At 63.8% G+C, this 87,076-nt stretch carries 83 protein-coding genes and 1 pseudogene; 45 read left to right on the plus strand and 39 right to left on the minus strand.

Going from position 1 to position 87,076, the window contains the following annotated elements; translation table 11 throughout:
* Positions 1-439 precede the first annotated feature (439 nt).
* The 4 genes from ACODRW_RS18550 to ACODRW_RS18565 all read right to left on the minus strand — a co-directional run bounded on the left by ACODRW_RS18550 (position 440) and on the right by ACODRW_RS18565 (position 4,545).
* Positions 440-1,303, minus strand: a complete 864-nt coding sequence (locus tag ACODRW_RS18550) for an enoyl-CoA hydratase/isomerase family protein (protein ID WP_488906407.1) — start codon at positions 1,301-1,303, stop codon at positions 440-442.
* Between the two features lie 18 nt (positions 1,304-1,321).
* Entirely contained in the window at positions 1,322-2,920 is a 1,599-nt protein-coding gene (locus tag ACODRW_RS18555; protein ID WP_166452547.1) for a carboxyl transferase domain-containing protein, read from the minus strand.
* Positions 2,921-2,928: 8 nt separating this feature from the next.
* Complete coding sequence (locus ACODRW_RS18560) at positions 2,929-3,192, minus strand: hypothetical protein (RefSeq protein ID WP_486636762.1); 264 nt, start codon at positions 3,190-3,192, stop codon at positions 2,929-2,931.
* A gap of 183 nt (positions 3,193-3,375) precedes the next feature.
* Positions 3,376-4,545 (minus strand): isovaleryl-CoA dehydrogenase, encoded by a 1,170-nt coding sequence (locus ACODRW_RS18565; RefSeq protein ID WP_081547845.1) that lies wholly within the window; start codon positions 4,543-4,545, stop codon positions 3,376-3,378.
* Between the two features lie 140 nt (positions 4,546-4,685).
* On the opposite strand from ACODRW_RS18565, the gene ACODRW_RS18570 reads away from it, so the two are divergent.
* Positions 4,686-5,135, plus strand: coding sequence for a YaiI/YqxD family protein (locus ACODRW_RS18570; RefSeq protein ID WP_043593836.1), 450 nt, complete (start codon positions 4,686-4,688; stop codon positions 5,133-5,135).
* 145 nt (positions 5,136-5,280) lie between these two features.
* On the opposite strand, the gene ACODRW_RS18575 is transcribed toward ACODRW_RS18570, so the two are convergent.
* Complete coding sequence (locus ACODRW_RS18575) at positions 5,281-5,802, minus strand: hypothetical protein (RefSeq protein ID WP_488906408.1); 522 nt, start codon at positions 5,800-5,802, stop codon at positions 5,281-5,283.
* Between the two features lie 144 nt (positions 5,803-5,946).
* On the opposite strand from ACODRW_RS18575, the gene ACODRW_RS18580 reads away from it, so the two are divergent.
* From ACODRW_RS18580 to ACODRW_RS18590, 3 genes are all read left to right on the plus strand, one after another.
* Positions 5,947-6,165 carry a hypothetical protein gene (locus ACODRW_RS18580; protein ID WP_488906409.1) on the plus strand — a complete coding sequence of 73 codons (219 nt, stop codon included), beginning with the start codon at positions 5,947-5,949 and terminating at the stop codon, positions 6,163-6,165.
* Between the two features lie 858 nt (positions 6,166-7,023).
* The gene (locus ACODRW_RS18585; protein WP_488906410.1) at positions 7,024-7,650 is read left to right on the plus strand and encodes a hypothetical protein; all 627 of its coding nucleotides are present in this window, start codon (positions 7,024-7,026) and stop codon (positions 7,648-7,650) included.
* Positions 7,651-8,259: 609 nt separating this feature from the next.
* Positions 8,260-9,060: a hypothetical protein gene (locus ACODRW_RS18590; protein WP_488906411.1), complete on the plus strand. Its 801-nt coding sequence runs from the start codon at positions 8,260-8,262 to the stop codon at positions 9,058-9,060.
* Positions 9,061-9,185: 125 nt separating this feature from the next.
* Here the strand turns inward: ACODRW_RS18590 and ACODRW_RS18595 are convergent, their stop codons facing one another.
* The 6 genes from ACODRW_RS18595 to ACODRW_RS18620 all read right to left on the minus strand — a co-directional run bounded on the left by ACODRW_RS18595 (position 9,186) and on the right by ACODRW_RS18620 (position 15,597).
* Positions 9,186-10,091, minus strand: coding sequence for a hypothetical protein (locus tag ACODRW_RS18595; RefSeq protein WP_488906412.1), 906 nt, complete (start codon positions 10,089-10,091; stop codon positions 9,186-9,188).
* 66 nt (positions 10,092-10,157) lie between these two features.
* The gene (locus ACODRW_RS18600; RefSeq protein ID WP_488906413.1) at positions 10,158-10,595 is read right to left on the minus strand and encodes a phage virion morphogenesis protein; all 438 of its coding nucleotides are present in this window, start codon (positions 10,593-10,595) and stop codon (positions 10,158-10,160) included.
* A gap of 381 nt (positions 10,596-10,976) precedes the next feature.
* Complete coding sequence (locus ACODRW_RS18605; protein WP_488906414.1) at positions 10,977-12,191, minus strand: L-lactate MFS transporter; 1,215 nt, start codon at positions 12,189-12,191, stop codon at positions 10,977-10,979.
* 396 nt (positions 12,192-12,587) lie between these two features.
* Positions 12,588-13,316, minus strand: a complete 729-nt coding sequence (locus ACODRW_RS18610; RefSeq protein ID WP_488906415.1) for a LytR/AlgR family response regulator transcription factor — start codon at positions 13,314-13,316, stop codon at positions 12,588-12,590.
* Positions 13,310-14,980 (minus strand): sensor histidine kinase, encoded by a 1,671-nt coding sequence (locus ACODRW_RS18615; protein ID WP_199225893.1) that lies wholly within the window; start codon positions 14,978-14,980, stop codon positions 13,310-13,312. The genes ACODRW_RS18610 and ACODRW_RS18615 overlap by 7 nt, the downstream gene beginning before the upstream one ends.
* A 104-nt stretch (positions 14,981-15,084) precedes the next feature.
* Positions 15,085-15,597 (minus strand): MarR family winged helix-turn-helix transcriptional regulator, encoded by a 513-nt coding sequence (locus ACODRW_RS18620; RefSeq protein ID WP_253315260.1) that lies wholly within the window; start codon positions 15,595-15,597, stop codon positions 15,085-15,087.
* Between the two features lie 129 nt (positions 15,598-15,726).
* On the opposite strand from ACODRW_RS18620, the gene ACODRW_RS18625 reads away from it, so the two are divergent.
* Positions 15,727-16,629: an EamA family transporter gene (locus tag ACODRW_RS18625; RefSeq protein ID WP_488906452.1), complete on the plus strand. Its 903-nt coding sequence runs from the start codon at positions 15,727-15,729 to the stop codon at positions 16,627-16,629.
* 45 nt (positions 16,630-16,674) lie between these two features.
* Positions 16,675-17,292, plus strand: coding sequence for a nitroreductase family protein (locus ACODRW_RS18630; RefSeq protein WP_227107356.1), 618 nt, complete (start codon positions 16,675-16,677; stop codon positions 17,290-17,292).
* Positions 17,293-17,411: 119 nt separating this feature from the next.
* On the opposite strand, the gene ACODRW_RS18635 is transcribed toward ACODRW_RS18630, so the two are convergent.
* Positions 17,412-17,810: a MerR family transcriptional regulator gene (locus ACODRW_RS18635; protein WP_107799948.1), complete on the minus strand. Its 399-nt coding sequence runs from the start codon at positions 17,808-17,810 to the stop codon at positions 17,412-17,414.
* Between the two features lie 147 nt (positions 17,811-17,957).
* Between ACODRW_RS18635 and ACODRW_RS18640 the strand changes: the two genes are divergently transcribed.
* Together ACODRW_RS18640 and ACODRW_RS18645 are read left to right on the plus strand one after the other, a co-directional pair.
* Positions 17,958-19,646, plus strand: coding sequence for an AMP-binding protein (locus tag ACODRW_RS18640; RefSeq protein WP_107799947.1), 1,689 nt, complete (start codon positions 17,958-17,960; stop codon positions 19,644-19,646).
* Positions 19,647-19,739: 93 nt separating this feature from the next.
* Entirely contained in the window at positions 19,740-20,411 is a 672-nt protein-coding gene (locus tag ACODRW_RS18645; RefSeq protein ID WP_146176675.1) for a UPF0149 family protein, read from the plus strand.
* A 90-nt stretch (positions 20,412-20,501) separates the two neighbouring features.
* On the opposite strand, the gene ACODRW_RS18650 is transcribed toward ACODRW_RS18645, so the two are convergent.
* The 4 genes from ACODRW_RS18650 to ACODRW_RS18665 all read right to left on the minus strand — a co-directional run bounded on the left by ACODRW_RS18650 (position 20,502) and on the right by ACODRW_RS18665 (position 23,934).
* Complete coding sequence (locus ACODRW_RS18650) at positions 20,502-20,924, minus strand: hypothetical protein (protein ID WP_146176674.1); 423 nt, start codon at positions 20,922-20,924, stop codon at positions 20,502-20,504.
* Positions 20,925-21,356: 432 nt separating this feature from the next.
* Positions 21,357-22,457: an N-ethylmaleimide reductase gene (gene nemA, locus ACODRW_RS18655; protein ID WP_107799944.1), complete on the minus strand. Its 1,101-nt coding sequence runs from the start codon at positions 22,455-22,457 to the stop codon at positions 21,357-21,359.
* A gap of 48 nt (positions 22,458-22,505) precedes the next feature.
* Positions 22,506-23,246: an NADPH-dependent oxidoreductase gene (locus ACODRW_RS18660; protein ID WP_227107361.1), complete on the minus strand. Its 741-nt coding sequence runs from the start codon at positions 23,244-23,246 to the stop codon at positions 22,506-22,508.
* Positions 23,247-23,337: 91 nt separating this feature from the next.
* A complete protein-coding gene (locus ACODRW_RS18665) occupies positions 23,338-23,934 on the minus strand; it encodes a TetR/AcrR family transcriptional regulator (protein ID WP_107799942.1) in 597 nt (198 codons plus the stop codon).
* Between the two features lie 346 nt (positions 23,935-24,280).
* On the opposite strand from ACODRW_RS18665, the gene ACODRW_RS18670 reads away from it, so the two are divergent.
* The 8 genes from ACODRW_RS18670 to ACODRW_RS18705 all read left to right on the plus strand — a co-directional run bounded on the left by ACODRW_RS18670 (position 24,281) and on the right by ACODRW_RS18705 (position 33,527).
* Entirely contained in the window at positions 24,281-25,123 is an 843-nt protein-coding gene (locus ACODRW_RS18670; RefSeq protein WP_488906416.1) for a ChaN family lipoprotein, read from the plus strand.
* A gap of 91 nt (positions 25,124-25,214) precedes the next feature.
* Positions 25,215-25,985: a tonB-system energizer ExbB gene (exbB, locus tag ACODRW_RS18675; RefSeq protein ID WP_227107365.1), complete on the plus strand. Its 771-nt coding sequence runs from the start codon at positions 25,215-25,217 to the stop codon at positions 25,983-25,985.
* Entirely contained in the window at positions 25,986-26,405 is a 420-nt protein-coding gene (exbD, locus tag ACODRW_RS18680) for a TonB system transport protein ExbD (protein ID WP_235089616.1), read from the plus strand.
* A 1-nt stretch (position 26,406) separates the two neighbouring features.
* Positions 26,407-27,171, plus strand: coding sequence for an energy transducer TonB (locus ACODRW_RS18685; RefSeq protein WP_488906417.1), 765 nt, complete (start codon positions 26,407-26,409; stop codon positions 27,169-27,171).
* An 86-nt stretch (positions 27,172-27,257) separates the two neighbouring features.
* On the plus strand, positions 27,258-29,393 hold the full coding sequence (locus ACODRW_RS18690) for a S9 family peptidase (protein ID WP_488906418.1): 2,136 nt from the start codon (positions 27,258-27,260) through the stop codon (positions 29,391-29,393).
* A gap of 159 nt (positions 29,394-29,552) precedes the next feature.
* The gene (locus tag ACODRW_RS18695; protein ID WP_488906419.1) at positions 29,553-31,808 is read left to right on the plus strand and encodes a TonB-dependent receptor domain-containing protein; all 2,256 of its coding nucleotides are present in this window, start codon (positions 29,553-29,555) and stop codon (positions 31,806-31,808) included.
* 170 nt (positions 31,809-31,978) lie between these two features.
* On the plus strand, positions 31,979-32,827 hold the full coding sequence (locus ACODRW_RS18700; RefSeq protein ID WP_488906420.1) for a 5'-nucleotidase, lipoprotein e(P4) family: 849 nt from the start codon (positions 31,979-31,981) through the stop codon (positions 32,825-32,827).
* A gap of 136 nt (positions 32,828-32,963) precedes the next feature.
* Positions 32,964-33,527 carry a MarR family winged helix-turn-helix transcriptional regulator gene (locus tag ACODRW_RS18705; RefSeq protein WP_107799936.1) on the plus strand — a complete coding sequence of 188 codons (564 nt, stop codon included), beginning with the start codon at positions 32,964-32,966 and terminating at the stop codon, positions 33,525-33,527.
* Positions 33,528-33,537: 10 nt separating this feature from the next.
* Here the strand turns inward: ACODRW_RS18705 and ACODRW_RS18710 are convergent, their stop codons facing one another.
* Positions 33,538-34,017, minus strand: a complete 480-nt coding sequence (locus ACODRW_RS18710; RefSeq protein WP_227107373.1) for a VOC family protein — start codon at positions 34,015-34,017, stop codon at positions 33,538-33,540.
* Positions 34,018-34,314: 297 nt separating this feature from the next.
* On the opposite strand from ACODRW_RS18710, the gene pgaA reads away from it, so the two are divergent.
* The 4 genes from pgaA (at position 34,315) to pgaD (ending at position 40,481) form a co-directional block, all read left to right on the plus strand.
* The gene (gene pgaA, locus ACODRW_RS18715; protein ID WP_488906421.1) at positions 34,315-36,738 is read left to right on the plus strand and encodes a poly-beta-1,6 N-acetyl-D-glucosamine export porin PgaA; all 2,424 of its coding nucleotides are present in this window, start codon (positions 34,315-34,317) and stop codon (positions 36,736-36,738) included.
* Complete coding sequence (pgaB, locus tag ACODRW_RS18720) at positions 36,738-38,696, plus strand: poly-beta-1,6-N-acetyl-D-glucosamine N-deacetylase PgaB (RefSeq protein WP_227107375.1); 1,959 nt, start codon at positions 36,738-36,740, stop codon at positions 38,694-38,696. The genes pgaA and pgaB overlap by 1 nt, the downstream gene beginning before the upstream one ends.
* 67 nt (positions 38,697-38,763) lie before the next feature.
* Positions 38,764-40,011 (plus strand): poly-beta-1,6-N-acetyl-D-glucosamine synthase, encoded by a 1,248-nt coding sequence (gene pgaC, locus ACODRW_RS18725; protein WP_227107376.1) that lies wholly within the window; start codon positions 38,764-38,766, stop codon positions 40,009-40,011.
* Entirely contained in the window at positions 40,008-40,481 is a 474-nt protein-coding gene (gene pgaD, locus ACODRW_RS18730; RefSeq protein WP_488906422.1) for a poly-beta-1,6-N-acetyl-D-glucosamine biosynthesis protein PgaD, read from the plus strand. Before pgaC ends, pgaD begins: the two co-directional genes overlap by 4 nt.
* Position 40,482: 1 nt before the next feature.
* On the opposite strand, the gene ACODRW_RS18735 is transcribed toward pgaD, so the two are convergent.
* On the minus strand, positions 40,483-41,058 hold the full coding sequence (locus ACODRW_RS18735) for a YIP1 family protein (RefSeq protein WP_488906423.1): 576 nt from the start codon (positions 41,056-41,058) through the stop codon (positions 40,483-40,485).
* A gap of 82 nt (positions 41,059-41,140) precedes the next feature.
* On the opposite strand from ACODRW_RS18735, the gene ACODRW_RS18740 reads away from it, so the two are divergent.
* On the plus strand, positions 41,141-41,563 hold the full coding sequence (locus tag ACODRW_RS18740) for a MarR family winged helix-turn-helix transcriptional regulator (RefSeq protein ID WP_107799930.1): 423 nt from the start codon (positions 41,141-41,143) through the stop codon (positions 41,561-41,563).
* Positions 41,564-41,811: 248 nt separating this feature from the next.
* Here ACODRW_RS18740 and ACODRW_RS18745 read toward each other — a convergent pair whose 3' ends face one another.
* Positions 41,812-42,564 (minus strand): substrate-binding periplasmic protein, encoded by a 753-nt coding sequence (locus ACODRW_RS18745; protein ID WP_488906424.1) that lies wholly within the window; start codon positions 42,562-42,564, stop codon positions 41,812-41,814.
* An 80-nt stretch (positions 42,565-42,644) separates the two neighbouring features.
* Positions 42,645-43,250, minus strand: a complete 606-nt coding sequence (locus ACODRW_RS18750; protein WP_488877869.1) for a LysE family transporter — start codon at positions 43,248-43,250, stop codon at positions 42,645-42,647.
* Between the two features lie 100 nt (positions 43,251-43,350).
* Between ACODRW_RS18750 and ACODRW_RS18755 the strand changes: the two genes are divergently transcribed.
* Positions 43,351-44,223 carry a LysR substrate-binding domain-containing protein gene (locus tag ACODRW_RS18755; RefSeq protein ID WP_235089603.1) on the plus strand — a complete coding sequence of 291 codons (873 nt, stop codon included), beginning with the start codon at positions 43,351-43,353 and terminating at the stop codon, positions 44,221-44,223.
* Between the two features lie 142 nt (positions 44,224-44,365).
* Here ACODRW_RS18755 and ACODRW_RS18760 read toward each other — a convergent pair whose 3' ends face one another.
* From ACODRW_RS18760 to rtcR, 4 genes are all read right to left on the minus strand, one after another.
* Positions 44,366-44,770 (minus strand): hemerythrin domain-containing protein, encoded by a 405-nt coding sequence (locus ACODRW_RS18760; RefSeq protein ID WP_227107383.1) that lies wholly within the window; start codon positions 44,768-44,770, stop codon positions 44,366-44,368.
* Positions 44,767-45,858, minus strand: a complete 1,092-nt coding sequence (locus ACODRW_RS18765; protein WP_488906425.1) for a DUF8744 domain-containing protein — start codon at positions 45,856-45,858, stop codon at positions 44,767-44,769. Before ACODRW_RS18765 ends, ACODRW_RS18760 begins: the two co-directional genes overlap by 4 nt.
* Positions 45,855-46,187: a metal-sulfur cluster assembly factor gene (locus ACODRW_RS18770; RefSeq protein WP_107799924.1), complete on the minus strand. Its 333-nt coding sequence runs from the start codon at positions 46,185-46,187 to the stop codon at positions 45,855-45,857. Before ACODRW_RS18770 ends, ACODRW_RS18765 begins: the two co-directional genes overlap by 4 nt.
* A gap of 78 nt (positions 46,188-46,265) precedes the next feature.
* Entirely contained in the window at positions 46,266-47,870 is a 1,605-nt protein-coding gene (gene rtcR, locus ACODRW_RS18775) for an RNA repair transcriptional activator RtcR (protein WP_107799923.1), read from the minus strand.
* 548 nt (positions 47,871-48,418) lie between these two features.
* On the opposite strand from rtcR, the gene ACODRW_RS18780 reads away from it, so the two are divergent.
* The 4 genes from ACODRW_RS18780 (at position 48,419) to ACODRW_RS18795 (ending at position 52,849) form a co-directional block, all read left to right on the plus strand.
* The gene (locus ACODRW_RS18780; protein ID WP_488906426.1) at positions 48,419-49,645 is read left to right on the plus strand and encodes an RtcB family protein; all 1,227 of its coding nucleotides are present in this window, start codon (positions 48,419-48,421) and stop codon (positions 49,643-49,645) included.
* 144 nt (positions 49,646-49,789) lie between these two features.
* A complete protein-coding gene (locus ACODRW_RS18785; RefSeq protein ID WP_235089592.1) occupies positions 49,790-50,614 on the plus strand; it encodes a nucleotidyltransferase domain-containing protein in 825 nt (274 codons plus the stop codon).
* A 104-nt stretch (positions 50,615-50,718) separates the two neighbouring features.
* Entirely contained in the window at positions 50,719-51,351 is a 633-nt protein-coding gene (locus tag ACODRW_RS18790; RefSeq protein WP_235089590.1) for a lytic polysaccharide monooxygenase auxiliary activity family 9 protein, read from the plus strand.
* Between the two features lie 67 nt (positions 51,352-51,418).
* Complete coding sequence (locus tag ACODRW_RS18795; protein ID WP_488906427.1) at positions 51,419-52,849, plus strand: carbohydrate-binding protein; 1,431 nt, start codon at positions 51,419-51,421, stop codon at positions 52,847-52,849.
* Positions 52,850-52,915: 66 nt separating this feature from the next.
* Here the strand turns inward: ACODRW_RS18795 and ACODRW_RS18800 are convergent, their stop codons facing one another.
* Positions 52,916-53,950, minus strand: coding sequence for an ABC transporter substrate-binding protein (locus ACODRW_RS18800; protein WP_488906428.1), 1,035 nt, complete (start codon positions 53,948-53,950; stop codon positions 52,916-52,918).
* A gap of 395 nt (positions 53,951-54,345) precedes the next feature.
* Complete coding sequence (locus tag ACODRW_RS18805) at positions 54,346-54,930, minus strand: cupin domain-containing protein (protein WP_235089585.1); 585 nt, start codon at positions 54,928-54,930, stop codon at positions 54,346-54,348.
* Positions 54,931-55,068: 138 nt separating this feature from the next.
* On the opposite strand from ACODRW_RS18805, the gene ACODRW_RS18810 reads away from it, so the two are divergent.
* Complete coding sequence (locus ACODRW_RS18810; protein ID WP_488906429.1) at positions 55,069-57,024, plus strand: oxidoreductase; 1,956 nt, start codon at positions 55,069-55,071, stop codon at positions 57,022-57,024.
* A 26-nt stretch (positions 57,025-57,050) separates the two neighbouring features.
* Here the strand turns inward: ACODRW_RS18810 and ACODRW_RS18815 are convergent.
* Both ACODRW_RS18815 and ACODRW_RS18820 read right to left on the minus strand, forming a co-directional pair.
* Positions 57,051-57,575 (minus strand): annotated as a pseudogene (locus ACODRW_RS18815) (NAD(P)H-dependent oxidoreductase); the annotation flags it as partial.
* Between the two features lie 152 nt (positions 57,576-57,727).
* Positions 57,728-57,799: an NAD(P)H-dependent oxidoreductase gene (locus ACODRW_RS18820; protein ID WP_370646608.1), complete on the minus strand. Its 72-nt coding sequence runs from the start codon at positions 57,797-57,799 to the stop codon at positions 57,728-57,730.
* 209 nt (positions 57,800-58,008) lie between these two features.
* Here ACODRW_RS18820 and ACODRW_RS18825 point away from each other — a divergent pair, with 209 nt between their 5' ends.
* From ACODRW_RS18825 to ACODRW_RS18870, 10 genes are all read left to right on the plus strand, one after another.
* Complete coding sequence (locus tag ACODRW_RS18825; RefSeq protein ID WP_107799912.1) at positions 58,009-58,944, plus strand: LysR family transcriptional regulator; 936 nt, start codon at positions 58,009-58,011, stop codon at positions 58,942-58,944.
* A gap of 726 nt (positions 58,945-59,670) precedes the next feature.
* Positions 59,671-60,192 (plus strand): hypothetical protein, encoded by a 522-nt coding sequence (locus tag ACODRW_RS18830; protein ID WP_488906430.1) that lies wholly within the window; start codon positions 59,671-59,673, stop codon positions 60,190-60,192.
* Positions 60,193-60,355: 163 nt separating this feature from the next.
* Positions 60,356-60,832 carry an FKBP-type peptidyl-prolyl cis-trans isomerase gene (locus ACODRW_RS18835; RefSeq protein ID WP_048410490.1) on the plus strand — a complete coding sequence of 159 codons (477 nt, stop codon included), beginning with the start codon at positions 60,356-60,358 and terminating at the stop codon, positions 60,830-60,832.
* A 367-nt stretch (positions 60,833-61,199) separates the two neighbouring features.
* Positions 61,200-61,850 carry a hypothetical protein gene (locus ACODRW_RS18840; RefSeq protein WP_488906431.1) on the plus strand — a complete coding sequence of 217 codons (651 nt, stop codon included), beginning with the start codon at positions 61,200-61,202 and terminating at the stop codon, positions 61,848-61,850.
* A gap of 386 nt (positions 61,851-62,236) precedes the next feature.
* Positions 62,237-62,416: a hypothetical protein gene (locus ACODRW_RS18845; RefSeq protein ID WP_488906432.1), complete on the plus strand. Its 180-nt coding sequence runs from the start codon at positions 62,237-62,239 to the stop codon at positions 62,414-62,416.
* A gap of 516 nt (positions 62,417-62,932) precedes the next feature.
* The gene (locus ACODRW_RS18850; RefSeq protein ID WP_019101444.1) at positions 62,933-63,196 is read left to right on the plus strand and encodes a type II toxin-antitoxin system Phd/YefM family antitoxin; all 264 of its coding nucleotides are present in this window, start codon (positions 62,933-62,935) and stop codon (positions 63,194-63,196) included.
* The gene (locus ACODRW_RS18855; protein ID WP_081575981.1) at positions 63,196-63,450 is read left to right on the plus strand and encodes a Txe/YoeB family addiction module toxin; all 255 of its coding nucleotides are present in this window, start codon (positions 63,196-63,198) and stop codon (positions 63,448-63,450) included. The genes ACODRW_RS18850 and ACODRW_RS18855 overlap by 1 nt, the downstream gene beginning before the upstream one ends.
* Positions 63,451-63,870: 420 nt before the next feature.
* A complete protein-coding gene (locus ACODRW_RS18860) occupies positions 63,871-64,116 on the plus strand; it encodes an FKBP-type peptidyl-prolyl cis-trans isomerase (protein WP_488906433.1) in 246 nt (81 codons plus the stop codon).
* A 543-nt stretch (positions 64,117-64,659) separates the two neighbouring features.
* Positions 64,660-65,073, plus strand: a complete 414-nt coding sequence (locus ACODRW_RS18865; RefSeq protein ID WP_488906434.1) for a phosphatase domain-containing protein — start codon at positions 64,660-64,662, stop codon at positions 65,071-65,073.
* Between the two features lie 605 nt (positions 65,074-65,678).
* On the plus strand, positions 65,679-66,698 hold the full coding sequence (locus ACODRW_RS18870) for a hypothetical protein (RefSeq protein WP_488906435.1): 1,020 nt from the start codon (positions 65,679-65,681) through the stop codon (positions 66,696-66,698).
* Between the two features lie 302 nt (positions 66,699-67,000).
* Here ACODRW_RS18870 and ACODRW_RS18875 read toward each other — a convergent pair whose 3' ends face one another.
* From ACODRW_RS18875 to ACODRW_RS18915, 9 genes are all read right to left on the minus strand, one after another.
* Complete coding sequence (locus ACODRW_RS18875; RefSeq protein WP_488906436.1) at positions 67,001-67,753, minus strand: HNH endonuclease; 753 nt, start codon at positions 67,751-67,753, stop codon at positions 67,001-67,003.
* A 160-nt stretch (positions 67,754-67,913) separates the two neighbouring features.
* Complete coding sequence (locus ACODRW_RS18880; RefSeq protein WP_488906437.1) at positions 67,914-68,594, minus strand: hypothetical protein; 681 nt, start codon at positions 68,592-68,594, stop codon at positions 67,914-67,916.
* A 41-nt stretch (positions 68,595-68,635) separates the two neighbouring features.
* Positions 68,636-69,310, minus strand: a complete 675-nt coding sequence (locus ACODRW_RS18885) for a hypothetical protein (RefSeq protein WP_488906438.1) — start codon at positions 69,308-69,310, stop codon at positions 68,636-68,638.
* A 133-nt stretch (positions 69,311-69,443) separates the two neighbouring features.
* Complete coding sequence (locus ACODRW_RS18890) at positions 69,444-71,039, minus strand: 5-guanidino-2-oxopentanoate decarboxylase (RefSeq protein ID WP_488906439.1); 1,596 nt, start codon at positions 71,037-71,039, stop codon at positions 69,444-69,446.
* Entirely contained in the window at positions 71,036-72,238 is a 1,203-nt protein-coding gene (locus ACODRW_RS18895) for a pyridoxal phosphate-dependent aminotransferase (RefSeq protein WP_488906440.1), read from the minus strand. Before ACODRW_RS18895 ends, ACODRW_RS18890 begins: the two co-directional genes overlap by 4 nt.
* 33 nt (positions 72,239-72,271) lie before the next feature.
* Positions 72,272-72,967, minus strand: coding sequence for an ABC transporter permease (locus ACODRW_RS18900; RefSeq protein WP_488906441.1), 696 nt, complete (start codon positions 72,965-72,967; stop codon positions 72,272-72,274).
* A gap of 13 nt (positions 72,968-72,980) precedes the next feature.
* The gene (locus ACODRW_RS18905; protein WP_488906442.1) at positions 72,981-73,694 is read right to left on the minus strand and encodes an ABC transporter permease; all 714 of its coding nucleotides are present in this window, start codon (positions 73,692-73,694) and stop codon (positions 72,981-72,983) included.
* A gap of 40 nt (positions 73,695-73,734) precedes the next feature.
* Positions 73,735-74,505 carry a transporter substrate-binding domain-containing protein gene (locus tag ACODRW_RS18910; protein ID WP_488906443.1) on the minus strand — a complete coding sequence of 257 codons (771 nt, stop codon included), beginning with the start codon at positions 74,503-74,505 and terminating at the stop codon, positions 73,735-73,737.
* Between the two features lie 18 nt (positions 74,506-74,523).
* Positions 74,524-75,315 carry an ABC transporter ATP-binding protein gene (locus ACODRW_RS18915; RefSeq protein WP_488906444.1) on the minus strand — a complete coding sequence of 264 codons (792 nt, stop codon included), beginning with the start codon at positions 75,313-75,315 and terminating at the stop codon, positions 74,524-74,526.
* A gap of 491 nt (positions 75,316-75,806) precedes the next feature.
* On the opposite strand from ACODRW_RS18915, the gene ACODRW_RS18920 reads away from it, so the two are divergent.
* From ACODRW_RS18920 to ACODRW_RS18930, 3 genes are all read left to right on the plus strand, one after another.
* Positions 75,807-77,225: a sigma-54 interaction domain-containing protein gene (locus ACODRW_RS18920; RefSeq protein ID WP_488906445.1), complete on the plus strand. Its 1,419-nt coding sequence runs from the start codon at positions 75,807-75,809 to the stop codon at positions 77,223-77,225.
* Positions 77,226-77,508: 283 nt separating this feature from the next.
* Positions 77,509-77,691 (plus strand): type II toxin-antitoxin system HicA family toxin, encoded by a 183-nt coding sequence (locus tag ACODRW_RS18925; protein ID WP_107799898.1) that lies wholly within the window; start codon positions 77,509-77,511, stop codon positions 77,689-77,691.
* Positions 77,692-77,700: 9 nt separating this feature from the next.
* Positions 77,701-78,111: a type II toxin-antitoxin system HicB family antitoxin gene (locus tag ACODRW_RS18930; RefSeq protein ID WP_107799897.1), complete on the plus strand. Its 411-nt coding sequence runs from the start codon at positions 77,701-77,703 to the stop codon at positions 78,109-78,111.
* Between the two features lie 171 nt (positions 78,112-78,282).
* On the opposite strand, the gene ACODRW_RS18935 is transcribed toward ACODRW_RS18930, so the two are convergent.
* On the minus strand, positions 78,283-79,221 hold the full coding sequence (locus tag ACODRW_RS18935) for a PDR/VanB family oxidoreductase (RefSeq protein ID WP_488906446.1): 939 nt from the start codon (positions 79,219-79,221) through the stop codon (positions 78,283-78,285).
* Positions 79,222-79,236: 15 nt separating this feature from the next.
* The gene (locus tag ACODRW_RS18940) at positions 79,237-80,382 is read right to left on the minus strand and encodes an aromatic ring-hydroxylating oxygenase subunit alpha (protein WP_488906447.1); all 1,146 of its coding nucleotides are present in this window, start codon (positions 80,380-80,382) and stop codon (positions 79,237-79,239) included.
* 320 nt (positions 80,383-80,702) lie between these two features.
* Here ACODRW_RS18940 and ACODRW_RS18945 point away from each other — a divergent pair, with 320 nt between their 5' ends.
* From ACODRW_RS18945 to ACODRW_RS18965, 5 genes are all read left to right on the plus strand, one after another.
* Positions 80,703-81,644, plus strand: coding sequence for a GlxA family transcriptional regulator (locus ACODRW_RS18945; RefSeq protein ID WP_488906448.1), 942 nt, complete (start codon positions 80,703-80,705; stop codon positions 81,642-81,644).
* Between the two features lie 195 nt (positions 81,645-81,839).
* The gene (locus tag ACODRW_RS18950; RefSeq protein WP_081551201.1) at positions 81,840-83,366 is read left to right on the plus strand and encodes a fumarate hydratase; all 1,527 of its coding nucleotides are present in this window, start codon (positions 81,840-81,842) and stop codon (positions 83,364-83,366) included.
* Positions 83,367-83,650: 284 nt separating this feature from the next.
* The gene (locus tag ACODRW_RS18955) at positions 83,651-85,369 is read left to right on the plus strand and encodes a LytS/YhcK type 5TM receptor domain-containing protein (protein WP_488906449.1); all 1,719 of its coding nucleotides are present in this window, start codon (positions 83,651-83,653) and stop codon (positions 85,367-85,369) included.
* The gene (btsR, locus tag ACODRW_RS18960; protein ID WP_488906450.1) at positions 85,366-86,100 is read left to right on the plus strand and encodes a two-component system response regulator BtsR; all 735 of its coding nucleotides are present in this window, start codon (positions 85,366-85,368) and stop codon (positions 86,098-86,100) included. The genes ACODRW_RS18955 and btsR overlap by 4 nt, the downstream gene beginning before the upstream one ends.
* A 71-nt stretch (positions 86,101-86,171) precedes the next feature.
* A complete protein-coding gene (locus ACODRW_RS18965) occupies positions 86,172-86,948 on the plus strand; it encodes a type 2 periplasmic-binding domain-containing protein (protein ID WP_488906451.1) in 777 nt (258 codons plus the stop codon).
* Positions 86,949-87,076: the final 128 nt, after the last annotated feature.

Raw genomic sequence — 87,076 nt, forward strand, 5'->3', positions numbered from 1 at the left:
GCGTTGTTGCCGTTTCAACCGCCGAATCTCGTTTGGTCAAAGTCACTTGTCGACGCCGCCACCCAAAGTCCCTTTCCCGTGAGGGGGAGAGATCAAGCGTTGTTGCCGTTTCAACCGCCGAATCTCGTTTGGTCAAAGTCACTTGTCGACGTCGCCACCCAAAGCCCCTCTCCCGCGAGGGGAGAGGGGAGTGATCGAGCGTTGTTGCCGTTTCAACAGTCGAATCTTGTTTTGGTCAAAGTCACTTGTCGATGTCGCCACCCAAAGCCTCTCTCCCGCGAAGTGGGGAGAGGAGTGATCAAGCGTTGTTGCCGTTTCAACCGCCGAATCTCGTTTGGTCAAAGTTATTTGTCGACGCCGCCACCCAAAGCCCCTTTCCCGTGAGGGGGGAGATCAAGCGTTGTTGCGGTTTCAATAGCCGAATCTCGTTCGGTCAAAGTCACTTGTCGACGTCGCCACCCAAAGCCCCTCTCCCCTTGTGGGAGAGGGGTTGGGGAGAGGGGGCGTCCAGGCCTGCTTCCAGCCAGTTCGGCGCGCGTTTTTCGAAGAAGGCGGCCAGGCCCTCGCGCGCCTCGGCGCCGGCGCGCACGCTGGCGATCTGGCCGGCGGTGTCCTCCAGCAATTGATCGTCCCAGGGCGAGCCCTCGCGCAGCATGGCCAGCAAGTCCTTGGCCGAGGACAGCGCCTGCGGCGCGCCCTGAGCCATCGCCTCGGCGATGTCGGCCACGCGCGCGTCCAGCGCCTCGGCCGGCACCAGCTCGTGCACCAGGCCGATGCGCAGCGCGGCGGCGGCGTCGATGCGCTCGGCGGACAGGAAATAACGCCGCGCCTGACGCCAGCCTATCGCGTCGGCCACATAGGGGCCGATGGTGGCCGGCACCAGGCCCAGCCTCACCTCGGTCAGGCCGAACTTGGCGGCCTCGGTGGCGATGGCCACATCGCAGACCGCCGCCAGGCCGGTACCGCCGGCCAGCGCCGCGCCGTGGATGCGGGCGATCACCGGCTTCTTGCTGCGGTAGATGCTTTTGAGCATGGCCGCCAGCCGCTGCGCGTCGGCCAGGTTCTGCTCCTCGCCGTAGCCGGCGGCGCGGCGCATCCAGTCCAGATCCGCGCCGGCGGAAAAGCTCTTGCCGCGGCCGGCCAGCACGATGGCGCGGCAGTCCGCCTGCAACTGCAAATGGGTGAAGGCGGCGGTCAGCTCGGCGATCAGCGTTTCGTTCATCGCATTGTGAACGTCCGGCCGGTTCATCCAGATCGTCGCGGTCTTGCCGCTGTGTTCGATTTCAAGCGTGGTGTAGCTCATCGGTATCGCCTTTCGCCGTCACATCCGGAACACGCCGAAGCGGGTGCTTTCCACTGGCGCGGACAAGGCCGCTTCCAGCGCCAGGCTCAGCACCTCGCGGGTTTGCGCCGGGTCTATCACCCCATCGTCCCACAAGCGCGCGCTGGCGTAATAGGGGTGGCCCTGGCGTTCGTACTGCTCGCGCACCGGCGCTTTCAGCGCTTCTTCCTGCTCGGCGCCGAAGGCGTCGCCCAGCTGTTCCTTCTTCACCTGGGCCAGCACGCCGGCCGCCTGCTCGCCGCCCATCACCGAGATGCGGCTATTCGGCCACATCCACAGGAAGCGCGGCGAATAAGCGCGGCCGCACATGCCGTAGTTGCCGGCGCCGAAGCTGCCGCCTATCAGCACGGTGAACTTGGGCACGCGGGCGCAGGCCACGGCGGTGACCAGCTTGGCGCCGTCCTTGGCGATGCCGCCGTTCTCGTATTTCTTGCCCACCATGAAGCCGGTGATATTTTGCAGGAACAGCAGCGGAATGCCGCGCTGGCAGCACAGCTCGACGAAGTGCGCGCCCTTGAGCGCGGACTCGGAGAACAGGATGCCGTTGTTGGCGATGACGCCGACGCGGTAGCCGTTCAGCCGGGCGAAGCCGGTGACCAGGGTGGCGCCGTAGTTCTGTTTGAACTCGTCGAACTCGGAATCATCCACCAGCCGGGCGATGATCTCGCGCACGTCGAAGGGTTTTTTCGGGTCCGCCGGGATTACGCCGTAGATTTCCTCGGCCGCGTAGCGCGGCGGGCGCGGCTCGGCGCGGTCCAGCTCGCCCTGCTTGCGCCAGTTGAGGCCGGACACGATGCGGCGGGCGATGGACAGCGCGTGGGCGTCGTTCTGCGCCAGGTGGTCGGCCACGCCGGACACGCGGGCGTGCACATCGCCGCCGCCCAGCTCCTCCGCCGTTACCACCTCGCCGGTGGCCGCTTTCACCAGCGGCGGGCCGCCCAGGAAGATGGTGCCTTGTTCCTTGACGATGACGGTTTCGTCCGACATCGCCGGCACATACGCGCCGCCGGCGGTGCAACTGCCCATCACCACCGCGATCTGCGGAATGCCGGCGGCGGACAGATTGGCCTGGTTGTAGAAGATGCGGCCGAAGTGCTCGCGGTCCGGGAACACCTCGTCCTGCAAGGGCAGGAAGGCGCCGCCGGAATCGACTAGATACACGCAGGGAAGACGGTTGTCGCGCGCAATCTCCTGAGCCCGCAGATGCTTCTTCACCGTCATCGGGTAATAAGTGCCGCCCTTGACCGTGGCGTCGTTGGCGATGATCAGGCAATCCACGCCGGCGATGCGGCCGATGCCGCTGATCAGGCCGGCGCCGGGCGCGTCGTCGTCGTACATGCCGAAGGCGGCCAGCTGGGACAGCTCCAGAAAGGGCGCGCCGGGGTCCAGCAGCAGATCAATGCGCTCGCGCGGCAGCAGCTTGCCGCGGGCGGCGTGCTTGGCGCGCGCCTTGTCGCCGCCACCCAGTGCGGCCTTGGCCACCTTGTCGCGCAGGTCGGCCACCAGCGCGCGCATTTTGTCGGCGTTGGCCTGGAAATCCGCCGCGCGCGGCGAGAGTTTGGATTCGAGGATGGGCATGGCTATCTCTATTCTTCTTTATCCAAGGATTGACCAATAGCAGCAGCTTCTAGCGATGTGAATTCTTCAATGTCAAAAATGCAGTGAAGAAAGTTTGGGGCGCCTGATTCGGTGGACAGGGCTTGGATGGAACGATCTTCCAATGCCGCAATGACTTGCTTGCCGGTTTGCCGTTGAAAGCTGGTGCCTGAAGACAGGATGGCCAAGCCGTCGCGCTCAACCTCATCGGCCAGTGCTTGAATATCAAAAGGCGCTGTATGTACTTGCTTCATTTGGTCAATTCCATGTTTCTACAGGCAACTGAGCTCGGCCGCAGATGAGGTCAGTCCTGGCCAAGCGGAAGCGTATGGCGGCATGGCTGGATACATCGCCCGAGACCAGGCGCGCCGCCGCAGATAGCACATACGGTCCGGCCAGGCGGCGCAACGCGGCATCAGGCACTGTATCCGCCGCGATTACCGGGTTTCCGCCATCAGTTCGCGGCCTATCAGCCAGCGGCGAATCTCGCTGGTGCCGGCGCCGATCTCGTACAGCTTGGCGTCGCGCAGCAGGCGGCCAGTCGCGTATTCATTGATGTAGCCGTTGCCGCCCAGGCACTGGATGGCGTCCAGCGCCATCTGGGTGGCGCCCTCCGCCGCGTACAGGATGGCGCCGGCGGCGTCCTTGCGGGTCTGGCGGCCGGTTTCGCCGCGGTCCAGCGCCTGGCCCACCGCGTAGACATAGGCTCGGCTGGCGGACAGCTTGACGTACATGTCCGCCAGCTTGCCCTGCATCAGCTGGAAATCGCCGATGGCCTGGCCAAACTGCTTGCGGTCGTTCAGGTAAGGCACCGTGATGTCCATGCAGGCCTGCATGATGCCCAGCGGGCCGGCGGCCAGCACCGCGCGCTCGTAGTCCAGGCCGCTCATCAGCACCTTGACGCCGTTGCCTTCGCCGCCCAGCACATTGGCGTCCGGCACGAAACAGTTGTCGAAGAACATGGGGTAGGTGTTGGAGCCGCGCATGCCCAGCTTGTCCAGCTTGCTGCCGTGGCTGAAGCCGGCGAAGCCGCGCTCCACGATGAAGGCGGTGATGCCCTTGGCGCCGGCGCTGACGTCGGTCTTGGCGTAAACCACCATCACGTCCGCGTCGCCGCCGTTGGTGATCCACATCTTGCTGCCGTTGAGCAGGTAGCCGCCGTCGGCCTTGTCCGCCTTCAGCTTCATGCTGACCACGTCGGAGCCGGCGTTGGGCTCGGACATCGCCAGCGCGCCGACATGCTCGCCGGACACCAGCTTGGGCAGCAGCCGGCGTTTTTGCTCGTCGTTGCCGTTCTTGTGGATCTGGTTGACGCAGAGATTGGAGTGCGCGCCGTAGGACAGGCCCACCGAGGCGGAGGCGCGGCTGATTTCCTCCATCGCGATCATATGCGCCAGATAGCCCATCTGGGTGCCGCCGTACTGCTCGTCCACCGTCATGCCCAGCAGGCCCAGATCGCCGAACTTGCGCCACAGATCGGCCGGGAACAGATTGTCGCGGTCGATGTCGGCGGCGCGCGGGGCGATTTCGCTTTGGGCGAAGTCGCGCGCGGTTTCGCGCAACATATCGTAGGTGTCGCCAAAGGCGAAGCGCAGGCTGCTGTACATGGTTTCTCTCCTCTGATGGGCGCGCGTGATTCGCGTGATATGCTCTATCATTACTTACGTTTACGTAAGCGTCAACATGGCAACGACGGAAACCGGCGCGAAACCGTTATCATGGCCGGGTTTGCATGCAGAGAACAGACATGACGATATGGGTGGACGCGGACGCCTGTCCCAAGGTGATCCGCGAAACATTGTGCCGGGCGGCGCAGCGCACCGGTGTGGAGCTGGTGTTCGTCGCCAATCAGCTATTGACGGTGCCGAAAGCGCCCAACATCCGCGCCTTGCAGGTTCCCAAGGGTTTTGACGTGGCCGACAACGAGATTGTCCGCCGCATCGCGGCGAACGATCTCTTGATCACCGGCGACATCCCCTTGGCGTCCGAGGCCTTGGGCAAGGGCGCGCAGGCGCTGAACTGGCGCGGCGATGTGTATTCGCCGGACACCATCGCCGCGCAGCTGACGATGCGGGATTTCATGGACACGCTGCGCGCCAGCGGCGTGCAGACCGAAGGCCCGCCGCCCTTGAGTCAGGCGGACCGCCAGGCTTTTGCCCGGCAGTTGGATATCTGGCTGGCGAAGCGGCGGGGCTGAGGTTGTAGCGGTTATGGAGGAGAGGGGAGCCGCGTGGGTATCGCTGCGCTCCACCCACCCTACCCATGACGAGCCACTGCGCGTAGGGTGGGAGGAGCCGTAGGCGATACCCACCAGCCGCTCCCGTTTCCAGCGCCAATAGGTTTTAGCCTTTCTTCTTTCTACGCGGCTTCCGCTGCAAGGTGTTCAATTCGTCCAGGCTGAGATGGAAGCGTTGCATCGCCTCCACATGCTTCGGCAGGTCGACCTGTTGCACTCCCAAGTTCAGCAGTATCTCCAGATAGTTGAAGAAGCTTTTGCACATGCTGCGGCGGTGGCCGCGCTCGCTGAAATCCATGTCGTTAGTGATGCGGAACAGCAGTCCGCGCCCGGAATGCTGGCGGTTGAGCTTCAGCAACTGCGCCAGATGGGCGGCGTACTGGCGACCCAAGGCGCAGGCTTCGAACTCATCCTTGGCCTCGGCCGGCTGCCAGTAATGCGGATAGGTACGGCCTTTGATGCGGCGGATGAAGGGCAGGCTGAGGTCTTTGGCGTGGGGACCGGCAAAGCGGTAACGGGAGCGTGGCCCTAGCGGCGGGAGTGGAGAGGCGTCCTGATGGACGTCTTGAGTTTCAGTAGCGGACGAAGTGAGTTCGATGCCTAGCACCGGACGGACAAGCTTTACCATTTGCAACCTCCTGAGCAGAAGGGCCCAGCCGCAAGGCGGCAGGGCGGGCACATGACAAGAGTTAGCCTACCGGTGATATGTCGTACAAAGCCGGCGCGCCCGCGAGGGCGCCACTTGCCATGGCCCGCCCGAATAGGCAAAGCAATGGCAGCGGATACGCTGTGGAAACAGCGCATCCGCGACGACATTTCAATTCAGGAGGCTAATCCCGAGCGCCGCGATTGCTGCGGCGCGGGGGCTATTGTTGGGGAGGAGCGGGAGGGCGTCAAGCCGACGAAGCCCTGCAAAGAAAATCACCGCCGAAATCAAGCTCTGCGCAGCCTAATGCCGAATGGGCAAGCTCTACCTTTTGTAAGCTCTTGAGCAGAAGGGCCATGCCGTAAGGCGGCAGGGCGGGCACATGACAAGAGTTAGTCTACCGGTGAGCTACTGCGAAAGCCGGCGCGCCCGCGAGGGCGCCACTTGCCACGGCCCGCCCAGATTCAGGCAACACCATAACAAGTCGGACACGAAAAAGCTGCAAAACGCGGTGTGTCCGCTGAAAGTACAATGGGAGGCTAATCTCGGCGCTGTTTGTGTAGCAGCGCGGTGGCCATTTGAAGGGCGTCAAGTCTTCGAGGTCTACAAGAGGCTGTCAGTGGTTTTCAATGTAACGCTGCAGCCTCTTTTGCATCAGTTTGCGCCGGCTTTTGCGTCGATGCATCTGGCCAACTGGTGCAGTTCCCCCTGCAAATCGGCCTAAATCACCCCCAATAGAACCGCGGCCGCTGCGGCACCCATGAGGCCAGTGAGACCTCTGCCGTGGCGCTGCCTTTGGATTCGCCCGGTTGAGTCCCGGCGGTGTCATCCAGGACCAGGCTATGTGGGCCTTAACGAAAAAAATGTCGGCCACCCCAGGGGCCTAGTCCCCTTTGCCAATACCCAGGAGCACCGTGAGCACGCTGAGCACGTGGAGCACAGGAGCACCGTGAGCACCAATATTTTTTAGGAAAACCTCGTGGATACTAGCTTTTATGAATGCTTGCTACGGCATAATTTACAACTCATAATCTCAGTTGAATGTTTGTGCCGTAACTGAGAAATTTTCGCGAAGTTCCGACAGCAAGTTGTTTTCAGGTTGAATAAACGCAAGCCTTTGATATTCAATGGTTTTTATTTAAAGTTCACTCCGACGGCACTGCAATCCTGCAGAGCAAACGAATACACCGAAAGAGAGGAAAAATGGTCAAGTTCGCCCCCTTCATTACTAACCCGGTGCCAATGGTGGATACGGCAAAAACCGCTACCAAAGCGGTCACGCCGATACTCTCGGAGAAAGCCGCAAAGACGCGTCTCTCGAGGGCTCAGAAGGCGACGCTGGCCATGCGTAAGGAACTGTGGCCACACATAGCCGACGATCACTTGTGGCTTCGCGCCAACCGTGACGGGTTCACAACCATCCCCCGGACCATGCCGCTTTTCATGGAATTGATCGCCGATGTATCGAAGCAGGTCACAAAAGGCAAATCGGTACCGGCGGGCAAGGCTTACTTGGTGTTGTGGTGCCGCGTGTTTGATGAAGGCTTGGTCAAGATTGAGGTCGAAGCCGCGGCGGCGATGGAAGCGGGCTATACCGGCGAGCGGAATGTCTCCACCTGGCGCGAGCACCTGCGCGTGCTCAAAGAGCTGGGCTTTATCGACTATAAGGCCGGCCAAGCCGGCCCCTGCCAGTTCGTGCTGCTGCTCAACCCGTACCATGCGGCGAAGGCGCTTCGGGACAAGGGCTGGGTGCAGGAAGGTGCGTGGACAGCGCTCTTCCAGCGTGCCCAGGAGATCCGGGCAACGGATTTCGAAGACAGCGGTCTGTAAAAAGGCATGGATATGAAGCAAATTATCTCAATTATGGATGCGTTCGGCCGCTTGATTGTTACTCTGCACACGCATCCGGTCGGCGGCCTGGTCGCGGTTTTGCTGGCTACATGTCTTGTAGTCGCTGGCTGGGCCTGGCGACGATGACCGATCCGAGAGTGCCAAAGGCCCCGGCAGGGGCCTTTGGCACTTAGCCTGAGGGGGTCTGAAAATTGGCCACGCCAATGCTGGCCTTGCTTGCTCCCCCTGCCTGCGATAGCCCATCCTGTGCCCACTAATTGCGATAGTGGGCGTTTTTATTGGACCAAAAGTCAGCATCTTTTAGCGTACACAATCTAAGATATCGGGTTTACTTGCCTGCAGGAAAGCCATCCGCCTAGGTGACCACCTGATCACGGCGGCGGTATTCATCACACGGGAGAGCTTTGGAGAGATCATGGGTCGCATGGTGGTGCGGCAGCTGTGGGGGAAAATTGAGGAAGGGGCTCGGTAAGAGACTTACTACGTGAAGCTGAATCAAGTCGTTCCAGCAAACAATGGCATTACTTGCTGGAAAATGACATTTGGAATGTGGTAGATTTTGTATTCTTATAATAATAGGAATATAAAATGTTTGAAACTGCTGTAAGTTGGTTTAAAGATAGTACCGTCCAAGGGCTTTTCTTGTCGCCTTTAATTGGTGCCATCATGGGGCTACTGCTGACTTTTCTTACTCAAGGCAGCCAGTTAAGCAATGCCAACCGTCCAAGAGACGTCATTCTGATTGTTCAGAAGCACATCACAAACAACAATCCAACAAGAAACAACTCTGATGATCCTGCTGCTGTCTTGATAGCCTTGGCCGCTGCTCTATTGTTTTCAACTTACTTCTATGCGGTACACGCTGCACTCATAATTGACTCTGCATTCAAGGCAACGTTGTTTACGCTTTCGCTAGGTGTGGCTTTTGTTTTTGCATTGATTTTACAAAGCAGAATATCTGGCGCAGAGTGGATTGCCAGAGTTATTCTGCCTCTGATTTTTATTTTGTTCTCGTGGGTGTTGTGGGGTTATGCTCAGCGTGGCATTGTCCCTGGAGCAAAAGAAGTTGCCGAACAGTCAGGGGTTGTAAAGTTTTACTTCTCCGCATTGGATGAGCCGCATAGAAACTGGATTTTGAGTCAACTGCTTGGTGTGTTGGCCAGTGCCGTCTATACCATTCTGACAATTGTAAACTTGCTTCATAACATGGCTTTGCTCCAAGTTCGCTATCAGGGGCAACTACAGGCTTTCTGGCTGTGGGTTTTTAGGGCTACGCACTTCTTCTCAACAGGTGGCGTCGTGTTCCTGATCATCCTTCTAGGGGCATTGGCCTTATGCTTGCTCAATGGAATGGGGTACGAATTTCTGATGAGCCGTGCAAAACTGTAGTGCCCCGCCTCTGAAGTGCAAATTTAACGTGAGTTAACGGGGCTAGAAGGGCTGATCGGCATGTGGATGGGCTCGGCCCCATCCCTGAGTCTTCTCGGCCCTGCCAGGCCCTCAATGTAAGGGCCTCAGTCTGTAAACTTCATTAGCTTCCGTACAATGTAAGCAGCATCACTAGGGTGCTCAGGCATCAATAACGATAGCTTATTAATGTTGTCTCTCTTAAAGAATTCAAACCCTGCATTGCAAATATCACTTGCATTGTCTAGGATAAAATCAATCCCCTTTAGTTTGCTTTCCAAAGTTGTACGTGCTTTTCTATCTATCTGCGCGATAGATATTTCCCCCACCTCTTTTAAAACATCTACAACTTTGAAGCGTAGCTCAGCAATGCAACGTTCAGTTATATATCGATTATTTCTCTGAGGGTCTAACTTAAAGACATGAGTGCCATCAACTTGGGCAATTTTGACAAGAATGCTTTTTTTGCTTTGGCCCTCTGACATCAGCTCACGTTCATCTTCAGAAAAATGCTTTTGATGCTTTATTTCTCCCTCTCGCATAACAAGCTCATAGAAGTCATATCTAAATTTTGGATTTGTACGAACTAAGGAAATAAATTTTTCTATTTTCGTTGTGCGTTCTTGCAACTGAACAATCAGTTGATTGGCCTTTTCTATACGCTCGCTTCTTTTGTGTAAGAAGTTAGTCAACCACTCTCGAGTTTGTCGATCCGCATCAAGGCGGTTATATTCAGCAAGAACTGATTTCCAGCTAGTCTGAAACTCGCGCTCCCCACAGTCCTTCCCGCAAATGGTCTCCATGCCGGACCTCGTCCTGATCACAAAGCCGTGCCAGTGAATTTTGTTGCAGCTATTTAAACCACATCTTAATGCTCTTAATTCATCAAAATCATACTTGCCGACTATTCTTTCTAGTTCATTTTTACCTACAGTCAGTCGGTACTGAAATCCGGGACGTTCTTCAAACTCTTTCGCAGACATGAATAGCAAAACCTGTTGAGTGTCTTCCACTTTCTAGCCTCCTGATCGACTGGTTTTGCAATTTTATCAAAGGAGTACCGCAACCCACTAATCACCTTACTGATAGACGTAGTCACTAATGATGCTAATTAACTTAGATTCAGCCCGCACCACCAGTTTTCCATCTTCACCCACTGGGAGGTAGGGGCGTGCAGGTAGATAGGCGCGGAGGCCGCGGCCGGCCCTACTGCCTAGGTGCTGGATAGCCGCGTATGCATCCAGTCTGTTGCCCCATGGCCCGAAGCGCAGCTCTTCCGCGCTGGCGGCATCGCTGAATGCGGCGCGGCGCAGATTGCCGTCAACCTGCAGAATGCGTTTTGCGCCTAGGCGGCGCTCGCCGACCTTGCTCAGTGTGCCGTCCTTTTTGTAGTTCTTGCGGCCGCCACGGCTGCGCAGATAAGCGGCCAGCGTCGCCGGGGCATTGGGCTGCCAGGCCGCCGCGGACCAGTACCCCGGACTTCGCTTTGACTTTGTGAATGACGAATTTATATTCAACACGGACTGTGTGGTAGGGCTGGATGCGAAGCACACTACGTATCCGATGTGCTCCAGTCCCTTCAAGCCTGCCGACGGGTGGCAGGCTCGAGGTTTTAAGCGGCTGCTTGTTCGAGCACCGCGACGTTAGCGCGCCATCACTGAGCGAATCGAAGATTCGCACGTAGAGAGTTCAGCCGCGCCTCGGGCCTGACGGGAACCGGCGGGAAGCCGCAGGCCAGGCTTGCAGGGCGGCCTTTGGGGTGAAGGGGAATTTGGTCGAGCAAATTCCCCTTCCTGCCCGCCGGGCAGCCCCGGCAATGAAAATCATCATCCGCGCAGCGGATTCAATCAAACAACAACGCCCCCAAAACGGGGGCGTTGCGGCGAGTGGCGCGGGAATCAGGCCTTGCCCAGGTGCGGCTCGGCTTCGAACTCCGCTTCCTTGCTGCTGCCCGGCTGACGTATGGTCAGCGAGAACAGCAGCGCGACGATCAACAGCGCCAGGATCAGATGGAAGGTGGCCAGGAAGCCGCCGAACAGCGAAGCGACGATGGAGCCGACGATGCTGCCGATGCCGAAGCCCAGATAGATCACGCCGTAGTTCTTGGTCAGGTTGTTGAGGCCGAAGAAATCGCTGACCAGCGAGGGGTAGACGGTGATGGTGCCGCCGAAGCTGAAGGCGACGCAGGCGATGGCCAGGAAGAACAGGGTGGCGTTCAGGGGCACGAACAGCAGGGTCAGCATGCCGGCCAGCGCGGAGACTTGGGCGATGGTGATCACCCGGATGCGCGGCATCTTGTCGGAGAGAATGCCCAGCACCAGGCGGCCGGACAGATTGGCCACCGCGATCACCGCCACGGCGTTGGCGGCGGTCAGCGCCGGCAGGTGCACATAGCTTTCGCCGATGTCCTTGGCCACGCCGATCACGTACAGGCCGCTCATGCACACGGTCAGGAACATCAGCGCCAGCATCCAGTACTGCGGTTGGCGCATCGCCTCGGCCAGGGTGTAGTCATGGCTGGCGTTCTGCTGCGCGGCGGCTTGCTGCTGCGGCGCGTCGCGCATCAGCAGGCTGCCGGCCACCACCATGGCCATGGCGATCAGGCCCCACAGCTCAAAGGTGGTTTCCAGGCTGAAGCGGGCTAGCAGCGCCAGATTGATGTATTTGAAGCCCAGGCTGCCCAGGCCGTAAGCGCCGATGGCGCAGGCGGATACCAGGCCCTTACGCTCCGGAAACCATTTGACGCAGTTGGACAGCGTCAGCAGGTAGCCGGCGCCGTCGGCCAGGCCCACCAGCACGCCGGCGCACAGATAGAGCATGACCAGATTATTGGCTTGGGCGGTGAGGAAGAAGCCCAGGCCCAGCATCAGGCCGGCGCCCAGGGTGACGCGCTGCACGCCGAAGCGTTCTTGCAGTTTGCCGGCCAGCGAGGAGGCCACCGCCAGCGCCAGGCTGAGCAGGCCGAAGGCGAAAGCCACCTGGCTGACCGGCTCGGACAGCTTGGCGGAGAGTTGGGCGTTGAACAGGCTCCAGGTGTAGACGGAGCCCAAAGCGAATTGGGTGAGGACGGTGCCGGCCAGGGTACGGTAGCGGATGGAGTTTGAGGCGTTCATGGCGCTGCTCGCTTAAAGTCATTACTGTTGGTGTGACTATAAGCCTGTGCTTATGTAGGGGGCGCGGCGGCGGCATGAGATGCAGGCGGCGCGGAATGAAGTGCAGACGGCGGCGAACCAGTTGCAGGCCCTGAAAATGGCTCGAATGAGTGGATGGCATTTCCATTGCCAAGCCGGCTTGCCAATGGAATGTCTGGCCTTAGAGCCTGTTCAAAATCTCGCGAGCCAGAGCGAGACAAGGCGAAAACGGCTGAGAAAGCGGAGTGTACATAGGGTACATGAGCATTTCGAAGCCGGTTTCAACGCCGTATCGCCGCAGCGCAGCAGATTATGAACAGGTTCTTATTCAGGAGCCGGCTGGCAGCCGGTTTGATGCGCCGCGCGGGCGACCAACGCTCAAAGATGCATCAACTGCCGGAAGGCCTTGATATTGCTGCGGCTGACCGGAATCTCGGCTTTCAGGTCGTACAGCTTGATGATGTAGGTGCTGTTGAGCCAGGGCGCGATTTCGCGGATTTTGTGGATGTTGACGCAGTAGGAGCGGTGGCAGCGGAAGAAGCTGTCGGCCGGCAGGCGGGCGACGAATTCGCTGATGCTCATCGACATCACGTAGCGGTCGTGCGCGGTGTAGACCAGGGTGACTTTCTCGTCGGCCTCGGCGTAGTAGATCTGCTCGCAGGGGGTGACGATGATGCTGTCGCCCTTGACCAGGTTGACGGTGCGGCTGGCGGCCGGGGCTTCGGCCGGCGCGGCGGCGGCCGGCGGCGTCTGCGCTTCCAGCTTGGCCAGCAGATTGATGATGCGGGCCTCGTTGTAGGGTTTCAGGATGTAGTCGAAGGCCTCCACCTCAAACGCTTCCACCGCGAACTCCTTGTAGGCGGTGACGAAGACGATGCGCGGCGGCCGCGACGATTTGTGCAGGTTCTTGGCCAGCAGCAGGCCGTCAATGGATGGGATGTTGATGTCCAGGAACACCACGTCCACCTCTTGTTCCTGCAGGAATTTGAACGCTTCCAGCCCGTCTTCCACGCTGGCGACGATGTCGATGCGGCTGTGCTCGCGGATCAAATAGGCCAGCTCTTCGCGCGCCAGGTATTCGTCTTCCACGATCAGGGCTTTCAGCATGTCGGCTCCTCGGCGGCGGGCAGGTCGAAACAAACGGCGGTGCCGGGCTCCAGCCGGGTCAGCCGCAAGCCCTCGCCGTATAGCAGCTTGAGCCGCTGGTTGACGTTGCTCAGGCCGATGCTGCGGCTGGACAGCGTGCCGGCGGCCACGCCGTCCAGCACTTCCTGGCTGACGCCGTAGCCGGTGTCGCGCACGCAGACGTGGACCTTGGCGCCGTCGCGCTTGACCGCGATGCTGACCCGTCCCGGCTCCTTGCGCGGCTGGATGCCGTGCAGGATGGCGTTTTCCACCAGCGGCTGCAACAGCAGGCTGGGGATGCGCACGTGTACGTCGTCGATGTCGAAGTCCACCGTCAGCTTGGCGCCGAAGCGCGCCTGTTCTATCGCCACGTAGTCGCGCACTTGCTGTAGTTCTTCCTGGATGTCGATCAGCCGGTCGCCCAGCGACAGGTTGTAGCGCAAGTAGTCCGCCAGGTTGGCGATCAACTGGCGCGCCTGCTGCGGCTGGATGCGGATCAGCGAGGAGATGGCGTTCAGGGCGTTGAACAGGAAGTGCGGGTTGATCTTGCTTTGCAGCGCGCTGAATTCCGCCTTGCGCGCCATTTCTTCCAGCTGTTTGACCCGCGACACTTCCATCTGGGTGGAGATCAGCTGGGACAGGCCCACCGCCACTTCGCGCAGCGGCGTGCTGATGCCGTGGCTCTTGCGGTAGAAGATTTTCAGGGTGCCGCTGACGCCGGCCTTTTCGCGCAGCGGGATGATGATGACGGAGTGGAAGTCCGCCAGGTGGTATTGCTGCAGATTGTTCTCGATGATGATCTGGTCGCCGGCGATGGCCTGGCGGGTGATGGCGCCGATGGCGGAGTGCTCGTCCATCTCGTAGTAGTCCTTGCCCAGGCCGACATAGGCCAGCACGTCCGAGGTATTGGTGATGGCCACCGCGTCGGCGTCCAGCTGGTCCCGGATCACGGTGCAGACCTGGACCATGGCGTCGCGGTCCAGGTTCTGGAAATAGGGCAGGGTGCGGTTGGCGATGGTCAGCGCCAGCTTGGCCTGGCGCGCGGCCAGCAGTTCTTTTTCGTCGTTCAGGTCTTGCACCAGCTTGATGATCAGGCCGACGCAGACGGTGCCGACAATCATCGGGAAGGCGATGTGGCTGACGATGGGCACGCCCACCGCCGGCTCGGTCAAGAGCAGGATCAGGCCCATGGTCAGCCCTTCGCACAGCATGCCGGCCAGGATGCCGTACAGCCACAGCCGCCCCCGGTCGGCGCGGCAGTGTATCCAGGTGGCCAGCAGGCCGGCGCAGACGCTGGAGATCAGGCAGGGCAGCGAGGTGTAGCCGTTGATGTCGATCAGGTAGCGGTGCAGGCCGGAGACGATGCCGGCCGGTATCCCCACCCAGGGGCCGAACAGGATGCCGCCGGACAGGATGGCGATGATGCGCACATTGACCAGGGAGCCGTCCACCGGAATGCCGGTATAGGTGCTGAATACGGCGAACAGGCAGAACAGCAGCGACACCGCCGCCAGTTCGGCCGGGCTGTGGTCCTGTTTGCGCAGCAGGTGTTGAAACGGGCGGGTGCGGGTGAGGAAGAACAGCGCCATCAACATCAGCGCCGCCCGTTCGAACACCGCCAGCAGCATGGCTTGGTTTTCTATCATGGCGTCGGGAGTGGGGCGGCCGCGCCCGCTGGGGCCGGCCTCAAGCCCTGATTTTAAGCCATGCGGCGCGCTTTGGCCGCAGGCGGGCGCAGATTAGGCGGGCGTCATGCCGCAGGAGGCTCCAAGGCCGCCAGCAACTCCGCCAGCTTGCGGTCCAGCGCGTCCTGGCTGCGCTGGTTGAGGCCGGACAGGATGGCGTGCTCATTGGCCACGTGGGCGGTGACGGCGCGGTCTATCAGTTCCAGCCCGCTCTCGGTCAAGCGCACCAGGGTGCTGCGCGCGTCCTCGGCGCAGGCGGCGCGTTCGATCCAGCCCTTGCTTTCCAGCACTTTCAGCCGGTGGGTCATGGTGCCGGAGCTGATCATCAGCGAGGAGAACAGCGCGGTGGGCGCCAGGCTGTGCGGCGCGCCGGCGCGTCTGAGCGTGGCCAGCACGTCGAACTCCCAGCCGCTGAGCCCGAATTGCTCGAAAGTGGCGTCCAGCCTGTGCTGCAGCAGCATGGAGCAGCGGCGCAGCCGGCCGATCAGGCCCATCGGCGCCACGTCCAGGTCCGGCCGTTCCCGGTGCCATTGCGCCAGGATGGCGTCCACGGCGTCGCCGGCGTTCTGTTGCGTCATGCGCATTCCTTTATCTTGAATTCAAGATTTTATTTGTCTTGAATTCAAGGCAATGTTATCTTGAATTCAAGTCAGTTTTCGATGCGATTATAAGCGATTGCGAAAGGAATGCCCATGTCTGCGCGCCTGATGGCCTCCCGTTGGAGCGATGTGTTGTTGACCGCGCTGGCTCCGGCGATCTGGGGCTCCACCTATATCGTCACCACCCAGCTGTTGCCGCCGGACCGGCCGTTCACCGCTGCCTTGCTGCGAGTGTTGCCGGCCGGCTTGTTGTTGATCCTGGCCAGCCGCCACCTGCCGCGGCGCGGCGAGTGGGGCCGGCTGCTGGTCTTGTCCGCCTTGAATATCGGCGTGTTCCAGGCGCTGCTGTTCGTGGCCGCCTATCGCTTGCCGGGCGGCCTGGCCGCGGTGCTGGGCGCCACCCAGCCGCTGCTGGTGATGGGCCTGGCCTGGGGGCTGGACGGCCGCCGCCCGGCGCGAGTGGCCGCCTGGGCCGGCGTCGCCGGGGTGGCGGGCATGGCGGCCTTGCTGTTGTCGCCGGGCGCGGTCTGGGACGGTGTCGGCATGTTGGCGGCGCTGGGCGGCGCGGTGGCGATGGCCAGCGGCACTTATCTGACCCGGCGCTGGCGGCCGAGCGCGCCGCTCGCCGCCTTGACCGGCTGGCAACTGGCCCTGGGCGGGCTGATGCTGGCGCCGCTGGCCTGGGCGCTGGACCCGGCCTTGCCGGCGCTGGGCGCGACGCAGTGGCTGGGGTACGGCTATCTCTGCCTGTTCGGCGCCTTGCTGGCCTATTTATTGTGGTTTCGCGGGCTGGCGCGGCTGTCGCCGGTGGCGGTGTCCTCGCTGGGCCTGCTCAGCCCGCTGACGGCGGTGCTGTTGGGCTGGCTGTTGCTGGGGCAGGCCTTGGGGCCGCTGCAGCTGGCCGGCCTGGCCACGGTGCTGGCCAGCGTGCTGGCGGTGCAGCGCAGCATGGCCGCGCCGCCGCCGGCGGACAAGCAGATCATGGCCGGCGCGGCGCGCGCGCGGTCTTGAGCGGTAATGGAATCAATCAGCAGCAATCAGATAAGGAGTCTGTTCATGAAGAGCGCTTTGCAAACCCTGCTGGACCAGCGTGTGTCGGCCAATCACTTCGATCCCTCCCATGTGTTGGCGGACGCGGAGATCGAGCAGTTGCTGAACGCCGCCACCCGCGCGCCGTCGGCCTATCATTTGCAGAACTGGAAGTTCGTCGCGGTGCGCAGCGCCGAGGCCAAGCGCCGTTTGCAGGCGGCCAGCTACGGCCAGCAAAAAGTGGCGGACGCGGCGGTGACCTTCATCTGCTGCGGCACGCTGAACGCGCATCGCGGGCTGGAGGCGTCGCTGCGGCCGGCGGTGGATGCGGGCATTCTGCCGCCGGAGGTCGGCGACAGCTGGCTGCGCGCGGCGGAGAACGCCCACCGGGACGACGCGCGCGCGCAGCGCGACGAGGCGATCCGTTCCGCCTCATTGGCGACGATGGTCTTGCTGCTGGCGGCGGAGGAGCGCGGCCTGGCCAGTTGCGCGATGGGCGGTTTCGACGCGGCCGCGGTGGCGCGGGAGTTTGGCCTGGGCGCGGACGAGTTGCCGGTGATGCTGGTGACGGTGGGGCGGGCGGCGGCCGGCAATTGGCCGCAGAAGCCGCGTCGGCCGGTGGCCGAGGTGATGGTGTGGGCTTGATGGCCTGCTTGATCGTGAACTGGTTTTGAGAGCCAGCTCAATGTCCGCGTGGTGCATGAGCATTTTGAGCTCGGTTCCAACGCGGTATCGTCGACGCGCAGCAGATCGTAAACAGGTTCTCAGGCGCTGCGCGCGGCCGGCGGCTGCGCCAGCACCGTGCGGCAGTGGCTTTCCAGGCGGGTGATTTCTTCCAGCACCGCGTCGATGTCTCGGCGCTGTTCTTCCAGCAGGCGGCGGCGTTCCAGCACCAGGTCCAGCAGTTTTTGCGACTGGCTGGCCTCGTCGTGGGCCTGCTCGTACAGGTCCAGGATTTCGCGGATGTCGGACAAGGACAGGCCGATGCGCTTGCCGCGCAGGATCAGCTTGAGCCGGGCGCGGTCGCGGCGGTTGAACACCCGCTGGCGGCCGTCGCGCTGCGGTTCTATCAGGCCCTGTTCCTCGTAGAAGCGGATGGTGCGCAGGGTGACGTCGAAGTCGCGCGCCAGGTCGGAGATGCTGAAGAATTCGGGTTCGGTCATGGTGTGTTCCAAGGCAAGCGGCGATTGTAGCTTTTTTTTAACGCGTTCTCAGCCCTAGCATGATTTACGTTTACGTAATCGTCAACTTGTGGGATGAATGAAAAAAACAAAAGCGATGCGTACCGTCCACCAGGAGAGAGAGATTCGATGACCTTGCCCAGCTATGTCCACGGCGCCAGCCCGCAAGCCTTGATCGGCCAGACCATAGGCCAGTTGTTCGACCAGACCTGCCGCGAGCACGGCCGCCGCGAAGCGCTGGTGGTGCGCCATCAGCAGATACGCTGGAGTTACGAGGAATTGCGCGAGCAGGTGGACCGGCTGGCCTGCGGCCTGATCCGGCTGGGACTCAAGCCCGGCGACCGCATCGGCATCTGGTCGCAGAACAACGCGGAATGGGTGTTGACTCAGTTCGCCACCGCCAAGGCCGGCCTGATCATGGTCAACATCAATCCGGCCTATCGCCGCTCCGAGCTGGAATACGCGCTGAGCAAGGTGGGCTGCCGCGCATTGATTCTGTCGCCCAGCTTCAAGAGCAGCGACTACCTGGCGATGGCGGCGGATCTGCTGCCGGAGCTGGCCGCCAGCGAGCCGGGCCGGCTCAAGTCCGCCGCCATGCCGCAGCTGGAAATCGTCATCCGTCTGGGGCGGCAGCGCACGCCGGGCATGTTTAATTTCGCCGATCTGATGGCCGCGCCGTCGGCCGAGGAGAAAGCCGGGTTGCAGCGCTTGGGCGAGACGCTGCAGTTTGACGACGTGATCAATATCCAGTTCACCTCCGGCACCACCGGCAGCCCCAAGGGCGCCACCCTGACCCATCACAACATCCTGAACAACGCTTACTTCGCCGGCGCGGCGATGGCCTTCGGCCCGGACGACCGGCTGTGCATCCCGGTGCCGCTTTATCATTGCTTCGGCATGGTGCTGGGCACCTTGCTGTGCCTGAGCCACGGCGCGGCCATGGTGTTTCCGGCGGAGAGCTTCGACGCGCAGGAGGTGTTGCGCACGGTGCAGGAGGAGGGCTGCACCGGCCTGCACGGGGTGCCGACGATGTTCATCTCGGTGCTGGATCGGCCGGATTTTTCCGATTACGACGTGTCCACGCTGCGCACCGGCATCATGGCCGGCAGCCCGTGTCCGATCGAGGTGATGAAGCGGGTGACCAGCCAGCTCAATATGAGCCAGGTGACCATAGGCTACGGTATGACCGAAACCAGCCCGCTGAGCTTCCAGAGCGCCACCGACACGCCGCTGGACAAGCGCGTGGCCACGGTGGGGCGCATCCATCCGCACGTGGAGGTGAAGATCGTGGACGTGGAAGGCCGCATCACGCCGCGCGGTCAGAGCGGCGAGTTGTGCACGCGCGGTTATTCGGTGATGCCCGGCTATTGGGGCGACCCGGCCAAGACCGCGGAGGCGATAGACGCCGCCGGCTGGATGCGCACCGGCGATCTGGCGGAGATGGACGCGGACGGCTACGTCAACATCGTCGGCCGGGTCAAGGACATGGTGATCCGCGGCGGCGAGAACATCTATCCGCGCGAGGTGGAGGAGTTTCTCTACCGCCATCCCAAGATTCAGGACGTGCAGGTGATCGGGGTGCCGGACGAGCGCTTCGGCGAGGAGTTGTGCGCGTGGATCCGGCTGCGCGACGGCGAAAGCGCCGACGCCGACGATATCCGTGCTTTTTGCCAGGGGCAGATCGCGCATTACAAGATTCCGCGTTACATCGAATTCGTCGATAGTTTCCCGATGACCATCACCGGCAAGATTCAGAAATTCGTCATGCGGGAGAAGATGAAGGAGAAGTTGGGTCTGGCGGACGGCAAAACCGCCTGACCCGTCTCAAACAATGGGAGCAAAAGCCCCGGCTTGCCGGGGCTTTTTGGCTTACAATGCCGCCAGACTGATCTTTAAGCTGAGGAATCCATCATGACTACCGTATTCAACGACGCCGATCTGCTGCGTCTGGAAAACCTGCTGACCCCCTTGTCCGCCAGCGGCAGCACCATGCGCCCGGACGAAGTGCAGGGCTTTTTCGCCGCGCTGGCGTGCGGTCCGGACGCGGTGGACGCCGATTTCTGGCTGGAAGAAGTGCTGGGCGACGCGCCGGCCTTTGAAAACGCGGACGACGCGGCGGAACTGAAAACCCTGCTGCAGAAGCTGTACGACGCCACCGCCGCCGCGCTGGCGGCCGGCGACGAGCTGGACCTGATCCTGTACGCGGAAGACGACAGCGACAGCGACGAGCCGGACTACTGGCCGTGGGCCAACGCCTTCCTCTACGCGCTGGACGTGGTGGACACCGATTGGTTCGAAGTGGCCGACGAGGACGAGGGCTTTGAAAGCCTGATGATGCCGATGCTGGTGTTGGGCGGCGCTTTCGAGCAGGAAGACGGCGAAGACCTGCTGACCTTCAGCGACGAAGAAGTGGAAGGCTACAAGGAAGAAATGCTGGAAGCGCTGGCCGCGGTCCATACCTACTGGCGCGCCAAGGAGCAGGCACCCAGCACCGTGCGCCGCGAAGGCGACAAAGTGGGCCGCAACGACGTCTGCCCGTGCGGCAGCGGCAAGAAGTACAAGGCCTGCTGCGGCCGCAACTGATTGTCCCGCGCGTTGCGCCGGGCGTTAAAAAAAGGAAGCCGGGAGGCTTCCTTTTTTCATGCCGGCGCGCCTTGGCGCTTGCTGAAATTGTTAAGTACCGGCCGCGGCGGCGGGCTTTAGCGCGCGTTCCGCGGCCTCCCGGGCGTTGAGCCGGTCGATGTAATCGAATACGTCCAGCAGCGAGGTGGTCAGCGCCAGCACTTGCTCAAGCAGGCTGAAGAAGCCTTCCCAATAGCCTTTGGCGGCGCTGTCGTCGCTAAAGTCTATGTCCGCGGCGATTTGGGCGAGCAGGTTTCGCAGCCCGTCGTCGGGATTGTCCTGCAGATACTTGATGAAATGTCCTGCGAATTCGCGGCCCAGCAAATGCGCGGCGTGTTGGTCGTCTATGGGCGGAACTTGCCAGCAATGAACGCCGCGCCGGTTGGACGCGTTGGCTGCAAACGGCAATTCCGCGCGGGACGTCGGGTCCGGGTCTGGACGGTAATGGCGGCGGGATGGGGTTTTGATCGACATGATCACCTCCGTGTAGCGGTTTTTCATTGCCACCCCCACGGCCAAGCGGAGGTGGCAGACCGAACAGGGTTGGCCGACCGGACTACACGACTCCGGCACACCCGCTAAGGTGTCCCCACCCGGCCCGCCATTGTGAGCGCGCACGAGTGCAGCGATCCAAACGCAAAGCTCAAGCGCTTGTTCGCAGTGTAGTTCGCCGGACGGCCAAGTCCGGTGCCGCGAGGAACGGCACGGCAGCGATTGTGCACAGTTGCCCGCTGCCCGGTCAAGGCGCAGGCCGGGCGTTAAAAGCCCGTCAATGCTCGCTTACGCGGCCGGTATCGGCCGCGGGCGGAAAATAGCCGGCCGGCAAGCCCGGATGGGTGCGGCCATGAAAAAGCGGCGCGCTCCCATGGGGGAGGCGCGCCGCGTGCCTGGCGGTGAGCGGCGGGCTTAGCCGTTCAGCGCCGGGTAGTCGGTGTAACCGCGCGCGTCGCCGCCGTAGAAGGTGGCCAGGTCCGGCGGGTTCAGCGGCGCGCCGCTTTGCAGGCGTTCGGCCAGGTCCGGGTTGGCGATATAGCTGCGGCCGAAGGCGGCGGCGTCGATATAGCCTTGGCGGATCAGGGTTTCCGCCTTTTCCGCGGTGTAGGCGCCGGCGCCTATGATCACGCCCGGATAACGCTGGCGCAGCGCCTGGCGGAAGCCCTCGTCCAGCACCGGGCCGCCGGCCCAGTCCGGTTCCGAGATGTGCAGGAAGGCCAGTTTGCGCTTGGCCAGTTCCTCGGCCAGGTAGAGCGCCATCTCCAGCTGATCGGTATTGCTGATGCCGTTGAAAACGCCCAGCGGCGAGATGCGGATGCCCACGTGCTCGGCGTCCCATTCCGACACCACCGCGTCCACCACCTCCAGCAGGAAGCGCGCGCGATTGGCCACGCTGCCGCCGTATTCGTCGGTGCGGACATTGGCTTGCGGCGACAGGAACTGGTCCAGCAGATAGCCGTGGGCGCCGTGGATTTCCACCAGGTCGAAGCCGGCGCGGCGCGCGTTGTCGGTGGCGCGGCGATAGTCTTCCAGGATGTCGGCCAGCTCGGACACTTCCAGCGCGCGCGGGGTGTCGCACTGCTCGCGCACCAAGCTGCCGTCCGCGGCGCGGATATTGGTGCGGCTGTCGGCCTGGATCGCCGACGGCGCCACCGGCGCTTCGCCGTCCGGCTGCAAGGAGCGGTGGGAAATGCGGCCGGTGTGCCACAGTTGCAGCGCGGTCAGGCCGCCCTTGGCGTGCACCGCGGCGTTGACCTTGGTCCAGGCCGCCACTTGCGCTTCGCTGTAGATGCCCGGCGCGCCGGCGTAGCCCTTGGCGGTGGGGGAGATGTGGGTGCCTTCCGCCACGATCAGGCCGGCGCCGGCGCGCTGGGCGTAATAGGTTTCCGCCAGCGCGGTGGGCACGTCGCCCGGCTCGGTGTTGCGCAGCCGGGTCAGCGGCGCCATCGCCACGCGGTTTTTCAGGGTCACGGCGCCTACGCGCAGCGGGGTGAACAGTTTGTCGGCTTGCATTGCGATGTCCTTGGCTCTATTTAAGCGGGGAAAAGTGGGCGGGCGCGATCACAGATCGAAACCGAAACCCTGTTTGCGCGCCACCGGCGCGACCTGCGGGAAATACACGTTGCGGTAATACTGCGCGGTGTTGGCGGACCAGGGCTGGCCGTCGGCGCGCTGAATGCTCTTCCAGTAATCCATGATGGACGCGTCGTACTGCGCGATCATAGCCGGCAGTTCCGCAGCCTGGTAGCGTTCGCGGTGCACAAAGCTGGCGCGCGGCAGTCGCGGCTTGACCGCGCTGTCCTGATCGGCGTAGCCCAGCACCACGCCCACCAGCGGGAAGGTCAGTTCCGGCAGCTCCAGCAGTTCCACCATGGCTTGCGGGTCGCGGCGGATGCCGCCGATGGGCACCACGCTCAGGCCGGCGGAACGGGCCGCGGTCATGATGTTGCCCAGGGCGATGCCGGCGTCCACCGCGCCGACGGCGAAGGCTTCCACGCTGTTGTGGATCACTTGCTCGGCGCCGGCTTTTTCCACGCCGATCCGGGTTTTGTAGAAGTCGGGAACAATGGCGACGAAGACCGGCGCCTGGGCGATCCACGGCTGGCCGCCGGCGATTTCGGCGATTTTTTGGCGACGCTCCGCGTCCTGCACCACCACCAGCGACACCTGCTGGCCGTTGATGGAGGTGGGGCCTTTCCAGGCGGCGTCCAGCACCGCGTCCAGCACCTCGGCGGGAATGGGTTTGTCCTGGTAGCTGCGCACGCTGCGGTGCTCTTGCATTAGTTCCAGTGTCGAGTTCATGCTTGGGACTCCTTCAAGTAGACCAGTCGTCTAGTTTTAATGTCAAAATAACCCGCTCCGGGGAGCGGGGGAGGGCGCGGCCTCGCCTTGGCTAGGGCGCGCGCAGAATTTGTTGCGTGTGCGCCATCGCGGCCAACAGCGGCGCGCGCGAATGTTGAGTCTTGAACAGCAGCGCGCTGCCCACCCACAGGCTGTACAGCGCGCTGGCGGTCTCGTCCGGCAGCAGGTCCGCGTCCAGCGAGCCTTCCTGCTGGCCGCGGCGGATGCAGGCGGCCAGATTGCGCACCACGAAACCCATGCCTTCCGCCAGCGCCTCGCGCATCGGCTCGGACAGGTCGGAGACCTCGGCGGCCAGCTTCACCGCCAGGCAACAGCGCTGCGGCTGATCGCAACGGTGGGTTTCCAGCCAGCCGTCGAAATAATGCAGCAGGCAATCGCGGGCGCTGCCGGCGTCCTTGGACAGAAAGCTCACCAGTCTGCCGTCGTATTTCTCAAAATAACGACGCAGCAGTTCCACGCCATAGCCTTCCTTGCTGCGGAAGTAATGGTAGAACGAACCCTTGGGCACCCCGGCCGCGCCGAGGATTTCCGCCAGGCCCACGGCGGAGAAGCTCTTGCCGAGGATGATGGCTTCGCCGGTGGCCAGCAGGTGTTCGCGAGTGTCTGAAAACTGGTTGGGACGTGACATGGGCTGAAGTCTACTAGACCGGTCGTCTAGTTTCAAGAAATTTTTCAATCCCTGGGAGAGGCGCGCGCTGGCGACAAGGGCGAGGCCGGCGAATCAGGCGGGCGAGGAATGCTTTTAGCATGGTAAATATTGATAATAAGAATCAATTGCAACTACAATGCCGGGTTTTACGCTAAGCGCCTGTTCATGATCCCGCGAGCAAGAGCGAGACAAGGCGAAAACGAGCGAAAAGCGGAAGGTACGCGTGGCATATGAGTATTTTGAGCGGGTGCTCACCGTGCAACGCTGCACGAAGCGCAGCAGATTTTTGAACAGGTTCTAAGCCGACGATGCGAGAGGAAACCCTATGAAGTCAATCTGGAAGCTGCTGGCCATCGTCCTGCTGAGCGGCTGCGCGGCCCTGTCTCAGGAGGCCGAACCGGCCGGAGACCCGCCCGGCCGCATTGTGGACCTGCGCAGCGGCGAAGTTTTGCAGCCGGCGCAATTGTTGCAGCGGCTGGCCCCGGCGCCGCGGCTGCTGGTGGGGGAAAAGCACGACAACCGCGAGCACCACCGCATCGAACGCTGGCTGGCGACGGAACTGGCGGCGCGGCGGCCGCAGGGCAGCGTGCTGCTGGAAATGCTGACCCCGTCGCAGCAGGCCAAGGTGGAACAGGCGCAGGCCCGGCTGCGCGCCGGCCAGCCGCTGTCCGGCGCCGCGCTCGCCCAGGCGGTGGATTGGCTGCCGGGCTGGCCGTGGCCCTTGTACGGCAAACTGGCCGAGCATGTGATGCGCGCGCCTTATCCGATGCTGGCGGCCAATCTGGACAGGAACGAGATGCAGGCGGTGTACCGCAGCCAGGTGCAATTGCCGGGCCAGGCGTCCACGCGGCCTGAGGTGCGCGCCAAGCTGAGCGAACTGATCCGCGAGGAGCACGGCGGGGAGGTCAAGGCCGAGCACCTGGCCTCGATGCTGGCGGTGCAGCAGGCGCGGGACCGGCGCATGGCCGAGCGGCTGCTGGCGGCGCCGGCGCCGGCGCTGTTGATCGCCGGCGCTTATCACGCCGCCGCGGACATCGGCGTGCCGCTGCATGTGCGCGATTTGCAGCCGCAAACGCCGTTGCGGGTGCTGATCCTGGCGGAAGAGGGCATGAAGCTGGACGCGCGCCAGGGCGATTACGCCTGGTTCACGGCGCCGGCCCGGCCTTGAGCGCGGTTGCGCTGCGCTTATATATTGATAATGATTCTCATTACGTATAACATTCTCAACTCGAACAAATAAAACTTCGCTTGGATTTCCGATGATGAACACCATGAAACGAGCGGCGACAGGCTGCGCGCTGGCAGGCGCGTGCTGGCCGCTGACGGCGCTGGCGGAAGCCGGCGCGGCCATGCCGGCCGACCTGAGCGCGCTGGGCATGTACCGCGCCGCCGACCCGGTCGTGAAGACCGTGATCCTGGGCCTGCTGCTGGCGGCGCTGGCCTGCTGGGTGGTGCTGCTGGTCAAGGGCGCGGCGCTGTGGCGCGCCGACCGCGCCACCGGCCGCGCGCTCAGCCTGCTGGGCGAGGCCGCCACGCTGAGCGAGGCCCGCGCCGGCTGCGCCGCGCAGCCGGCGCACGAGCCGGCCCGCGGCTTGCTGGCCGAAGCCGACGCCGAGCTGCGCTTGTCCTCGCCCGGCGCGCCGCGCGACAGCGTGCAGGCGCGGGCGGGCTTCCGGCTGGAGCAATGGCAGGCGGAGCAGGGGCGGCGCTTGGCCGCCGGCATCGGCCTGCTGGCCACCATAGGCGCGGTGGCGCCCTTCGTCGGCCTGTTCGGCACGGTGTGGGGCATCATGAACAGCTTCGTCGGCATCGCCCGCAGCGGCAGCAGCTCCTTGGCCACCGTGGCCCCGGGCATCGCCGAGGCCTTGCTCGCCACCGCCGTCGGCCTGGTGGCCGCCATCCCCGCCGTGGTGATCTACAACCTGTTCAGCCGCGCGCTGGCCCGGCACAAAGGCCGCAGCCAGCAGGCGGCCGGCCTGGCGCTCTTGCTGCTCAGCCGAGAGCTGGACGTCCGCGCGGAGAGCGCTTGAATGGCCGGCGGTTTTCCCAGCAGCCAGGACGAGGGCCTGGCGGAGCTGTCCGATATCAACGTCACCCCCTTCATCGACGTGATGCTGGTGTTGCTGATCATCTTCATGGTGGTGGCGCCGCTGTCCACCGTGGACACCCGGATCGAACTGCCGGCCTCCAGCGCGCGCCAGCAGCCGCGGCCGGACAAGCCGCTCTACCTGTCGATGAATCAGGACCGCTCGCTGCAACTGGGCAAGCAGCCGGTGACGCTGGCGGAGCTGGCCGCGCGGCTGGACCGCGACAGCGGCGGCCGTCGCGACACCCCGCTGTTTTTCCAGGCAGACCGCCAGGCGCGCTACGAAGACGTGATGGCGGTGATGGACGCTTTGCGCGAGGCCGGCTATCTGAGCGTCGGCCTGGTCGCCCGCGAGGGCGGCTGAGATGGCCGTCGCCGCATGGGATCGTCCGCCGCTGCCGCTGGCCAGCTGGGGCAACGCCTGTCTGCTGACGCTGGGGGCGCCGCTGTTGGCGCTGCGCCTATACCTGTCCGTGGCCGAGCCGGTTCCGGCCCCGGCCGCGCCGGCCGCCGTGATGCGGGTGTGGGCCGCGGAGGTCAGCGCCGAGCCGTCCAGCCGTCCGCTGCCCACCGGCGCGCAGCAAAGCCTGGCCGCCGCCGCCAGCCGGCCCAAGGCCGAGCGCCGTCCGGAGCGGCTGCCCAAGCTGGCCGAGGCGGAAGCGCCGCGGCTGTTGGCGGCGCGGCAAAGCCGGGAACAGCCCGCGGACAAGGCGGAGGCGCGGGACAGCGAGCAGGCCTCGCAATCCGCGCCGGCCGCCAGCAGCGCCGCGCCGCGGGCCGACGCCGGGGAGGTCGCCGCCGCGCCGTTCAATAGCGAGGGCGCGGCGCGCGCGCTGAAGCAGAGCTGGGAGGGACGGGTGCAAAGCCATCTGGCGCGTTTCCGCCGTTATCCGGAAGACGCCAGCCGCCGCCGCCGCGACGGGGTGGTCAAGATGAGCTTCGTCGTCGACGCCGACGGCCGGGTCTTGTCCAGCCAGCAATTGGCCGGCTCCGGCACCGCCTCGCTGGACCGCGAGGCCGCCGCCATGCTGCAGCGTGCCCAGCCCTTGCCGGCGCCGCCGGCGGATCTGCTCAAGGGCGGCCGGGTCAGCGTCAGCATGCCGATGCGCTTCGAGCTGAGCGAATCTTAAGCCCGGTTCCGCTCCCGTCCTGTAGCGCCTATCCATCCGGTTTTTCGCGTCGCCGCCGGCGGCGCGCATCCTGAATCGAGGTTCGCATGAAGTTGAATTCCCATCTGTCCGCGGCGGCGCTGGCCGGCGTCTTGCTGGCGTTCGCGCCGGCCGCGTCCGCAGACGCGCCGCCGCAGGCCGAACGCCGGCCGCAAAAGTTGGAAGCGCACGGCGATGTGCGCGTCGACGACTACGCCTGGCTGCGCGACGACAGCCGCAGCCGGCCGGACGTGCTGGCCCATCTGGAAGCGGAAAACCGCTACGCCGAAGCCCAGTTGGCGGCCGCCGAGCCGCTGCGCCGCACGCTGCTGGCCGAGATGCGGGCGCGCATCGGCGAGCGCGACAGCTCGCTGCCCTTTGTCGACGGCGGCTGGCGCTATCGCGAAAGCTATGCGCCGGGCGGCCAGCAGCCGCGGCTGGAGCGTCAGCCCGCCGCCGGCGGCCGCTGGCAGTTGCTGCTGGACGGGAGCGAACGCGCCGCCGGCCAGCGTTACTACCGCTTGGGCGCCTGGAGCGTGGCCGCCGGCCGGCCCATGCTGGCGGCGGCGGAAGACCTGGGCGCGCGCGGCGCCTCGCGGCTGTCGCTGCGCGATCTGTCCAGCGGCCGCTGGCTGCCGGAAACCCTGGAGCAGGCGTCCGGCAGCCTGCAGTGGAGCGCAGACGGCGGCAGCCTGTTTTACGTCAAGCTGCACCCGCAAACCCTGCGCCCCTACCAGCTCTACCGCCATCGCCCCGGCCAGCCGCAGAGCCGGGACGCGCTGGTTTACCAGGAAGACGACGAGGCCTTCTCGCTGAACCTGTCCAATACCGCCTCGCGCCGCTATCTGCAATTGATCGCCAGCAGCGCCGACAGCTCGGAAACCTGGCTGCTGGACGCGCATGCGCCGGACGCGCCGCCGCGGCGTTTCGCCGCGCGCCGGCCGGGCCGCGAATACTATCTGGATCACTACCGCGACCGCTTCTACCTGCGTTCCAACCACGAGGGCGGACGCTTCGGCCTGTACCGCGCGGCGGCGGCGGGCGCGGATTGGGAGGCGGTGCTGCCGCCCGACCCCAAGCGCGAGCTGGACAGCTTCCAGCTGTTCCGCCGCTACCTGGTGGTTAAGGAGCGCGCGGACGGGCTGACCCGCATCCGCCGCATCGCCTGGCGGGGCGGCGAGGAGCGCAGCCTGGCTTTCCCGGACCCGAGCTACCGCGCCTGGCTGGCCTACAACCCGGACCCGGACAGCGGCCGCCTGCGTTACGGCTATTCCTCGATGAGCACGCCGACCTCCACCTATGAGTGGGACATGGCCGGCGGCGGCAGCCGCCTGTTGCAGCGCAAGGCGATCGCCGGCTATCGGGCCGGGGACTATCGCAGCGAGCGGGTCTGGCTGACGATGCGCGACGGCGCGCGCGCGCCGGTGTCCTTGGTCTACCGCAAATCCTTGTTCCGCAAAGGCGGCAATCCCTTGCTGGCCTATGGCTACGGCGCTTACGGCACCAGCATGGACGCCGCCTTCGGCAGCCAGCAACTCAGCCTGCTGGACCGCGGCTTCGTCTTCGCCATCGTCCACGTGCGCGGCGGCGGGGAACTGGGCGAGGACTGGCACCGCCAGGGCAAGCTGGAACGCAAGATCAACAGCTTCAACGATTTCGTCGACGCCGGCCGCGGCCTGCTGCGCCAGGGCTACGCCGCGCCCGGCCGCTTGTACGCGATGGGCGGCAGCGCCGGCGGCCTGCTGGTGGCCGCGGCGATGAACCAGGCGCCGGAACTGTTCCGCGCGGTGGTGGCGCAAGTGCCCTTCGTCGACGTGCTCTCCACCATGCAGGACCCGACGCTGCCGCTGACCACGGGCGAGTACGGCGAGTGGGGCAATCCGGAACGGGCCGAGGCCTATCGCTGGATCAAGGCCTACAGCCCCTATGACAATGTGGCTGCGCGACGCTACCCGCATCTGCTGGTCAGCGCCGGCCTGCACGACGGCCAGGTGCCGTACTGGGAGCCGGCCAAATGGGTGGCCAAGCTGCGCGAGCGGCAATGGCCGGGCCAGCGCCTGTTGCTGTTCACCGACATGACGGCCGGCCATCGCGGCCAGTCCGGCCGCTTGAACCGGCTGGAGGCGGCGGCGCGCGATTACGCTTTCCTGCTGACGGTGGACGCCGAGCCGCCGTCCCCGCCCGCGGCGCAAGCCGGAAGCTAATCTTGATCCCCGCCGCCGGCCGCGCCGGCGGCGGGCTGGAGCCTGTCGCCATGTCCATTTCGTCCCCCGCCTGGCCGCCTGGCCCGCGGCTCTCCTGTTCCAAGCCGTCCGTTTTCGCGCCTGACGCGGCGGACGGCGATCACTGTGGAGAGTTTGCTTGTGAAAAAGAAAATGATGGCCCGGCTGGTCGGCGCCGCGCTGGCGGTGGCAGCCGCTCCGGCCAGCGCGGCGGAGAACGCCGCCGGGCAGGGGAATGTTGAATTCAAACCTTTGGTGGTGTCCGGAGACGCGCTGAGCGACGAGCAGCGCGCGCTGGAGAAACCCGGCGCGGTCAGCAGCCGCGGTGAAAACACCAAGCTGCAATCGCTGGACAGCATCCTGCGCGGGATTCCCGGCACCTATACCCAGATCGACCCCGGCCAGGGCGCGGTCAGCGTCAATATCCGCGGCCTGAGCGGCCTGGGCCGGGTCAACACCATGATAGACGGCGTCAGCCAGAACTATTACGGTTCGGCGCCGTCTTCCTTGAGCCACGGCGCAGCGCCGTCAAGTTCCTTCGGCGCGCTGATCGATCCCAACTTCATCGTCGGCGTCGACGTCACGCGCGGCACCGGCGGCGGCGCCAGCGGCGTCAACGCGCTGGCGGGCAGCGCCAACTTCCGCACTCTGGGCGTGGAAGACGTGATCTTCGACGGCCAACAGCAGGGCGCGCGCCTGAAGTACAGCGTGGGCAGCAACGGCCTGGGCCGCAGCGGCATGGCGGCCGGCGCGGCGCGGACGGAACTGGCGCCCGGCGTGCGCTTCGGCCTGCTGGGGGCGATCAGCAGCAGCTCGATAGGCGGCAATTATCGCAACGCCCAGGGCGTGGACAGCGAGGCCTTCGGCTTCGGCTACGACGAGCACTTCACCCAGAACCCGCAGTCGCAGATGTTCAAGGCCAATCTGCGCGTGGGCGATGTCCACGAGGCGGAACTGTCCGCGCGGCGCTATCGCAACAACTTCGTGCGCCGCGACATCCAGAGCGACGACTTCTACCTGAAGTACAACTACACCCCGCATTCGGAATGGCTGGACTTTTCCGTGCTGGCCAGCCACGGCCGCGGCCGCCAGGCCTATCAGCGCGGTTCCCTGTTCAGCTTCTACAACAGCAGCACGGACAACATCGGCGACGCGCTGGAAGCGCGCAACAGCAGCCGCTTCAGCCTGGCCGGCGGCGACGCCACGCTGAGCGTCGGCGGCAAGTGGATGCGCAACCGCTTCACCCGCAATGTGAACAGCATGGTGCAAAGCACCGACGACAATCCGGACGCCAACCAGCAGGCGATAGAAAACAATATATTCGCGCCGGCCGGCCGCCAGGAAATCCGCAGCCTGTTCACCGGTCTGGAGTTCCGCCGCGGCATTTACACGCTGCAGGCGGATCTCAACTACAGCCGCTTCGCGCTCAGCGGCCATAAGCCGGCTTGCGATCCGCGCGTGGAATGCTTCCCGCAAGGCGCGGCCGACATCAAGCTGGAAGAAAGCGCGTTCAACCCCTCGCTCTTGCTGTCCGCCGAGATCAAACCCTGGTTCCAGCCCTTCGCCAGCTATGCGCGCACCATGCGCGGGCCGAATCCGCAAGAGGTCTTCTTCGCCAATTCCGGCGGCCAGTCGATGAACCCCTTCCTGAAAAGCGAACACGCCGAAACCTACCAATTGGGCGTGACGTCGATGTTCCACGGCCTGCTGAGCGAGCGCGACACCCTGCGCACCAAGGCGCTGTTCTACCGCAGCCGCATTGCCGACTACATCTCCAGCCAGGCCTTCAATGTGTGCAAGGGCGGACGCAAGTGCACGCTGGACGAGTTTTGGTCCAATGGCTCCGACGACTACAACGACGGCATGACCATCTACACCAATTCGCTGACCCCGGTGCGCACCCGCGGTTTCGAGCTGGAGGCGGACTATGACGCCGGTTTCGTCTACGCGCGGCTGTCTTACAGCCGCGAGCACACCAGCCAGCCGACCTCCTTCGCCAGCGGCATGTTCTCCGTCGGCAATGTCAGCGAGCTGCCGGACGAGTACTACACGCTGGACCTGGGCAGCCGCTGGCTGGAGCGCAAGCTGGAAGTGGGCGCGCTGTTCAAGCGCGACGGCGCCAACCGCCGGCTGTCGCCGGACCAGTTGCAGGACGACAGTACCAGCGCCTATCTCAAGGAGGAGCAGAAGGCCAATCCGGTCATCATCGACCTCTACGCCAGCTATCGCGTCAACAAGCAATGGCTGATCCGCGCCGGCGTGCGCAACCTGGCCAACCGCAGCTACTCCGAGCCGCTGAACACCTTGAATTCGCTTCCGTCGCAGTCGCCCGACATCTCGCCCAACAGCACGGCGCGCGGCCGCAGTTATATGCTGGCCACCGAACTGCGCTTTTAAGAAGCTGCGTACGATTTGCTGCGCGCCGGCGATACGGCGTTGAAAACGCCTTGTCTCGCCTGAGCTCGCGAGATCATAAACAGGTTCAAAGCCAGGTCGTCTCAGGGTAGATTGTCCAGGTTCCGGCATGACCGGAACCTGGACAAGACCAAACGACAAAGGAGATCTCCATGAACAAGCTCAGCCGCGCGGCCATCGCCGCCTTGTGCGCGCTCAGCGTAGGACACGGCGCGCAGGCCGCCGAGGCCGACAATCGCAACGGCCCGTCCGGCAACGGCGGCAATAATCTGCTGATCGCCGCCGCGGCCTGGAAGCAGACCGCGGCGGAATACCGCGCGCTCTACCATCAGGCTTTCAATCTGGCGCGGATGCGGCTGGATCAGGCGCTGGCGGCGCGCAAGCCCGGCGACAAACCGCTGGCCGTGATCACCGACATCGACGACACCGTGCTCAACGCCGTCAATTACTGGGGCTATCTGATCCAGCAGGACCGGGATTTCTTCGACGATGCGATCTGGGACAAATGGATTCCGGAAAACAAGCTGACCGCCACGCCCGGCGCGCTGGACTTCTTCAACTACGCCCAATCCCAGGGCGTGGAAGTGTTCTACGTCAGCAGCCGCGATCAGGGCGACAAGACCTATGAATACGCGCTGGGCAATCTGCGGGCCGCCGGTTTTCCCTTCGTCGACGAAAAGCACGTGACCATTCTGCGCGACAGCTCCAACAAGGAGCCGCGGCAGAAGGAAATCGCCGCCCAATACAATGTGGTAGTGATGTTGGGCGACAACCTCAACGATTTCCAACGCAAATACTATGTGAAGGATGTGGACGAGCGCGCGCGTTTGATGGAGGAGGACCGCGAGCTGTTCGGCCGCAAATTCATCTTGATGCCCAATCCCACCGACGGCCACTGGATGCGGGCGATTTTCGGCGACTCCGAGCCGCCGGCCTCGGACCGCAACCGCGAGATCTTCAAGAAGGCGGCCAGCAAGTCCGCCTGGAAGCCGGCGCCCTGAGCGGCCGGGCCCGGCGGGCGTTTGCGTCGCGCCGGGCCGGCCACTATGATAGCCGCGGGAGCGCCGCGCGCTGCCCTCGCTTCCGCGGCCGGCAAGGCCCGCCGCGGGTTTGATTCCTCCTCAATGTCTTGAAGCCATGTCCGCCGACGCCACCGCCCCTCTTTCCCCGTCCGATTCTTCCGCCGCGCGCGAACTGGAGCCGGCCATCGCCCCTCATTTGCAATTGCTGGCGCACAGTGCCGGCGAGGAGGTGAGCCGGACCCGCGCCGGGCTCGGCCTGCTGCTGCTGTGGCTGAGCGACGACGTGCTGGGCGCGGTGAACGCGGATTTGCAGGCCTTGGACGTGACCGAGAGCAAGCTGAACGTATTGATGCTGTTTTCGCTGCAAGAGCAGGGCTGGTGGCGGAACGGGCCGCTGACCCCGTCGGCGATCGCCGATTATCTGGGCGTGACCCGCTCCACCGTCACCGGCCAGCTGGACTGGCTGGAACGGCGCGGCCTGCTGCAACGGCAACTGCGCGACGAAGACCGCCGCAGCCTGGGGCTGAGCCTGACCGAGGCTGGCCGGGAACTGCTGAGACAGGCGCTGCCGGGCTTCTGGCGCGCCTGCCAGCGCCTGACCGAGGCGCTGGACGAGAGCGAATGCGCGGCGCTTTGGCCTTTGCTCGCCAAAGTGTGGTGCCGGCTGAAAGCGGACTGAGGCCGCTTTCTCAGCGCGGCGCGCTGGGCTGAGCGCCGGCCGCCGCCAAGGCGTCCGCGCGGGCGCGGTCGCTGGCCTTGCAGCGGCAATGGCCGATCTGGTGCAGCTCTATCAGGTGGCCGGCCGGATCGCGCAGGAACAACTGCGTCAATTCCGGCGCGGCGACGTTGGCCTGCCGCCAGTGGGCGATGCCTTGCCGCAGCAATTCCGCCTCCGCCTGGGCGATGTCCCGCACCGCCAGCGCCACATGATTGTCCACCGGATCCTGATCCGCGCCCTGAGCGTACGGCGACACGCCGTCGTTGCCCAGCAGATGGATCTGGCAGTCGTTGCCCAGGTCCAGGAAAAACCCGGGCACCCCGGGGATGTGCCAGCGGCCGGCGTCGGCGTCCAGGCCCAGCACGTCGCGGTAAAACGCGCCCATGGCCTCAACCAGGCTCAGAGGCATGCGCAAGCCATGATGGTGCAATTCCAATACTTCGATAGCCATTAGTGTGCTTCCTTAAGTGGAGGGTGACGATAGAGGCGGCCGCCTGTCGCTATATAGTACGTTATACGTACTATACGTCAAGCGTATTTTAAGCGGGACAGACGGAAACCTCAGCCAAGCCAGCAAGCCGCGCGCCAACGGCTATATTGCCTTCATGCAATGCGGGTAGTTTTTCATGCGGATTATTTTAAATAACAAATTTAAATAGAAAAAAAATTTGCTATCTAATTGGATGAAATCTAATATCTGTTTAATGACTTGTAACTTGATGTTGAGATAGACCTTGACGGGCCAAGCATGACGCGAAATCTATTCACCAGCCTGGCGGCTGGTTTGTTGTTGGCCGGCGGCGCGGCGGGAGCGGAAACGCCGGTCTGGAAACAGCCGGAGTACGCGGCGGCCATCGTCCAGGCCCGGGCGGGGCAGACCGCGCCGGCGCTGGCGCTATTGGAGCGGGAGCGCGCGCGCGGACCGTTGCCCGCGCCCTTGCTGGACGATTATCTGACCCTGCTGTGCTGGAGCGGACGCGGCGCGGAGGCCCTGCGGCTGCTGCCCGGACATGAGGCCGAGATGTCGGCGGACACTCTGGCGCGCTTGGCGCGAGCGGCGCGCGATCAGCGCGACGCGGCGGAAGCGACGCGGCTGTACCGCGTGTTGCTGGCGCGTCAGCCCGCGGCCGGCTATCGCGCCGGCCTGGCCATGGCCCAGGCCGAAGCCGGACAGGCCGCCGCCGCGCTGGCCACGCTGGACGCCGCGCCGCCCGGCGCGCCGGCCGACGAACTGGAGCTGAGCCGCGCGCGCGCTTACGTCTTGCTGCAAAGCGGGGACCTGACCCAGGCGCTGGATTATCTGATCCGCGCGCGGACGCGCTTTCCCGGAGACCCGGAACTGGAACGCAGCTATCTGGGCTGCCTGTTGCGCCTGGGCGCGCCATGGCAGGCGGACCAGGCGTCCGTCTCGGATCCCCGGCTGGCTTTGCAGATCGATTTCGACCGCGCGGCGACCTTGAGCCGTTGGGGACGCATTCAGGAAAGCCAGGACAGCGGGCCGGGCCGGCACACGCAAACCGACGCGGCGCTGAAGCTCAACCAGGACATCGCGGCGCGGCCGGAAGCCGCGCGGCCGCCGTTCGCCGCGCTGGCGGCGGACGACCGCGTGCAAATGCTGCAGCAGCGCGGCCTGTCGGCGCAGGCCGTCGCCCTGGACCGGCAGAGCGCCGGCCAGGCGTGGTCGCCGTACGCCCGCGCGGCCTTGGCCGACGCCTATCTCAACCAGCGCCAGCCGCTGCGCGCCGAGGAACTGTACCGCTCGGCGCTGCGCGACGCGCCGCAGGCGGACGAGGCCTTGGATTGGCGCATCGGCCTGGTCTACGCCCTGCTTGAGTCCGGCCAGCACGCGGCCTGCCGCCGGGAACTGGCCGCCTTGCAAGCCGCCACGCCCCGGCAGAAGACCGAGCGCGCCAGCGGCCGACGCGTGTTCAATCCGGCGTTTCAGCGCGTGGCCTTGCTGGACGCGATGGTCACCGCCTATCAGGAGGACACCCGCGGCGGCTGGGAGCGGATGGAAGCCCTGCTGGACGACGCCTCGTTCAATCCGGAGCTGCGGCAGAACCAGGGCAGCCTGGCCCTGATGCGCGGCTGGCCGCGGCGGGCGCGCGGCGTGTTCACCCGGCTGGGCGTGGACGAACCGGACCAGCCGGAAGCGGCGGCGACCGGCTTGGCCGGCGCGGCGCTGGACCTGCAGGAGTTGGACGAGGCGGACCGTCAGTTGCAACGGCTGAACGAACTGGACGTGGACAACGCCGGCGTGCGCCAGTTGCGGGAGCGCGCCCGGCTGGAACGGCGGCCGGAGCTGGTGCTGGAAGGGAAGAAGGATTTGAGCGGCGGCCAGGGCGCGGGCGAGCAGAACGCCTGGGAGAGCTCGGCGCGCTTGTATTCGTCGCCGTTCGGCCACTGGCGCTTGTTCGGCCTGCATCAGTTGCAACGCGCCAGTTATGTGAACGAGACGGCGTCGGCTCGTTACGAGGCGCTGGGCATGGGCGCGGAATGGCGGGGCGAGCAGGGGCGAGGCGAATTCGGCCTGACCGGCCAGATCGACGGCGGACGGCGCGGCGGCGCTTTCGCCGGCTATGACTGGACGCCGGACGACTATTGGACGCTGGGCGCGCGCTTTGAATTGAACAGCGCCGAAGCGCCGTTGAAAGGCCGCCTGGACGATGTGCGCGGCAACCGGACCCAGCTGAGCCTGCAGTACCGCGCCGACGACTACCGCAGCTACGCCTTGCAAGCCGAGGCCCTGTCCTTGTCCGACGGCAATCTGCGCCGCGCGGTGTCCGCCAACTGGGACCAGCGCTGGGTCAGCGGACCGCGCTACAAACTCAACACCATTTTGACGCTGGCGGCCAGTGCCAACGACGCGGTGACGTCCGCCCGCTATTTCAATCCGCGCGCCGACGGCGAGGCCTCGGTGACGGCGATGCAGGAATGGAAGTTGTGGGGCGAATACGAAACCACCTGGCATCAGCGCCTGGGGCTGACGCTGGGCACTTACACCCAGCGCGACTTCGGCGCCGGCGGCGTGTGGGGGCTGCTGTTGGAACAGGAGTGGCGCTGGGGCAGCCGCGGCAGCCTGCGTTACGGCTTCACCCGGGTGCGCCACCCCTATGACGGCAAGGCGGAAACCGGCAACAAGGTTTATCTCAATCTGGATTGGCGCTTCTGATGAAAATGAAACAATGGCTGGCGGCCCTGACGACGGCCTGCCTGTTGTGGACCGGCTGGGCGCAAGCGGCGGCCGGGCGCTTGGTGATTCTGTGCTACCACGAGGTGGACAAGACCGACAGCGGCGCCTCGGACCCGTTCGCGGTGGACGCCCGCGCGCTGGTGAAGCAAATGGAGTGGATGCGCGGCCAGGGCTACAGCTTCGTCAGCCTGCAACAGGTGCTGGACGACCGCGCCGGCGGCAAGCCCTTGCCGGACAAGGCGGTGCTGCTGACTTTCGACGACGGCTACCGCAGCGTGTACACCAATGTCTATCCGGTGCTGAAGCTGTTCCGGGCGCCGGCCGTGATCGCGCTGGTGGGCAGCTGGCTGGAAGCGCCCGAGGGCAGCCAGGTCAGCTACGGCGACGGCGTGGCGGGGCGGAGCAAATTCCTGAGCTGGGCGCAGATCCGCGAAATGCGGGCCAGCGGCCTGGTGGAAGTGGCCAGCCACAGCTACGCCTCGCATCTGGGCGTATTGGCCAATCCCCAGGGCAATCTGGAACCGGCGCTGACCGCCCGCGCCTTCCGCGCCGGCGGCTATGAAAGCGAATCGGCCTATCTGGCGCGCATCCGCGACGATTTGCGCCGCAACAGCGCGCTGCTCAAGGCGCGGCTGGGCGTGGCGCCCAGGGCGATGGTATGGCCCTACGGCAGCTACTCGCCGCAAGCGGCGGGGGTGGCGGCGCAGGAGGGCATGCCGGTGACCATGGGGCTGGGCGCGGGCATCAACGTCCGCGACACCCCGCTGTCCTCGCTGCGCCGGGTGTTGCTGGACGCCAATATGGATCTGGGTGATCTGGCTTATCAATTCAAGCAGCTCAACGGCTGGCCGGACGGCGTCCGGCCGGAACCCAGCCGCATCATGCACGTGGACCTGGACTACATCTACGATCCCGATCCCAAACGCCAGGACGAAAACCTGGGCCGGCTGCTGGACCGGGTCAAGGCCATGGGCGCGAGCACCGTTTACCTGCAGGCCTTCGCCGATCCCGACGGCGACGGCGTGGCGCAGGCGCTGTATTTCCCCAACCGCCATCTGCCGATGCGCGCGGACCTGTTCAACCGCGCCGCCTGGCAATTGCAGACCCGGGCCAATGTCAGGGTCTACGCCTGGATGCCCTTATTGGGCTTCGCGCTGCCGGCCGGCCATCCGCTGGCCGGCGAGCGGGTGCTGGCGGAGCAGGGCGGCGGCGCTCAGGCCAAGGTGCAGGGCTATGCGCGGCTGACCCCGTATTCGCCGCCGGTGCGCCAACTGATCCGCGAGATTTACGAAGACCTGGCGCGCAGCTCGCGTTTCAGCGGCCTGCTGTTCCACGACGATGCCACCCTGTCCGACTTCGAAGACGCCGGCCCGGCGGCGCGGCAGGCGCGGCAAGGGCGGGGCCTGGCCGCCAGCGTGGCCGACGTGCGCGCAGACCCGGAGCAGATGGCGCGCTGGACGCGCGACAAAACCGCCTTGCTGGACGATTTCAGCATGGAGCTGGCGGCCGTGGTGCGCCAATACCAGCCGGATTTGCGCACCGCGCGCAATCTCTACGCCGAGGTGGTGCTCAATCCGGAGTCGGAAACCTGGTTCGCCCAGTCCTTCGACAGCGCGCTGAGCCGCTACGATCGGGTGGCGGTGATGGCGATGCCCTATATGGAAAACGCGGCCCAGCCCAAGGCCTGGCTGCGGCGGCTGTTCGACAAGGTGGCGGCCAAACCCGGCGCGCTGGAAAAAACCGTGTTCGAACTGCAGGCCGTCGATTGGCGTAGCCGCAAGCCGATTCCCACCGCGGAGCTGGCGGCCACGGTGCGCGAACTCAACACCCTGGGCGCGCGGCACATCGCCTACTACCCGGACGACCTGTTCCAGGACCAGCCCAGGCTGAAGACGTTCAAGCGAGTGTTTTCGCTGACGGCGAGGCCGGAAGAATGAAGGCCGGCGGCGGGAGACCGCATGGACGATTGATGACCCGTCGCATCAAGGGGCGAGGAGAAGTGTTGTGAACCTGGCATTGATACTGCTGCTGGCATATGCCTTTTTTTATCCGTTGTTCATGGCTTATCTGTGGATGGTGGGGGCGGTGCATTACTACCTCCACTACGAAAGAAAAGATCCGCCGCTTAATCAGCCGCCGGCGCTGGACTATCCGCCGCTGAGCGTGGTGGTGCCCTGCTACAACGAGGAAGACAATGTGCGCGAGACTTTGGCCTACGCGCTGGCGCTGGACTATCCGGACTTCGAAGTGATCGCGGTCAACGACGGCAGCCGGGACGCCACCGGCGCCATCCTGGACGAACTGGCCGCCGCCCACCCGCGGCTGCGGGTGGTGCACCAGGCCACCAACCAGGGCAAGGCGGTGGGGCTCAACACCGCGCTGGCGCTGGCGCGCCACGAATACCTGCTGTGCATAGACGGCGACGCGCTGCTGGACCCGTACGCGGGCAAATGGCTGATGCGCCATTTCCTGACTTCGCCGCGCGTGGGCGCTGTCACCGGCAACCCGCGCATCCGCAACCGCACCACCCTGCTGGGACGGCTGCAGGTGGGCGAATTCACCGCCATCATCGGCCTGATCAAGCGCGCGCAGCGCACTTACGGCCGATTGTTCACCGTCTCCGGCGTGATCACCGCCTTCCGCAAGACCGCGGTTTACCAGGCGGGCTACTGGAGCGAGGACATGCTGACCGAAGACATCGACATCAGCTGGAAACTTCAGCTCAAGCACTGGAACGTGCGCTTCGAACCGCGCGCGCTGGTGTGGATTCTGATGCCGGAAACCCTGCGCGGGCTGTGGAAACAGCGGCTGCGCTGGGCCAAGGGCGGCACCCAGGCGCTGATGCGCAACGCCTGGGTGCTGCGCACCTGGCGCCACCGCCACATGTGGCCGGTGTATTCCGAGTACTTCCTCAGCGTGGTGTGGTCCTACACCATGGCCGGCATCATCGTCTATTGGCTGCTGAGCCTGGTGTTGGGCGACTGGCTGCCCCAGATGGGCACGCCGTTGATTCCGCGCTGGCACGGCATGGTGCTGGGCGGCACCTGCATGCTGCAATTCATGATCAGCAAGATGATGGACAGCCAGTACGACGCCAAGCTGGGCAAGAACTACTACTGGATGGTGTGGTATCCGCTGGTTTACTGGCTGCTCAACGTCTGCACCACCATCGTGGCCTTCCCGCAGGCGGTGTTCCGCAAAAAGGGCAAGCGCGCGCGCTGGGTCAGCCCGGACCGGGGGGTGAGGGCATGAGCCGGCTGGGAGATGGCCTGATCATCCAGGCCGCGCACAATATGAGCGCCTTGCAGCGGCTGCTGTCCTGGCTGATGACCCTGGCGTGCTGGTTGGCGTGGATCTATCTGTGGCTGCCGGCCCTGGCCTATGTCGGCTACCTGATCTGGGGCCGGGACGTGTTGCCGACGGCGCTGCGCGCGCAGGACGCGCCGGAGCACCTGGGCAGGCTGCGCGATTACGGCTTCGAAATCGCGCTGATCGGGCTATGCCTGCTGCTGTGGTCGCGCATCAACTACTGGCGCTTCGCCGGCAAGCAGAAACGCAGCCCGATCCCCAACGTCACCCTGGAAAAACTGGCGGAAGACCTGGGCGTGTCTCCGGACGAGCTGCGCGAGGGCCAGGCCGCCAAGGTGGCGGTGGTCCATCATTGCGGCGAGGGCGGCATCGCCCGCATCGAAACCGTGACGCGGCTGCCGCCGCCCGGCTGAGTCACCAGCCGCCGAACAAGGGCAGCAGCACCAAGGCCAGCAACAGCGCCCAGGCGGCCGCGCCGGCGCACAGCGCGCTGTACGCGAAGTGCTGCGACTCCACCTCTTCCTCCAGCCCCAGCATGGCCGGCGCGCCGTGGTAGAGCAGGGCGAAGGCCGCGGCCAGGCCCAGCAGCGCGCCCAGCAGATTGAAGGCGAAATCCGGCGCCAGCAAGGCCAGGCTGGACAGCCACAGCGGCACCGCCGCGCCGGCCGCCAGCAAGAAGCAATCCTTGAAGCTCGCGGCCAGCTTGTGGCTGGCGGCCAGCGTTTGCAGCGTCCAGGCCATCAGCGGCACGGTGGCCAGTTCGGCGACGAAGAACAGCGCGGCGGCGGCCAGCCAGCGCTCCATGCCGGCGTCGGGCGCGTAGAGCCGGCCGTGAGCCAGACCGGCGTAGCAAATCATCAGGGCGGGCAGCAGCGAGAACGGCAGCACCAGCTTCCACATCAGGCGGCGCGGCGACGGCGCGCGCCCGCGCAACTCGTCCCAGCCGCCGTGGCTGGAAAACAGCATCTTCGGATAATGGCTCAGTTTCATGGCGAAGCTCCTTGAGGACGGGACTGGCATGGCGGGCGGAACATACTCTCAATATGTATCATGATGTGATATAAATTCAAGCATGAATCCCTTTCCAGACTCCCCCATCCTGAGCAAGGCGGATTTTGAACGCCTGTCCGAATTCCGCCATCAACTGCGCGTGTTCCTGCGGTTCAGCGAAGACGCCTGCCGCGGCCACGGCCTGACGCCGCTGCAATACCAACTGCTCTTGCACGTGCAAGGCTATCCGGGCCGCGACTGGGCCACCGTGGGCGAACTGGCCGAGCGGCTGCAATCCCACCACCACGGCGTGGTGGCGCTGGTCAGCCGCTGCGAGGAGCTGGGCCTGGTGCAGCGCCGGCCCGGCCGCGAGGACCGGCGGCAGGTGGAAATCCATCTGACCGAGGCCGGACGCAATCAGGCGCAGGCGCTGGCCGCGCTGCACCGCGACGAAATCCGCCTGCTGCGCGACAAGCTTGCGCCGCCGGGCTTCGACCCGGCTTAGAACCTGTTTACGATCTGCTGCGCGTCGGCGATACCGCGTTAAAAACAAACTCAAAATGCTCATGTACCGTATGTACACTCCGCTTTTTCGCTTGTTTTCGCCTTGTCTCGCCTTAGCTCGCAAGATCGTAAACAGGTTCTTAGACCCGCTAACAAAAGCCCCTGATCCTGCGTTGTACGGGTACTGTAGCTTCGCAGAAACTTCGTTTTCTGCGTCGGCGCGTCTCTGCGAGGTTTTGTTCGCGGCTCTCAATCGCCCAGATAGCGCCGGCGCAGCAGCCGCAGCCGGCCGTCGGTGGCGAGGCGGTTCAAGGCCTGCTGCAAACGCCGGGCGTGCTGGGGCGGCGTGGCCGGGTTGAGAGCGAACCAGTACTGGCCGCCGCCGTCCAGCAAATAGGCCGGCGCCGCCGTGCGCGGCGGCAACTTCAGCTTGTCCAGATGCCAGCGCATCGCCCAGTCCAGCATCGCCACCAGATCGACGCGATCCAGCAGCAGTTTGTTCAGATTGGCCGCGTCGTCCTGGCCGGCGTCCAGTCCCTCGCGCCGCGGGTCCAGCGCCGCCAGCCGGTTGAAGGCGGCGGAGCCGGCCAGTGCCCCCACGCGATAGCGCCGCGCGTCCGCCGCGCCGCTCAGACGGATGTCGCGGCGGGCGGACAGCCGGTACAGGAAGACGCGGCGCGGGCCTATCGGCCCCACCCACTGGAATTGGGCTTCCCGCTCCGGCGTGCGCACCATGGCGAACAACAGCGCGTCCGGCGTTTTTCGCACCGTGGCGTAAGCGCGCAGCCAGGGCTGCACCTCGATTGCCAGGCTAAGCCCGGCTTCCGCCGCGACCAGGCGCAAAACCTCGGCGGCATAGCCCTTGACCTTGCCGTTTTCCACATAGCTGAGCGGCGGCAGGTCCTCGGTATAGGCCTTGATGTCGGCCGCCGCCGCTGTCAGCGCCCAGCATGCGCCGAGCGCCGCCAGCAGCGGGCGGATGAGAGTCCCCGGTATGACCATTTCTTGTCCGTTATGCGTGATGGTTCACAGCATGGCAGTTTGCCAGACAAAAGGGCCGGTTTGATGACAAATGGGCGGTTTCAGCGCAGCGCCAGCGCGGCGCCCAGGCCGATCAAGGCGCAGCCTATGACGCGGTTCAAGCCGCGCTGACGGCGCAACATGCCGGCGTGCAGCCGCGGCTGGGTGAACAGCAAGGCCACCAGCGCGAACCAGGCCAGATGGGCGGCGGAGATGAACAGGCCGTAGCCCGCGCGCAGCGACAGTGGCGTGTCCGCGTTGACCGCCTGGCTGAACAGGCTGAGCACGAACAGCGAAGTCTTGGGGTTGAGCGCATTGCACAGCAGGCCGGCGCGCAGCGCGGCCCAGGCGCTCTGCCGGCCGCCGCGGGCGGCGGGGCCGGCGGCCAGCGGCGGCTGGACGAAGGTGCGGTAGCCGATGTAGAGCAGATAGGCGGCGCCCAGCAGCTTGAAGCCGGCCAGCAGCCAGGGCGTGCGGCTGAGCAGCAGACTGACGCCCAGCAGCGCGCACAGCACGTGGAATTGCACGCCCAAAGCGATGCCGAAAGCGCCCAGCAGCCCGTGGCCGCGTCCGTATTGCAGGCTGTTGCGGGTGATGACGGCGAAGTCGGCGCCGGGGCTGATCACGGCGAGCAGGGTCAGCAGGGCTACGGTCAGGAGTTCGTTCATCGCGACAAGGCTTTCAAAGGGAGACGCGGCGATTGTCGCGGGCTTGGCGCGCGGTGAAAATCGATTTATTGTCCTTGCATTGCGTGAGGAAAAATCACTGATGAGCTATCGCATTCCGGCCTTGACCGCCGTTCGCGCCTTTGAAGCCGCCGCCCGCCACGGCAGCTTCGTCAAAGCCGCCGCCGAGCTGTGCGTGACCCACGGCGCGGTCAGCCGCCAAGTCAAGCAATTGGAGGAAGGGCTGGGCGTGGCCCTGTTCGAGCGGCGCAACCGGGCGGTGTTTCTGACCGCGGCCGGCGAGAGCTTCCGCCAAAGCTGCGCCGAGGCGCTGCGCGTGCTGGAGCAGGGTGCGGCCCGCGCGCAAAGGCAGGCGGACGCGCCCTTGCGGCTGTCCTGCGAACCCACCATCGCGATGCGCTGGCTGATTCCGCGTTTGCCGGCCTTCCAGGCCGAACATCCCGACATCGAACTGCTGCTGTCCGCCGCCGGCGGGAAAGTCGATTTTTCCTCACAGAGAATCGACCTGGCGCTGCGCCGCGACGACAGCGGCTGGAACCTGGGCGACCACGTGGCCGAAGTGGCGCGGGAACGGATGGGGCCGGTGTGCGCGCCGGCGCGGTTGCAGGCCGCGGGCGGAGACTGGCGCGCCTTGCCCCTGCTGCACGCGGACAGCCGGCCGGAAGCGTGGAGCCGCTGGCTGGCGGCGCAGGGAGAGGCGGCGGCGGGGGAGGCCGGACGCTTCGAGCATTTTTACCTCAGCCTGCAGGCGGCCGAGGCCGGTTTGGGGCTGGCCATCGCCTCGCTCTATATGGCGGCGGACGCGCTGGCGTTGGGCCAATTGACGGCGCCGGCCGGTTTTCGCGAGGACGGCTCCAACTATGTGCTGCTGTCGTCGCGGCCCTTCGACGGCGACCCGCGCCGGCGGGCGGTGCTGGATTGGTTGCGCCGGCAGATGGCGCGGAATCTGACTTAAGAACGTATTTACGATCTCGTGAGCTCAGGCGAGACAAGGCGTTGCGGCGGAGAAAGCGGAATGTACGCGTGGCACATGAGCATTTCGAAAGGGGGCTCACCGTGTCACGCATCCACGACGCGCAGCAGATCGTAAACCGGTTCTAAGAGCTGAGCGGATCGCCGGCCGGGAGACCCGCCTGAAAGCGTTCGAACAGCTCGCGCTCCTCGAAGCGCACATGGTCTTGCAGCAGCTCGGCGAAGCGCGCCAGCGTCGTCGCTTGCGGCGCGGCCAATTCCGCGATCAGCGCGCGCAGCCGGCGGTGTTCGTCCAAGGCCCGGGCGGCCAGCGCCGCGTGTTCCGTCTGCGCCAGCCGCGGCAGCAGCGTCGCTTCTTCTTCCGCGAAATGCGGCTCCAGCGCCTCCGCGCTCCAGGCGCGCAGCGCGGCGGCCAGCTGGGTTTGCCGCTCCGGGTCGCCGGATTCGACGGCCAGCCGGGCCTGGCGCGCCATTTTCAAGGCGTGGTGGTGTTCGCGGGACAATTCCAGCAGCGCGGGGTGTCGCTTCATGAGGTGGCTTCTTTCTGGCCTGGCTTCGCCGGCGCGCGGCCGCGCCGCAGGCTGCTCAGCAGCAGGATGATGAAAAACAGCAGGGTCAGCGCATTGAGCAGGCCGGCCGCGCGCCGCCAGGCGAAAGCGCCGTCCAGCATGCCGTACAGCCGCAGCAGCAAGGACAGGTGCAGGGCCGCCAAGGGCGCGTAGAACAGCGGGCGGTAAGGCAGTTTCAGCCGCGTCAGCGCCGGAATGATGATGGGCGCGTGGCCGAACACCATGGAAAACACAAAGCCCAGGCCCACCGCGTGCAAGGCCGCGTCGCGCCAGGGATGGCCGGGCAGCAACGCGCCGGCCAGGCCCAATGCGCCGGCGACGGCCAGCCAGCCGTAGCCGCAGAGCAGGGCGACGGCGATATAGCGGGTCAGCCCGCGCTGGCGCGCGTTGCGCCGGGCGATGTCGTGGCGCAGCAGCCAGACGGCCAGCGCCAGCAAGGCCGCCGCGTACAGCCGCAGACCGGCGTCCGGCCGCCACAGGGACAGGACCGCGCCGCCGCCCAGCGTCAGCGCCGCCAGCGCGAAGCCGCGCCGGGCCGCGGAAGACAGCGGCAGCAAGCGGGTCAGTTCCAGCCGTTCGCCGGCAATGGTCAGGATCAGGAAGGCCAGCCACCAGGGCACGGCCGTCTGCAGATCGCCGCCCAGCTGCCAGGCCAGCGCGCCGATCAGCCAGCACAGCGCGGCGGCGGCCAGGGTCAGGGTGAAGGCGGCGGCCTGACGCCGCAGCACCTGGACGCTGCCGGCCAGCAAGACGGCGGCGGCCAGCGTTTGCAGCCACTGCGCCGCCGGCGGCGGCAGGCCGGCGATCAGGCACAGACCGGACAAGCCCGCGGCCGCCGGCGCCAGCAAGGCCCAGCCGCGGTTCAAGGCCACCGCCCGCTCCAGGCTGATCACGCCGCCGAAGAAGGCGCCTATCATCAGCGCGCCGTGCCAGCCGGCCAGCGCCGCGGTGGCGGCCGGCACGGCCCAGCCCAGGCGCGCCAGACCGGCCAGCGCGCCGCAGAGCAGGGCCAGCGCGGCCAGACCCAGCCAGGGCAGCCGGGCCTTCATGCCTGCCAGCCGAAATGGCGGCGGCTGTCCTCGCTCATTCTTTCCGGCGACCAGGCCGGCTCCCACACCAGATTGACGTGGATGCGGCGCTGCGGAGGCAGGCCGTGGGTGAGCGCGAACTCCACCTCGTCCAGAATCATTTCGCCCATCGGACAAGCGGGCGAGGTCATGGTCATCTCGATCAACAGCTGTTCCGCTTGCGGGTCGATGCGATAGACCAGGCCGAGGTCGATGATGTTGACGCCGATTTCCGGGTCTATGACCTGGCGCAGCAAGCTGCGCGCCAAGTCCACTTCCTGTTGCTGTTCGGCTGAGAGCGGGTCCGGCATGGTGGTCGCCTTTAAAGGTATATGTTTATTACACCTTATGGATGCTACGCCGGCGGCGGGGAGCGGGCAATAGCCCGTTCAGCCTAAATCGCGGCGGCGCACTCGCTCCCAATCCAGGCCGAAGCGCGCCAGATACTTGCGCAGCCGGTCCGCGTCGTTGGGCTGGGCCTTGAGCTGGCGCGAGGCGGCGAACAGCCGACGGCCGGCTTCGGACAGCGTGGCGGCGTCGCGACAGACGCGCAGCACGCCTTCCAGCTGCATGCGGTCGAACAGGTCCAGCTGCGCCAGCCGCTCCGGGTCCAGCGCCGCCAGCGCCTCGTCCCTTGCCTCGTCCTGCGTCTCGTCTTGCCAACCGTGACGCAGCCGCGCGATCTCCTCGCTGACGCCGTCCTCGTCGATGCGGCCGGCGTCGGCCAGCGTGGCCATGCGCGTCACCGAGGCGGACAGCTCGCGGAAATTGCCCTGCCAGCGCGCCTGCGGCGAGGCAGCGAAGGCGAGGTAGGCGCGGCGCGCCTCGGCGTTGAAGCGGGCGCGCAGGCCGTGCTGCTCGGCGTGGCGCGCCAGCTCGAACTCCAGATTGGGTTCGATGTCCTCGCGGCGCTCGGCCAGGCCGGGCAGATCGAAGCTCCACAGATTGATGCGCGCGTACAGGTCCTCGCGGAAGCGGCCGGCGCGCACCCATTGGCGCAAGTCCCGCACCGTGCCGCAGATCAGCTGGAAATTGCTGTGCACCTCGCAATCGCCGCCAAAAGGGAAGAAGCGCTTCTCCTCTATGGCCTTGAGCAGCATCGCCTGCTCGTCCAGGCCCAGCTCGCCTATCTCGTCCAGAAACAACATGCCGCCGTCCGCGCTGCGCAACAGGCCGGCGCGCTCGCCGTGCGCGCCGGTGAACGCGCCCTTCACATGGCCGAACAGCGCGGACATCGCGCTGTCGCCGCGCAGGGTGGCGCAATTGACCTCGACAAAGCGGCCGTCCAGCCGGTGACGCGTCTTTTTCAGCTGGTAGAGCCGGCGCGCCAGCTGGCTTTTGCCGGCGCCGGTGGGGCCGCTGAGCAGGATGGGCGCGTCGGAGCGCACCGCCACCCGCTCGATCTGCTCGATCATGCGGTTGAAGCGCGTGTTGCGGGTGGCGATGCCGGACTTGAGAAAGGACACGGTGTCGTCGCTCTCCTGACGGAAACGTTGCGCGATCTGGTCGTAGCGCGACAGATCCAGGTCGATGAGGCTGACCTCGCCGGCCAGGCGCTGGCCCTGGCGCGCCGGCGAACTTTGCAGCAGCCGCGCTGGCAGGTGGCGGGATTCGGTGAGCAGAAACCAGCAAATCTGCGCCACGTGGGTGCCGGTGGTGATATGAACCAGGTAATCCTCGCGCTCGGTGTCGAAGGCGTAGTGCGCGGCGAAGTCGTGCAAGGCCGCGTACATCTCCTCGAAATCCCACGGGTCTTGCAGATTGACCGGATGCAGCCGCACCTCGGTGCCCGGCGACACCGCGGCGATATCCTGCGCCGTCAGTTGCGCCAGCCGCGCATGATGGTTGTCGTGCAGCAACTCCAGCCGCCGCAGCGGCATGTCGGGCTGCGCGCAAATGCCCACCGAGGGCCGCCATTTCTTCCAGCGCTCGGCGCCGTGGCCGCGCCGGTCCAGCACCGTGCCCAGGAAACCAATCGCCACTCTATCGTGCATATATTATCTATTTGGATAATTGAATAGACTATTTTATCAAAAAAGACTTGATGACGGTTTTGCCGAAACCGACGGCGCGGACCTGGGGTGAAGAATTGTTATTGTTAAATCAATGGCTTGAATGTTTAATTTCAAGTTGTCATGAAGCTGGCACGATTCTGGCAATACGCGGAACGGGCGCGGCGGCGCAAGCCTGCCCGCGCCTTGGGGCGAAGCGCGCCGGCGGCGCGCTAAGAACCTGTTCACGATCTGCTGCGCTTCGTGAAGCGTTGCACGGTGAGCACAAGCTCAAAAATGCTCATGTACCACGAGTACATTCCGCTTTTTCGCTTGTTTTCGCCTTGCCTCGCTCTTGTTCGCGAGATCGTGAACAGGTTCTAAGACCCGCTAACAGAACCCCTGATCCTGCGTTGCGCCTCCTTGTCGCACGACTGGTGCTGTCGCTTCGCAGACACTTCGTTTTCTGCGTCGGCGCGCCTTGGCTCAGGTAGGCAGCGCGGTTTTGTTAGCGGCTCTAAAAACAGATATGCACAAAGAAAGACAAGAATATGACCGTGAATCCCTATCAAACCCTGCTGGCGCCCAACGGCGCGCCCATCAAGATGTGGACGCAAGGCGTGCCTGTGGAAGACGCCGCGCGTCAGCAACTGTTGCAAACCGCGCAACTGCCCTTCATCTTCCGGCACCTGGCGGTGATGCCGGACGTGCATCTGGGCAAGGGCTCCACCATCGGCAGCGTGATTCCCACGGTGGGGGCCGTCATTCCGGCGGCGGTGGGCGTGGACATCGGCTGCGGCATGATGGCGGCGCGCACCACCTTGAGCGCCGCGGACCTGCCGGACCAGCTGGGCGGCTTGAGGAGCGCCATTGAAGCCGCGGTGCCGCACGGCCGCAGTGCCTCCCGCTCCGGCCGCGACAAAGGCGCTTGGCAGCGGCCGCCGGCCGGCGTGGACGCCGCCTGGGCGCGGCTGCTGCCGGGTTTCGACGCCATCGCGGCCAAATATCCCAAGCTGGCGAAAACCAATAACCACCTTCACCTGGGCACGCTGGGCACCGGCAATCACTTTGTCGAAGTGTGCCTGGACGAGGCGGACCGGGTCTGGTTCATGTTGCACTCCGGTTCTCGCGGCGTGGGCAACGCCATCGGCAATCTGTTCATCGAACTGGCCCAGGCGGACATGCGCGGGCATATCGCCAATCTGCCGCACCGCGAGCTGGCCTATTTCGAAGAAGGCAGCCGTCATTTCGACGACTACGTGGAAGCGGTGGGCTGGGCCCAGGACTACGCGCGCCAAAACCGCCTGTTGATGATGCGCCAGGCGGTGGACGCCGCCCGCGGCGTGATAAGCAAGCCCTTCGACGCCGAAGTGGAAGCGGTGAACTGCCACCACAACTATGTGCAGCGCGAGACCCACTTTGGCCGCGAGGTGCTGGTGACGCGCAAGGGCGCGGTGGCCGCCCACAAGGGCCAGCTGGGCATCATTCCCGGCTCCATGGGTGCCAAGAGCTTCATTGTGCGCGGCCTGGGCAATGAGGAAGCCTTCTGTTCCTGCAGCCACGGCGCCGGGCGCGCGATGAGCCGCACCGAAGCCAAGCGCCGCTTCGACCTGGAAGACCAGCGCCGCGCCACCGCCCATGTGGAATGCCGCAAGGACGCCGAGGTGATCGATGAAATCCCGATGGCTTACAAGGACATCGACGCGGTGATGGCGGCGCAGTCCAGCCTGGTGGAGGTGGTGCACACCTTGCGCCAGGTGGTGTGCGTGAAAGGATGAGCGGCGGTTCATGATCGGGCGCGCGGCGGGGCGGGCCAGCGCGGGAGCGGTTTTTAAGCTTCTTTGCTAGCCGTCCGGCCTGCGCGCGGCGGACATTGAACAGCAGCTAAAGCAAGCCCCTAGGCAGGGCTGGAGACAAAGATAATGCGAGAATTTTTATTTCAACACCCGCTGGAAGACGCGATGCGCGAGCGGGTGCGGCGCGAACTGGACGCGCTGGAAGGACGGCACCGGGTGCGAGTGCTTTACGCCTGTGAATCCGGCAGCCGCGCCTGGGGTTTTCCGTCGCCGGACAGCGATTACGACGTGCGCTTCATCTACGTGCACGAGCCGGAATGGTATTTGCGCGTGATGCCGCAGCGCGACGTGATCGAACTGCCGATCAACGATGAGCTGGACATCAGCGGCTGGGAACTGCGCAAGGCGCTGCGCCTGCTGCAAGGCTCCAACCCCACGCTGTGCGAATGGCTGCAATCGCCGCTGGTGTACCGGGCGGACCCGCAGGCGCTGCGGTTGCTGCGCGGCCTGGCGCCGGACTTCCGCTCGGACCTCAAATGCCGTTGGCACTACCTGGCGATGGCGCGCAAAAACTTCGACGCCCACCTGCAGGGCGACAGCGTGTGCCTGAAAAAATACCTGTACGTGCTGAGAGCCCTGTTGGCGGTGCGTTGGCTGGACGCCGGCCGCGGCATGCCGCCGACGCGTTTCGCCCAACTGGCCGCCGGCACCGTAGACGACGCCGAACTGGCCGCCGAGATCAACCGCCTGCTGGCGGTGAAGATCGCCTGCGGCGAGACCATGCGCGGACCGCGCCGCCCGCGGATCCACGCTTTCATCGAGCGGCAGCTGGCGGCGGCGGAACCGGCGCCGGCCCTGGCGCGGCCCAGCGGCGACAACGCGCGGCTGGACCAAGCCTTGTGGCGGCTGGCCAGGCCGCTAGACCATGAGCTGAAATTGGTGTCCAGCTGAAAGGACAGCATTGCGTATTCCATCGGGATAATAAGATGGGGGCGGCGGGCGGTCCGGACTTGCGCCGGACGCCGCCGTCCTGACATCAACCCGGGGGTATCCTGATGAGCTACACCAATGTCGAATCCAGGCCTGGCCAACAGCCGCGCCATGGCCAAGTGTTCAAGCCGGAATCGCGCGGCCAGTTCTGCGTGGACGGCGTCAACGCCCAATGCCCGCTGCAAAGCTGGCAGGTCAACGGCCTGGAAGGCGGCAAATTCTTCCCCGCCGGCGCGGGCGGCCTGCGCGACCCGCTGGCGCCGGACGACGTGGCCAATGTGGCCCCGCCGGCGGACGGCAAGATCGCCAGCGCCGGCCAGGCCTTCGCCGCGGTGCTGGACGAGCAGAGCGCCGAGCGTTGGCACAAGCACCCGGTCAAATCCGGTCAGGCGCAGGAATTCCATTGGAGCTATCACGCTGTCCACCTGACCCGGCGCTGGAACTACTTCATCACCAAGCCCGGCTGGAATCCCAGCCAGCCGCTGAGCCGCGCCCAGTTCGAGTCCGAGCCTTTCTATAAAGTGGAACTGACCGCCCAGCCTTACTGGTCCCACGGCGCCGAACTGATGCCGCCGGACCCCACCATCCATAACGTCAGGCTGCCGGAGCGCCAGGGCTATCACGTGGTGCTGGCGGTCTGGGAAGTGGCCGACACCGGCAACGCCTTTTATCAGGTGATCGATTTCGACTTCAGCTGATCGACGCGCATCGCGCAAGGCGCGGCGGCCTGGGCCGCCGCTGTCGTCTCCATGAAAGGAAGGGCAGATGAATCAATTCGCCAAGCCGGAACGGCGCGCGCTGAGCGACGACGCCTCATTGATGCCGGAGATCGCGGGCAACTTCTTGATGGGCTTCTGGCACAACTGGCCGTCGGAGCCGGGCAACGGCTACCAGCGCGGCCAGTCCGCGGACCTGCCGCTGGCGGAAACCCCGGCCGACTACAATATCGTGGCGGTGGCCTTCATGAAGGGCGCCGGCATTCCCACTTTCAAACCCTACAATCTGAGCGATCAGGCCTTCCGCGAACAAGTGGGCGAACTCAATCGCCAGGGGCGGGCAGTGCTGATCTCGCTGGGCGGCGCGGACGCCCACATCGAACTGCATGCCGGGCAAGAGCAAGCGCTGGCCGACGAAATCATCCGCCTGGTGGAAACCTACGGCTTCGACGGCCTGGACATCGATCTGGAGCAAAGCGCCATCGCCGCCGCCGATAACAGCGCGGTGATCCCGGCCGCGCTCAAGCGGGTCAAAGACCGTTACGCCGCCGAGGGCCGCGGCTTCATCATCAGCATGGCGCCGGAATTCCCCTACCTGAAGACCGGGGACAAATACGCGCCTTACCTCGCCGCGCTGGACGGCTATTACGACTTCATCGCCCCGCAGTACTACAACCAGGGCGGCGACGGCGTCTGGGTGGACGAGCTGAACGCCTGGCTGTCTCAGGACAACCAGGAGCAAAAAGAAGACTTTCTTTATTACCTGACCGATAGCCTGATCAACGGCAGCCGCGGCTTCCTGCGCATTCCGGCGGACAAGTTCGCCATCGGCCTGCCGGCCAACAACGACGCCGCCGCCACCGGCTATGTGGCGGACCCCGGCGCGGTGTACCGCGCCTTCAGCCGCCTGGCTGCCGACGGCAATCCCATCCGCGGCTTGATGACCTGGTCCGTCAACTGGGACGCCGGACGCGACGCCGGCGGCCGGCCGTACGACTGGGGCTTTGTCCGCGACTACGCCGAACTGATCCACGGCGAAAGCGGCGGCAACCGGCCGGGCGCGCCGCAAAACCTCAAGGTGGACAGCCGCAGCGACACCGCCATCAGCCTGAGCTGGGACGCCTCCCAGGGCGGCGAACAGCCGGTGGCGCATTACCAGCTGCACCGCGACGGCCAGCCGGCGGGGGAGACCAGCGCGCTCAACTACCTGGACAGCGGCCTGCGGCCCGGCACCGCCTACCGTTATTTCGTCACCGCGCTGGACGCCGCCGGCCACGCCTCCGGCCCCAGCAACAGCGTGAGCGCCAGCACCAGCGGCGGCGGGCCGGAGCCGGAGTTTCCGGAGTGGTTGAACGAGCACGACTACCAGGTGGACGACGGCGTCAGCTACCAGGGCCAGCTTTACCGCTGCCTGCAAGCGCACCGTTCCAACCCCGGGTGGACGCCGGACGTGGCCTTCACCCTGTGGCGGCTGGCCTGAGCCTAGCCTGGCGGCCCGCCGCGGCGGCGGCGGGCTGATTAAAGCTTGCGGGATGAGCGGCGCCGCTTACGGCCGCTTGGCCGCCCAACTGGCGAAGCGCTGCTCCAGCGCCTCGCCGTGATCGGTCCAGAAGGCGGCGTCCATCGCCAGCGAGCCGGCCATATTGGCCGAGTGGCTGGGCAGCTCGGACTGAACCGCCGCCGGCAACAGGCTGAGCGCCTTGCGGTTGCTGGGGCCGTAGGGCATCTGCTCCGAATACAGCTTTTGCTGCTCCGGCCGGCTGGCGAAGGCGATGAACTTCAGCGCCTCGTCCTTGTTGGGCGAGCCCTTGGGAATGGCCCAGTAGCTGAACTCGCTGATATTGTTGCGCCACACCATGCGCAGCTTGCGGCCCTCGCGCCGCGCCAGGCTGATGCGGCCGTTGTAGGAAGAACTCATCACCACGTCGCCGGACAGCAGGTATTGCGGCGGCTGGGCGCCGCTTTCCCACCACTGGATATAGGGCTTGAGCTGATCCAGCTTGCGAAAGGCGCGGTCCACCCCGGCCGGCGTGGCCAAGGTTTTGTAAACCTCGGCCGGCGGCACGCCGTCCGCCAATAGCGCGATCTCCAGCGTGTAGGGCGCGCCGCGGCGCAATGCCCGCTTGCCGGGGAAACGCTTCACGTCCCAGAAATCGCGCCAGCTTTGCGGCGCGGTTTTCAGCTTGTCCTCGTTGTAAGCCAGCACCATGGAGGCCAGGAACATGCCGATGGCGCAAGGCTGGGCCGCGCCGGGCACAAAGTCCGCCTTGTCGCCTATCCGCCTGTAATCCAGCCTCTCCAGCAAGCCCTCCTCACAGCCGCGCCCCTGCGCCGCGGCGTCCACCTCCACCGCGTCCCAGCGCGAGCGGCCGGTGGCCGCCATCGCCTTGATCTTGGCGAACTCTCCGTTCCAGGCGTCCGCGACGATGCGCACGCCGCTTTGACGTTGATAGGGCGCGTAATAGGCGCGCGATTGCGCCGCCTGGTTCTCGCCGCCGTAGGACACCACCACCAGCTGGTTGGCGGAGGCGACGCCGCCGGCCAGCAGGCTGGCGGCGATGCTCAGATGCGTCAATTTCATGATCGGTCTCCTCTGATGCTGCGTGGCCGGCTTATCCGCGCCGGCCGGGACAGTCTAGGAAGCGATCAAAAAACTGTAAAATTTATTTTGATTTTATTAAAAAACTGTTGCGGCATCAGCAGGCTTTGAGCGGGCCGGGCGCTGCGCAAGCCCGCGCGGGAAAAAACGAAAACCGCTGAGGGAGCGGCTTTGCTGGGGGGCATTTCGACGCGGTACTCGCCGTGCAACGCTTCACGACGCGCAGCAGATCGCAAACAGGCTCTTCAAAGTCTCGCGGGCTAAGGCGAGACAAGGCGAAAACGAGCGAAAAAGCGGAATGTACACGTGCTACATGCGCATTCTGAAGATGGTTTCAACGCCGTATCGCTGAAGCGCAGCAGACTTTGGCCTGGTTCTCAGAAGCTGGGCGGAGTAATCACCCATATCACGATGGTCTCGCTGCTGCCCGGGTTGCGGTAGCGGTGCGGCTCGCTGCTGGAATAGGCGAAGCTGTCGCCCTGTTCCAGATGGAACTGGCGCTCGCCGACAAACAACTCCAGCGAGCCCTTGAGCACAAAGCCGGCTTCCTCGCCGTTATGGCTGTAGCCCTCGTCGCAGCTGGCGCCGGGCGGGATCAGGCAATGGATCATCTCCAATTGGCGCTGGTTCTTGGGCGTCAGCAAATGGTCGACGAAACCGCTCTGGTAATCCAGCCGCGGCCGTTGATCGCGGCGCACGATGTAGTCCTTCTCGTCCTCGGCCTGTTCGGCGGCGCCGTTGAAAAACCACTGCACCGTCACGCCCAGGCTGCGGGCGATATTCACCAGCGCGTTGATGGACGGTTGGGCCAGCTCGCGTTCGATCAGGCTGATGTGGCCCACGGACAGGCCGCTGGTTTCGGCCAGCCGGCTCAGCGTCAGGCCCTGGCGTTTGCGCAGTTGTCGGATGCGGGCGCCCAGCTGCAGCGGGGCGTCGGCGGCGGATGTTGCGTTTTTGCTCACGATGAAATCCTGTGCCGCGGCGTGTGTTCGCGGTTCTGACTTGTATTTTATTAAAAAAATTTGCAATAAATTTTAATTTAAGCAAAATCAAACTGCCATAGAGCTGGCGTCCGCCAAACCCGATCAAAGGTCCACGCGATGAGCACCTTGTTCCCCTTGCTGTTCTCCCCGCTGCGCATCGGCCCGGCGCTGCTGAAGAATCGTATCATGTCCACCGGCCACGACACCGTGCTGCCGGTGGACGGCCGGGTCAGCCCGGCGCTGGTGGCCTACCACCGGGCGCGGGCGCGCGGCGGCGTCGGCCTGATCGTGCTGCAAGTCTCCGGCGTCCACGAAACCGCGCACTACACCTCGCACGCCCTGATGGCCACCGACGACAGCTGCGTGCCCGGCTACCGGCAACTGGCCGAGGCCGTGCACGCCGAAGGCTGCAAGCTGTTCGCCCAGCTGTTCCACCCCGGCCGCGAAATCATGGAAAGCGCCGACGGCCTGCTGAGCGTGGCCTACGCGCCTTCGGCGACCCCCAGCGAGCGCTTCCACGTGCAGCCGCGCGCGCTGAGCCGCGAAATGATAGATGAAATCATCGCCGGCTACGGCGCGGCCGCAAGGCGGCTGCGCGCCGCCGGCGTGGACGGCGCCGAGATCGTCGCCAGCCACGGCTATCTGCCGGCGCAATTCCTCAACCCCCAAGTCAACCGCCGTGAAGACGGCTACGGCGGAGGCGACGCCGGCCGGCTGCGCTTCCTGCGCGAAGCGGTGGCCGCCGCCCGCGCCGGCGGCGGGCCGGGCTTTGTGGTGGGCCTGCGCATCTCCGCCGGCGAGGAAGAAGGCGAGGGCATGGACGCCGAGCGGGCGCTGGCGGCCACGCGGGCGCTGGAGAGCGAACTGGACTACGTCAGCCTGGTGGCCGGCAGCTCCGCCACCCTGGGCGCGGCCATCCACATCGCGCCGCCGATGGCGCTGCCGGCCGCCTACCTGGCGGCGCAGGCGGCGCGTTTCAAGCGCGCGCTGAACATCCCGGTGCTGCTGGCCGGGCGCATCAACCAGCCGCAAGAGGCCGAGCAAGTGCTGGCCGGCGGCCAGGCCGACGCTTGCGGCATGACCCGCGCGCTGATCTGCGATCCGGAGCTGCCGGCCAAGGCCGAGCAGGGCCGGCATGAGGATATCCGCGCCTGCATAGGCTGCAACCAGGCCTGCATCGGCCGCTTCCACCGCGGCCTGCCCATCTCCTGCATCCAGCACCCGCAAAGCGGCCGCGAACTGGAATACGGCGAACTGCGGCCGGCCGCCGCGCCGCGGCGAGTGCTGGTGGCCGGCGGCGGCCCGGCCGGCATGAAGGCGGCGGTGATCGCGGCGCAGCGCGGCCACCAGGTCAGTCTGTACGAAGCCGGCCCGCAACTGGGCGGCCAGGCGCTGCTGGCGCAACTGCTGCCCGGCCGCGCGGAATTCGGCGGGCTGATCACCAACCTGGAACGGGAACTGCAACTGGCCGGCGTGGAAGTGAGGCGCAACGTCAGGGTGGACCGCGAACTGGTGCGGCGGCTGGCCCCGGACGCGGTGGTGGTGGCCACCGGCGCGCGGCCGCGCTGGCCGGCGCTGGAAGGCGGCGGCGCCATGCAAGTGCTGGACGCCTGGCAAGTGCTGCGCGGCGAAGCGGTGCGGGGCGGCAAGGTGCTGGTGGCGGACTGGCGCTGCGACTGGATCGGCCCCGGCATCGCGCTGCGGCTGGCCGCCGCCGGCCACCAGGTGAGGCTGGCGGTCAACGGCACCCATGCCGGCGAAGCGCTGCAAATGTATGTGCGAGACCACCTGGCCGGCCAACTGCAACGCGCCGGCGTGACGGTGACGCCGTACGCGCGCCTGTACGGCCACGACGACGACAGCGTGTATCTGCTGCACACCGCCAGCGAGGAAGCCATGGTGGAGAGCGAAGTGGACTGCCTGGTGCTGTGTCAGGGGCACCAGGCCGAGGATGGTTTATGGGAGGAACTGAGCGGCTGCGGCGCCGAACTGCACGCGATAGGCGATTGCCTGGCGCCGCGCACCGCGGAAGAAGCCGTTTATGAAGGTATGCGGCTGGGCTGGCGTTTGTAGCCGCCGTCAGCCGGCGATATGCGCCGTCAGAACCTGTTCAAAGTCTCGCGAGCAAGGGCGAGACAAGGCGAAAACAAGCGAAAAAGCGGAATGTACACGTGGTACATGAGCATTTTGAGCTTGTTTTGAACGCCGTATCGCTGAAGCGCAGCAGACTTTGAACAGGTTCTCAGGCCGCTGACGTCGGCGGCTACCTGTTCGCCCAAAGTGTGGCCGTCCGGGTAATCGCCACCGTTCTGGCGGCGGAAGGGAATGGGCGCTTCGTCGAACACCCCAAGCAGCCTTTGCCGCCAGGCGTCCTTGGCCGCGTCTATATCGGCGGCGGAAAGACGGTTGGCGTCGTACACCGCATGCGTGGGCAGCACGTCCATGCCGGGGTAGAACAGGCAGCCGTGTGTCACAGGAAACAACAGTTGCTCCAGCGGCCCGTTGATGCCGCGCGGGCCGTAGTCCCGCTCCTGTCCGCCCACCATCGCGGCCAGCATCGCGCGTTTGCCGCTCAGCGCACCGTCGCCGTAGCGCCAGCGGTTGCCCTCGTTGCGGTAGCCATAGGCGAAGCCGTAAAAACCTGTTTACGATCTTGCGAGCTAAGGCGAGACAAGGCGAAAACGGCTGAAGAAGCGGAATGTACATGTTGTACATGAGCATTCTGAAGACGTTTTCAACGCCGTATCGCCAACGCGCAGCTGATCGTGAACAGGTTTTAAGCGTAGACTCGGTCAATCCAACCTTTATGCAAGGCGGGAAGGGCGTACCACCATAGCGGAAACAGCATGATCAACAATCCATCGCCAGCCGCTTGCGCTGCTTTGTCGCGCCAGCGCGGCGAATTGGGTGGTCAGCGAGGCCGGGTCCGGGTGGGCGTGGATGATGAGAGCTTGTCGGTTCATGCGGCCTCCAAGAGTTTCACGGTGGAAAGCCGCCAGTCTGACGCGCGGTCAACTATTCGTGAAATCACGGTTTTTATTGCTTACTATTCATCAGATGGATACCAAACGACTCGACCTCAATCTGCTGGTAACGCTGGAAGCCTTGCTGGTGGAACAGAACGTGACGCGCGCGGCCGCGCGGCTGAGCTTGAGCCAGCCGGCGGTGAGCGCGCAATTGAACCGCCTGCGCGAGTTGTTTGACGACCCGCTGCTGGTGGCCGTCCACCGCGGCATGTATCCCACGGCCAAGGCGCTGGAAATGTTCGAGCCCCTGCGCAAGGCGCTCAACGAAGTGCGCGCCACCGTGGCCGGACATCAGGATTTTGAGCCGGCCAGCGCGGACCTGACCGTGGCCATCGCCTGCACCGATTACCTGCAAGCCGCGCTGCTGATCCCGCTGGCGCGGGAACTGCGCAAAAGCGCGCCCGGCGTGAGGGTGGCGGTGCGCGCGCTGGACCTGCACCGGCTGGAAGCGCAACTGGAGCAGGGCGATCTGGACCTGGCGCTGCTGACCCCGCCGGCCGCCCCGTCCAAGCTGCAAAGCTGCCGTCTGTTTGACGAACACTATGTGCTGATAGGCCGCCGCGACCACCCCACCCTGAAAGAAGGGCTGAGCGTGGAAGAATACGCGGCCTTGGACCACGTCATCGTGTCCTTGGACGGCAACGGCTTCTTCACCCCGGTGGACCGCACGCTGGCGGCGCTGGGCCTGCGCCGCAACGTGGCCTTGTCCGCCGCGTCCTTCCTGTTTGTGCCGGAAATGGTGGCCCAGTCCGACTTTGTCGCGCTGGTGCCGCAGCGCCTGGTGCAAGACCGCGGCGACGCGCTGAAGCAAGTGGAGTTTCCGCTGCCCACCGAAAGCTTTGAAGTGGGCATGGCCTGGCACGACCGCACCCAGCAGCACCCCGGCCATCGCTGGATGCGGGACTTCATCATCACCCTGGTCAATGCGCAGGCGGGGTTGGCGGCGGATGCGGTGCCTCTCTCTTAGACCCGCTAACAAAACCCCTGATCCTGCGTTGCGCCTCCTTGCCGTACGACTTGTACGGCTGCGTCGGCGCGCCTTGGCTCAGGCTCTCTGCGAGGTTTTGTTAGCAGCTCTTAGAGCCGGTTTGCGATCTGCTGCGCGTCGTGAGACGTCACACGGTGAGTACCGCTTCGCAATGCTCATGTACCCGCGCGTACATTCCATTTTCTCAGCCGCAACGCCTTGTCTCGCCTTAGCTCGCGAGATCGTAAACACGTTCTTAGAACCGGTTACGTTCTGCTGCGCTAATGGCTTGTTCCTGCCGGGGCCGGCGGCTGGTGGGTATCGCCTGCGGCTCCACCCACCCTACCCATGACGAGCGGCCGCGCGTAGGGTGGGTGGAGCGTAGCGATACCCACGCGGAACCCCGCTGCGCCGCACAAGATGATGGCGGCGATCCACCTTACCGGACCCCGCCGGCTTGACGCCCTCCCACTCCTCCTCAACAATAGCCCCCGCGCCGCAGCAATCGCGGCGCTCGGGATTAGCCTCCCGCTTATGAGTTCTTACTGCGGATGCGCTGTTTCCACAGCGTATCCGCTGCCATTGCTTTGCCTATTCGGGCGGGCCATGGCAAGTGGCGCCCTCGCGGGCGCGCCGGCTTTCGTAAGAACTCACCGGTAGGCTAACTCTTGTCATGTGCCCGCCCTGCCGCCTTGCGGCCGGGCCCTTCTGCTCAGGAGGTTGCAAATGGTAAAGCTAGTCCGTCCGGTGCTAGGCATCGAACTCACTCCATCCGCTACGGAAACCAAAGACGTCCATCAGGACGCCTCTCCACTCCCGCCGCTAGGGCCGCGCTCGCGCTACCGGTTTGCCGGCCCCCACGCCAAAGACCTCAGCCTGCCCTTCATCCGCCGCATCAAAGGCCGCACCTATCCGCATTACTGGCAGCCGGCCGAAGCCAAGGATGAATGTGAAGCCCGCGCCTTGGGCCATCAGTACGCCGCCCATCTGGCGCAGATGCTGAAACTCAACCGCCAGCACTCCGCGCGCGGCCTGCTGTTCCGCATCGCCAGCGATATGGATTTCAGCGCCCGCGGCCACCGCCGCCGCCTGTGCAAGAGCTTCTTCAACTATCTGGAGTTGTTGTTGAATCTGGGGGTGGAGCAGGTGGACCTGCCGAGGCATGTGGAGGCGGTGCAACGCTTCCATCTCAGCCTGGACGAGTTGGAGGCCTTGCCGCGTAAGTTGGGGCGGAAGAAGAGGGGATAAGCTGGGAAGGGTAGCCGGCCCCTTCGGGGCTGGCTGTTGGGGAAGGGTAGGGTTCTTCCAGCAAACAGCCGCATCCGTATCCAGCAAAGCAGGGGCGTTTCGGTTGACACTCCCTCGCTGAACTGAGAACCTTCCCGCTTCCATTTTTTTGTTATTGCCCGCCATGAAAATCACCGCCAACACCGCCGTCACCCTGCGCATGAAAGTCACCGACAGCCAGGGTCTGGTTTACGACGATGGCAAGAAGCCCGTCTCCTACCTGCACGGCGATTACGACAACCTGTTCGCCAAGCTGGAAGCCGCGTTGGAAGGCCAGGAATCAGGTTTTCAAACCACGCTGGAACTGGCTACCGAAGACACCTTCGGTGAACGCGACGAAGCCCTGGTCACCACCATGCCCAAGTCGGACTTCCCGCCCGGCGTGAAGGTAGGCGGCCAAATCCAGCGCATCGGCCCGGACGGCGAGCCGCGTTACTACTTCGTTACCAAGATCAAAGGCCCCACGGTATTGTTGGACGGCAACCACCCGCTATGCGGCAAAGCCCTGCGCTTTGTCGTCAAAGTGGTGGACGTGCGCGCGGCAACGGCTGAGGAAATCGCTCACCAGCATGTGCACGGTGAGCACGGGCATCAGCATTGATAGTACCGGCCTCACACAAAAAAAGCCCTCCTCAAACGGAGGGCTTTTTTTTGTCTGGGGTCTGGTGGTTTGGGGGAGAGGATTAGTTGGTGAGAGATTTGCCAACTTTGATATCTCGACACATTCCAAGAAGCGTTCAACTTAATTTGAATCATTTTGACGTTGGATAATTAAATAAAAACAACCTGAATTGTTCGGTATTTTTTTATTAAACAAGAACAATATTATATAGAACGAAATTAGTTCTTTTTGCCAGAGTTGTTCGTTAAAAATATCAAGCAGAAAAATTAATTGGATCTAAAGTGTCAGTACGTATCTATCTTATTGGTGATGCGTCAATTTTATTTAATTTTCTTGGGAGTGCGACATGAGCGAATTTTTCGAAAAAGCCTCTTCGGTAATGGGTAGTACGCGCGTTTATGATGTTCGTATGATGGATACCGTCACTGTCAAGGCAAGGTATAAGGCCATTACCGCATCCGGTGATTCCAGAATTGGAATCTGGCCAGGCTATCAGGCTACAGGCAACCCGATTGCAAAAGCAGATGCCAAAGATTTGGAGGGGGAAGTCACTCTCGTGGTCCAAGGTTACGATTTTTCTGACGGACCATATACAGTCGGCTTTATTGTGAACAACAATACAGGTGACGATTCGATTTGCGCCACCGTTCTCATGGACAATGGGCAATATGTGAAATCAGAAGCAACAACGCTGAGTGTTATCGGTCAGAAAAATATGGATGGGAAATCATATCTTACCGTTAAATACTCCACGCCCGATGGTAATACTCCGAGTCGTAGTCTTGACTGGATATATCTGTTTAATGGAGACAGGGTTGTTCCTCCCGGGCAGGCCGTACAACATTTCCCCATTCCGAGCAACGATAGCAGCGGGACTGTCATTATTCAGACGGATAAACCCCTGACGTTTAAAAATGACTATATTGTTGAATACAATCCTGGTCGGTCGACTACGGCGATCAGTGCCTATTACACTTTCAAGTTTAAAGGGCAGTAATAAATAATTAAGATGTCGCACATGGCTTTGTGGGCTAGATGTTCAGGCCATGTGCGAAAATTATTTCGCATTTAAATGTAAGTCGTTTTCTTATCTACTCCTCTCACTCGTATTTTGGATAGAACTCTTAAGTAAAGAGTTGATTATGAGCTTCCCCGCCTATCTCAAATATCCCGATTCTTCCTACCTGCACGGCGTTGGGACAAGCTGTTCGCCAAGTTGGAAGTCGTGCTTGAAGGCCTGGAGTCGGGTTTTCAAGCCACGCTAGAACGAGCCTCCGAAGACACCTTCGGCGCCCGCGACCAAGCCCTGGTCACCACCATGCCCAAGTCGGACTTCCCACCCGGCGTAAAGGTAGGCGGCCGAATCCAGCGCATCGGCCCGGATTGCGAGCCGCGTACTACTTCGTCACCAAGATCAAAGGCCCCACGGTATTGTTGGACGGCAACCACCCGCTATGCGGCAAAGCCCTGCGCTTTGTTGTCAAAGTGGTGGACGTGCGCGCGGCCACGGCTGAGGAAATCGCTCACCAGCATGTGCACGGCGAGCACGGGCATCAGCACTGATTCCCCCGCTTCATTCAGACAAAGCCCTCCCCATTGGGGAGGGCTTTGTTTTGTTTGGACCCCACCTATTATTTGGCGTTGCTTATCGGCAGGGCGGCATTTTTCGGACTGCGGCCCGCAGGCTCTGACATATTTGGAGATGGAGGCGTGGGCACATGTCACCCGGCGGCGGCGCACTGGGAGGTAGGCCTTGCTTCGGCGTCTGGATAATGCGTACCTATTCATCCAAGCGATGGATGAAGGCGAGTTTATGCAAGATATTCTTGAAGACGGCGAGGCCGCGGCCCTTGATGAGAATGCTTAGAACGTGTTTACGATCTCTCGAGCTAAGGCGAGACAAGGCGAAAACGGCTGAGAAAGCGGAATGTACATACGGTACATGAGCATTTCGAAGATGGTTTCAACGCCGGATCGCCGATGCGCAGCAGATCGTAAACACGTTCTTAGTGCGTGAACCATGCCGCCTGAGTTGTGCTATGATTTGTACAATCATTGTCGATTTGAGCGAGGAACACCGTGAAAGCGCTTACCTATAGCCACACCCGCCAGCACCTGGCCGAAGTCATGCGTCAAGTGAACGAAGACCGGGCGCCGGTGATAGTCACCACCCAGCGCGGTGAACCGGTGGTGATCATGTCGCTGGCCGACTACAACGCGCTGGAAGAAACCGCCTACCTGACGCGCTCCCCTGAAAATGCCAAGCGTCTGGCCGATGCGGCGGCAAGGTTTCACAGCGGGGCGGCCAAAGAGAGAACGCTTCTCGAAGACGAGGGCGAGTAATGCAGATCAAGTTTGATGACAACGCATGGGAGGATTACCTCTACTGGCAGCAGAGCAGCAAGCCTACCCTCAAGCGCATCAACGCTCTGATCAAGGACATCCAGCGCAACCCGTTTGAGGGGATCGGCAAGCCTGAGCCGCTTAAGCACCAGTTTGCTGGCTTCTGGTCGCGTCGCATCGATGATGAGCATCGGCTGGTCTACGCTGTCCAGAGCAATGTTCTGACCATCTTGCAGTGCCGCTACCACTACTAAGAGCTGCTAACAAAAGCTCGCAGCGTACCTGAGCCAAGGCGCGCCGACGCAGGCAGTACACGTAGTACGACAAGGAGGCGCAAGGCAGCATCAGGGGTTTTGTTAGCGGGTCTAAGAACCTGTTTACGATCTGCTGCGCGTCGTGGAGCGTTACACGGTGAGTACGTCTTCAAAATGCTCATGTACCGTGTGTACACTCCGCTGTTTCAGCCGCAACGCCTTGTCTCGCCTTAGCTCGCGAGATCGTAAACACGTTCTAAGCACAATTGCCAAGGCATTGAGTCCGCTGCGCGGATGATGATTTAGTAGGGTCCGCGGCCTACCGTGTACGGCTACTTTCGTTTCGCAGGATGCCGCCGGCTTGACGCCCTCCCGCTCCTCGACACCTTCAGCGCCCGCGACGAAGCCCTGGTCACCACCATGCCCAAGTCGGACTTCCCGCCTGGCGTGAAGGTAGGCGGCCAAATCCAGCGCATCGGCCCGGATGGCGAGCCGCGCTACTACTTCGTCACCAAGATCAAAGGCCCCACGGTATTGTTGGACGGCAACCACCCGCTATGCGGCAAAGCCCTGCGCTTTGCCGTCAAAGTGGTGGACGTGCGCGCGGCAACGGCTGAGGAAATCGCTCACCAGCATGTGCACGGCGAGCATGGGCATCAGCATTGATTCCCCAGCCTCATATAAACAAAGCCCTCCCGATTTGGGAGGGCTTTGTTTTGCCTGGGGCCTGGCGGTTTGGGTGTTGCTTATCTGTTGTTGAGTGCTTTGCCACTTGTGAGATCAACTTTGATGTCTCAAAGCATATTATCTTTGATGGCTAACATTAGGTATTTGTGTTGATGTTGGTTTTTGATTGCGGTGAATTCGTCAGAGATTCGGCCGCTTCTGTTTGTAAAATTTTTCATTGTTATTTCTGAGGCAGGGGTCTTTACAAAAGCTACGGTAAGGAACTGAGAGTATACGTTTAAATATTCATAAAACCTGATGGCCAGAATCATGGGTGTCGAGAGTGGAACCAAGTAGCTGCTGTTTTTTATTGCCATTATTTGAATGGCAGTGATACTTGTCAGACTGTATCGGTACAGCTTTATAGATATACTGTTTTTGGATGATTAGCTTTGCTAGGGTTTTCAATTGCTAAAGCTGCTGGTTATGGTTCGGGTCATTGGATTTGGCTTGGAGTGTTAATGTTTACTTAAGGTGTTTGTAATGGAAAATCAAATGACTGTTGAAAATGCTTACATGGCTTTTGAGCTTGGGGCCGTTATCTCTGGTGTTGATTTTGTTTCCGAGTTCTACGGAAATTCTTCTTATAACTGGAATTTGATTCAAGTTTTGACGGCTTTGAGGCCGCATCGTGCAGGCTATCGCATCCTGATTACAACCTCCATCAAAGAGTCCAAGCGCGAAGAAGTCAAGAAATTGATTTTTAATTTTATGGGCGGCAATGAAGATTATGATTTGCTGATGCGTGCCGATGATGATAATCGCGACTACATGGAAATAAAGAATGAATGGTTCCATAATGGAAAAATAAAATATCCTGTTCGGATGTTCTTTGAGCGCTCCAATGCTCATGCCGATATGTGGCGCGGACTGGGGCTGAACAGCGCCCAGGTTTGATGAAGTAAAAAGCCCTCTTTTGAGGGCTTTTTGGCACTCCTTTAGTCGCAATCACCCGCTGTGCGGTAAAACCCTGCGTTTTGTCATCTAAGGGGTGGATGTGAGCGCGGCCACGGCTGAGGAATGTGCATGGCGAGCACGGGCATCCGCACTGAAAGTACCGGCCTCATACAAACAAAAGCTCTCCTGAATAGGGGACTTTTGTTTGTATGAAGTCTGATTTTTGGGGTGGAGATTTGCTGCATACTGCCGGTACGTTGCGCACAGGCTGTTGTTCTGTACCGCCCGAGACATGGTTTTTCACTGTAGGTGAAAGGGCTTCTGATGATGCCGTTGAGTCTAGGAGTGCAACAGGTAGATCTAGCGCGGAATGTGCCGGTGGTGCAGTTACTATTCCTGAGCCCGAATGAGATGGAGTGCCTACAAAGGTAGGTAGGGGGGAAATAGAAGGACTAAACCGAGGCAGGTAGATTGCTGGACTGATTGTTTGTCAATCTACCAAGGTTATGTGGTTATAGTATGCTGATAAGTATTATTTTCTAGAGGAGCTTTCCCTACACGCTTATGTAGTGGCTATGCATAGCTTTCGGTTGTAGAGCAATTTGGTGTATTATTTTCACGATGTTATGAAAATTTTTCGATATGTATTTTTATATCAAAATATGCTTGGTTATTTTATGAGACATAGTCTTTTTGTTGTGCTGATTACTCCTTTTGTTGCTGCTTGTCAACCACCGGTGGTTCCTCTTAAGACCTACTCATTTAACGTGAAATTTGATGTGAATGGAAAGTCGTATGATGTGAGTGAGAAATTTAATTGTCATTATGAGGATGTGTCATGGATATCAACAAAAGGGGCCGAGTGGCATATCCGAGAGGGCTCTGATGTGGTGAGGATTTATGGTGTTATAGATAATGATATTTCATTTGAAATCATTCCTAATCAACCATGGCCAAAGAGCTTCTGTTTTGATGAATCTGGGCCTTTGGATGTGCAAGTTTTTATAAAAAATAAAAATGGCTTAGTAGAAAGTTTTGATAAAAATAGAGTGGTTTCTTCATTTTATAATTTTCGTTTGGTTGATGCAAGAATTGATTCTCGTGCTTGGGGGATTGATTTTTTTGAAAAAAAACATAAGCTACTTGAATTGGCAACAAGGTCATATTACACAGTTGTAGTTAATTTTTATGGTGAAGATAAATGGAGCCGGAATGAAGGGGCTGCTGATTTTGTTGAAGAGAGAAAAATAATCTGGTTTGAAAAAAATAAAGCTTTCCCTTTCAGTGGCTGGGGGAAGGATGACGTGGAACTTGCAAGAATACGTTGGGATGATGACAATTTGAAGGAGGATGGTGCGTTTGCCAGACAAAATGTGCTCAAGCCAAGTGGAGCTGCATGGGTTATTTCCACATCAAATGTAGAGGCTATAAATTGGCTTCAGGAACCAGCTATGGCTGGGGGTGAGGAAGGTATAGAGTTGACCTCCTCTGAAAGGCGTAGCAGTTGGGTGAGTTATAGGGGGAGTAAAATTGAGCTGCCTATACGAGATTATTATCGAATTTTTTATGAGCCGGACGAAAATAGATTGGTCGAGTTTGTTGCTCAATCAGTCAAGCTAAGATAAATTAGCTTTTGTTATGTTGAAAAATGGTACATGTTTTAGAGAAAAACTTAGCAGAGTAGCTAGAAGCTGCTTATGTTATTGAATGTGTAAAGTGTAGAAACTAAAATCTGATCTGACAGTTTTCCATTTTGATTGTGCCTGACTTTCAGGTCAAATCGGAACTTATACATATTAGCGCAAGGGCAGAGATAGCCGTTTGGGCTGATGATCTGCCATCTCTTCATCTGACTGGCGGCAACTCGGCCATAGCTGTCTTTACGACAGCTTGTTGGCCAAGGACTGATTTACGTAGAAACCCATCGTCAGACTTGGGCAAGGCTGTTAGCTACCTCCAACGCAGCCTTAACTCGTATTAGTACTGATGTGGGTAGTCTCTTATCCTTTAGCAGTTCTATGTAGGCATCTGACAGCTCTCCTTGCAATTTCACCTTGCCATCTGGCTGAATAATAAACAGATGCTTGTCATATAGTCGGTGTAGATCCGCTCGCAGCAAAATTCCGTTTTCCAGCCACTCCATTCCGTCTTCGGCCACTGGAATAATGTGTGCGGCCTCCAGCGCACGTTCCGTTGTTTCACCGGTGATGCCGCAGCACTTATCCAGGCTCAGCAACGCATGACGGAACCGGAGCTGATTTCGGTCCACGACTGTTTTGCTGGAGCGAGTTCTTTTCTCCTCCTCCTTGTCGCGCCAGGTCCACTGGACCGTACCGTCGTATTTCTCCGTATCAACCCCTTTCCAACTGGCTTCACCGCTATGAGCGCCTTGCGGAATCACGATAGTGGAAACACCCCATAAGGCATCCTCGTACTGGATATGCAGGTTATTGTCGTGCTTATAGGTAATTCTCACGACAAAGCCTCCATCACCTCTTCGTTCAACCTGACTATAGGTCTTGTAGTTGACGAAATGGGGTGTCCTAGGCTTGGCATCATCAGCTGCCGGCCACTCTTCCAGTGTTGAAGTGATTTGGATATTTTCCGACAAGCTGTTAAGGTCGAGTGGAACAAACTCTGTAACATTCATCCATGCAACTTCAAGATACTTTTTATACATTGTCATGCTCCAGAAATTGTTCTGCTTACATACGTTAATAACAGACCGACACTGATGAGTTTCAAGCTATAACAAAGTCATGCAAGTTGGTCGCATACATCTCTGTGTGATTAATATTCAAGTATAGGAATTGACGATATATTCATCATCAACTTCCCAATCACCCCCCCACCGCCACCTTCTCCAAACTCGGCAAAGTGTGGGTATACAGCTTGGCCAAATCCTTGGGGCTGGCGATGGTTTCAAAGTGTTCCATCTTGATGGCCAGGAATTGCCCCTTGCTGCCATTGCGCACTTCGCCCACTTCCATCGCTTTCAGCGCGCTGATCCAGTACCAGTTCTGGCCCATGTTTTCCTTATCGCAATAGGCGTACCACAGTGGCAGGCGGAACAGCCGCTCGAAGGTGAGCGCTTTTTTGAGTTCTTCCTCCAGGCTGAGGGTGAGTTCGCCGCACCATGGGGTGTAGTTCTTGGCGTCGATGGCGATCATGCCCAGCGAGGGCAACAGGAGCAGGAAGTCTGGTCGCTTGGCTGCGCCTTGGAATAGCGAGGCGAAGCTGTCCTTGTTCTGGCAGATGCCTACATAGGCCAGTTTGTGCTGGTTGAACCAGGTGTTGAGCGCTTTCTCGCCCTCATGGCCTTTTTCCTCCGCCGTGTTGGGGGCGGCCTGGGTTATGGCGGGCGGCGGATTAGGCGCGGGCGCTTGAGCTGGAACTGGGGTAGCGGCTTGGATAGGCGCCGTTGTTTGCGGCGGGGCGGGCGCGGCGTTGGATGTTGGGGCCGTCATTGCGGATGGTTTCTGTAAAAGGGTTTTTCTGATGCTTGCGAGCGAAAAGGCCATGGCGTCTGCTCAGATTGGCTTGGTTGGGTGAGGGGAGCGCTTCATCCCGCTTGCCTCGCTTGATCCGCCTGATACGCCGCCTCACGGTCGCTGAACAGGCCCAGGCGCACCAGGCGGGCGAGGATGGCGCCGCGGCTGCGGCCCAGTTGCTTGGCGATGGCCTGGCTGTCCGGCTGGGCCGGGCTGTGCCACAGGGTTTTCAGTTGCTGGTCGTCGGCCACGCTCCAGACCGCGCCTTGCTTGCCGGCTGTGGGCGGCGCGGCGGGTTTGGTGGGCGGCTTTTCCGCGGCGGCGGGTACGTCCCAGAGTGGCGGCAGTTGCAGCGTTTGCATGCGGGCGTTGTCGGCCTGCATCGCCGCTTGCTGGTGCTCGTACAGCCCCAGGTGGACCAACCGGGAGACGATGGCCAGCGGGCTGCGGCCCAGTTTTTCCGATAGTTGGCGCACTGGCGCGGGGGAGGCTTCCCACAGCAGGGCGAGGCGGTTGTCTTCGGCTATGGTCCAGCGCTGGCCCTGGCGCGCGCCGCCGGGGGCTGGCGGAGGCTCGGGCGCGGTGGGCGGGTCCGCGGCGTGTTGTTTGGCGACGCGCTTGAGTTGCTCGTAATACTGCGCGCGCGCCTTGTCCAGTGCCGGGTCCTTGGGGGTGCCCAGCGGGTCGCGCCGGCCGGCCGGGTCTAGGCCCAGGACCAGTTGTTCGACAATTTCGAGTTCTCTCATAGGGATGCCCGGAGCCGGTCTCGCATTGCTTGCGGGGCGGGTGCCGCCGTGGATAAGCCATGTTATCGCCGCGGCCGGGTTATATGCAAATTGAGTTTGCGGCGCGCGGCCCGGGGCCGGGCCGGCGCGCGCTTTAAGCTTCGATTTCTATCAGGGTGGGATTGGCGGCGGCGGCGGCCTGTTCCAGCGCCTGGCGCAGCAGCGGTTCCGGGGTGCCCAGCGCCAGGGTTTCGGCGCGCCAGCCGTAGGCGCGGGCCAGCGCCGGGAAGTCCGGGGTGTAGAGGTCCACGCCCAGCGGTTCCATATCGGCGGCGCGCATCGCGCTTTTGATTTCGCCGTAGCCGCGGTTGTTGAGCAGCAGCACGATCAGGCGGGCGCGGGTTTCCATCGCGGTGCCCATTTCCGCCAGGGTGAACTGGAAGCCGCCGTCGCCGGCCAGGCACAGCACCGGCCGGTCCGGTTCGGCCAGCGCGGCGCCGATGGCGGCGGGCAGGCCGTAGCCCAGCGCGCCGAAGCCCACGGAGGCGTTGAACCAGCTGTTGCCGCGCGGCGCGCAAAAGCCCAGGTTGCCGGCGTAGACCAGGCGGGTGGAGTCTCCCACCCAGCGCGCTTGCGGCAGGATGTCGCGCACGCGGTGCAGCCAGGCCAGGTCGGCGGCGTGTTCCGGCTCCATCTCGGCGGCGGCCAGGCGGCGGGCGGCGTCGGCGCGCTCTTCGCCCTGGCGGGCGGCGTCGGTCAGTTGCAGCGTCAGCAGTTGCAGGGTTTCTTTGGCGTCGCCCAATAGCGGCAGGTCGGCGCCGCGGCCGCGGCAGAGTTGTTCCGGGTCGATGTCGACGCGGATCAGCGCGCCGGGCAGGCGGAAGCCGCCGTCCACGTACATGTCGAAGTCGGTGGGCCCCAGTTCGCAGCCCACGGCCAGCACCACGTCGCTGGCGGCGATCAGGCGACGCGCGGCCGGCAGCGAGGGGCTGCAGGACAGGGCCAGCGGGTGGCCGTCCGGCAGCGCGCCGCGCGCGTTGATGGTCATCAGCGCCGGCGCGTCCAGCATTTCCGCCAGCCGGGTCAGTTGCGGCGCGGCCTGGCGCGCGCCGCCACCTATCAGCAGCAGCGGCCGTTCCGCGCTGGACAGCAGGCGGGCGGCGCGGTCGATGGCGGCGGGGGCGGCCGGCCCGCGCAGCAGCCGCATCGCCGGCGCTTGCGGCGGCGGCAGGCCGTCGGCGGGCGCGGCCATCAGGTCCAGCGGGATTTCAATGTGCACCGGGCGCGGGCGGCTGCCGTCGAACACGGCGAAGGCGCGCGCCAGCACTTGCGGCAGTTCCGCCGCCGCGGTCAGGGTGTGGCTGAAGGCGGCGATCTGGCTGGCCAGCGCGTGCTGGTCCGGCAGTTCGTGCAGGTGGCCGTCGCCGGAGCCCAGCTTGCCGCGCGCGTTGACGCCGGAGATGACCAGCAGCGGGATGGAGTCGGCGTAGGCCTGGCCCATGGCGGTGGCGATATTGGTGAGGCCGGGGCCGGTGATGACGAAGCAGACGCCGGGTTTGCCGTTGACGCGGGCGTAGCCGTCGGCCATGAAGCCCAGGCTTTGTTCGTGGCGGGCGGCGATGTGGCGGATGCCGCTGCCGGCCAGGCCGCGGTAGAGCTCGATGGTGTGGACGCCGGGGATGCCGAACACGGTGTCGACGCCGTAAGCCGCCAGCCAGGCGGTGAGGTAGCTGCCCAGGGTGGCGCTCATGCGGATTCCTTTTGTCTTGGCGCGGCGGCGCGCAGTTGGCCGGCGAAGCGGGCGATGCGGCGGCAGGCTTCGGCCAGGCGTTCGTCGTCCACCACCAGGCCCAGGCGGATGAAGCCGGCGGCGGTGGGGCCAAAGGCGGCGGCGTCCAGCACGGAGACGCCGGTGGCTTCAAACAGTTTCCAGGCGAAATCCCCGGCCTCCAGGCCGCAGCCGCGCACATCCAGCAGCAGGAACATGCCGGCTTCCGGCAGCGGGCAGTGCAGGCCGTCCACGCCGCTGAGCAGGCTGTGGGCCAGGTCGCGCCGCCGCTGGTACAGCGCGCGGACGGGGTCGACGAAGGCGTCGTAGTCTTGCAGCGCCAGCAGCGCGGCTTGCTGGATGAAGCCGGGGATGCCGTAGAGCATGCACAGGGCCAGCGTGCCCATGTGCTGGATCAGCGGGCGCGGGCCGGCGGCCCAGCCTAGCCGCCAGCCGGCCATGGCGTGGGATTTGGACAGGCTGCCCAGGGTCAGCGTGCGTTCGGCCATGCCGGGCAGGGCGGCGATGCTGTGGTGCGGGGCTTCGAAACTGAGGCCGGCGTAGACTTCGTCGGCCACCACCCACAGGTCGTGGCGGCGGGCCAGCGCGGCCACCGCGGCCAGTTCGTCCGGGCGCAGCGCCGCGCCGGTGGGGTTGCAGGGGGTGGCGAGGAAGATCGCGCGGCTGCGCGGGGTGACGGCGGCTTCCAGCGCGGCCAGGTCCAGATGGAAGCCGTCCGCGGGTTTGACCGGCACCGGCACCAGCGCGGCGCCGCTGGCGCGGATGCTGGCTTCGTAGGTCAGGTACATCGGTTCCGGCACCAGCACTTCGTCGCCGGCCTGGCACAGGCAGAGCGCGGCGGAGAACAGGCCGTTTTGCGCGCCGGCCACCACGATGACGTTGTCGGCGTCCATCTCCAGGCCGGTGGCGACGGCGTGGCGGCGGGCGATGGCGGCGCGCAGGTCGGCGCGGCCGTCCACCGGGCTGTAGTGGGTGTCGCCGTCGCGCAGCGCGGCCACGGCGCGCTCAATAATGGGGGCCGGGGTGGCGAACTCCGGATCGCCCACGCTGAGGATGATCACGTCCTCGCCGCGGGCGGCGGCTTGCTGCGCCGCCAGGTGGATGTTCCAGGCATCGACGCGTTCGCCGGCGATGCGGTCTACCAGGGGGGAAAAGCGCATGGGGGTCTCCGTAATAATGAGCTAGGGGCGGTGTCAGAAGGCGGTGCGGACAGGCAGTCTCTTTTCCAGCCTTAGGAAAACGCGTTCTATCAGCCAGGCCAGCGCGAAATAGATCAGCGCCACGGTCAGCAGCGGTTCGTAGGTGCGCAGGGTTTGCGCGCGCACCAGGTTGGCCGCGCCCAGCACGTCCATCACCGCCACGGTGGAGGCCAGCGCGGTGGATTTGAGCAGCAGCACGGTTTCGCCGGCCAAGGACGGCAGCAGGATCAGCAGCGCGCGCGGCAGCCAGATGCGCCGCGCCGCGGTCAGCCGCGACATGCCCAGCGCGCGGGCGGCTTCCAGTTCGCCCTTGGGCACGGCGGCCAGGCCGCCGCGCACCACTTCGCCCACATAGCCGGCCACGCTTAGCGCCAGCGCCAGCGCCACGTACCAGAAGCCTTCGCGCAGATAAGGCCACAGCAGGCTGTCGCGCAGCGCCGGAAAGCCGGCGAACAGGCTGCCCAGGCCGTAATAGAGCACGTAGATCTGCACCAGCAGCGGGGTGCCGCGGATCAGGTTGGTGAAGGACAGGCTGAGCCAGGCGAGGAAGGGTTGGCGGGACAGCCGGGCAAAGCCCACCGCCACCGCCAGCGCGAAGCCCAGGCCGCCGGAAAGCAGCAGCAATTGCACGGTGACGGCGACGCCGCGCCAGAGCATGGGGCCGTAGTCTTGCAGCCATTGGAAGTTCATGCGGGTCTCCCGTTCACAGCGCCGGTTGCCAGCGGCGGAAGCGGCGTTCAATCAGGCTGAAGCCGGCGTTGGACAGCAGGGTCATCAATAGGTAGATGGCGGCCACGGTCAGATAGAACAGCAGGTACTGGCGGGTGGAGCCGGCGGCCTGCTTGGTGGTGAACAGCAGTTCGCTGTAGCCCACCACGCTGATCAGCGCGCTGTCCTTGATCAGCACCAGCCACAGATTGGCCAGGCCGGCCAGCGCGTAGGGCATCATCTCCGGCAGGACCACGCGGCGGGCGGTCAGCCAGCGGCCGCAGCCGAAGGCGCGCGCGGCCTCGATGTGGCCGTGCGGTATCGCCTGCACCGCGCCGCGCATGATTTCCGCCGCGTAAGCCCCTTGAACGATGCCCAGCACCACGATGGCGGCGGCGAAGCCGTTCACCTCCACCTGCGGCTGGCCCAGCAGCGCCGCCAGCGCGTTGATGGCGTCGCCGCCGGCGTAGTAGAGCAGCAGGATGAGCAGCAGCTCCGGCAGCGCGCGGCACACGCTGGTGTAGGCGTTGGCCAGCCGCTTGAGCAGCGGGTGGCCGCCCAGTTTGATGAGAGCGGTGGCCAGGCCGATGAGCAGGCCCAGCGCGAAAGCGCCCAGCGAGATTTCCAGCGTGACCACGGCGCCTTGCAGCAGGGCGGGGCCCCAGTCGCGGACTACGGCGTCGTAGGCTTGTTGCAGTGCATCCAGCATATAGGCTCTCCCTGGGGCGGCTCAGGTGGGCGGGTCGCTGTCACTTGGCGTCCGGCGAGATGTTGACCTTGAAGTATTTCTTCTGGATGGCGTCGAAGCTGCCGTCGGCGCGCAGTTGCAGGATGGCCTGGTCGAACTGCTGCTTGAGCGCGACGTCGGCCTTGCGCAGGCCGGCGCCGATGCCGGGGCCGAACAGCGGGTCCTTGGGCGCCAGGCCCTTGGATTCCAGCCCGGAACCGTCCTTGCCGCCAAGGAAATCGCTGGCGGCCAGCGCGTCCAGCAGCATCAGGTCCACGCGGCCGGCGACGAGGTCGGCGTTCAGTTCGTCCTGGGTGTTGTAGTAACGGATGACGGAGCCGGCGCCGTAATATTTTTTCAGGAAGTTGGCGTTGGTGGTGGCGGATTGCACGCCCAGGGTCTTGCCCTTGAGGCCGGCCGGGCTGAGGACGGCTTTCTGGCCCTTGGGGCCGACGAACTCGGAGGCGGTGTAGTAATAAGGCAGGCTGAAAGCGATGACTTTTTCCCGCTCCGGGGTGATGGACATGGAGTTGAAGATCACGTCTATCTTCTTGCTGTTGAGCGCGGGGATGATGCCGTCCCAGGACACTTCGGCGATCTGACAGCTTTGCTTGAGGCGCTGGCACAGCTTGCGCACCAGCTCCACTTCAAAGCCGCTCCATTGGCCGTTGCTCTGCTTGATGGTGAACGGCGGGTAGGGTTCGGCGGCGATGCCGATGCGCAGCGGGTTGGCGGCCGCGGCGGTACAGAACAGGACGGCGAAGGCGGCGATGAGGGCGCGGAATCGGTTCATGGGGTTTCTCCCTGGGTGTCAGGCGTTGACAAACTGGCGGCAGCGTTCGCTGTGCGGCGCGGCGAAAACCTGTTCCGGCGGGCCGGCTTCCTCGATGCGGCCCTGATGCAGGAACAGCACTTTGCTGGACACTTCGCGGGCGAAGGCCATTTCATGGGTGACCAGCAGCATGGTGCAGCCTTCATCGGCCAGCTGGCGTATCACCCGCAGCACTTCGCCCACCCGTTCCGGGTCCAGCGCGGAGGTGGGTTCGTCGAACAGCATCACCGCCGGCCGGGTGGCCAGCGCGCGGGCAATGGCCACCCGCTGTTGCTGGCCGCCGGACAAAAAGGCCGGATAGGCCTGGCGCTTGTCCGCCATGCCCACTTTTTCCAGCAGCGCCTCGGCCAGCGCCACCGCTTCGGCGCGCGGTTGGCGCAGGACGCGCACCGGCACCTCGATCAGGTTTTCCAGCACCGTCATGTGCGGCCACAGATTGAAGTTCTGGAACACCATGCCCAGCCGCGAGCGCAGCCGGTCCACCTGGCGCGGGTCGGCCGGCGCGCGCCGGCCGCGTTTGTCGGTGCGCAGGGCGATCTCCTCGCCGGCGATCAGCACTCGGCCGTCGTCCGGGACTTCCAGCAGATTGAGACAGCGCAGCAAGGTGCTCTTGCCGGAGCCGCTGGCGCCGATCAGCGACACTACCTCGCCGGCGGAGGCGGCGAAGGAGACGCCGTCCAGCACGACTTGGCCGTCAAAGCGCTTGCGCAGGTTTTCCACCGCGACGATGGGCGCGGGGGGAGGGTGGATGGCGGGGGTGGGGTGATGCATGGGGCTCTCCTCCTTGCGGCTGTGGCAGCCTGCTGTAGTTGTGTGCCGCGCCTGTAGTGTGGCTAACAAATTCCTGATGCTGCGTTGCGCCGACTTGCCGTACTCAAGTACTGCCTGCGTCGGCGCGCCTTGCCTCAGACGTGAAACTGATTTTGTTAGCCGCTCTTAGCGCGACAGTGTAAGGCGTGGCAACATCCATGCCAGCGGGTCTGTTTTTTAATTGCATGAATTTAAAAGGTTTTTGCGCTTGCTCGCGGCGACAAAAACCGTCAATACTGCAACTATTCATAAAAGCGCCGAATATTCGGCACCCGTGCTTGAAGCAGCTAAGAACCTGTTTACGATCTCGCGAGCTAAGGGGAGACAAGGCGTTGCGGCTGAGAAAGCGGAATGTACAGGTGGTACATGAGCATTCTGAAGCCGTACTCACCGTGTAACGCTCCACAACGCGCAGCAGATCGAAAACAGGTTCTTAAGGGGAAGGGGGAGACATGGACGCGGACCTGAACCAGGGCATTGCGCTGTTTGGCGATTTTTTCGACGCGATCGGCCTGTCGGTGGCCATCATCGACCAGGACGGGCGCTACGCCTATTACAACCAGGAGTGCTCGCAGCTGGACGAATACACCGCGGAGCAGGCGCTGGGGGCCTATCTGCTGGAGCTGTACCCGGAGCTGGACGAGAACAGCAGCACGCTGTTGCAGGCGCTGCGGCAGGGCCGCAGCTACCGCAATCATTACCAGCGTTATCGCAATCCCAGGGGCAAGGCGGTGCATCAGGTGCACACCACGCTGCCGCTGAAGCGCGCCGACGGCCGCATCGTCGGCGCGGTGGAATTGTCCCGCGATCTGACCGTGGTCAGCCCGCTGCATCAGGCGCTGGTGGATTTGCAGCAGAACGTGGAAGAGGAGGCCGACGGCGGGCTGATGGGCATCATCACCGACGACGCGGCGATGAAGCAGCTGATCCACCAGGCCCGGCGGCTGGCGCGCGCCGATGTGCAGGTGTTGATCCACGGCGAAACCGGCACCGGCAAGGAGTTGTTCGCCCGCTTGCTGCACCAGGAAGGGCCGCGCGCCGAGCGCCCCTTCGTGGTGCTCAATTGCGCGGCGCTGCCGGAGCCGCTGTTTGAAAGCACCTTGTTCGGCACCGTGCGCGGCGCCTTCACCGGGGCCGAGGACCGGCGCGGGGTGCTGGAGTCCGCCCATGGCGGCACCCTGTTTCTGGACGAGATCAACTCGCTGCCGCTGTCCATCCAGGGCAAGCTGCTGCGCGCCTTGCAGGAGGGCACCTTCAGCAGGGTGGGCTCCGGCGCGGAGGTGCGCGTGGACGTGCGGGTGGTGGCGGCCAGCAACGAGTCGCCGCAGCGGATGCTGGACGAGCGCAAGATCCGGCCGGACCTGTTGTACCGGCTTAACGTGGGCTGTTTGGCGGTGCCGCCGCTGCGCGAGCGGCTGCGGGACATTCCGCTGCTGGCGCAGTCTTTCTTGCGCAAGCACGGCAAGGTCACCGGCCACCGCGTGCAGCGCATCAGCCATGCGGTGATGGAGCGCATGCTGCGCTATCACTGGCCGGGCAATGTGCGCATGCTGGAGAACGTGCTGCTGCGCAGCCTGATCCTGTGCGAGGGCGGGGACGAACTGGACTTCCTGTTGTTGGAGGAAGAGGGCGAAGCGGCGCAGCTGCGCGCGGAGGAACGCCGGCCGTCGGCGCCGGCCGCGCCGCCGCCGGATGGCGAGGGCACGCTGGAGCAGCGGATGGCGCGCTATGAGCGCCGGCTGTTGGTGGATTGCCTGGAGGGCTGCGCCAATCTGACCGAGGCGGCGCGCCGGCTGGGCCTGCCGCGCGCTACCTTGCAGTACAAGTTGAAGAAGCACGGGATACAGCTGGCGCGCACGGTGCTGGGGTGAGCGGGGCGGGGCATGGCGTCCCTCGTAGCTGAGTCGCTGATTGGGAGCCAGAGCGCTGGGCTGTCTGCTCAATAACCCCAGGGTTATTGACTGGCCTGTTGTAGAAGCTACAATAAGCTCTGTCCGATAGTCTGCTCAAATGTCGTGCGCGCAAGGGCGCGACAAGGTGAAAACAAAAGCAGAATGTAGAAATGCCATATGAGCATTCTGAACCTGTTCTCACCGTACCGTGTTCACGAAGCGCAGCAGATCGTAAACAGACTCTAAGCGCAGGGGCGACACCGTGACCAGCAAAGAAGTCATCAGCATGATAGAGGCCGACGGTTGGTATCTGGTTGCCGCCAAGGGCAGCCATCAACAGTTCAAACACCCGATCAAGACCGGCCGGGTGACGGTGCCTCACCCCAAGAAGGACATACCGATAGGCACGCTGAACAGCATCAAGAAACAAGCGGGTCTCCAGTAAGGAACCATTATGTACTACCCGATTGCAGTTGAACCCGGTGACGACCAACATGCCTACGGCGTCATCGTGCCGGATCTGCCCGGCTGTTTCTCCGCCGGGGACACTCTGGATGAGGCCATCCGGAACGCCCGAGAAGCCATTGAGCTACATCTGGAAGGGCTGGTGGACGACCTGGACGTTATCCCTCTGGCCAGCAGCGCGCAGGCTCATGTCGGTAAACCCGAGTTTGCCGGCCATCTCTGGGCGCTGGTGGATGTGGATATCACCCGCTATCTGGGTAAAGCGACCAAGATCAATGTCACGTTGCCGGCCAACCTTCTGCACCGTATCGATGAATATGTTGCTTCCCACCCGGAATACGATAGCCGTAGCGGTTTCCTGGCCAAGACCGCGCTAGAAAAGCTGTTGTGTCGGCCGTAAAAGCGGTTAATTTTGCTGTTTGAGCATGGATGTGCCGCGGAGCGCACTCAGCCTAGGCCCGCTAACAAAACCGCGCAGCGTACCTGAGGCAAGGCGCGCCGACGCAGGCAGTACAAGTCGTACGACCAGGAGGCGCAACGTAGGATCAGGGGTTTTGTTAGCGGGCCTTAGTTACAAATCCAGCACCAGCGGCTCGCTCCCCGCCGCCCGCGACACGCAGATCATGATGCGCTCCCGTCGCTCCGCCTCGTTCAGGTATTGGTCGCGGTGTTCGGCGTCGCCGGCCAGCAGCCTGGTTTCGCAGCTGCCGCAATAGCCTTCCCGGCATAGACAGTCCGGCCGCAGCGGGGTCTGCCGTTCTATCGCCGCCAGGATGGATTCGTCGGCGTCCACCCGCAGCCGCAGGCCGGAGCGGGCCAGTTCCACCTCAAAGCCGGCGCTCGCCGCCGCCGTGTCGGCGCTGAAGCGCTCATAGTGCAGCCGGCCGGCCGGCAAGCGCCGCGCGCAGGCGTCCGCCGTCGCCGCGATCAGCCGCTCCGGCCCGCAGACATACACCTGGCTGTCCGCCGGCGCGGCGGCGATCAGCGCGTCCAGGTCCAGCCTGCGGCCGGCCCGGCTCTCGTACAGGCGGATTCTGGCGTCGCCGCGCTCGCCTCGTTCGGCCAACTGGGCGGCGAAGGCGGCGCCGGCGGCGTCGCGGAAGGCGTAGTGCAGCTGGTAGTTGGCGTCATCGCCCAGCGCCGCCATATGGGCGATGAAGGGCGTGATGCCGATGCCGCCGGCGATGAACAGCCGCGGGCCGGGCACGGCGGCCAGCGGGAAGCGGTTGGCCGGCGCTTGCACCCGCAGGCGGCTGCCCGGCTTCAGCGCGTGCAGATAGCTTGAGCCGCCGCGCGAATCCGGCTCGTGTTTGACCGCGATGCGGTAGACCCCGCCGCCGGGGTCCAGCAAGGAGTAGGCCGCCGGCCGGCCCGGCGGCGGCATGTCCACCACGATGTGGCTGCCGGACGGGCAGGGCGGGGCCGGGCCGTCCAGCGGCCGCAGGGTGAAGGCCTTGACCCCGGCGGCCACTTCTTCGATGGCGCAGACTTCGGTGACGATGGCGGGCATGCGCGGCGCTCCGGTTCAGCCGCGGTAGGCGGCGGCCACCATCTGGTGGAAATGGGCGATGCCGTGCTCGCTGATGCCGCTGCGCTGGCTGTCCGCCATGATGCGGCCCTGGCCGCGGTAGCCGCGCGATTGCAGCCCGCGCTGCACGCTTTCCACCAGCCGCAGGTCCTCGGGGCGGAATTCGTCGCGCGCCCAACTGACGAAGCGGCGCTGTTCCTCGCTCAAGTCCTGGTTGAGGAAGAGGATGTCGTAATGCTGGACGGTGACGCCGGCGGATTCCGGAAATTCGTAGATCACCGTCATCGCCGCGTCGCCGGGCACCACGTTGAACATCACGCCGGGCCACAGCCAGTAGCCGTTGAAGGCCTGGTTGGCGGCCTCGCCGTCAAAAGCGTAGCTGCTGTCGCTGGATTGGGCTGCGCCGCGCTGCAAGGTCCAGCGGCCGTGAAGGCTGTGGGTGTAGCCGTCGGTGGTCACCGATTGCGAGAAGCTGGGGTGGGCCGGCGCGCAGTGGTAGCACTCCATGTAGTTGTCGACGATGACTTTCCAGTTGGCCGGCGTGGTGGTGACCACGCGCTCGGCCACCTTCAAGTCCGCCACTCGCGGGCACACTTGCATGAAGTGCTCGCGCAGGCCGGCGTATTCGACGTCGATGTCCGGCGCGTCCGGGTCCATGTTGACGAAGACGAAGCCGCAGTATTCGGCCACTCGCAACGGGCTCAGATGGCTGCCGGCCCGGTCGAAGTCCGCCACCTGCTCGCAGTTGCGCGCGTGCGCCAGCTGGCCGTCCAGCTTGAAGGCCCAGGCGTGGTAGGGACAGGTGATCACATTCCTGGCTTGGCCGCTGCCGCTGAGCAGCTCATGGCCGCGGTGCGGGCAGACGTTGTAGAAGGCGCGCAGCTCGCCGTCGCGGTCGCGCAGCAGCAGGATGTTCTCGCCTATCACCCGGCGGGTGACGTAATCGTTGGGCCGGGCCAGCTCGCTGCCGTGGCACAGGCAGAGCCAGGATTTGGCGAAGATCTGTTCTTTTTCGTACTGGAACACCTCGTCGGCGGTGTAGCAGCGCGCCGGCAGGGTGTGGGCGCGCTCGATGTCGCTGCAGAAGTCGGCGGGCAGGCGCGGCGCGGCGGGCGGGGGCTGGATGACGGCGTGCTGTTGCATGGCGGGGCTCCTTCAAAAGCCTTGAGTGGGGGACGGCTGTTGATGATTTAACGGTGTGCCGGCGGCGGCGGAGCGGATGGCCGCGACGCTTACTTTTCATTGCGCGACAATTTGCATTGGCGCGAACCGGGCGCTCGCGCTTATGCTGGGCCTTGGAACGTGTTTACGATCTCGCGAGCAAGAGCGAGACAAGGCGTTGCGGCTGAGAAAGCGGAATGTGCAAGTGGTGCATGAGCATTTCGAAGACGCCCTCACCGTGCCACGTCTCACGAGGCGCAGCAGATCGTAAACAGGTTCTTAGACTGGGAGGGGAGAGCGCGGTGGACGAATACCATTTCCTGTTGTTGCCGGAGTTTTCCTTCATCGGCTTCGCCGCGCTGATGGAGCCCTTCCGCATCGCCAACCGTTTTCAGCCCGGCGCCAGCTGCTGGCGGCTGTTGTCCGTGGACGGCGAGGCGGTGGCGGCCAGCAACGGCATCGCGTTGATGGTGGACGGCGCGCTGGCGGAGGCCGGGCCGTGCACCTGTCTGTTCGTGGTCAGCAGCTTCCATCCGCTGCGGCATTACACGCCGGAGCTGGGCGCGGCGCTGCGGCGGCTGGAGCGCGGGGGCATGACCCTGGGGGCGATAGACACCGGCTGTTTCATCCTGGCCGAGGCCGGCCTGCTGCGCGGCGAGACGGTGACGCTGCACTGGGAGGCGATTCCGGCCTTCCGGGAACGCTATCCGCAGGTGACCGCCAGCCAGGAGCTGTTCCTGACCGAGCGGCGGCCCACCTCCGCCGGCGCGGCGGCCGGGCTGGATCTGGCGCTGGCCTTGCTGGCGCGCCGTCACGGCCGCGAGCTGGCGCTGGCGGTGTCCGAGCAATTGGTGCAGGGGCAGATGCGCAGCCCGTCCGAGCACCAGCGCCTGCAGGTGGCCAGCCGCTACCAGGTGCACAACAAGAAGCTGGCGCAGGCGATACGGCTGATGGAGGCGCAACTGGAGGAGCCGTGGCCGCCGGAGGAGCTGGCCGCGCGTTGCGGCGCCACCCGCCGCCAGCTGGAGCGCTTGTTCCGCGCGCATCTCAAGGCCTCGCCGGCGGAGTTCTACCGCGCGCTGAGGCTGGACCGCGCCCGCTGGCTGCTGCGCCAGACCGAGCTGAGCGTGGTGGAAATCAGCGTGATTTGCGGCTTTGAGTCGCCGTCTTATTTTTCCCGCGCCTATCGCAAGCGTTTCGACCGCAGTCCAAGGGAGGATCGCGAGGATCGCAGCGGCGCTTGAGAAGCTGTTTTCAGCGGTTTTCGCCTTGTCTCGCGCTTGCTCGCGAGGCTTTGGACCGGTCCGGAGCGGGGGGGCATTGGCTGGCCGCGGACGGTTTTATCGGGTACTGTTGAGGGTTTGGATTGGCGCGGGCGGCGCGCCTCCATAAAATAACAGGGCAAACCCCAAATAGCCCTACGCTGGAGAAACCCGAAAATGGCCATCATCCGTCAGGAAGACTTCGTGCAAAGCATTGCCGACGCCTTCCAGTTCATCAGCTATTACCATCCCAAAGACTATATCGACGCGCTGTACCAGGCGTATCTGAAGGAAGAGAGCCCGGCGGCCAAGGACGCCATGGCCCAGATCCTGATCAACAGCCGTATGTGCGCGGAAGGCAAGCGCCCGATCTGTCAGGATACCGGCATCGCCGTGGTGTTCCTGAAAGTGGGCATGAAGGTGCAGTGGGACGCCGAATTGTCGGTGCAGGAGATGGTGAACGAAGGCGTGCGTCGCGCTTACCTGAACCCGGACAACAAGCTGCGCGCCTCGGTGCTGCTGGATCCGGCCGGCAAACGCCAGAACAGCAAGGACAATACCCCGGCGGTGGTGCATTTCGAGATCGTCGAAGGCGACGGCGTGGAAGTGACCTGTGCGGCCAAGGGCGGCGGCTCGGAGAACAAATCCAAGTTCTACGCGCTGAATCCGTCCGACTCCATCGTGGACTGGGTGCTGAAGACCCTGCCCACCATGGGCGCCGGCTGGTGTCCGCCGGGCATTCTCGGCATCGGCATCGGCGGCACGCCGGAAAAGGCGATGCTGCTGGCCAAGGAAAGCCTGATGAGCCATGTGGACATCCAGGACTTGAAGGCCAAGGCCGACAGCGGCGCGGAACTGAGCCGCGTGGAGCAACTGCGCCTGGAACTGTTTGAAAAGGTCAACGCGCTGGGCATCGGCGCCCAGGGCCTGGGCGGCCTGACCACGGTCTTGGACGTGAAGATTCTGGATTACCCCACCCACGCGGCCAGCCTGCCGGTGGCGATGATCCCCAACTGCGCGGCCACCCGCCACGTACACTTCCACCTGGACGGCAGCGGCCCGGCTTCGCTGGAAGCGCCGCGCCTGGAAGACTGGCCGGACATCACCTACGACAACTCCAACGGCAAGCGCGTCAACCTGGACGCCATCACCCCGGAAGAGGTGCAAAGCTGGCAGCCGGGCGACGTGCTGCTGCTCAACGGCAAGATCCTCACCGGCCGCGACGCCGCGCACAAGCGCATGGTGGACATGCTGAACAAGGGCGAGAAGCTGCCGGTGGACTTCACCAACCGCTTCATCTACTACGTGGGCCCGGTGGATCCGGTGCGCGACGAAGTGGTGGGCCCGGCCGGCCCCACCACCGCCACCCGCATGGACAAGTTCACCCGCCAGATGCTGGAGCAGACCGGCCTTCTGGGCATGATAGGCAAGGCCGAGCGCGGTCCCACCGCGATTGAGGCGATCAAGGACAACAAGGCGGTCTATCTGATGGCCGTCGGCGGTTCCGCCTATCTGGTGTCCAAGGCGATCAAGGCGTCCAAAGTGGTGGCCTTCGAAGACCTGGGCATGGAAGCCATTTACGAGTTCGAGGTCAAGGACATGCCGGTGACGGTGGCGGTGGATTCCTGTGGATCCAGCGTGCACAACACCGGCCCGGCGGAGTGGCGCGTGAAGATAGGCAAGATTCCGGTCATCCCCGTCTGAGAACCTGCCTACGATCTGCTGCGCATCGTGGAGCGTTACACGGTGAGTACGGCTTCGAAATGCTCATGTACCGTGTGTACACTCCGCTTTCTCAGCCGCAACGCCTTGTCTCGCCTTAGTTCGCGAGATCGTAAACACGTTCTGAGTCCGCATGAAAGAAACGGTCGCCTTCGGCGGCCGTTTTTGTTTGCGCCGGCGGCGCCTGAAAACGGTTTGATCCAGACCAAGGTCGGGCGGCGAACCGTCGCCTATGCTCGGCTGCACACCCTTATTGTGCTGCCCGCATGTTGACCGAGTTCTCATTGATCCTGACCTTGTTGCAGCAGATGTGCGTTTACCTGGTGATCGCCTATCTCTTGTCCAAGACGCCGCTGTTCATCCCGCTGACCCAGGTCACCATCCGCCTGCCGCACAAGCTGGTGTGCTATCTGGTGTTCTCGGTGTTCTGCGTGATGGGCACTTATTTCGGCCTGCACATCGACGATTCCATCGCCAACACCCGCGCCACCGGCGCAGTGCTGGGCGGCATGTTGGGCGGGCCGTGGGTGGGGCTGGCGGTGGGTTTCACCGGCGGCCTGCATCGTTATTCGCTGGGCGGCGTCACCGCCGGCGCCTGCATGGCGTCCACCATGGCCGAAGGCCTGCTGGGCGGGCTGGTGCACCGTTATTTCGTGCGGCGCGGCCAGTTGGGGCGGGTGTTCGACCCGCTGGCGGTGGCCGCGGTGGCCTTGCTGGCGGAATGCATGCAGATGCTGATCCTGCTGGCGGCGGTCAAGCCCTTCGCCGCCGCCTGGCATCTGGTGCGCAGCATCGCCTTGCCGATGATGATAGCCAACACCCTGGGCGCGGCCATGTTCATGCGCATCCTGCTGGACCGGCGCGCGCTGGCGGAGAAGTATTCCTCCGCCTTCTCCTCCAAGGCGCTGCAGATCGCCGCCCGCGCCGAAGGCGTGCTGCGCCACGGCTTCGACCGCGACAACTGCATGACCATGGCGCGCATCCTGTACGAGGAACTGGGCGTGGGCGCGGTGGCGCTGACGGACCGCGAGCGGCTGCTGGCCTTCATCGGCGCCGGCGCCGATCACCACCTGGCGGGCACGCCGATCACCTCGCCGCTGACCCAGCGCGCCATCGCCGCCAACCAGGTGGTGTACGCCGACGGTAATGAGACGCCTTACCGCTGCTCCATCAGCCCGGCTTGCAAGCTGGGCTCCTCGCTGGTGATCCCCTTGCGCGGCGAGGACGAGCGGGTGATCGGCACCATCAAGCTGTACGAGACGCGCAACAAGCTGTTTTCCGGCATCAACCTGACCCTGGGCGAGGGCATTGCCCGGCTGCTGTCCAACCAGATCCTGCAAGGTAAGTATGAGCAGCAGAAACAGCTGCTGGCCCAGACCGAGATCAAGCTGCTGCACGCCCAGGTCAATCCGCATTTCCTGTTCAACGCGCTCAACACCCTGTCCGCGGTGATACGCCGCAACCCGGAGCATGCGCGCCAGCTGGTGCAATACCTGTCCACCTTTTTCCGCAAGAACCTGAAGCGCTCCAGCGAGATGGCCACGCTGGGCGACGAGATCGACCACGTTAGCGCCTATCTGCGCATCGAGGAGGCGCGCTTCGCCGGCCGGCTGCAGGTGGAGATAGCCGCGCCGGAGGCGGCGCGCCGGGCCGAACTGCCGGCGTTTTCCCTGCAACCGCTGGTGGAAAACGCGATCAAGCACGGCACCTCCCAGCTGCTGGAGCCGGGGCGCATCCGCATTTCCGCCCGCTGCGACGCGCAAGGCCTGCGGGTGACGGTGGAGGACAACGCCGGGCTCTACCGCAAGCCGGAACAGAGCGACGGCCTGGGCATGTCCCTGGTGGACCGCCGCATCCGCGCCCGTTACGGCGAGGCCTACGGGGTGGCGGTGGATTGCGCGCCTGAGCTTTACACCCGGGTCAGCCTGCTGCTGCCCTGTCGTTGCCCGCAGGCGGACGCGCACCGCGCCGGAGCGGCGGCGTGAGCGCGGCCGGCTTGCCCAGCGCGCTGCTGGTGGACGACGAGCCGCTGGCGCGCGAGGAATTGCGCCAGCTATTGCAGGCCGCCGGCGGCCTGGACATCGTCGGCGAGTGCGGCAACGCGGTGGAGGCCATCGCCTTCATTCATCGCCGTAAGCCGGACGTGGTGTTCCTGGACATCCAGATGCCGCGCATCAGCGGCCTGGAAATGCTGGCGATGCTGGACCCGGAGGCCATGCCGCAAGTGGTGTTCGTCACCGCTTACGACGCCTACGCGCTGCAGGCCTTTGAAGAACACGCCTGCGACTACCTGCTGAAGCCGGTGGACCCGGCGCGCTTGGCCAAGACCCTGGCGCGGCTGCGCCAGCGCGCCGCGTCGCCGCCGGCGGCGGTATGCGCCTTGGCGCCGCTCAGCCTGATTCCCTGCCAGGGCGTCAACCGCATCGTGCTGTGCCGCTTGGAGGAGGTGGCCTATGTCTGCTCCCGGCTCAGCGGCGTTTACGTGGTGGACGCCGCCGGCGTGGAGCGCTTCACCGAGCTGACGCTGCGCACGCTGGAAGAGCGCAGCGATCTGTTCCGCTGCCATCGGCAATACCTGGTGCGCTTGTCGGCGATCCGGGAAATCCTGTTCGGCGACAACGGCGTCGCCACCATCCATACGCTGGACGGCCACAGCCTGCCGGTCAGCCGCCGCTATCTGAAGCCCCTGAAGGACGCGCTGGGCATCGCGAGCTAGCGGCCGCCCGTCCAAATGCGCCGCGCATCCCCCTCCGCTGTGCTAAACCTCAGTCCAGGGGGAGACATTCGATGACAAAACAAATGCTGCTGTGCGCGGCCTGGGCGCTGGGCTGCGCGCCCGGCCTGCTTCATGCCTGCAACGGCACGGCAACCCAGGACAGCTCGCCGGACATCAACCGGCCGGATCTGCACGGCATCGCCGTGCTTCTGCCGCAATTGCTGGAGAACAACCAGAACAGCCCGTTCGCCGAACTGCTGCAAGTGGTGGCCAGACATTACAAGGAAGGCAAGATCAGTTTCAGCATAGAGCCGGTCAAGCGCGTCTATCTGGACGCCAGCGACAAGAACGCGGACTTCCGCTTTCCCATCATGAAGGTGAGGGAGGGCGCGGACGACGCCACGCCCTATCAGTTCACCAAGGAGATGCTGGGCAAGGTCACCTTCGTGCTTTACACCCACAAGACCAAGCCGCTGGACAAGGAGGACGTGCTGCGCATGGCCAATCTGGCCAAATACAATATCGAGGCGCCGCCGGTGAACTGGGGCTTTCCCAGTAAGAGCGTGGTCAATCTGGAGCTATCGCTGAAAAAGCTGAATCTGGGCCGGGTGGACGGGGTGCTGTGGGCGCAGGAGGAAGCGGATTATCTGGTGCGCAAGTTCAAGCTGAACAATATCCGCCGCGCCCGTTTCGACGACTACCCGGACGTGCTCTTCCTCAACTGCAACCGCCGCGGCGATTTCGTCCATCAGGCGCTGAACCGGGCCATCCGCGCCGCGCGCGCCAGCGGCGAACTGCAAAAAGCCTACGCCAAGGTGCATAAGCCCTATCAGGACTGGCAGCCCTGATAAGCTGTTCAAAGTCTGCTGCGCGTCGGCGATACGGCGTTAAAACCGGCTTCGAAATGCTCATGTACCATCTGTACATTCCGCTTCCTCAGCCGGTTTCGCCTTGTCTCGCCCTAGCTCGCGAGACT

This window comes from Chromobacterium sp. FG89, from assembly GCF_057808735.1.

Bases quoted from the DNA above. Each gene is read 5' to 3' on its own strand.
- ACODRW_RS18835 (WP_048410490.1), top strand. From the start codon at position 60,356: ATGAAAATCACCGCCAACACCGCCGTCACCCTGCGCATGAAAGTCACC.
- ACODRW_RS18890 (WP_488906439.1), bottom strand. From the start codon at position 71,039: ATGAGCGCCACCCTGGGCAGCTACCTCACCGCCTGGCTGGCGGCTTAC.
- ACODRW_RS18865 (WP_488906434.1), top strand. From the start codon at position 64,660: ATGGAAAATCAAATGACTGTTGAAAATGCTTACATGGCTTTTGAGCTT.
- ACODRW_RS18830 (WP_488906430.1), top strand. From the start codon at position 59,671: ATGGTAAAGCTAGTCCGTCCGGTGCTAGGCATCGAACTCACTCCATCC.
- ACODRW_RS18905 (WP_488906442.1), bottom strand. From the start codon at position 73,694: ATGCTGGATGCACTGCAACAAGCCTACGACGCCGTAGTCCGCGACTGG.
- ACODRW_RS18840 (WP_488906431.1), top strand. From the start codon at position 61,200: ATGAGCGAATTTTTCGAAAAAGCCTCTTCGGTAATGGGTAGTACGCGC.
- ACODRW_RS18760 (WP_227107383.1), bottom strand. From the start codon at position 44,770: ATGAAGCGACACCCCGCGCTGCTGGAATTGTCCCGCGAACACCACCAC.
- ACODRW_RS18910 (WP_488906443.1), bottom strand. From the start codon at position 74,505: ATGAACCGATTCCGCGCCCTCATCGCCGCCTTCGCCGTCCTGTTCTGT.
- ACODRW_RS18785 (WP_235089592.1), top strand. From the start codon at position 49,790: ATGCGAGAATTTTTATTTCAACACCCGCTGGAAGACGCGATGCGCGAG.
- ACODRW_RS18620 (WP_253315260.1), bottom strand. From the start codon at position 15,597: ATGACGCAACAGAACGCCGGCGACGCCGTGGACGCCATCCTGGCGCAA.
- ACODRW_RS18885 (WP_488906438.1), bottom strand. From the start codon at position 69,310: ATGAGAGAACTCGAAATTGTCGAACAACTGGTCCTGGGCCTAGACCCG.
- ACODRW_RS18855 (WP_081575981.1), top strand. From the start codon at position 63,196: ATGCAGATCAAGTTTGATGACAACGCATGGGAGGATTACCTCTACTGG.
- ACODRW_RS18780 (WP_488906426.1), top strand. From the start codon at position 48,419: ATGACCGTGAATCCCTATCAAACCCTGCTGGCGCCCAACGGCGCGCCC.
- ACODRW_RS18650 (WP_146176674.1), bottom strand. From the start codon at position 20,924: ATGTCGATCAAAACCCCATCCCGCCGCCATTACCGTCCAGACCCGGAC.
- ACODRW_RS18770 (WP_107799924.1), bottom strand. From the start codon at position 46,187: ATGCCGGACCCGCTCTCAGCCGAACAGCAACAGGAAGTGGACTTGGCG.
- pgaD (WP_488906422.1), top strand. From the start codon at position 40,008: ATGAGCCGGCTGGGAGATGGCCTGATCATCCAGGCCGCGCACAATATG.
- ACODRW_RS18625 (WP_488906452.1), top strand. From the start codon at position 15,727: ATGGCCTCCCGTTGGAGCGATGTGTTGTTGACCGCGCTGGCTCCGGCG.
- ACODRW_RS18735 (WP_488906423.1), bottom strand. From the start codon at position 41,058: ATGAAACTGAGCCATTATCCGAAGATGCTGTTTTCCAGCCACGGCGGC.
- ACODRW_RS18920 (WP_488906445.1), top strand. From the start codon at position 75,807: ATGGACGCGGACCTGAACCAGGGCATTGCGCTGTTTGGCGATTTTTTC.
- ACODRW_RS18745 (WP_488906424.1), bottom strand. From the start codon at position 42,564: ATGGTCATACCGGGGACTCTCATCCGCCCGCTGCTGGCGGCGCTCGGC.
- ACODRW_RS18685 (WP_488906417.1), top strand. From the start codon at position 26,407: ATGGCCGTCGCCGCATGGGATCGTCCGCCGCTGCCGCTGGCCAGCTGG.
- ACODRW_RS18580 (WP_488906409.1), top strand. From the start codon at position 5,947: ATGGCAGCGGATACGCTGTGGAAACAGCGCATCCGCGACGACATTTCA.
- ACODRW_RS18875 (WP_488906436.1), bottom strand. From the start codon at position 67,753: ATGTATAAAAAGTATCTTGAAGTTGCATGGATGAATGTTACAGAGTTT.
- exbD (WP_235089616.1), top strand. From the start codon at position 25,986: ATGGCCGGCGGTTTTCCCAGCAGCCAGGACGAGGGCCTGGCGGAGCTG.
- ACODRW_RS18940 (WP_488906447.1), bottom strand. From the start codon at position 80,382: ATGCAACAGCACGCCGTCATCCAGCCCCCGCCCGCCGCGCCGCGCCTG.
- ACODRW_RS18560 (WP_486636762.1), bottom strand. From the start codon at position 3,192: ATGAAGCAAGTACATACAGCGCCTTTTGATATTCAAGCACTGGCCGAT.
- ACODRW_RS18610 (WP_488906415.1), bottom strand. From the start codon at position 13,316: ATGCTGAAAGCCCTGATCGTGGAAGACGAATACCTGGCGCGCGAAGAG.
- ACODRW_RS18795 (WP_488906427.1), top strand. From the start codon at position 51,419: ATGAATCAATTCGCCAAGCCGGAACGGCGCGCGCTGAGCGACGACGCC.
- ACODRW_RS18690 (WP_488906418.1), top strand. From the start codon at position 27,258: ATGAAGTTGAATTCCCATCTGTCCGCGGCGGCGCTGGCCGGCGTCTTG.
- ACODRW_RS18950 (WP_081551201.1), top strand. From the start codon at position 81,840: ATGGCCATCATCCGTCAGGAAGACTTCGTGCAAAGCATTGCCGACGCC.
- ACODRW_RS18895 (WP_488906440.1), bottom strand. From the start codon at position 72,238: ATGCGCTTTTCCCCCCTGGTAGACCGCATCGCCGGCGAACGCGTCGAT.
- exbB (WP_227107365.1), top strand. From the start codon at position 25,215: ATGATGAACACCATGAAACGAGCGGCGACAGGCTGCGCGCTGGCAGGC.
- ACODRW_RS18635 (WP_107799948.1), bottom strand. From the start codon at position 17,810: ATGACCGAACCCGAATTCTTCAGCATCTCCGACCTGGCGCGCGACTTC.
- ACODRW_RS18800 (WP_488906428.1), bottom strand. From the start codon at position 53,950: ATGAAATTGACGCATCTGAGCATCGCCGCCAGCCTGCTGGCCGGCGGC.
- ACODRW_RS18645 (WP_146176675.1), top strand. From the start codon at position 19,740: ATGACTACCGTATTCAACGACGCCGATCTGCTGCGTCTGGAAAACCTG.
- nemA (WP_107799944.1), bottom strand. From the start codon at position 22,457: ATGCAAGCCGACAAACTGTTCACCCCGCTGCGCGTAGGCGCCGTGACC.
- ACODRW_RS18550 (WP_488906407.1), bottom strand. From the start codon at position 1,303: ATGAGCTACACCACGCTTGAAATCGAACACAGCGGCAAGACCGCGACG.
- ACODRW_RS18810 (WP_488906429.1), top strand. From the start codon at position 55,069: ATGAGCACCTTGTTCCCCTTGCTGTTCTCCCCGCTGCGCATCGGCCCG.
- ACODRW_RS18705 (WP_107799936.1), top strand. From the start codon at position 32,964: ATGTCCGCCGACGCCACCGCCCCTCTTTCCCCGTCCGATTCTTCCGCC.
- pgaA (WP_488906421.1), top strand. From the start codon at position 34,315: ATGACGCGAAATCTATTCACCAGCCTGGCGGCTGGTTTGTTGTTGGCC.
- ACODRW_RS18880 (WP_488906437.1), bottom strand. From the start codon at position 68,594: ATGGCCTTTTCGCTCGCAAGCATCAGAAAAACCCTTTTACAGAAACCA.
- ACODRW_RS18710 (WP_227107373.1), bottom strand. From the start codon at position 34,017: ATGGCTATCGAAGTATTGGAATTGCACCATCATGGCTTGCGCATGCCT.
- ACODRW_RS18740 (WP_107799930.1), top strand. From the start codon at position 41,141: ATGAATCCCTTTCCAGACTCCCCCATCCTGAGCAAGGCGGATTTTGAA.
- ACODRW_RS18750 (WP_488877869.1), bottom strand. From the start codon at position 43,250: ATGAACGAACTCCTGACCGTAGCCCTGCTGACCCTGCTCGCCGTGATC.
- ACODRW_RS18670 (WP_488906416.1), top strand. From the start codon at position 24,281: ATGAAGTCAATCTGGAAGCTGCTGGCCATCGTCCTGCTGAGCGGCTGC.
- ACODRW_RS18565 (WP_081547845.1), bottom strand. From the start codon at position 4,545: ATGTACAGCAGCCTGCGCTTCGCCTTTGGCGACACCTACGATATGTTG.
- ACODRW_RS18955 (WP_488906449.1), top strand. From the start codon at position 83,651: ATGTTGACCGAGTTCTCATTGATCCTGACCTTGTTGCAGCAGATGTGC.
- ACODRW_RS18660 (WP_227107361.1), bottom strand. From the start codon at position 23,246: ATGAACTCGACACTGGAACTAATGCAAGAGCACCGCAGCGTGCGCAGC.
- ACODRW_RS18900 (WP_488906441.1), bottom strand. From the start codon at position 72,967: ATGAACTTCCAATGGCTGCAAGACTACGGCCCCATGCTCTGGCGCGGC.
- ACODRW_RS18630 (WP_227107356.1), top strand. From the start codon at position 16,675: ATGAAGAGCGCTTTGCAAACCCTGCTGGACCAGCGTGTGTCGGCCAAT.
- ACODRW_RS18965 (WP_488906451.1), top strand. From the start codon at position 86,172: ATGACAAAACAAATGCTGCTGTGCGCGGCCTGGGCGCTGGGCTGCGCG.
- ACODRW_RS18700 (WP_488906420.1), top strand. From the start codon at position 31,979: ATGAACAAGCTCAGCCGCGCGGCCATCGCCGCCTTGTGCGCGCTCAGC.
- ACODRW_RS18570 (WP_043593836.1), top strand. From the start codon at position 4,686: ATGACGATATGGGTGGACGCGGACGCCTGTCCCAAGGTGATCCGCGAA.
- ACODRW_RS18585 (WP_488906410.1), top strand. From the start codon at position 7,024: ATGGTCAAGTTCGCCCCCTTCATTACTAACCCGGTGCCAATGGTGGAT.
- ACODRW_RS18825 (WP_107799912.1), top strand. From the start codon at position 58,009: ATGGATACCAAACGACTCGACCTCAATCTGCTGGTAACGCTGGAAGCC.
- ACODRW_RS18575 (WP_488906408.1), bottom strand. From the start codon at position 5,802: ATGGTAAAGCTTGTCCGTCCGGTGCTAGGCATCGAACTCACTTCGTCC.
- ACODRW_RS18765 (WP_488906425.1), bottom strand. From the start codon at position 45,858: ATGAAGGCCCGGCTGCCCTGGCTGGGTCTGGCCGCGCTGGCCCTGCTC.
- ACODRW_RS18860 (WP_488906433.1), top strand. From the start codon at position 63,871: ATGCCCAAGTCGGACTTCCCGCCTGGCGTGAAGGTAGGCGGCCAAATC.
- ACODRW_RS18605 (WP_488906414.1), bottom strand. From the start codon at position 12,191: ATGAACGCCTCAAACTCCATCCGCTACCGTACCCTGGCCGGCACCGTC.
- ACODRW_RS18640 (WP_107799947.1), top strand. From the start codon at position 17,958: ATGACCTTGCCCAGCTATGTCCACGGCGCCAGCCCGCAAGCCTTGATC.
- ACODRW_RS18935 (WP_488906446.1), bottom strand. From the start codon at position 79,221: ATGCCCGCCATCGTCACCGAAGTCTGCGCCATCGAAGAAGTGGCCGCC.
- rtcR (WP_107799923.1), bottom strand. From the start codon at position 47,870: ATGCACGATAGAGTGGCGATTGGTTTCCTGGGCACGGTGCTGGACCGG.
- ACODRW_RS18930 (WP_107799897.1), top strand. From the start codon at position 77,701: ATGTACTACCCGATTGCAGTTGAACCCGGTGACGACCAACATGCCTAC.
- ACODRW_RS18555 (WP_166452547.1), bottom strand. From the start codon at position 2,920: ATGCCCATCCTCGAATCCAAACTCTCGCCGCGCGCGGCGGATTTCCAG.
- ACODRW_RS18665 (WP_107799942.1), bottom strand. From the start codon at position 23,934: ATGTCACGTCCCAACCAGTTTTCAGACACTCGCGAACACCTGCTGGCC.
- ACODRW_RS18590 (WP_488906411.1), top strand. From the start codon at position 8,260: ATGTTTGAAACTGCTGTAAGTTGGTTTAAAGATAGTACCGTCCAAGGG.
- ACODRW_RS18615 (WP_199225893.1), bottom strand. From the start codon at position 14,980: ATGATAGAAAACCAAGCCATGCTGCTGGCGGTGTTCGAACGGGCGGCG.
- pgaB (WP_227107375.1), top strand. From the start codon at position 36,738: ATGAAAATGAAACAATGGCTGGCGGCCCTGACGACGGCCTGCCTGTTG.
- ACODRW_RS18790 (WP_235089590.1), top strand. From the start codon at position 50,719: ATGAGCTACACCAATGTCGAATCCAGGCCTGGCCAACAGCCGCGCCAT.
- ACODRW_RS18755 (WP_235089603.1), top strand. From the start codon at position 43,351: ATGAGCTATCGCATTCCGGCCTTGACCGCCGTTCGCGCCTTTGAAGCC.
- ACODRW_RS18915 (WP_488906444.1), bottom strand. From the start codon at position 75,315: ATGCATCACCCCACCCCCGCCATCCACCCTCCCCCCGCGCCCATCGTC.